General features: G+C 44.1%; 107 protein-coding genes, 1 tRNA gene and 1 pseudogene (1 of these 109 running past the window's edge). 71 read left to right on the forward strand and 38 right to left on the reverse strand.

Annotated features, from left to right (window positions below; translation table 11 throughout):
• Nucleotides 1-17: 17 nt before the first annotated feature.
• Both JJQ94_RS08405 and JJQ94_RS08410 read right to left on the reverse strand, forming a co-directional pair.
• Nucleotides 18-299 (reverse strand): peptidylprolyl isomerase, encoded by a 282-nt coding sequence (locus JJQ94_RS08405; RefSeq protein WP_010377362.1) that lies wholly within the window; start codon nucleotides 297-299, stop codon nucleotides 18-20.
• A 64-nt stretch (nucleotides 300-363) separates the two neighbouring features.
• Nucleotides 364-915, reverse strand: coding sequence for a glutathione peroxidase (locus JJQ94_RS08410; protein WP_172439943.1), 552 nt, complete (start codon nucleotides 913-915; stop codon nucleotides 364-366).
• A 67-nt stretch (nucleotides 916-982) separates the two neighbouring features.
• Here JJQ94_RS08410 and JJQ94_RS08415 point away from each other — a divergent pair, with 67 nt between their 5' ends.
• The 3 genes from JJQ94_RS08415 to JJQ94_RS08425 all read left to right on the forward strand — a co-directional run bounded on the left by JJQ94_RS08415 (nucleotide 983) and on the right by JJQ94_RS08425 (nucleotide 4,848).
• Complete coding sequence (locus JJQ94_RS08415; RefSeq protein ID WP_099030567.1) at nucleotides 983-1,477, forward strand: GNAT family N-acetyltransferase; 495 nt, start codon at nucleotides 983-985, stop codon at nucleotides 1,475-1,477.
• Between the two features lie 112 nt (nucleotides 1,478-1,589).
• Entirely contained in the window at nucleotides 1,590-3,557 is a 1,968-nt protein-coding gene (locus JJQ94_RS08420; protein WP_099030568.1) for a hybrid sensor histidine kinase/response regulator, read from the forward strand.
• Between the two features lie 157 nt (nucleotides 3,558-3,714).
• The gene (locus JJQ94_RS08425; protein WP_099030569.1) at nucleotides 3,715-4,848 is read left to right on the forward strand and encodes a response regulator; all 1,134 of its coding nucleotides are present in this window, start codon (nucleotides 3,715-3,717) and stop codon (nucleotides 4,846-4,848) included.
• A gap of 172 nt (nucleotides 4,849-5,020) precedes the next feature.
• On the opposite strand, the gene queG is transcribed toward JJQ94_RS08425, so the two are convergent.
• On the reverse strand, nucleotides 5,021-6,154 hold the full coding sequence (gene queG / locus JJQ94_RS08430; protein ID WP_099030570.1) for a tRNA epoxyqueuosine(34) reductase QueG: 1,134 nt from the start codon (nucleotides 6,152-6,154) through the stop codon (nucleotides 5,021-5,023).
• Nucleotides 6,155-6,165: 11 nt separating this feature from the next.
• On the opposite strand from queG, the gene JJQ94_RS08435 reads away from it, so the two are divergent.
• From JJQ94_RS08435 to JJQ94_RS08480, 10 genes are all read left to right on the forward strand, one after another.
• Nucleotides 6,166-7,650 (forward strand): NAD(P)H-hydrate dehydratase, encoded by a 1,485-nt coding sequence (locus tag JJQ94_RS08435; protein ID WP_099030571.1) that lies wholly within the window; start codon nucleotides 6,166-6,168, stop codon nucleotides 7,648-7,650.
• Nucleotides 7,647-8,120, forward strand: coding sequence for a tRNA (adenosine(37)-N6)-threonylcarbamoyltransferase complex ATPase subunit type 1 TsaE (gene tsaE, locus JJQ94_RS08440; protein ID WP_010605655.1), 474 nt, complete (start codon nucleotides 7,647-7,649; stop codon nucleotides 8,118-8,120). The genes JJQ94_RS08435 and tsaE overlap by 4 nt, the downstream gene beginning before the upstream one ends.
• Nucleotides 8,113-9,456 carry an N-acetylmuramoyl-L-alanine amidase gene (locus JJQ94_RS08445; RefSeq protein ID WP_099030572.1) on the forward strand — a complete coding sequence of 448 codons (1,344 nt, stop codon included), beginning with the start codon at nucleotides 8,113-8,115 and terminating at the stop codon, nucleotides 9,454-9,456. Before tsaE ends, JJQ94_RS08445 begins: the two co-directional genes overlap by 8 nt.
• A 3-nt stretch (nucleotides 9,457-9,459) precedes the next feature.
• A complete protein-coding gene (gene mutL, locus JJQ94_RS08450; RefSeq protein WP_236596622.1) occupies nucleotides 9,460-11,325 on the forward strand; it encodes a DNA mismatch repair endonuclease MutL in 1,866 nt (621 codons plus the stop codon).
• A gap of 106 nt (nucleotides 11,326-11,431) precedes the next feature.
• Nucleotides 11,432-12,322: a tRNA (adenosine(37)-N6)-dimethylallyltransferase MiaA gene (miaA, locus tag JJQ94_RS08455; RefSeq protein WP_216360648.1), complete on the forward strand. Its 891-nt coding sequence runs from the start codon at nucleotides 11,432-11,434 to the stop codon at nucleotides 12,320-12,322.
• Nucleotides 12,323-12,398: 76 nt separating this feature from the next.
• A complete protein-coding gene (hfq, locus tag JJQ94_RS08460; RefSeq protein ID WP_010377383.1) occupies nucleotides 12,399-12,662 on the forward strand; it encodes an RNA chaperone Hfq in 264 nt (87 codons plus the stop codon).
• A gap of 24 nt (nucleotides 12,663-12,686) precedes the next feature.
• Nucleotides 12,687-13,976: a ribosome rescue GTPase HflX gene (gene hflX, locus JJQ94_RS08465; protein WP_088531519.1), complete on the forward strand. Its 1,290-nt coding sequence runs from the start codon at nucleotides 12,687-12,689 to the stop codon at nucleotides 13,974-13,976.
• 92 nt (nucleotides 13,977-14,068) lie between these two features.
• Nucleotides 14,069-15,244: an FtsH protease activity modulator HflK gene (gene hflK / locus JJQ94_RS08470; protein WP_099030575.1), complete on the forward strand. Its 1,176-nt coding sequence runs from the start codon at nucleotides 14,069-14,071 to the stop codon at nucleotides 15,242-15,244.
• A 5-nt stretch (nucleotides 15,245-15,249) separates the two neighbouring features.
• Nucleotides 15,250-16,128 carry a protease modulator HflC gene (hflC, locus tag JJQ94_RS08475; RefSeq protein ID WP_099030576.1) on the forward strand — a complete coding sequence of 293 codons (879 nt, stop codon included), beginning with the start codon at nucleotides 15,250-15,252 and terminating at the stop codon, nucleotides 16,126-16,128.
• Nucleotides 16,129-16,143: 15 nt separating this feature from the next.
• Nucleotides 16,144-16,365 (forward strand): hypothetical protein, encoded by a 222-nt coding sequence (locus JJQ94_RS08480; RefSeq protein WP_099030577.1) that lies wholly within the window; start codon nucleotides 16,144-16,146, stop codon nucleotides 16,363-16,365.
• A gap of 569 nt (nucleotides 16,366-16,934) precedes the next feature.
• Here JJQ94_RS08480 and JJQ94_RS08485 read toward each other — a convergent pair.
• Entirely contained in the window at nucleotides 16,935-18,095 is a 1,161-nt protein-coding gene (locus tag JJQ94_RS08485; protein ID WP_099030578.1) for a DcaP family trimeric outer membrane transporter, read from the reverse strand.
• A 314-nt stretch (nucleotides 18,096-18,409) separates the two neighbouring features.
• Between JJQ94_RS08485 and acs the strand changes: the two genes are divergently transcribed.
• Together acs and JJQ94_RS08495 are read left to right on the forward strand one after the other, a co-directional pair.
• On the forward strand, nucleotides 18,410-20,350 hold the full coding sequence (gene acs, locus JJQ94_RS08490; protein ID WP_099030579.1) for an acetate--CoA ligase: 1,941 nt from the start codon (nucleotides 18,410-18,412) through the stop codon (nucleotides 20,348-20,350).
• A gap of 86 nt (nucleotides 20,351-20,436) precedes the next feature.
• Nucleotides 20,437-21,090, forward strand: coding sequence for a response regulator transcription factor (locus JJQ94_RS08495; protein ID WP_010605647.1), 654 nt, complete (start codon nucleotides 20,437-20,439; stop codon nucleotides 21,088-21,090).
• Nucleotides 21,091-21,137: 47 nt separating this feature from the next.
• Here JJQ94_RS08495 and JJQ94_RS08500 read toward each other — a convergent pair whose 3' ends face one another.
• From JJQ94_RS08500 to JJQ94_RS08510, 3 genes are read right to left on the reverse strand one after another with little or no spacing between them, the layout of a single operon-like run.
• On the reverse strand, nucleotides 21,138-22,322 hold the full coding sequence (locus JJQ94_RS08500) for a vWA domain-containing protein (protein WP_099030580.1): 1,185 nt from the start codon (nucleotides 22,320-22,322) through the stop codon (nucleotides 21,138-21,140).
• Nucleotides 22,323-22,324: 2 nt separating this feature from the next.
• The gene (locus JJQ94_RS08505) at nucleotides 22,325-23,161 is read right to left on the reverse strand and encodes an AAA family ATPase (protein ID WP_026000904.1); all 837 of its coding nucleotides are present in this window, start codon (nucleotides 23,159-23,161) and stop codon (nucleotides 22,325-22,327) included.
• 43 nt (nucleotides 23,162-23,204) lie between these two features.
• Complete coding sequence (locus JJQ94_RS08510) at nucleotides 23,205-23,441, reverse strand: DUF1653 domain-containing protein (RefSeq protein ID WP_010377401.1); 237 nt, start codon at nucleotides 23,439-23,441, stop codon at nucleotides 23,205-23,207.
• An 84-nt stretch (nucleotides 23,442-23,525) separates the two neighbouring features.
• On the opposite strand from JJQ94_RS08510, the gene JJQ94_RS08515 reads away from it, so the two are divergent.
• From JJQ94_RS08515 to rpoS, 10 genes are all read left to right on the forward strand, one after another.
• Complete coding sequence (locus JJQ94_RS08515) at nucleotides 23,526-23,996, forward strand: DUF2947 domain-containing protein (protein WP_099030581.1); 471 nt, start codon at nucleotides 23,526-23,528, stop codon at nucleotides 23,994-23,996.
• A gap of 84 nt (nucleotides 23,997-24,080) precedes the next feature.
• The gene (locus JJQ94_RS08520) at nucleotides 24,081-24,719 is read left to right on the forward strand and encodes a hypothetical protein (protein ID WP_172439944.1); all 639 of its coding nucleotides are present in this window, start codon (nucleotides 24,081-24,083) and stop codon (nucleotides 24,717-24,719) included.
• A 38-nt stretch (nucleotides 24,720-24,757) separates the two neighbouring features.
• A complete protein-coding gene (ftsB, locus tag JJQ94_RS08525) occupies nucleotides 24,758-25,051 on the forward strand; it encodes a cell division protein FtsB (RefSeq protein ID WP_010605642.1) in 294 nt (97 codons plus the stop codon).
• Nucleotides 25,035-25,733 carry a 2-C-methyl-D-erythritol 4-phosphate cytidylyltransferase gene (gene ispD / locus JJQ94_RS08530; protein WP_099030582.1) on the forward strand — a complete coding sequence of 233 codons (699 nt, stop codon included), beginning with the start codon at nucleotides 25,035-25,037 and terminating at the stop codon, nucleotides 25,731-25,733. The genes ftsB and ispD overlap by 17 nt, the downstream gene beginning before the upstream one ends.
• Nucleotides 25,726-26,202, forward strand: a complete 477-nt coding sequence (ispF, locus tag JJQ94_RS08535) for a 2-C-methyl-D-erythritol 2,4-cyclodiphosphate synthase (protein ID WP_099030583.1) — start codon at nucleotides 25,726-25,728, stop codon at nucleotides 26,200-26,202. Before ispD ends, ispF begins: the two co-directional genes overlap by 8 nt.
• Complete coding sequence (gene truD / locus JJQ94_RS08540) at nucleotides 26,199-27,236, forward strand: tRNA pseudouridine(13) synthase TruD (protein ID WP_099030584.1); 1,038 nt, start codon at nucleotides 26,199-26,201, stop codon at nucleotides 27,234-27,236. The genes ispF and truD overlap by 4 nt, the downstream gene beginning before the upstream one ends.
• Nucleotides 27,237-27,271: 35 nt before the next feature.
• Nucleotides 27,272-28,012, forward strand: a complete 741-nt coding sequence (surE, locus tag JJQ94_RS08545; protein ID WP_099030585.1) for a 5'/3'-nucleotidase SurE — start codon at nucleotides 27,272-27,274, stop codon at nucleotides 28,010-28,012.
• Between the two features lie 9 nt (nucleotides 28,013-28,021).
• A complete protein-coding gene (locus tag JJQ94_RS08550; protein WP_099030586.1) occupies nucleotides 28,022-28,660 on the forward strand; it encodes a protein-L-isoaspartate(D-aspartate) O-methyltransferase in 639 nt (212 codons plus the stop codon).
• A 124-nt stretch (nucleotides 28,661-28,784) separates the two neighbouring features.
• A complete protein-coding gene (locus tag JJQ94_RS08555) occupies nucleotides 28,785-29,606 on the forward strand; it encodes a peptidoglycan DD-metalloendopeptidase family protein (RefSeq protein ID WP_099030587.1) in 822 nt (273 codons plus the stop codon).
• A gap of 63 nt (nucleotides 29,607-29,669) precedes the next feature.
• A complete protein-coding gene (gene rpoS, locus JJQ94_RS08560; RefSeq protein WP_099030588.1) occupies nucleotides 29,670-30,650 on the forward strand; it encodes an RNA polymerase sigma factor RpoS in 981 nt (326 codons plus the stop codon).
• Nucleotides 30,651-30,735: 85 nt separating this feature from the next.
• Here the strand turns inward: rpoS and JJQ94_RS08565 are convergent, their stop codons facing one another.
• The 3 genes from JJQ94_RS08565 to pepA all read right to left on the reverse strand — a co-directional run bounded on the left by JJQ94_RS08565 (nucleotide 30,736) and on the right by pepA (nucleotide 35,954).
• Complete coding sequence (locus JJQ94_RS08565; protein ID WP_099030589.1) at nucleotides 30,736-33,585, reverse strand: valine--tRNA ligase; 2,850 nt, start codon at nucleotides 33,583-33,585, stop codon at nucleotides 30,736-30,738.
• A gap of 20 nt (nucleotides 33,586-33,605) precedes the next feature.
• Nucleotides 33,606-34,052, reverse strand: a complete 447-nt coding sequence (locus tag JJQ94_RS08570) for a DNA polymerase III subunit chi (RefSeq protein ID WP_010377414.1) — start codon at nucleotides 34,050-34,052, stop codon at nucleotides 33,606-33,608.
• Between the two features lie 390 nt (nucleotides 34,053-34,442).
• Nucleotides 34,443-35,954 carry a leucyl aminopeptidase gene (gene pepA / locus JJQ94_RS08575; protein ID WP_099030590.1) on the reverse strand — a complete coding sequence of 504 codons (1,512 nt, stop codon included), beginning with the start codon at nucleotides 35,952-35,954 and terminating at the stop codon, nucleotides 34,443-34,445.
• 196 nt (nucleotides 35,955-36,150) lie between these two features.
• Here pepA and lptF point away from each other — a divergent pair, with 196 nt between their 5' ends.
• Nucleotides 36,151-37,263 (forward strand): LPS export ABC transporter permease LptF, encoded by a 1,113-nt coding sequence (gene lptF / locus JJQ94_RS08580; RefSeq protein WP_045988567.1) that lies wholly within the window; start codon nucleotides 36,151-36,153, stop codon nucleotides 37,261-37,263.
• A complete protein-coding gene (gene lptG, locus JJQ94_RS08585) occupies nucleotides 37,260-38,327 on the forward strand; it encodes an LPS export ABC transporter permease LptG (RefSeq protein WP_017217017.1) in 1,068 nt (355 codons plus the stop codon). The genes lptF and lptG overlap by 4 nt, the downstream gene beginning before the upstream one ends.
• 98 nt (nucleotides 38,328-38,425) lie before the next feature.
• On the opposite strand, the gene JJQ94_RS08590 is transcribed toward lptG, so the two are convergent.
• Nucleotides 38,426-38,923, reverse strand: a complete 498-nt coding sequence (locus tag JJQ94_RS08590) for an RDD family protein (RefSeq protein WP_010605630.1) — start codon at nucleotides 38,921-38,923, stop codon at nucleotides 38,426-38,428.
• A 317-nt stretch (nucleotides 38,924-39,240) separates the two neighbouring features.
• Here JJQ94_RS08590 and JJQ94_RS08595 point away from each other — a divergent pair.
• From JJQ94_RS08595 to JJQ94_RS08605, 3 genes are all read left to right on the forward strand, one after another.
• A tRNA-Leu gene (locus JJQ94_RS08595) sits at nucleotides 39,241-39,325 on the forward strand.
• A 418-nt stretch (nucleotides 39,326-39,743) separates the two neighbouring features.
• Nucleotides 39,744-41,135 (forward strand): diguanylate cyclase domain-containing protein, encoded by a 1,392-nt coding sequence (locus tag JJQ94_RS08600; RefSeq protein WP_099030591.1) that lies wholly within the window; start codon nucleotides 39,744-39,746, stop codon nucleotides 41,133-41,135.
• Nucleotides 41,136-41,179: 44 nt separating this feature from the next.
• On the forward strand, nucleotides 41,180-42,982 hold the full coding sequence (locus JJQ94_RS08605) for a sensor histidine kinase (protein ID WP_099030592.1): 1,803 nt from the start codon (nucleotides 41,180-41,182) through the stop codon (nucleotides 42,980-42,982).
• Between the two features lie 120 nt (nucleotides 42,983-43,102).
• Here the strand turns inward: JJQ94_RS08605 and JJQ94_RS08610 are convergent, their stop codons facing one another.
• From JJQ94_RS08610 to JJQ94_RS08640, 7 genes are all read right to left on the reverse strand, one after another.
• On the reverse strand, nucleotides 43,103-44,935 hold the full coding sequence (locus JJQ94_RS08610; RefSeq protein ID WP_099030593.1) for a DUF885 domain-containing protein: 1,833 nt from the start codon (nucleotides 44,933-44,935) through the stop codon (nucleotides 43,103-43,105).
• 79 nt (nucleotides 44,936-45,014) lie between these two features.
• Nucleotides 45,015-46,151: a radical SAM family heme chaperone HemW gene (gene hemW / locus JJQ94_RS08615; RefSeq protein WP_099030594.1), complete on the reverse strand. Its 1,137-nt coding sequence runs from the start codon at nucleotides 46,149-46,151 to the stop codon at nucleotides 45,015-45,017.
• Nucleotides 46,148-46,741: an XTP/dITP diphosphatase gene (locus tag JJQ94_RS08620; RefSeq protein ID WP_099030595.1), complete on the reverse strand. Its 594-nt coding sequence runs from the start codon at nucleotides 46,739-46,741 to the stop codon at nucleotides 46,148-46,150. Before JJQ94_RS08620 ends, hemW begins: the two co-directional genes overlap by 4 nt.
• 7 nt (nucleotides 46,742-46,748) lie before the next feature.
• Nucleotides 46,749-47,183, reverse strand: a complete 435-nt coding sequence (locus tag JJQ94_RS08625) for a DUF4426 domain-containing protein (RefSeq protein ID WP_099030596.1) — start codon at nucleotides 47,181-47,183, stop codon at nucleotides 46,749-46,751.
• A 10-nt stretch (nucleotides 47,184-47,193) separates the two neighbouring features.
• A complete protein-coding gene (locus JJQ94_RS08630) occupies nucleotides 47,194-47,727 on the reverse strand; it encodes a YggT family protein (protein ID WP_010379021.1) in 534 nt (177 codons plus the stop codon).
• Nucleotides 47,728-47,736: 9 nt separating this feature from the next.
• Entirely contained in the window at nucleotides 47,737-48,558 is an 822-nt protein-coding gene (gene proC / locus JJQ94_RS08635) for a pyrroline-5-carboxylate reductase (RefSeq protein WP_099030597.1), read from the reverse strand.
• Nucleotides 48,559-48,571: 13 nt separating this feature from the next.
• On the reverse strand, nucleotides 48,572-49,255 hold the full coding sequence (locus JJQ94_RS08640; protein WP_039494450.1) for a YggS family pyridoxal phosphate-dependent enzyme: 684 nt from the start codon (nucleotides 49,253-49,255) through the stop codon (nucleotides 48,572-48,574).
• Nucleotides 49,256-49,285: 30 nt separating this feature from the next.
• Between JJQ94_RS08640 and JJQ94_RS08645 the strand changes: the two genes are divergently transcribed.
• From JJQ94_RS08645 to JJQ94_RS08655, 3 genes are read left to right on the forward strand one after another with little or no spacing between them, the layout of a single operon-like run.
• Nucleotides 49,286-50,332, forward strand: a complete 1,047-nt coding sequence (locus JJQ94_RS08645) for a type IV pilus twitching motility protein PilT (protein ID WP_010379026.1) — start codon at nucleotides 49,286-49,288, stop codon at nucleotides 50,330-50,332.
• A gap of 14 nt (nucleotides 50,333-50,346) precedes the next feature.
• A complete protein-coding gene (locus JJQ94_RS08650) occupies nucleotides 50,347-51,468 on the forward strand; it encodes a PilT/PilU family type 4a pilus ATPase (protein WP_010607713.1) in 1,122 nt (373 codons plus the stop codon).
• A complete protein-coding gene (locus JJQ94_RS08655) occupies nucleotides 51,446-52,333 on the forward strand; it encodes a hypothetical protein (protein ID WP_099030598.1) in 888 nt (295 codons plus the stop codon). Before JJQ94_RS08650 ends, JJQ94_RS08655 begins: the two co-directional genes overlap by 23 nt.
• A 12-nt stretch (nucleotides 52,334-52,345) precedes the next feature.
• Here JJQ94_RS08655 and JJQ94_RS08660 read toward each other — a convergent pair whose 3' ends face one another.
• The 7 genes from JJQ94_RS08660 to JJQ94_RS08690 all read right to left on the reverse strand — a co-directional run bounded on the left by JJQ94_RS08660 (nucleotide 52,346) and on the right by JJQ94_RS08690 (nucleotide 57,891).
• The gene (locus tag JJQ94_RS08660) at nucleotides 52,346-53,386 is read right to left on the reverse strand and encodes an alpha/beta hydrolase (protein WP_099030599.1); all 1,041 of its coding nucleotides are present in this window, start codon (nucleotides 53,384-53,386) and stop codon (nucleotides 52,346-52,348) included.
• Nucleotides 53,387-53,605: 219 nt separating this feature from the next.
• Nucleotides 53,606-54,055, reverse strand: a complete 450-nt coding sequence (gene ruvX, locus JJQ94_RS08665) for a Holliday junction resolvase RuvX (protein ID WP_099030600.1) — start codon at nucleotides 54,053-54,055, stop codon at nucleotides 53,606-53,608.
• A gap of 42 nt (nucleotides 54,056-54,097) precedes the next feature.
• Nucleotides 54,098-54,655, reverse strand: a complete 558-nt coding sequence (locus JJQ94_RS08670; RefSeq protein WP_099030601.1) for a YqgE/AlgH family protein — start codon at nucleotides 54,653-54,655, stop codon at nucleotides 54,098-54,100.
• A 19-nt stretch (nucleotides 54,656-54,674) separates the two neighbouring features.
• On the reverse strand, nucleotides 54,675-55,634 hold the full coding sequence (gshB, locus tag JJQ94_RS08675) for a glutathione synthase (protein ID WP_099030602.1): 960 nt from the start codon (nucleotides 55,632-55,634) through the stop codon (nucleotides 54,675-54,677).
• 57 nt (nucleotides 55,635-55,691) lie between these two features.
• Nucleotides 55,692-56,426 (reverse strand): 16S rRNA (uracil(1498)-N(3))-methyltransferase, encoded by a 735-nt coding sequence (gene rsmE, locus JJQ94_RS08680; protein ID WP_010379040.1) that lies wholly within the window; start codon nucleotides 56,424-56,426, stop codon nucleotides 55,692-55,694.
• Nucleotides 56,427-56,488: 62 nt separating this feature from the next.
• Nucleotides 56,489-56,986: a hypothetical protein gene (locus tag JJQ94_RS08685; protein ID WP_099030603.1), complete on the reverse strand. Its 498-nt coding sequence runs from the start codon at nucleotides 56,984-56,986 to the stop codon at nucleotides 56,489-56,491.
• Nucleotides 56,987-56,997: 11 nt separating this feature from the next.
• The gene (locus JJQ94_RS08690; protein ID WP_099030604.1) at nucleotides 56,998-57,891 is read right to left on the reverse strand and encodes a DUF350 domain-containing protein; all 894 of its coding nucleotides are present in this window, start codon (nucleotides 57,889-57,891) and stop codon (nucleotides 56,998-57,000) included.
• Nucleotides 57,892-57,970: 79 nt separating this feature from the next.
• On the opposite strand from JJQ94_RS08690, the gene glnE reads away from it, so the two are divergent.
• Nucleotides 57,971-60,766, forward strand: a complete 2,796-nt coding sequence (gene glnE, locus JJQ94_RS08695; protein ID WP_099030605.1) for a bifunctional [glutamate--ammonia ligase]-adenylyl-L-tyrosine phosphorylase/[glutamate--ammonia-ligase] adenylyltransferase — start codon at nucleotides 57,971-57,973, stop codon at nucleotides 60,764-60,766.
• On the opposite strand, the gene JJQ94_RS08700 is transcribed toward glnE, so the two are convergent.
• The 3 genes from JJQ94_RS08700 to tolC form a co-directional block, all read right to left on the reverse strand.
• On the reverse strand, nucleotides 60,763-61,371 hold the full coding sequence (locus tag JJQ94_RS08700; RefSeq protein WP_017217000.1) for a TcpQ domain-containing protein: 609 nt from the start codon (nucleotides 61,369-61,371) through the stop codon (nucleotides 60,763-60,765). The two genes, glnE and JJQ94_RS08700, sit on opposite strands and share 4 nt — an antisense overlap.
• A gap of 26 nt (nucleotides 61,372-61,397) precedes the next feature.
• Nucleotides 61,398-62,321 (reverse strand): LpxL/LpxP family Kdo(2)-lipid IV(A) lauroyl/palmitoleoyl acyltransferase, encoded by a 924-nt coding sequence (gene lpxL / locus JJQ94_RS08705; RefSeq protein ID WP_099030606.1) that lies wholly within the window; start codon nucleotides 62,319-62,321, stop codon nucleotides 61,398-61,400.
• A 105-nt stretch (nucleotides 62,322-62,426) separates the two neighbouring features.
• The gene (gene tolC, locus JJQ94_RS08710) at nucleotides 62,427-63,773 is read right to left on the reverse strand and encodes an outer membrane channel protein TolC (protein WP_099030607.1); all 1,347 of its coding nucleotides are present in this window, start codon (nucleotides 63,771-63,773) and stop codon (nucleotides 62,427-62,429) included.
• Nucleotides 63,774-64,020: 247 nt separating this feature from the next.
• Here tolC and JJQ94_RS08715 point away from each other — a divergent pair, with 247 nt between their 5' ends.
• The 9 genes from JJQ94_RS08715 (at nucleotide 64,021) to JJQ94_RS08755 (ending at nucleotide 74,923) form a co-directional block, all read left to right on the forward strand.
• Nucleotides 64,021-64,623 carry an NUDIX domain-containing protein gene (locus JJQ94_RS08715; RefSeq protein ID WP_099030608.1) on the forward strand — a complete coding sequence of 201 codons (603 nt, stop codon included), beginning with the start codon at nucleotides 64,021-64,023 and terminating at the stop codon, nucleotides 64,621-64,623.
• Nucleotides 64,624-64,645: 22 nt separating this feature from the next.
• Nucleotides 64,646-65,101: a DUF1249 domain-containing protein gene (locus JJQ94_RS08720; RefSeq protein WP_039494466.1), complete on the forward strand. Its 456-nt coding sequence runs from the start codon at nucleotides 64,646-64,648 to the stop codon at nucleotides 65,099-65,101.
• Nucleotides 65,088-65,864: a metallophosphoesterase gene (locus JJQ94_RS08725; protein WP_099030609.1), complete on the forward strand. Its 777-nt coding sequence runs from the start codon at nucleotides 65,088-65,090 to the stop codon at nucleotides 65,862-65,864. Before JJQ94_RS08720 ends, JJQ94_RS08725 begins: the two co-directional genes overlap by 14 nt.
• Nucleotides 65,849-66,412 carry a YqiA/YcfP family alpha/beta fold hydrolase gene (locus JJQ94_RS08730; protein ID WP_099030610.1) on the forward strand — a complete coding sequence of 188 codons (564 nt, stop codon included), beginning with the start codon at nucleotides 65,849-65,851 and terminating at the stop codon, nucleotides 66,410-66,412. The genes JJQ94_RS08725 and JJQ94_RS08730 overlap by 16 nt, the downstream gene beginning before the upstream one ends.
• A gap of 65 nt (nucleotides 66,413-66,477) precedes the next feature.
• Nucleotides 66,478-68,367: a DNA topoisomerase IV subunit B gene (gene parE / locus JJQ94_RS08735; protein ID WP_099030611.1), complete on the forward strand. Its 1,890-nt coding sequence runs from the start codon at nucleotides 66,478-66,480 to the stop codon at nucleotides 68,365-68,367.
• Nucleotide 68,368: 1 nt separating this feature from the next.
• Entirely contained in the window at nucleotides 68,369-69,478 is a 1,110-nt protein-coding gene (locus JJQ94_RS08740; RefSeq protein WP_099030612.1) for a PQQ-dependent sugar dehydrogenase, read from the forward strand.
• A gap of 8 nt (nucleotides 69,479-69,486) precedes the next feature.
• Nucleotides 69,487-71,790 carry a DNA topoisomerase IV subunit A gene (parC, locus tag JJQ94_RS08745; protein WP_099030613.1) on the forward strand — a complete coding sequence of 768 codons (2,304 nt, stop codon included), beginning with the start codon at nucleotides 69,487-69,489 and terminating at the stop codon, nucleotides 71,788-71,790.
• Nucleotides 71,791-72,311: 521 nt separating this feature from the next.
• The gene (locus JJQ94_RS08750; RefSeq protein WP_201435448.1) at nucleotides 72,312-73,343 is read left to right on the forward strand and encodes an IS110 family transposase; all 1,032 of its coding nucleotides are present in this window, start codon (nucleotides 72,312-72,314) and stop codon (nucleotides 73,341-73,343) included.
• Between the two features lie 1,016 nt (nucleotides 73,344-74,359).
• Nucleotides 74,360-74,923 carry a phosphoribosyltransferase gene (locus JJQ94_RS08755; protein ID WP_099031977.1) on the forward strand — a complete coding sequence of 188 codons (564 nt, stop codon included), beginning with the start codon at nucleotides 74,360-74,362 and terminating at the stop codon, nucleotides 74,921-74,923.
• 58 nt (nucleotides 74,924-74,981) lie between these two features.
• Here the strand turns inward: JJQ94_RS08755 and JJQ94_RS08760 are convergent, their stop codons facing one another.
• The gene (locus tag JJQ94_RS08760) at nucleotides 74,982-75,638 is read right to left on the reverse strand and encodes a Crp/Fnr family transcriptional regulator (RefSeq protein WP_010607695.1); all 657 of its coding nucleotides are present in this window, start codon (nucleotides 75,636-75,638) and stop codon (nucleotides 74,982-74,984) included.
• 284 nt (nucleotides 75,639-75,922) lie between these two features.
• On the opposite strand from JJQ94_RS08760, the gene JJQ94_RS08765 reads away from it, so the two are divergent.
• Entirely contained in the window at nucleotides 75,923-76,141 is a 219-nt protein-coding gene (locus tag JJQ94_RS08765) for a YgjV family protein (protein WP_010379202.1), read from the forward strand.
• Here JJQ94_RS08765 and JJQ94_RS08770 read toward each other — a convergent pair.
• A complete protein-coding gene (locus tag JJQ94_RS08770) occupies nucleotides 76,132-77,772 on the reverse strand; it encodes an amidohydrolase (RefSeq protein ID WP_099031976.1) in 1,641 nt (546 codons plus the stop codon). The two genes, JJQ94_RS08765 and JJQ94_RS08770, sit on opposite strands and share 10 nt — an antisense overlap.
• Before the next feature lie 108 nt (nucleotides 77,773-77,880).
• On the opposite strand from JJQ94_RS08770, the gene JJQ94_RS08775 reads away from it, so the two are divergent.
• A complete protein-coding gene (locus JJQ94_RS08775; protein ID WP_010607693.1) occupies nucleotides 77,881-78,381 on the forward strand; it encodes a DUF1543 domain-containing protein in 501 nt (166 codons plus the stop codon).
• A 17-nt stretch (nucleotides 78,382-78,398) separates the two neighbouring features.
• On the opposite strand, the gene JJQ94_RS08780 is transcribed toward JJQ94_RS08775, so the two are convergent.
• Nucleotides 78,399-78,626 (reverse strand): hypothetical protein, encoded by a 228-nt coding sequence (locus JJQ94_RS08780; RefSeq protein ID WP_010379194.1) that lies wholly within the window; start codon nucleotides 78,624-78,626, stop codon nucleotides 78,399-78,401.
• Nucleotides 78,627-78,826: 200 nt separating this feature from the next.
• On the opposite strand from JJQ94_RS08780, the gene proB reads away from it, so the two are divergent.
• From proB to gltX, 4 genes are all read left to right on the forward strand, one after another.
• Nucleotides 78,827-79,966 (forward strand): glutamate 5-kinase, encoded by a 1,140-nt coding sequence (gene proB / locus JJQ94_RS08785; RefSeq protein WP_099031975.1) that lies wholly within the window; start codon nucleotides 78,827-78,829, stop codon nucleotides 79,964-79,966.
• 71 nt (nucleotides 79,967-80,037) lie between these two features.
• Complete coding sequence (locus JJQ94_RS08790; protein ID WP_099031974.1) at nucleotides 80,038-81,006, forward strand: GGDEF domain-containing protein; 969 nt, start codon at nucleotides 80,038-80,040, stop codon at nucleotides 81,004-81,006.
• An 85-nt stretch (nucleotides 81,007-81,091) separates the two neighbouring features.
• Complete coding sequence (locus JJQ94_RS08795; RefSeq protein ID WP_099031973.1) at nucleotides 81,092-81,457, forward strand: glutaredoxin family protein; 366 nt, start codon at nucleotides 81,092-81,094, stop codon at nucleotides 81,455-81,457.
• Nucleotides 81,458-81,540: 83 nt separating this feature from the next.
• Nucleotides 81,541-83,028 carry a glutamate--tRNA ligase gene (gene gltX, locus JJQ94_RS08800; RefSeq protein ID WP_099031972.1) on the forward strand — a complete coding sequence of 496 codons (1,488 nt, stop codon included), beginning with the start codon at nucleotides 81,541-81,543 and terminating at the stop codon, nucleotides 83,026-83,028.
• Between the two features lie 65 nt (nucleotides 83,029-83,093).
• Here the strand turns inward: gltX and JJQ94_RS08805 are convergent, their stop codons facing one another.
• The 3 genes from JJQ94_RS08805 to JJQ94_RS08815 all read right to left on the reverse strand — a co-directional run bounded on the left by JJQ94_RS08805 (nucleotide 83,094) and on the right by JJQ94_RS08815 (nucleotide 84,939).
• A complete protein-coding gene (locus JJQ94_RS08805; RefSeq protein ID WP_099031971.1) occupies nucleotides 83,094-83,531 on the reverse strand; it encodes a MarR family winged helix-turn-helix transcriptional regulator in 438 nt (145 codons plus the stop codon).
• The gene (locus JJQ94_RS08810) at nucleotides 83,518-84,006 is read right to left on the reverse strand and encodes a glutathione peroxidase (protein ID WP_010379179.1); all 489 of its coding nucleotides are present in this window, start codon (nucleotides 84,004-84,006) and stop codon (nucleotides 83,518-83,520) included. The genes JJQ94_RS08805 and JJQ94_RS08810 overlap by 14 nt, the downstream gene beginning before the upstream one ends.
• A gap of 75 nt (nucleotides 84,007-84,081) precedes the next feature.
• Nucleotides 84,082-84,939 carry a transporter substrate-binding domain-containing protein gene (locus JJQ94_RS08815; protein WP_099031970.1) on the reverse strand — a complete coding sequence of 286 codons (858 nt, stop codon included), beginning with the start codon at nucleotides 84,937-84,939 and terminating at the stop codon, nucleotides 84,082-84,084.
• Between the two features lie 173 nt (nucleotides 84,940-85,112).
• Between JJQ94_RS08815 and JJQ94_RS08820 the strand changes: the two genes are divergently transcribed.
• From JJQ94_RS08820 to JJQ94_RS08860, 9 genes are all read left to right on the forward strand, one after another.
• On the forward strand, nucleotides 85,113-85,751 hold the full coding sequence (locus JJQ94_RS08820) for a cytochrome b/b6 domain-containing protein (RefSeq protein WP_099031969.1): 639 nt from the start codon (nucleotides 85,113-85,115) through the stop codon (nucleotides 85,749-85,751).
• A 177-nt stretch (nucleotides 85,752-85,928) separates the two neighbouring features.
• Nucleotides 85,929-86,627, forward strand: coding sequence for a DUF3581 family protein (locus JJQ94_RS08825; RefSeq protein ID WP_099031968.1), 699 nt, complete (start codon nucleotides 85,929-85,931; stop codon nucleotides 86,625-86,627).
• A gap of 136 nt (nucleotides 86,628-86,763) precedes the next feature.
• A complete protein-coding gene (locus tag JJQ94_RS08830) occupies nucleotides 86,764-87,714 on the forward strand; it encodes a sensor domain-containing diguanylate cyclase (RefSeq protein WP_010379170.1) in 951 nt (316 codons plus the stop codon).
• Nucleotides 87,715-87,999: 285 nt separating this feature from the next.
• A complete protein-coding gene (gene prfC, locus JJQ94_RS08835; RefSeq protein ID WP_017216978.1) occupies nucleotides 88,000-89,589 on the forward strand; it encodes a peptide chain release factor 3 in 1,590 nt (529 codons plus the stop codon).
• A gap of 24 nt (nucleotides 89,590-89,613) precedes the next feature.
• Complete coding sequence (gene argS, locus JJQ94_RS08840; protein ID WP_099031967.1) at nucleotides 89,614-91,356, forward strand: arginine--tRNA ligase; 1,743 nt, start codon at nucleotides 89,614-89,616, stop codon at nucleotides 91,354-91,356.
• A 68-nt stretch (nucleotides 91,357-91,424) separates the two neighbouring features.
• Nucleotides 91,425-92,066, forward strand: coding sequence for a pyridoxamine 5'-phosphate oxidase (pdxH, locus tag JJQ94_RS08845; RefSeq protein WP_198285544.1), 642 nt, complete (start codon nucleotides 91,425-91,427; stop codon nucleotides 92,064-92,066).
• Entirely contained in the window at nucleotides 92,032-92,835 is an 804-nt protein-coding gene (locus JJQ94_RS08850; protein ID WP_099031966.1) for a TatD family hydrolase, read from the forward strand. The genes pdxH and JJQ94_RS08850 overlap by 35 nt, the downstream gene beginning before the upstream one ends.
• 359 nt (nucleotides 92,836-93,194) lie before the next feature.
• Nucleotides 93,195-93,398: a hypothetical protein gene (locus JJQ94_RS08855; RefSeq protein WP_236596567.1), complete on the forward strand. Its 204-nt coding sequence runs from the start codon at nucleotides 93,195-93,197 to the stop codon at nucleotides 93,396-93,398.
• Nucleotides 93,399-93,400: 2 nt separating this feature from the next.
• Entirely contained in the window at nucleotides 93,401-93,955 is a 555-nt protein-coding gene (locus JJQ94_RS08860; protein WP_099031964.1) for a hypothetical protein, read from the forward strand.
• Nucleotides 93,956-94,112: 157 nt separating this feature from the next.
• Here JJQ94_RS08860 and JJQ94_RS08865 read toward each other — a convergent pair whose 3' ends face one another.
• Both JJQ94_RS08865 and JJQ94_RS08870 read right to left on the reverse strand, forming a co-directional pair.
• On the reverse strand, nucleotides 94,113-94,841 hold the full coding sequence (locus JJQ94_RS08865) for a thioesterase II family protein (RefSeq protein ID WP_099031978.1): 729 nt from the start codon (nucleotides 94,839-94,841) through the stop codon (nucleotides 94,113-94,115).
• A gap of 86 nt (nucleotides 94,842-94,927) precedes the next feature.
• Nucleotides 94,928-95,569 (reverse strand): AhpA/YtjB family protein, encoded by a 642-nt coding sequence (locus JJQ94_RS08870; RefSeq protein ID WP_099031963.1) that lies wholly within the window; start codon nucleotides 95,567-95,569, stop codon nucleotides 94,928-94,930.
• Nucleotides 95,570-95,664: 95 nt separating this feature from the next.
• Here JJQ94_RS08870 and serB point away from each other — a divergent pair, with 95 nt between their 5' ends.
• From serB to JJQ94_RS08915, 7 genes and pseudogenes are all read left to right on the forward strand, one after another.
• A complete protein-coding gene (serB, locus tag JJQ94_RS08875) occupies nucleotides 95,665-96,678 on the forward strand; it encodes a phosphoserine phosphatase SerB (RefSeq protein WP_099031962.1) in 1,014 nt (337 codons plus the stop codon).
• A 1,204-nt stretch (nucleotides 96,679-97,882) separates the two neighbouring features.
• Nucleotides 97,883-98,590: pseudogene (locus JJQ94_RS24350) on the forward strand (contractile injection system protein, VgrG/Pvc8 family); the annotation flags it as partial.
• A gap of 1,959 nt (nucleotides 98,591-100,549) precedes the next feature.
• Entirely contained in the window at nucleotides 100,550-101,347 is a 798-nt protein-coding gene (locus JJQ94_RS24425) for an HNH endonuclease (protein ID WP_370649641.1), read from the forward strand.
• Nucleotides 101,348-101,360: 13 nt separating this feature from the next.
• Nucleotides 101,361-101,822: an SMI1/KNR4 family protein gene (locus JJQ94_RS08900; RefSeq protein ID WP_236596569.1), complete on the forward strand. Its 462-nt coding sequence runs from the start codon at nucleotides 101,361-101,363 to the stop codon at nucleotides 101,820-101,822.
• 442 nt (nucleotides 101,823-102,264) lie between these two features.
• Nucleotides 102,265-102,933, forward strand: coding sequence for an HNH/ENDO VII family nuclease (locus JJQ94_RS08905; protein WP_330873192.1), 669 nt, complete (start codon nucleotides 102,265-102,267; stop codon nucleotides 102,931-102,933).
• Between the two features lie 28 nt (nucleotides 102,934-102,961).
• The gene (locus JJQ94_RS08910; protein WP_099031946.1) at nucleotides 102,962-103,414 is read left to right on the forward strand and encodes an SMI1/KNR4 family protein; all 453 of its coding nucleotides are present in this window, start codon (nucleotides 102,962-102,964) and stop codon (nucleotides 103,412-103,414) included.
• A 186-nt stretch (nucleotides 103,415-103,600) separates the two neighbouring features.
• Nucleotides 103,601-103,903: a T6SS immunity protein Tdi1 domain-containing protein gene (locus JJQ94_RS08915; RefSeq protein WP_099031947.1), complete on the forward strand. Its 303-nt coding sequence runs from the start codon at nucleotides 103,601-103,603 to the stop codon at nucleotides 103,901-103,903.
• 1,184 nt (nucleotides 103,904-105,087) lie between these two features.
• Here JJQ94_RS08915 and JJQ94_RS08920 read toward each other — a convergent pair.
• Nucleotides 105,088-106,206 carry a DUF1570 domain-containing protein gene (locus tag JJQ94_RS08920; RefSeq protein WP_099031948.1) on the reverse strand — a complete coding sequence of 373 codons (1,119 nt, stop codon included), beginning with the start codon at nucleotides 106,204-106,206 and terminating at the stop codon, nucleotides 105,088-105,090.
• A 227-nt stretch (nucleotides 106,207-106,433) separates the two neighbouring features.
• Here JJQ94_RS08920 and JJQ94_RS08925 point away from each other — a divergent pair, with 227 nt between their 5' ends.
• The 6 genes from JJQ94_RS08925 to lpdA all read left to right on the forward strand — a co-directional run bounded on the left by JJQ94_RS08925 (nucleotide 106,434) and on the right by lpdA (nucleotide 114,866).
• Nucleotides 106,434-107,186 (forward strand): substrate-binding periplasmic protein, encoded by a 753-nt coding sequence (locus tag JJQ94_RS08925; RefSeq protein WP_099031949.1) that lies wholly within the window; start codon nucleotides 106,434-106,436, stop codon nucleotides 107,184-107,186.
• A gap of 165 nt (nucleotides 107,187-107,351) precedes the next feature.
• A complete protein-coding gene (locus tag JJQ94_RS08930) occupies nucleotides 107,352-107,531 on the forward strand; it encodes a hypothetical protein (protein WP_099031950.1) in 180 nt (59 codons plus the stop codon).
• Between the two features lie 308 nt (nucleotides 107,532-107,839).
• A complete protein-coding gene (pdhR, locus tag JJQ94_RS08935; RefSeq protein WP_010370324.1) occupies nucleotides 107,840-108,589 on the forward strand; it encodes a pyruvate dehydrogenase complex transcriptional repressor PdhR in 750 nt (249 codons plus the stop codon).
• 70 nt (nucleotides 108,590-108,659) lie between these two features.
• Nucleotides 108,660-111,326, forward strand: coding sequence for a pyruvate dehydrogenase (acetyl-transferring), homodimeric type (gene aceE / locus JJQ94_RS08940; RefSeq protein ID WP_099031951.1), 2,667 nt, complete (start codon nucleotides 108,660-108,662; stop codon nucleotides 111,324-111,326).
• A gap of 11 nt (nucleotides 111,327-111,337) precedes the next feature.
• Nucleotides 111,338-113,230: a pyruvate dehydrogenase complex dihydrolipoyllysine-residue acetyltransferase gene (aceF, locus tag JJQ94_RS08945; protein WP_099031952.1), complete on the forward strand. Its 1,893-nt coding sequence runs from the start codon at nucleotides 111,338-111,340 to the stop codon at nucleotides 113,228-113,230.
• A gap of 211 nt (nucleotides 113,231-113,441) precedes the next feature.
• Nucleotides 113,442-114,866, forward strand: a complete 1,425-nt coding sequence (gene lpdA / locus JJQ94_RS08950; RefSeq protein ID WP_099031953.1) for a dihydrolipoyl dehydrogenase — start codon at nucleotides 113,442-113,444, stop codon at nucleotides 114,864-114,866.
• Between the two features lie 86 nt (nucleotides 114,867-114,952).
• On the opposite strand, the gene JJQ94_RS08955 is transcribed toward lpdA, so the two are convergent.
• On the reverse strand, nucleotides 114,953-115,343 hold the final stretch of the coding sequence (locus tag JJQ94_RS08955; RefSeq protein WP_099031954.1) for a cobalamin biosynthesis protein. Its footprint extends 566 nt past the window's final position; only the last 391 of its 957 coding nucleotides appear in the window; its start codon lies beyond the right edge, outside the window — the gene reads right to left on this strand; the stop codon is at nucleotides 114,953-114,955.

The following is a 115,343-nucleotide window of genomic DNA, read 5'->3' on the forward strand; positions in this document are numbered from 1 at the left end:
AACTTTTCGCAAGCGAATTAATCGCTACGACTGGTTACCTCAAGCAAGTGAAAACCAAACTGCGTTTGCACTGGCCCTTGCACCTGATTGATCGGGGCTGAAAAAACCACTTTATCGAATTCAGGCACCATCATACCTGGTCCGAACTCACCTAGCGCACCACCATCTTGGCCCGACGGGCAATTGGAGTACTGCTTTGCGATTTCTGCGAAATCTTCCCCTGCTGCAATGCGTTCTTTGAGCTCCATGCATTGCGCTTCACTATCTACTAGGATGTGTCTTGCACTAGCGATTGCCATAATTTCTCCGATGATTATTTATTATTCATACTTTATTCTAATCTAGGTACGTTAAAAAATCAGCTTATCTAGGCAAGAGTTTTTCAATTTCGCTAGTGAGCTCGTCAGACATAGGTTTAGTGCGGCTGTTAAAGCGCTTAATTGTTTTACGATCAGCTGACACCAAGTATTTGTAAAAATTCCAATTGGGAGAACTTGTTACTTCATTCAAATGTTGGAAAATGGGGTTGGCATCCGAGCCTCGAACTGCCGATGTCGCAAACATATTGAAGGTTACACCATAGTTGATAAAGCATACTTTTGCAGTTTCCTTTTCGTCGTCTTCTTCTTGGAAAAAGTCATCGGAGGGAAATCCAAGTACAACAAGGCCTTTATCTTGATATTTTTGATGTAGTTGCTCAAGCCCTTCAAACTGACCCGTAAACCCACAGTTACTTGCTGTATTCACGATGAGAAGCGGTTTGTCTTTAAATTCACATAGATTAAGTGAGTCATCAGAACGCAGTTTTCGCAGCTCAACATTGGTAAAATCATCACAGCTGGATGTCTTTGCATACGTGTTACTCGAGACTAGGAAACCAAGCGCTAAGCTCAGTATCGAAAGACTTTTTATCATCAGTGCTTTCCTTTTATTTATGTTATCTCTTATGATACGAAAATATTCGTTACCTTGATCAGCTTTCATGAATATTAGACTCGCTAAACCGCATGACCTTTGCGCCATTGTTGCCATTTACAACGAAACGATACCGAGCCGCCAAGTCACAGCGGATACGGAGCCCGTAAGCGTAGCACAAAAGCAAAGTTGGTTCGCCGCACATACGCAAAATCGCCCAATTTATGTGGTAGAGCAGGCGGAAGAGGTGATCGCGTGGATAAGCTTTAGCAGCTTTTATGGTCGTCCTGCCTATGATGGTACGGCTGAGGTGAGTATTTATCTTGCAAAAGCGGCACAAGGCCAAGGGTTAGGTAGTAAACTCATGGATTTTGCAGAGCAGCAAGCGCCAACCCTGTTTATTACAACGTTACTTGGCTTTATTTTTTCCCATAACCTTCCCAGTATCCGCTTGTTTGAAAAACACGGTTATAAAAAGTGGGGAGAGCTGCCAAACATCGCTGTCATGGATGGCAACCACTACAGCCTGACAATTTTGGGCAAGTCACTCATCGAACCGTAGTAGACTTTAGATTACAGTGCTGCGCTGAGTATATCAAAATAGTGCTATTTTTTAGCGTCTTGTGATTCTTCTACTAAACTGGATCTCAGAATTATCGGTAAAGGATCTGGTTATGACGAATCGAGTGCTGATTATTGACAGCAGCAGTGTGCAAGCGATGCGAGTAAAGGTATTATTTGAGTTACTCGGTGGTGAGGTAGAGCATGTGCATTACCGGAGTCTGGAAGCAAATCTCGATTTTGATAAATTTGATGTTGTTGTTATCGCTCATGGTGTGCCCGCCAATAAAGTCAAAGTATTATATCAATTGAGAAATCATGATAAGTTAGTCTTGCTGGCACCTAAACCCGATAATGCCGAACACTTAAAATCTTTCAGTGAAATCAATCGTGCACTGCCAAACGGCATTGTTATCTATCCCTTTTTTGCCAATAAAGATATTACTGGCCTACTTGAGCGCCTGCTGGAAATTGGTTCAGCTAATACCTTAGTGCTGCCCAAAGTATTGCTGGTTGACCATCATACGCCTCGCCTTGAGACCTTGGCTAACGGCTTACGTGGTGCGCAGCTTGCGGTGACAACCGCGACGACGCTTGATGAAGCGATGCAAGTTGCCGAGCGACATCCTGTTGACCTCCTAATTTGTGACTTTAACCTAGAAAAAGACACCGGCTTAGATGTGTTTAATAAAGTACGTCAAGTGCATCATAATTGCCGCTGCTTATTGATGACTTCCCGGGTTAATCAAGTAGATATGCTAGAAGCCGTTCGTCAAGGGGTTGAGGACATCCTGATTAAACCGTTTGATGAGAGCGATTTATTACAAAGCCTACATAAATTATGGCAAACAGAGCTCTTGAGACGCCATAACCAAGAATTAGTTGAGCGCCTACAGGATACGGTAGATGCATTGATTGAACGCGATAGCTTATTGCGAGTTATTTATAAACATACGCCCGATCCCATTATGTTGTTCAACCGTCAAGGTCATATTATTGAAGCAAATGATGCATGTTGTGAGTTGTTTGAGCTTACGGAAGAGGAGCTACAGCCGCTGTCAATTTTTGAGTTATTTGATGAATTATCGGTGTCGCAATTACGTGAACTGATGAAGCATGTTGGCATGTTAAAGCACTTTAACTGTGAACTAAGTCTGCCAAAAGCTGGCGAGCGCAGTATTCCACTGATGGGGACTTTTAATGAAATTGACCATCATGGCGACATGGCATTTGCAGTCATTTTTAAAAACGTCTCAAAGCTAAAAGAACAACAAGAAATACTAGAAGAAACCAAGGAGTTGCTAGAGTTTGAAGTGCAAGCTCGAACGGCACAATTACAAAAAGCAAAGGAGGCGGCGGAAGCTGCCAACCTGTCAAAATCTGAATTTTTAGCCAATATGTCCCATGAGTTACGCACGCCAATGCACTCTATATTAAGTTTTGCACGTTTCGGTTTAGATAAGCTAACTGCTCCTGAAGTGCCGGCAGACAAGCTTAAAAAGTATTTATCTCGTATCGAAACCAGTGGTGAGCGTCTATTAGTACTGCTTAACAATCTGCTTGATTTATCAAAGTTAGACGCAGGCCGCTTTCCATTTAATCCAAGCTTTCACAACCTAGTTAATGTGATCCAAAGCGGAATTGAAGATGTATCGGGCACTGCGCTTGAGAAAAAGATAAAAATCCGCTTTGAAAAGCCCGCTCAAGGCGTGATGACCTTTTGCGATCCGGAGCAAATGAATCAAGTGATCAGAAACTTATTGGGCAATGCACTCAAGTTTAGCCCTGAAGGTAGTGAGGTGAGTATACTGTTAAGCTGTAAAGATCAAGATATTCATATCAAGATTGCTGATCAAGGGGTCGGTATTCCGGATGACGAATTGGAACAGATCTTTGCCAAGTTTGTGCAAAGCAGTAAAACAGACAGTGGTGCTGGCGGTACGGGTTTAGGTCTTGCTATTTGTAAGGAGTTTATTTTACTGCATAAAGGGCAGATTTACGCCGAGAATAATCCCGAGGGCGGTGCATGTATCAATGTGAGCCTGCCTTTAACTGAGCATCTTGAGAGTAATGCGGTGTAATGGTTGTAATTGGAAAGGCGTTGAGTAAGCGTCTATAAATAATAATAGAGCTTGTACTAATACAATGTGATTGGGAACTGTTGAAGCACTGGCCTTAAATTACCGTATTTTCCCCACAGTGCCTTTCCCATTGTGAACCGACGAAGGATATTCATTTATGGCTTTACGCAGAATCTTAGCAGTTGACGACGAACCATTTAATCTAGAAATCATTGAAGAGATTTTAGAAGACTTAGACTTTGAGTTAAAAACCGTTGAAAGCGGTCATGAATGTCTAGCTGTAGTCGAAGACTTTGATCCTCAAGTTATTTTACTTGATGTAAGCATGCCAAAAATGAGCGGTTATGAGGTATGTAAGGCGATTAAAGCCAATCCAAACACACAGCATATTATCGTTATGTTCGTGTCGGCAAGAGGTTCTGTTGAAGAGCGCATGGAAGGCTACTCAGTGGGAGCTGAAGATTATATTGTTAAGCCATTTGGCCAAGGTGAGCTAAAAGCCAAGCTCACGCACTTGAATCAAATGCTACTAGAAAAAGATATTCTGGCTCAGCAAATTGAAGATGCAACCTCCACAGCATTTAGCGCCATGGCTAATAGCAGTGAAATGGGGCAAATCGTTACCTACATTGAGCAAATCGGTGAGATAGAAACAATCCCGCGACTGGCGGAAGCTTTATGTCAGTGTTTAAAGGGACTGGGACTTAATTGTAATGTTGAAGTTCGACTTGAGGGACAAAAACATCACTTTGCAACTACGGGGATTTGCTCACCTATCGTCATTGAATTATTTGAAATCTTACACACCAAAGGGCGATTACATGAATTTACTAACCGCATATTGGTTAACTATCCATTGTTGAGTATTTTGATCCTCAATATGCCGGGAGACGATCCAGATAAACACGGTAGATTGCGGGATCATATTTGTTTTATTGCCAGTGTAACGGAGCAACAGTTAATTGCCATTTCCACTAAACGCAAGCTGGTGCAGCAACACGAGGACCTGGAAGAAGCGATAAAAATGGTGCAAGGTAAATTTAATAGCATGGTGTCGCTGCTTGACAAAAACCGTCAAGAAAACGAAAAAGTGTTCCGCTCATTACAAGAGCTATTCGAAGAGCGCATTCCTACTATGGGTCTAGACGAAGATCAGGAGATGTTTATCTATCAAAACGTCGATAAAGCGATTCAAAGCTCAGTTGCAAGGGAAGAAAGTGTGCGAGAAGTGAAAACCGCTTTCCATGATATTGAAGAAGACTTAAAACTACTCTCGCGACGCTCAGAATAGTAACCCTACTTTCCAATACCGCCGTAGGTCGCGCTTTAGCGCGACTTGTTTAGCACAAATTTTCTTCGTGATCCTTTCGACCCATTTGGCCGTAGGTCGTGCTTTAGCGCGACTTCTTTAGCACGACTTTTTTATCGCAACAAACCCCTTAAAACATCTCGCGACAAACCTGCTAAGCGTCTCGTGGCAAGCCCTTTTCAATAATGCGGATCAGCCTTGCTTTTTTGCGTTCATGTTGGTCTGACTTTTGTCTTTGTTGCTCCAACGCCCAGTCGATATGCTCGATAACAAGGGGAGTTGTACTTTGACGCTTATCTTCCAGTGCTAGAACGATAGCTTCATCGTATTGTGCATTGCCAAGGCCAACGGCTAAGTTTCGTAGCCAACGTTCATGTCCAATCCGGCGAATGGGGCTACCTTCGGTGTTTTTCAAAAATGTTGCTTCATCCCAAGCAAATAAGGTCAATAACTCCTGATCTTTAAGTTGAGTTCGCGGCAAAAAGTCGGCTTCTTCCGTTATTTGACCATAGCGATTCCATGGACAAACTAACTGGCAATCATCACAACCGTATATCCGATTGCCCATTTTTGCCCTAAATTCCTCTGGAATAGCGCCTTGAAGCTCTATGGTGAGATAAGAAATGCAGCGTCTCGCATCGACGACATAAGGTTTTACGATGGCGCCAGTGGGGCATAAAGTTAGACAGGCGGTACAACGGCCGCAACCTTCTTCTTGGTTTGGTTTATCAATGGGAAGAGGAATATCAACAAATAGCTCACCCAAGAAAAACCAAGAGCCCGCCTGCTTATTAATCACTAAACTATTTTTTCCACGCCAGCCAAGTCCCGCTTTTTCTGCAATTTGCCGCTCTAGTACAGGGGCTGAGTCGACAAAAGGGCGAAACCCTAACGTGCCGACTTCTTGCTCAATCTTTTGTCCGAGCTGCTTTAGCTTGTTGCGCATTACCTTATGATAGTCTCGACCTAATGCATAACGAGAGATGTAGGCGGTGGTTTTATTACCAAGTGCTCTGGCAAAGCTGGCATCTGGTGGCAGGTAGTTCATTTTCACCGAAATAATACGTTGAGTGCCAGGAACCAGTTCAGCGGGGCGGGCACGCTTCATTCCATGCGCCGCCATATAAGCCATTTCACCATGATAGCCTGCGTCTAACCAGCGCTGAAGTTGCGCTTCATGCTCGCGTAAATCAATGTCGGTTATACCGACTTCTGCAAAGCCAAGTTCTTGGCCCCATTGCTTAATTTGTGCTGCAAGTTCACTATAATTGATATTATCGGTCGTCACGGGAAGAAATAATGGCTAATGAATACACGGACAATTTACCACAATTTGCTTACTCAGCCCAACAAGTGCAGCAATATGAAGCAAAAGCCGCAAAGTTATCAGGCACAGATCTAAATACCTTAATGCAACGAGCAGGGACTGCTGCATTTCGCTTTATTGAAAACAGCCAGCCTAAATCCAGCCATATCTTGATTATCACAGGTAAAGGCAATAACGCGGGAGACGGTTTTGTCGTCGCTCAATTATGTCAGCAGGCCGGATTTTCTGTCACCGTATTCGCGTTATTTGCACCCGAAAGCTTAATGGGCAATGCGCAGCAGGCTTTTTCTCAATATCAAGGCGCATTGGTTTTTTCGTTGAACGAGGTAGAGTTAAGCCAGTTTACGGTTGTGGTTGATGGCGTATTCGGCACCGGTTTTAGAGGTGATCTGCCTGAACATGTTTGCCTTTGTTTTGACAAAATAAATAAACTGCCGGTTACTAGGTTGGCACTTGATGTACCGAGCGGCATAAATGCCACAACAGGAGAAGTTGCACCTAGTGCATTTTTAGCTACCGAAACCATCACCTTTATCGCGTTAAAACAGGGCTTACTTAGCGGCTCGGCAAAGCGTTTTGTGGGAACGTTAATGTTAGCCAACTTGGATGTTGGTGAAGCATTCAAAACCCTAGTAACGCCAACATCTAATTACTTAAATCATGAAACGTTAATGGCAGCAAGGCCGCTGCGAGCACCAGATAGCTACAAAAATGCACATGGTCATGTGTTACTTATTGGTGGTAATCGTGGTATGGCTGGGGCAATTCGATTAGCAGCAGAAGCCGCTCTGCGTGCAGGAGCCGGCCTTGTATCGGTCGCTACTCATCCTGATAATATCACGAGCGTTTTACAGGGACGCTTTGAATTAATGGTGCACGGTGTTGAGAGTACGAATGAGTTATCGCCACTGATGAAAAAAGCCAGTGTGATAGTGCTTGGTCCCGGTCTTGGTCAAGACGCTTGGGCCAAAGCACTTTTTAACTGTGCGATGGTAACTGAATTGCCAATGGTTGTGGATGCTGATGGACTCAATTGTTTAGCGCATGCACCGAGGCAAAAATCAAACTGGGTGTTAACGCCTCACCTTGGTGAAGCAAGGCGGTTATTGAGTCACTCAAAGACACCGCTAAATGAACACGACCGCTTCGCGGTGGCTAAAAAAATTAGCCATGAATATGGCGCTGTTACAGTATTAAAAGGGCCGGGAAGTTTGATATCTGAAGGTGAGCGGATAAATATTAACCGTTCAGGCTGTGCAGGAATGGCGAGTGCTGGGATGGGCGATGTTTTATCTGGTATCATAGGCGGTTTAATTGCTCAAGGGATGGAAGCATTTGCTGCAACAAACCTAGCCGTGTATATTCATGGTTTAGCTGCCGAGCAGGCCGCCCATGATGGCGAAAAAGGTATGTTAGCCGGGGATTTATTCGAACATATTCGAGGTATTTTAGGGTGACGACAGGTCATATGAAATTCGATTTGGCTGATGAGCCAGCAACAGTTGCCATGGGTAATAAAATTGCCAATGTTATTCGTCAAGGTGCGGTACTATTTTTACACGGCGATTTAGGTGCAGGTAAAACCACGCTCACTCGCGGGATCGTGCAAAGCCTTGGTCATTCAGGTAAGGTAAAAAGTCCAACTTATACCTTAGTTGAACCTTATGAACTGGATGATGTCTCAATATATCATTTTGATTTATATCGATTAGGTTCGCCTGAAGAGCTCGAATACATGGGGATCCGGGATTACTTTGCAAGTAATGCTATCTGTGTTGTTGAGTGGCCTGAAAAAGGTGAAGGCTTTATTCCAAACCCAGATATAGACGTCACAATGCAGTATGCTGGTGATGGCCGTCAAATTACACTTGAGGCCAAGTCTAGCCGCGGCGAGGCACTATTAAAACAATTACAAGATTATGCGTAATCAGCCGACTATTAGTTATATTTTCATTTTTATCTGCATGCTCTTAACGAGCATGCAAAGCATCGCCCAAAACGCCATCGAAAGTGTGCGTGTTTGGCCCTCTCCAGAGAGCACTCGTATTGTTTTTGATATGAGTGAAAAGCCGGATTACAGCTATTTTGTGCTGAAAAATCCACTGCGCTTGGTGATCGATCTTGAAAACACCAAGCAACAAAAAGACTTTCCGAGTGTTCCTGATGAACATCGAGTTGTAAACAAGGTGCGCCACAGCAAACCGAAAAACAGCAATTCTGCACGGATTGTTGTGGAGCTAAGTCGCAGCGCTACGCCAAAAATTTTTGCGTTGGCACCAACCGGTCCGTATAAAAACCGCTTAGTCGTTGATTTGTATGGTAAGCAGATGAGCGCTTATGATGATACAAAAACTGCCACACCACGAAAAACACTCGCGCAAGACAGAGATATTGTCATCGCCATTGATGCTGGTCATGGCGGTGAAGATCCTGGTTCTATTGGACCTTCAGGTACTTATGAAAAGCTCGTAACCATTCAAATTGCGAAGCGTTTAGCACGCTTAGTCGATAGCCAGCCGGGAATGAGTGCAAAGCTTATTCGTACTGGCGATTATTACCTCAAGTTGAATACGAGAACCGCAAGAGCGCGCGAAAGAAAAGCGGATTTCTTTGTATCTATTCACGCAGATGCCTTCACCAGCCCCCAACCACGCGGTGCGTCGGTCTGGGTATTATCACTGCGCAGAGCAAATTCTGAAATAGGTAAGTGGCTAGAAGACAAAGAAAAACACTCACAATTATTAGGTGGTGCAGCCGATTTAATTAAAGATACGGCCAACGAAAAGTATTTAGCCAAAGCGCTACTTGATATGTCGATGGAACACTCGATGAAAACCGGATTTCAGGTCGCAGAAGAAGTCGTCAAAGAGCTGAAAAAAGTGGCAAAAATGCACAAAAGTAGACCGCAAGCTGCAAACTTTGGGGTACTAAAATCACCAGATATACCTTCAATTCTGGTGGAAACAGGGTTTATTTCAAACCCTCAAGAAGAAAAACTATTAATGTCTCCGCATTATCAAGAGCGTTTAGCTCGGGCTATTTTTAGTTCGATAAAGGGCTATTATGAGAAAAATCCACCGGATAACTCTCTATTTGCGCGTATGCAATCCAACAAGCCGGTGACGCATAAAGTAAAAAGTGGCGAGTCATTGAGTGTGCTGGCTAGCCGCTATGGTATTACGGTCAGTGAATTGAAAAAAGCAAATAACCTGAAAAACAATACCTTGTTTATTGGCCAAGTCTTAACTATTCCAAAAGCGTAAATGATGACGATAGAAATACTTCCAGCTCGGTTAGCCAACCAAATCGCTGCCGGTGAGGTGGTGGAGCGACCAGCGTCCGTCGTGAAAGAGCTGGTGGAAAACAGTATTGATGCTGGTGCGACGCGCATTCAAATAGATATTGAGCGTGGAGGACACAAGCTTATTCGGATCCGTGATAACGGTATCGGTATTGTTAAAGATGAGCTGATGTTGGCGCTGTCTCGCCACGCGACAAGTAAACTGAAAAGCTTGGATGATCTGGAGTGTATTGCTTCGCTTGGCTTTCGAGGTGAGGCGCTGGCATCCATCAGTTCAGTATCGCGACTGACTCTGAGCTCTAAGCCTCAAGCGCAAGAAACAGCTTGGCAAGCTTTCGCCGAAGGGCGAGATATGGCTGTGCAGGTTCAACCTACCGCGCACCCAGACGGCACCACCATTGAAGTCAAAGATCTGTTTTTCAACACGCCTGCGCGCAGGAAATTTTTACGCACCGAAAAAACCGAGTTTAGTCATATAGATGAACTGGTTAAGCGCATTGCATTGAGCCGTTTTGATGTTGCCATCACGCTCACTCATAACCAAAAGGTGGTTCGCCAATATCGCCCACGCACTATTGAAAAAGGTGTTGAGCGAGTTGCGCAAGTTGGTGGTAAAGCATTCTTACAGCAAGCAAGCTTTATTGACTCAGGGCATGAGGGACTGAGGTTGTTCGGTTGGGTGTTACCTGCGGGGGTGAACAACGGCACACAATATACCTACGTAAATGGTCGTATGATGCGAGATAAGCTCATCTTGCATGCTATTCGCCAAGCATTTGATGAATCAATCGGGCATGAAGAGCTTCCCGGTTTTGTCATATATCTTGAGTTAGATCCGAGACAAGTTGACGTTAATGTCCATCCCGCGAAACACGAAGTTCGCTTTCATCAAGCGCGCTTGGTTCACGACTTTATTGTACAAGCAATAAAGCAGGTCGCGACGGAGCAAATTGATTTACCTTGTGCAAGCGAGACCGAGACTCAAGCCCCTGATATCGCATCGCCATTATTTATGCCCCAAGAACAGGTAGATGAAACCTATCATCAAAGTTATCGTTCAACCTTACAGCCCGAAACGCAAGCGCAGGCCTATTCGGCTTCAAGTGCCTTTAGCGAGCGCTCTGAGGCATCAAGAGCAGCCTCAGGTAGCGGTCGAAGTAATTATGGCGGTGCAACAGGTGGCGGCAAAAAGCAGGTGAATGTAAACCTGCTCTATCAAGGGCTATCACATCAACAGATGCAGCACTTCGATCAAATTGAAGAAGCTGCATTACCGTCAAGTGAAGTAAGTAGCGTCCCTGTATCCGCCAGTAAATCTAGCTGGATGTTGTTGCCGCAAGGTAAAGTCATGCTTGAGCAAGACAATCAGTTGTTGTTTGGTGATTGTAGGCAGGGGCTGTTGCCATATTGGCAAATGCAAATTGAGCAAGATGGCACATTGCAAGGCAAAGCGCTGCTGTTACCTGTGCGCATCAAGTTAGATAAAGCCGCGCTGGAAGCATTGCAGCAGCGTGAAACTTGGTTGGCAATTTTAGGGTTTGCGATTGAAATTTTTGATGGCCATATTTTAGTTAAAAAATTGCCAGTGTCGCTCTATAGTATAGATGTTGGTGAAATTTCTAAGCTGATGATGGAACCAAGCTCAGATGCTGAACTCCAAGATTGGTTACAGTGGCTAGAAGTCTCAACACCCAGTAGCTATTTCGATAGCCAGCATTTTGATTTAGTTAAAGAAAAATTACTTTCAAAAGCCTCATGTTTGGCTCGTATTCATAAAAGTGCGGTTACAATTGACGCCCAGAAGTTGGTCAGTTTTTTAAGTTCGCAGTAATTCGTGCCTAAGTAGGTATTAATTACCATGTACTATCAGCTATAATACGAGATTAGTGCAGTTTATTAGTAGGTTAGATGTGAACAAGTTACCTGTCATTACCCTAATGGGACCGACAGCAGCGGGCAAAACCGCGTTGGCCATAGAGTTATGCCAAGCGTTAAATACCGAAATCATCAGTGTAGACTCGGCGTTAGTGTACAAAGGGATGGATATCGGTACGGCAAAGCCGAGCGCACAAGAGCAAGCTCTGGCACCACATCACCTAATTGATATTATTGACCCTGCACAAAGCTATTCGGTTGCTGAGTTTCGTGCTGATGCTATTAAACTAATTGATGATTTTCATCAGCGTGGCAAGGTGCCAATTTTAGTGGGTGGCACGATGATGTACTTTAAAGGCTTGATTGAAGGCCTGTCGCCATTACCAGAGGCTAATGCCGAAATTAGAGCGGTATTGGAGCGCGAAGCCGAACAAAAGGGTTGGCCTGCGCTGCATCAACAGTTAAAAGAGATTGACCCAGAAGCTGCGGCTAAAATCAGCGAAAACGATTCGCAACGCATCAACCGCGCTTTGGAAGTTTATCGCATTAGCGGTGAAACGATGACTCAATTGCAGCAAAGCAAACAGGATGCATTGCCGTATCAGTTTCATCAATTTGCGATTGCGCCAAATGACCGAAAAGTCTTACATGAACGTATAGAGAAAAGATTTAAAATAATGTTGGATGAAGGCTTTAAAAATGAAGTTTTGGCCTTATATCAACGTAAAGATTTACACCCTGATTTGCCTTCTATTCGCTGTGTCGGATATCGGCAAATGTGGGAGTATTTAGCTGGCGAGTGCGATTATAACGAAATGGTTTTCAAAGGCGTCGCAGCGACCAGACAACTGGCGAAGCGGCAATTAACTTGGCTGAGGGGGTGGCAAGATGTGACTTGGCTTGACACCGATAGTCAAGAAAACTTGCAACGTGTTCTAACTTCGCTAAGCTAATAGTAGTTGTTAAATCAGCGTGTTCTGATTAAATCAACGACCTGACATAATAACACCTAAAACGAAGGATAAGAAAATGGCAAAAGGCCAATCTTTACAAGACCCATTTTTGAATGTCTTGCGTCGTGAGCGCATTCCTGTCTCAATTTTTTTAGTGAATGGCATTAAATTACAGGGCAAGATCCAGTCATTTGACCAATTTGTGATTTTGCTTGAAAACACAGTAAACCAGATGGTTTACAAACACGCCATCTCCACTGTGGTTCCAGCTCGTGCGGTTAACTTCCAAAATGCAACCGGAAGTGAAGCGGGCGACCAAGGTGAAGAAGGTAATTATTAATTCTTATTAGTAGGAGCTTAATGCTTGTTTGACCGTTATGAAGCCGGCGAACAGGCAGTCTTGGTTCATATAGAATTTCCTCACGAAGGAGATCGCGAAGATCTACGTGAATTGGAAATGCTAGTTTCTTCTGCTGGTGTTAGTAGTGTGGCGGTTGTGCAAGGCAGCCGTCAAGCACCACATGCAAAGTTGTTTGTCGGAACGGGTAAAGCTGAAGAAATTGCCGAGATTGTCAACATCCACAACGCAGATGTCATCATATTTAACCACCAACTCAGTCCCTCACAAGAGCGCAATTTAGAACGCGTTTGTAAGTGCCGAGTGTTAGATAGGACAACGCTGATCTTAGATATTTTCGCGCAAAGAGCCCGTACCCACGAAGGTAAATTGCAGGTTGAGCTTGCTCAGCTAAGGCATATCTCTACGCGCTTAATTCGAGGATGGACGCACTTAGAAAGGCAAAAAGGGGGGATCGGCTTACGTGGTCCTGGTGAAACCCAATTAGAAACCGATAGACGGTTACTAAGAGAGCGAATTAAGAGTATTCGCAAACGATTGGACAAAGTGGCCATTGTGCGTGAGCAAGGGCGTCGAGCGCGTAGTCGTAACGAGATCCCAACCGTTTCTCTGGTAGGCTACACCAATGCGGGTAAATCGACGCTGTTTAACAAAATTACGGATGCGGATGTATATGCTGCGGACCAATTGTTCGCAACGCTTGATCCTACGCTAAGAAAGATAGAAATCGATGATGTTGGGCCCGTTATCTTAGCAGATACAGTAGGTTTTATTCGTCATTTACCTCATGACTTGGTAGCAGCATTTAAGGCGACTTTGACAGAGACTCGTGAGGCGGATTTACAGCTTCATGTCATCGATGTTGCAGATCCGAGAAGAAAAGAAAACATAGAACAGGTACAATTGGTTCTAGAGGAAATTGAAGCCAATGACATTCCTCAACTTTTAGTCTACAACAAAATTGATCTAATGGACGAAGTTGCGCCTAGAATAGATAGGGACGATGAAGGAAAGCCGATCAGAGTGTGGTTAAGTGCCCACTCTGGAGAAGGGATTTCGTTGCTATTCGACGCCGTTAAAGAGTTGTTGGCAAAAACCGTTTTCACAGCTGAGCTTGCCGTACCTCCCGCGCTTGGGCGTTTACGAGGTGCGCTATTTGAGCTCAATGCCGTGGATGAAAAAGGCTACGACGAGCAAGGCAACTGGCTTGTTTCGGTAAGAATGCCAAAAATCGAATGGGAAAAGCTCAATAAGGAATTCGGGCGAAATCTCAATGATTTGGTCGTTGGTAGTTAAAAATCGTCAATTTCGAGCGTATTTTTATATGAGAGTCGCTCGAATTTTGTTAGATTTAACCTAATTCATTTAAATAACAATGGAGTATAGCTATGGCCTGGAACGAACCGGGTAATAATGGCAATGATAACGATCCGTGGAAAAACCGCGGAGGGCGGGATCAAGGCCCACCTGATCTAGATGAAGTATTCCGTAAATTTGGTAATAAATTCGGCGGTATTTTCGGCGGTAAGCCGGGGAAAGGTGGTAATGGCGGATTAGGCGGTGCTGGTTTCGTCTTTATACTTATTATCGCAGCCATCGTATGGGCACTAAGTGGTATTTACACTGTAAAAGAAGCTGAGCGCGGCATCGTGTTGCAATTTGGTAAATTTGACCGTATTGCTGAGCCGGGTCTGCGTTGGAAAGCCACGTTTATCGAGCGTGTTATTCCTGTAGATATTGAAGCGGTACGTTCATTGTCGGCGTCTGGCTTTATGCTTACGGAAGACGAAAACGTAGTAAGCGTTGAGTTTGAAGTGCAATATCGTGTTGTAGATCCAACGCTTTATCGTTTTAGTGTGACCGATGCTGACCACAGCTTACAACAAGCGCTAGACAGTGCTCTACGTTACGTTGTAGGTCATTCTCGCATGGATCAAGTGTTAACTACGGGTCGTGAAGTGGTTCGTCAGCGCACTTGGGAAGAGCTAAACAGTATTATCGAACCATACAATCTTGGTTTGATTGTTACAGACGTTAACTTTAAAGACTCGCGTCCTCCTTCAGAAGTAAAAGACGCATTTGATGATGCGATTGCTGCGCAAGAAGATGAAGAGCGCTTTATCCGTGAAGCAGAAGCTTATGCGAAAGAAATTGAACCGCGTGCGCGTGGTCAAGTGACTCGAATGACGCAAGAAGCAGAAGCTTATCGCGAACGTATTATCCTTGAATCTCGAGGTGAAGTGGAGCGCTTTGAAAAGTTACTGCCAGAATACCAAGCGGCGAAAGAAGTAACGCGTAAACGCTTATATATTGATGCGATGGAGCAAGTTTTAGGTCGAAGCTCAAAGGTATTGGTTGATGTTGAAGGTGGTAATAACATGTTGTATCTACCGCTTGATAAGATTATGCAATCACATAACAATGCTTCGTCACCAGTTCGTTTACCAAATCAAAGTGAAATAGAGCAACTTCGTCAAAGGATTGAAGGTAACCAGCAGCAAAATAGTTCTGTCAATTCAGGCGGTGATAGATTTAATCGCGACAGATTTGGTAACGGGAGATAATCAATATGAAGAATTTTAGTCTACTTCTATTAGTCACTGCCGTGATCATGTCTTTCTCAGGCATCTTTGTAGTAAACGAAGGTCAAAGAGCGATTGTATTGCTATTTAGCAAGGTACAAAAAGATGAGAATGGCGATGCGTTGGTATATGAACCTGGCCTTCACCTGAAAGTGCCTTTCTTTAGCCAAGTACGTAAATTAGATGCACGTATCCAAACACTTGATGGTCAACCTGATCGCTTTGTAACGAGCGAGAAAAAAGACTTAATTGTGGATTCGTATGTAAAGTGGCGCGTAAACGATTTTAGCTCTTATTACCTACGTGCGCGTGGCGATAAGCAATATGCTGAAACGCTACTAAAACAAAAGGTCAATAACGGTCTAAGAACAAACTTCGGTTCGCGTACTATCAAAGAGATAGTATCTGGTGAACGTAGCGAGCTAATGGAAGAAGCGTTAGTTCAAGCGTCTGAAAGTGCAACTGAGCTTGGGATTGAAGTACTTGATGTCCGTGTTAAGCAAATTAACCTACCTAACGAAGTAAGTAACTCAATCTACCAGCGTATGCGTGCGGAGCGTCAAGCTGTGGCAAAAGAGCACCGTTCTGAGGGCCAAGAGAAGGCGGAGACCATCCGTGCTAATGTTGACCGTCGAGTGACAGTCATGCTTGCAGATGCTGAGCGTAATGCTCGCGCAGTTCGTGGTCAAGGTGATGCAACGGCGGCAAACATTTACGCTAAAGCATATAATAAAGACCCTGAGTTTTTTGGGTTTGTTCGTTCGCTTGAAGCATATAAAAATACCTTTAAAGATAAGAATGACGTTATGGTGTTATCACCAGACAGCAAGTTCTTTGATTATATGAAGGATTCAAAAGCACAATAAGATGATGCTTTGGAGATGATTATAAAACCCCGCCAACCAGCGGGGTTTTTTGTTGGCGCGATATGGTCACAAACGTTAGACGATGAAACCCCACGAGTAGCAGCGCCTTTATTTCGCGAAGAAACACATCGTAGCAGCGGACTTTATGTCGCGAAGAAACACATCGTAGCAGCGACTTTAGGTCGCGAAAAAACACACCGTAGCAGCGACTTTAAGTCGCCAAGAAACACATCGTAGCAGCGGACTTTATGTCGCGAAGAAACACATCGTAGCAGCGACTTTAAGTCGCCAAGAAACACATCGTAGCAGCGACTTTATGGCGCGAAAAAACACATCGTAGCAGCGACTTTAAGTCGCCAAGAAACACATCGTAGCAGCGGACTTTATGTCGCGAAAAAACACACCGTAGCAGCGGACTTTATGTCGCGAAAAAACATGTCGTAGCAGCGCCTTTATGGCGCGAAAAAACACGCCGTAGCAGCGACTTTATGTCGCGAAAAAAAACATCGTAGCAGCGACTTTATGTCGCGAAGAAACACGCCGTAGCTGCGGACTTTATGTCGCGAAGAAACACGCCGTAGCAGCGACTTTATGTCGCGAAAAAATATATCGTAGCGGCGACTTTATGTCGCGAAAAAACACATCGTAGCAGCGGACTTTATGTCGCGAAAAACATCGTAGCAGCGACTTTATGTCGCGAAAAACATCGTAGCAGCGACTTTATGTCGCGACCAACAATAAAAAAGCGGCCAATAGGCCGCAGTTAGGAAGTGAATTGGTACTAATCTATTAAAATAACAAAACCTTTAAAACACGTACTTCACTGAAAGTTGCAGTCTGTCTAAATCACCTTCGAGGCCGCTTTCTGTTTCCCGAGTACCCATCTTATATTCAGCACCAAAGGTAAGTTTTTTCACGGGTGAATAAAGTAGGTTTGCGCTGTAACTCATACTTGATTTTGTCGGATCGCCAGTTACCGCTAGCAAATCGCTTTCGTTATCAGCATTAAAGAATGAGTATAAGAATGTTGAACGGAACTGATCATTCCAGCTATGTTGATAAGCAATAAAGCCCGACGTCGAGTCAATTGCATGTAACGAGTTACCGTCGTATACCGCACCATTAGCAATGTTTAGTCCTACGTAACGACCAAGCCCTTGACCTTGGGTCAGCATAAATTTCAAGTTATTGTCACCGAAATTAACACGACCAGATGCACTGACCCCAAATGAGCTTTCAGACTCATCAGCTCCACCGATTTTATAGGTAATTTGGCGCGCAAGTGCCGCTACCGCAATATGACCCCAATCAGCATTATGTGTGTAACGTGCTGTGAAATCAGGCATGCTAGCGTCGTCAGTGACGACACGGCCACTATCTGCAGTGGTAACTGTGCTTTCTGGGTTTTCAATAGAGAAAGACCAGTTTCCCGTGGTGTATTTTGCCATGGCTTGGCGCACGAAAACGGTGCCTTCAGCTGGGCCGACGAAATCTAAAGTCTCTGGTAGCGCACTAACATTTTGGAAGTTTGACCAAGCCTGACCGAACAAGAAGCCCTTGTAGCTCACAAAGGCTTGGCGAATACGAGGTGAGTAGGAGTTACTAACACGCTCATTGCCTCCAGATGTAGAAATAAAGTCTAGCTCGATTTTAGTCTTGATACTGCTGCCATCATCAAGCTTAGTATCGGTCCCGAAGCTAAAGCGAGATTGACGAGCGTGCATATCAAATACAGCGTCGCTATCTGAGTTAACCCCGACCGGAGTCGTACCAGGAACGTAAAAGTCTCGGCCGATATTTTGCGCACCCAGCGCGCCGTCAGAAAAGTCACTCCAAATGGCATCAAGCTTGATATAACCACCATAGTTAACTTTAGTATCGCCAATCTCAGCCGCAGTGGCAGGAAGAGCGCAGAGACTACTGATAGCAACTGCGAGCAGTTTTTTATTAATGTTATTCGTTGTCATAATCCAGTTCCTCAATAGCTGTGCTTTGCAGTTGGCAGCAGCCGATATTCATATTAATCATCACTAACTGTTGTTTAAGGTTGGTTTTTACTCAATTACCTATTGGTCTATTAGACTAAGGTGGCATACAGTAAATGAGCGGAGGATAACGCGATCATAACGTTTGAATTAGGTACAGCCGGTAAGTTGTATGAAACTTTTACGTTTGCAGCTGTTCTACAACTAAGGTCTAATACTTAAACACCCAAGGCTGGGTGATCCTTAGGAAAAGCGTGTCTAGCAGACCTAGACCTCTAAATATAATGGAGATGACTATGTCACAGAGCATTTATCCAGTTCCTGAAAAAATCAAGAACGCAGCATTAATCAACGACGAGCAATATCAAGAACTATATCAAAAGTCGGTTGATGACCCCGCAGAGTTTTGGAAAGAGCACGGTCAACGTTTAGATTGGTTCAAACCCTACAGTAAAGTTAAAAATACCTCATTTGATAAAGGCCATATCAATATTAAATGGTATGAAGACGGCGTACTAAATGCCTCTTATAACTGTATCGATAGACACCTCGAAAAGCGCGCCGATAAGGTTGCGTTGATTTGGGAAGGTGATAACCCAGAACAAACAGAAAATATTACCTACCAACAGCTACACGATGAAGTCGCAAAGCTTGCCAATGGTCTTAAAAGTTTAGGCGTTACAAAGGGTGACCGCGTCGCTATTTACATGCCGATGACTCCACAAGCAATTTATGCCATGCAGGCCTGTGCAAGAATTGGTGCTATCCATTCCGTTGTGTTTGGTGGCTTTTCACCTTCAGCGATTGCAGACCGTATCAAAGATTCTGGCGCCAAAGTTGTCATCACCTCAGATGAAGGTCGTCGCGGTGGTAATTGTGTGCCGCTTAAGGCAAATGTTGATGAAGCGGTAGCGCAAGCTGGCGTTACCACTATCGAGCATGTGATTGTACATCAATTAACAGGTGGCGATGTTGAATGGAATGCTCACGATGTATGGTGGCATGAATTAGTTGCTGATAAACCAGCCGAATGTGAACCTGAAATGATGAATGCGGAAGATCCGCTCTTTATTCTTTATACCTCGGGCTCTACCGGTCAGCCGAAAGGGGTAGTGCATACTACGGGTGGATACCTAGTGTATGCATCAATGACCCATGAGTATGTATTCGACCTTCAAGAAGATGATATTTACTGGTGTAGCGCGGATGTGGGTTGGATCACGGGTCATAGTTATATTGCTTATGGTCCACTTGTGAATGGTTGTACTCAAGTTGTATTCGAAGGCGTGCCAACTTATCCAACGTCTGGTCGCATGGGTGAAATCGTTGATAAACATGGTGTTACTATCCTTTATACTGCGCCTACCGCGATCCGTGCTTTGATGGCGAAAGGTGACGAGCCGACAGCAACTTCTAAGCGTGATAGTTTACGTATTTTGGGTTCGGTCGGTGAGCCAATTAATCCAGAGGCTTGGTCTTGGTATTATGAGCAAATTGGTAATAGTGATTGTCCTATCGTAGATACTTGGTGGCAAACCGAAACGGGCGGCATCATGATCACGCCACTACCTGGCGCTACTGCACTTAAGCCGGGTTCTGCGACCCGTCCATTCTTTGGTATTGCTCCTGCACTATTTGACGCGGAAGGTAATACGCTGACAGGCGCGACCGAAGGTAATCTGGTGATTTTGGATAGCTGGCCTTCACAAGCCCGTACGGTTTATGGCGACCATGAGCGCTTTGAACAAACGTACTTCTCGGCTTATCCGGGCGTTTATTTTACGGGCGATGGTTGTCGCCGTGATGAAGACGGTTACTACTGGATCACCGGTCGCGTGGATGATGTACTTAACGTTTCAGGTCACCGCCTCGGTACTGCTGAAATCGAAAGTGCGTTAGTCGCTCACGAAGCGGTTGCTGAGGCTGCTGTGGTAGGCTATCCACACGACATTAAAGGCCAAGGGATCTATGTCTATATCACGCCAAATGAAGGGGTTACGGTATCTGACGAGTTAACTAAAGAGGTGAGAAATTGGGTGCGTAAAGAGCTAAGCCCAATTGCAACCCCTGACATGATCCAATGGTCTCCAGGTTTACCTAAAACCCGTTCTGGTAAAATCATGCGCCGTATTTTGCGTAAGATTGCGGCCAACGAGTATCAACAGTTAGGGGATACTTCTACACTTGCCGATCCAAGTGTGGTTGATGAATTAATCGAGAATAGATTGAATCGTTAACTGAATAACTTGAATTGCGACCTAATATAAACATACTATAACGGCTGTTATCTTTACGATAACAGCCGATTTTTTAGGAGCATAGCATGTATCAGTTTTTAATCGCGGATGATCATCCTCTATTTCGAGAGGCGCTTAAGGGGGCTCTAAAAGCGCAGTTTGAAGGGTTAGAGGTATTCGAATCTGAAAACTTTGACACTACGCTCTCGGTCTTACAACAACAAGAAGAACTAGACCTACTCCTGCTCGATTTACATATGCCGGGCAATGGTGATTTATATGGACTAATTCGGATCCGTGAGGATCACCCAAGTCTTCCAGTTGTTGTGGTTTCGGGAAGCGAAGACCTTTCTATCATTTCTAAAGTGATGGGATACGGCGCGATGGGTTTTATCCCAAAAGCGGCGTCAGTAGAACAAATTACCGAAGCCATAGAGCAAGTGCTCGAAGGTGACACGTGGTTGCCTGAAGGCATGAAAGACAAAGTGGCTGAACTTGAAGGAGAAGACAAAGAGCTTGCCCAACAAGTGGCCTCGCTCACGCCGCAACAATATAAAGTGTTGCAATATTTACACGAAGGCTTGCTGAATAAGCAAATTGCCTATGAGCTAAATATTTCAGAGGCAACGGTGAAAGCACATATCACCGCTATCTTCAGAAAGTTGGGTGTCTATAATCGTACTCAAGCCGTACTGATTGCTTCAAAATTACAACTAGAACCTATCGAAGCGAGTGACTAATTTCGCATCATTGCTTGCAAGGTGTTTACCTTGCAAGCAGCACTGCTCTAGCTTAACTCTTTAAACGCCTGACTTAGTCCTTCTATTGTTAGCGGATACATTCGATTTTGCATTAATTGATTTATTAGCTCTATCGAATGGTAATAAGACCAATAGCTTTGCGGCTGAGGGTTAAGCCAAGCCACCTTACTAAAGTGATTGGTTAAACGATTCAGCCAAGTAGCTCCTGGTTCTTGATTCCAATGCTCTACGCTACCGCCGGGGTAGGTGATTTCATAGGGGCCCATTGTCGCGTCACCAACAAATATTAGTCGATAGTCTGAGCCGTAACGGTTAATTAGCTGATAAGTATCAAGCAATTCGCTGTCACGACGATTATTATCGTGCCAAACATGTTCGTACACGCAATTATGAAAGTAAAAAAACTCAAGGTGCTTAAATTCACTGTGTGCGGCACTGAATAGTTGTTCGCAAAGCTGGATATGGTCATCCATAGAGCCGCCAATATCAAACAGCATCAATACCTTCACTGAGTTATGTCGCTCAGGAGCCATTTTCACATCCAACATGCCGCCTTGTCTTGCGGTAGCGCGAATAGTTTCATTAAGGTCGAGCTGATCACTTGCTCCGCTGCGCGCAAATTTACGCAATTGCTTGAGTGCAAGCTTAATATTGCGGCTACTGATGTCGGTATTACTGTCGAGATTGCGATACTGCCGTTTATCCCATACTTTTACTGCTCTGCGATGACGGTTTCCATCTTGGCCAATGCGGATCCCTTCAGGATTATAGCCGTAAGCGCCAAAAGGCGAAGTGCCACCTGTACCAACCCATTTATTACCGCCTGCGTGACGTTTTTGTTGCTCTGCCAAGCGTGCTTTTAACGTTTCAAGGAGCTTGTCGAGTCCACCCATGGCGTTCAATTTGGCTTTTTCTTCTTCCGACAGCGATTTTTCAAACTCTTTACGCAGCCAATCCTCTGGAAGTTGCTGCTGTTGAAGTTGTGAGAAGAGGTCTATTGACTCTATCCCCTCAAAATAATCAGCAAACGCACGGTCGAATTTATCAAACAAGGTTTCATCTTTCACGAAGATGGTTTTTGCCAAAAAGTAAAAGCCGTCCAGATCGGCAAAGCAAACTTCTTTATCCAGCGCCTCTAAACAGTCTAGTAATTCGCGTAGGCTCGCTTTGATACCGTAACGCCTAAGGGTGAGTACAAAATCAATGAGCATGATCAGCGGCGGCTCATAAAGGCGAGTTTCTCAACCAAAGAAACATCTTGCTCGTTTTTAAGTAGCGCACCAAATAACGGCATTAGGCCACCTTGGTTAGATTTGTCATGCAACGCGTCAGGGGAAATATCTTCCGCTAATAATAGTTTTAGCCAGTCGAGTAGCTCACTCGTGCTTGGCTTTTTCTTTAGGTTTGGTGTGTCGCGTAATTGGAAAAAGCTTTCGAGTGCTCGTTGCACTAAATTCGCTTTAATATGCGGAAAATGCACGTCTACTATTTGCTGCATCTCTTCTTTGCTCGGAAAGTCGATGTAGTGGAAAAAGCAGCGGCGTAAAAAGGCATCTGGTAGCTCTTTTTCATTGTTTGAAGTGATAATCACTATGGGGCGAACTTTGGCTTTTACTTGCTCGTTAGTTTCGTAGACATGAAACTCCATTTTATCGAGCTCTAACAGTAGATCATTGGGAAACTCAATATCGGCTTTGTCGATTTCATCAATCAGCAGAACGGGGCGCTTTGTGGCGGTAAACGCCTGCCACAGCTTACCTTTGATGATGTAATTGCCAACGTCATTAACGCGAGGATCGCCAAGTTGACTGTCGCGTAAACGCGAGACCGCATCGTATTCGTAAAGCCCTTGCTGGGCTTTGGTTGTTGACTTTATATGCCATTGGATTAGTTCGGTATCTAAACTTTTTGCCAGTTCTTCGGCGAGTAAGGTCTTGCCTGTACCAGGTTCACCTTTAATTAGGAGTGGTTTTTCTAAAACGATGGCCGCATTCACGGCCTGTTGTAGAGCAGAGGTAGCAATATATTGATCAGTACCTTTAAACATAATTCAACTTCTTGTGGTCAGATGAGATAGGCTCATCTTGCCACAATCAGCTTTTCGCTGCCAACCCTGCTTCGGTTTCGATTAAGGTGAAGCGAGGCACCGCTTCGCCTTCGACCATAACGTCTTCTAAAAACATTTCAAGTGGTCGAACCCAAAAACTCATATCTCCATATAGGGTTTGATAAACCACTTGCTTCTCTTGCGTTTCACTGTGCGTTGCCAAGGCATGCACTCGATATAGTTTTCCTTTGTAGTGGCGGTAAATTCCAGGTGTGATATCCACTAATTCAAGCTCCAAAAAATAAAAGCCGTACGTGACGGACTGAAATGTTATAATCCGTGCCATTAAGACTGAAGGTGTTTAAAGATGAATTATATTGCGCTGGACGATTATAAGAAAGCTTGGGTTTTCAAACATAAAGATCTTCCAATCGAAGAATCTGACCTGGCATTGATAAAACCAATGTCAGCGGCGCGCGCTGCGGTGCTTTGGAGCACTATGGTAAGCAACGAAAAAGATCACCCTGATTTCTTTGATAAAACAGACTGGGTTGGTAAAGCGGAATCATGGCAAGAAACCCTCAATTGGGAGCAGCCGTGGGAAGCAGGAGAAGCATTTCCTGCAACTATCGAGCAATTTCTTGATTGGCAAGCCAATACCACCGTGTATTTTTGTCTCTCTCGAGATGATGTAATCGAGACCCGCTTTGACGTGTTTAAGCGATGTTGGCAGAACTTTATGTTTTTGACTGACGGTAGTTTCTTAATAGGAAAAAAACGTAGTTCGGTAGTACAATTTATGGCTGAGGGGCAAGCAAAATTAGGAACCAAGCCGTAAGCAAGTACAGCAGAGCAGTTTGCTTTGATTTGAAACATGGCTAGTGTATAAAGGATGTAAACCAGTCTACTAAAGTAGATTGCATTGACGGGAGGCGTTTTGGAGCAACAGCAAAATACAATCTGGTATGACGAAGCATCTCGCCTTGTATTTGCCGAGCTTGTAAACGTATTTTATGCCAGAGAGTTGCCGAAACTTGCTGAACTCTCCGATCATACTCGCCTTCAGCGTTTGTTAAACAGCCTGCCGTATTATGTTGAGCGCGCGGCCACACATATTATTCATGGTGATGTCCCGCTTGAGCTAGATAGTTTCAATGGATGTTGGTTAGCAAAGCAAAAATCACAGCCTAAATGTGATGACGCTGCCAACGCAGCATTTTTTACCACTAAGGTCAAAGTGGGGCTGGTGGTTCCTGTGCTATACGCAGAACCGACGGGGACAACGGTTAGGCTCGACAGTGTCGACCAAGTGGGTGAGGCTGACAAATTGCACTGCAACCAATTTGGCTGGTTTAGTGTTAATGGCAATAGCTTACAAGTAAGTGATGAAGCGTGTGTACAACTGCTAAAACCGACGAAAGCGTTAATGACAGCGGCTTGTTGTGGTCATACTTGGTATTTTGGCAAAGCGGTAGTACCACGAAGGCTGACGCTGAGAGAAATGTTACTTGCCAGTTCAATTAATTGGCCACAAGTACAAAAAACAAAAATGAGTCAGTGATCCTAATCGACTCAAAAAACAGAAGTTTGGATTAAGCAATGCGATTTTTTCAGTTAGCGCTGTTGGTTTTAGCGCTATTTATTCAGTACAGACTTTGGTTCGGCCACAATGGCGTGGAGGACTACACTCGGATAAAATCCGTGGTTAAATCGCACCAAGAAACCAATGCTAACCTCAGTAAACGAAATAAATTATTAAAAGCGGATATCGAAGATTTAAAACTCGGCCTTGAAGGGGTTGAGGAGCGTGCTCGTCATGAGCTTGGCATGATTAAGCCCGGCGAAACTTTTATCCGTGTATTACCGAAAGTACCTCATGAAAAGAAACGATAAACTTGCAGTCGTCATCCCCGCAGCTGGGGTTGGCAGTCGTATGCAGGCGCAGATGCCTAAACAATATATTCCACTATTAGGTAAACCGATTTTAGTACACACACTGGAAAAACTAGCCGGGCTTGAGTGCGTCGATCAATTTATGGTCGCCGTTTCCAAAGAAGATGGATATTTTTCATCGGCGTTACTACCTGATAGCCGTTTTAGCCATTGTGAAGGTGGACAAGAACGTGCCGACTCCGTTTTATTGGCGCTAAAAGCGTTAGCACCAAGTCGCCCTGACTGGGTGTTAGTTCATGATGCAGCTCGACCTTTAGTTGCGCTGGACGATATTCATCAGCTGATTTCACAATGTATAAACCAACAGCAAGGTGGCATACTGGCTGCCAAGGTTAAAGATACCATTAAACGCGGTGCGGAGTTGGTACAGGAAACCGTACCTAGGGCGTCGTTATGGCAGGCTTTTACGCCTCAAATGTTTAGGTATGAAGAGTTATTGGCTGCGCTGGAGCTTGGGCTTTCTCAAGGTGCAAATATCACAGATGAAGCATCAGCAATGGAATTACAAAATCAGCCAGTCCAACTCATTGCCGCGCGTACGGATAACATTAAGATCACGACGCCGGAGGATTTACCTCTGGCGGAGTTTATAATTCAACAACAAGGTAAACAGCATGATTAGAATTGGCCACGGATTTGATGTTCATAAATTTGGTGGAGCTGGCCCATTGACGATTTGTGGGGAAAAAATTTCTTACGAACAGGGCTTTATTGCTCATTCCGATGGTGATGTGGCAATTCATGCATTGTGTGATGCCTTGTTGGGAGCGCTTGCGCTGGGAGATATTGGTAAGCACTTTCCTGATACCGCGAGTGAATTTGAAAATATCGACAGTCGTATTTTATTACGCCGCGTGATGGAACAAGTGAAAGCGCTTGGCTATCAAATAGGCAATATCGATGTCACGATTGTCGCACAAGCACCAAAGATGCGACCACATATTGATGCGATGCGCACTAACCTTGCTGCGGACTGTGAAGCGCAGCTAGACCAAGTTAATGTTAAAGCAACTACCACTGAAAAACTTGGTTTTGAAGGACGTAAAGAAGGGATCTCAAGCCATGCTGTGGTGCTATTGGTAAAAGCATGAAGACACTCAATTATCTTTATGGCAAACCGTTATCTGACGGCGATTATAAGTCACAACCAGAAGACTTTAGAGTCGAAGAAATTTTAGATATTCCTTTTACTGGCGAAGGTGAGCACGTTTGCTTGCAGATAGTTAAAAAGGGAGAAAACACAGCATTTGTCGCTAAAAAGCTTGCAGAATTTGCCCAAATTTCACCGCGAGATGTCAGCTATGCAGGAATTAAAGACAGGCACGGAGTATGTACGCAGTGGTTTAGTGTGCCGGTGCCAATTAAAAAGTCGGTAGACTTTAGTGCATTAAATAGTGACTCTATTTTTGTGGTGCAACAAATACGGCACAATCGAAAGTTAAAAACAGGTTGTCATAAGGGTAATCGTTTTGCCATTACCCTCAGAAACGTGACTGCTCCACTTGATATTCTGTCGCGTATTAATGCTGTACGCCAAGGGGTTCCGAACTATTTTGGAGAACAACGTTTTGGTCATGATGGCCACAACTTAGCCATGGCAGATAGGCTATTTGACGGTGAAAAGATCCGCGATAAAAAGCTCAGAGGGCTGGTGCTTTCAGCCGCTCGCTCTCATCTGTTCAACGAAGTCGTCAGTCGCCGCGTGGCAGAGCATGGCTTGGCAACGACTTGGCACCGTGAAATCTTTTTACTGAGCGGTAGTAACGCCTTTTTTGACTCAGAGATTGATTGCGAACTCATCGAGCGGTTACTGAATGGCGACATTTTGCTTTCGGCGCCATTGGTTGGTAAAGGTGAAAAGGGCTTGTTGCCGCAAGAGCGTGAATGGTTGGCACCTTTCGCTAAATGGCACGAAGGATTGGCAGAATTTGGGATGAAAAATGAGCGTAGAGCGCTTAGATTAATACCCGAAGCGCTTAAGGTGAGTATGGCTGACGACACTACGCTAACTCTTGAATTCAGTTTACCAAAAGGAACTTTTGCCACGGCGCTGCTCAGAGAGCTTGTTAACCATAAAGATGCCAGTAAAAAGTTTAATAAACATGAAGAGTCGATACAGCAGTGAGATACTCATTGTCTAACAAGAAAAAGAGGTGAAAAATGAAGATCCTATTGAGTAATGACGATGGTGTTCACGCCAAGGGCATTGCTATCTTGTATCAAGCGTTATCACAAATCGCGGACGTAACCGTCATTGGTCCAGACAGAAATTGTAGCGGTGCGAGTAACTCGTTAACCTTATTAAACCCACTCAGAGCGACTACGCTAGATAATGGTTTTATCTCCGTAAATGGCACGCCAACCGACTGTGTTCACCTTGGAGTGAACAAACTGATGGATGAACTGCCGGATTTAGTCGTTGCAGGGATCAACAATGGCGCTAACCTTGGCGATGATACGCTGTACTCAGGTACTGTTGCGGCGGCTACTGAAGGTCGACATGTAGGCTTACCTGCGATTGCCGTTTCTCTTTGCTCTAAAAATGAAGCTCATTATGAAACTGCAGCACATGTCACTGTAGAGATCATTAAAAAGCTTGCAAACCACCCGCTACCAAAAGACCAAATCATTAATATCAACGTCCCTGATATTCCATTAAGTGACTTAAAAGGGATAAAAGTAACTCGATTAGGCTCACGTCATAAAGCGGACACCATGACCGAACAAATAGACCCGTGGGGCCGAAGTGTGTACTGGTATGGCACCTTAGGTCATGAAAGTGACGCTGGTGAAGGCACGGATTTTCATGCTGTAAACAACGGTTATGCCGCTATCACACCGCTCAAGGTTGATATGACGGCGTTCGAGAGCTTAGATGCTGTGGCGAGCTGGTTATCTTAAGAGGCGTATGTGCTGAGTAATTATCAGGGCAGCGCCAATGCGCTAGTGGAACTGCTAAAACAGCAAGGCGTAGAAGATGAAGTGGTACTCAGTGCCATCGCTAACACGCCTAGGCATTTGTTTGTCGATGAAGTGCTTAAACACAAATCATATGAAAATACAGCACTTCCTATTGGTCAAGGGCAAACGATATCACAACCTTTTATCGTCGCAAAAATGACAGAAGTGTTAAAGCAAGTGGGTGTTAAAGGGCGTATTTTGGAAGTGGGTACGGGCTCTGGTTATCAGACCGCCATACTGGCGCAAGTGTTTGAGCAGGTCTTTAGCATTGAACGGATCAAGTCGCTGCAGTGGCAAGCGCGCAGAAGGCTGCATTTGCTGGATTTATATAATGTGACGATGAAACACGGTGACGGTTGGAAAGGCTGGGCTTCAAAGGCGCCCTTTACAGGGATCATCGTCACTGCCGCGGCACAATCTGTTCCAGATGAGTTGTTGGCGCAACTAGAAGACGGCGGCGCCATGGTCATTCCCATCGGGGTTGAAGCGCAAACACTCACCTTGTTTGTCAAACAGGGCGAGCAGTTTATTCGCCACGCCCTAGCACCTGTACGCTTTGTGCCTTTAGTCGCTGGCGAAGTTGGTTAACTTGTAGGCTTTAAAAACAACTCCATAAAATATAACTATTTTTTCCAGTAGAATGTGAAAACCAAGCAAAATTAAGTTAGATTGATATGATAGTCGTTGATAGTAGCACTGGAAAATATAAGTAATGCACAAGTCTCAGGTCATCATATCGATTTGTTTAAGCGGCCTGCTTGTTGCCTGCTCGTCGAATCATACGCCTGCGCCTGTAACAACTTTACACTCTGGTAAGACCACTTCGACACATAAAATTAATATTAACGGAAGTCGTTACAAAGTAAAAAAAGGCGATACTTTATTTGCAATTGCATTTAGCGCTAATAAAGATATAAGAACGCTTGCGAAAATCAATAAAATTAAGCCTCCGTACACTATTTACCCGGATCAGGTTATACGTCTAGAGTATCCCAGAAATAAAAACAAAAAGAACACAAAATACACGAAAGTAAACCACAAGTCTCAGTCTTTAAAACAAAAAAGTAACAAAGCACCCAAAAAAGAGCTTGATAAGCCAAATCAACGAGAGTATGTTCAAAGACAAGCCACACAAAAGTCTACTAGTACCAAGGCTTTGTCTAATAATAAGGTACTATGGAAATGGCCTGCTGAAGGCAAGGTGACTCGTAAGTTCTCCGTCAAAGAGAATGGTTATAAGGGATTGGAGATCTCTAATAAACCGGGCACTTCAGTTAAGGCTGCTGCTGGCGGTGTAGTTGTATATGCAGGGAGTGCGTTGCGTGGGTATGGTAATTTAATCATCCTGAAACATACAGATGATTACCTAAGTGCTTATGCCCACAACGCTAAGTTACTCGTCAGAGAACAGCAAAAAGTTAAAGTTGGGGAAAAAATTGCCGAAATGGGTAGTACAGATGCTTCTAAAACGGCACTTAGGTTTGAGATCCGTTTTAAAGGTCAAGCTGTAAACCCGGCAAAATACTTGCCATAAAGTAATGCGAGTACATCGATTGGTTCGAGTACCCTTACTTTTATTCGCTTGGGGAGAATACTTATGGCTCACACTGCAAAATTACCTACAAAATCAGCTCCAGAGTTAGACAAGCTCGACGATGATAATATTGACGAACCGAAAGATGAATTACTTGAAGACCTCGAAGACGACGAAGAAGTTTTTGCCAAAGATGAAGTGGTTAAAAACTTAGATGCCACTCAACTCTATTTAGGTGAAATTGGATTTTCCCCACTACTCAGTGCAGAAGAAGAAGTTTACTTTGCGCGTAAAGCGTTAAAGGGCTGTGAAGCTTCACGTAAACGGATGATAGAGAGTAACTTGAGATTGGTGGTTAAAATCGCTCGTCGTTATAACAACCGAGGTTTGGCATTACTTGACCTCATTGAAGAAGGTAACTTAGGTCTGATCCGGGCTGTAGAAAAGTTTGATCCAGAACGTGGATTTAGATTTTCTACTTATGCAACTTGGTGGATCCGTCAAACCATCGAACGCGCTATCATGAACCAAACTCGTACCATTCGTTTGCCGATTCATGTTGTCAAAGAGCTAAACGTTTATCTACGTACAGCACGTGAATTGACGCAAAAGTTGGATCATGAACCTACCGCAGAAGAAATTGCTGAATGTCTCGACAAACCTGTCGAAGAAGTCAGTAAGATGCTGCGTCTAAACGAAAAGATCACTTCGGTTGATACGCCTATCGGTGGTGAAAATGACAAAGCACTGCTTGATATTATCGCGGATGAAAAGGGCGGTGGTCCAGAAATCGAGGTGCAGAGCAACGATATTAATAAGCATATTGTCGACTGGCTTGGAGAGTTAAATCCAAAACAGCGAGAAGTGCTAGCGAGACGCTTTGGCTTGCTTGGTTATGAACCGTCTACACTTGAGGATGTTGGTCGCGAAATCGGGCTAACGAGAGAGCGTGTAAGGCAAATTCAAGTTGAGGCGTTGAGACGCTTAAAGGATATTTTACAACACGAAGGGTTAAGTACTGATAGCCTATTCGAACAACAGTAATACTTTAACCAGTTAATAAAAAAGCCGCGATATGCGGCTTTTTTAATTCTTGCAGTGGTATAAAACCTTCCAAGATAGAAAGCGATTACAAGCTTTCTATCTTTGCTTTTTGTTCAAGTAGCTTCGTTTTTGCATCGCTAAACTCAGCTAATTTTGCTTTCTCTTTAGCAAGTACCGCTTCAGGTGCATTACTTACAAACTTTTCGTTTGCGAGTTTCTTTTCAACCTGCTCAAGACCTTTTTCTGCTTTTTCAAGCTGCTTAGCAATACGCGCAAGCTCTGCTTCTACATCGATCAAACCTGCCATTGGGATCATGATTTCAAGGTCACCGATAAATGCAGTCGCACAAGCTGGTGCTTCGTCTTTGCTTGCAAGCAAGTCTACCGTTTCCAGTTTTGCCAGTGCGCTTAAGAAAGCTTGGTTTTCATCTAGGCGACGTTTGTCATCTTCGCTGGCACCAGTAAGTAACACGTTTAGCGGCTTGCTTGGACTGATGTCCATTTCACCACGAATATTACGAATAGCAATAATAAACTGCTTCACCCACTCAAGGTCTGCCATCGCTTGCGCATCAACTTTGCTTTCGTCGAATACAGGGAACGCTTCAAGCATAATCGTCTTCGCTTCGACACCTGCGATTGGTGCTACACGTTGCCAGATTGTCTCTGTGATATAAGGCATTAGTGGGTGCATCAAACGAAGTAAGCCTTCCAACACGGTGATAAGCGTATGGCGTGTACCACGCTGCTGCGCTTCATTGCCTTTAAATAGAATTGGCTTAGTTAGCTCTAGATACCAGTCACAGAATTGGTTCCACGTGAACTCATAAATAGTGTTTGCCGCAAGGTCAAAACGATAGTTATCTAAGTGCTCAGAGAACACCTTAACCGTATTTTGGAATTGACCTAAAATCCAACGATCCGCTAGAGAGTACACTTTTTCGTTATCGTTGAAGCCACAGTCTTGTTCTTCTGTGTTCATCAATACATAACGGCTAGCATTCCACAGCTTGTTACAGAAGTTACGGTAACCTTCGAGACGGTTCATATCCCAGTTGATATCACGTCCCGTTGATGCCATTGCTGCAAGAGTGAAACGCAATGCGTCAGTACCGTGTGCTTCAATACCATCGACAAATGTTTTGCGCGTATTCTTCTCGATTTTTGCCGCAAGCTGTGGCTGCATCATGTTGCCAGTACGTTTAGTCACTAGGCTCTCAAGATCGATACCATCAATCATGTCTAGTGGATCTAACACGTTACCTTTTGACTTAGACATCTTATCGCCATTTTCATCGCGAATAAGGCCAGTCACATAAACGGTCTTAAATGGAACTTGAGGTTTACCATCTTCATCTTTGATGAAATGCATGGTCATCATGATCATGCGAGCTACCCAGAAGAAGATAATGTCGAAACCAGTGACCAAGGTATCTGAAGGGTGGAATACCTTTAGATCTTCCGTGTTTTCAGGCCAACCTAACGTTGAGAAAGTCCAAAGTGCAGAAGAGAACCAAGTGTCTAGTACGTCTTCATCTTGGGTCAGCGTCACATTTGCATCAAAGTTATGGTTTTGACGAACTTCTGCTTCGTCACGACCAACATATACATTACCTTCGCTGTCATACCACGCCGGGATCCTGTGGCCCCACCAAAGCTGACGTGAAATACACCAGTCTTGAACATCACGCATCCAAGAGAAGTACATGTTCTCGTATTGCTTAGGTACAAATTGAATATCACCATCTTCTACCGCTTTTACCGCAGGCTCTGCAAGAGGGGCAACGCGAACATACCACTGATCGGTAAGTAGTGGCTCGATAACTACGCCAGAGCGGTCGCCGTAAGGAACGGTTAGACTGTGATCGTCGATTTTCTCAAGTAGACCAAGCTGCTCAAACTCGTCAACGATTTGCTTACGCGCATCGAAACGGTCAAGGCCGTGGAAACGCTCAGGAATTGGTGCATCCATCGCTTCAAGTGGCTTACCATCAAAAGTAAAGCACTCACCCGTATTCAGAACTGCCGCGTCTTTGTTGAACACATTGATCATTGGCAGCTCATGGCGCTTACCAACTTCGTTATCGTTAAAGTCGTGTGCTGGCGTGATTTTTACGCAGCCCGTGCCTTTTTCCATATCCGCATGTTCATCGGCAACGATAGGAATGCGACGGTTGACGATAGGAAGTAGAATTTCTTTACCAATTAAGTCCTGGTAACGTTCATCATCAGGGTTTACTGCAACGCCAGTGTCACCAAGCATGGTTTCTGGGCGAGTGGTTGCTACGATAATGTAGTCTTTACCATCTTTGGTGGTTACGCCATCCGCAAGTGGATAACGCAAATTCCACATATGGCCCTGCTTGTCTTTATTCTCAACTTCTAAATCAGAAATCGCAGTGTGTAATTTAGGATCCCAGTTTACTAGACGCTTACCACGGTAGATTAAGTCATCTTGATATAGGCGAACGAATACTTCTTTTACAGCTTCAGACAGGCCGTCATCCATCGTAAAACGTTCTCTATCCCAATCTACAGACGCACCTAAACGGCGTAACTGTTTGGTGATTGTGCCACCTGATTGCTCTTTCCATTCCCAGATTTTATTGATGAATTCGTCACGGCCTAAATCATGGCGTGATTTACCTTCTTCGGCTGCAAGCTTGCGCTCAACCACCATCTGAGTGGCGATACCAGCGTGGTCAGTACCCACTTGCCATAACGTGTTTTTGCCCTTCATACGCTGATAGCGGATCAAAGTGTCCATGATAGTGTCTTGGAACGCGTGGCCCATGTGTAGACTACCTGTGACATTCGGCGGTGGGATCATAATCGAATATGCGTCACCATTACCTGATGGCTTAAAGTAGCCATTTGACTCCCAGTCTTGATACAAAGACTGTTCAATATCTTGTGGATTGTAGGTTTTATCCATTACACAGAACCCTAAAAATGCTATTTCTCAATGTCTTCAGTGGAAATTGTTGCGCCAAGTGCACGAAGTTGCTTAAAGCGTTCTCGTGCGGCTTGCTTAGCGCTGGCTTCAACAGGCACAAAATCTATCACCTGTTCAAAGCGACGAATAAAGTCAGGGACGACCCGAGCTAGATTAATGAGCACGGGGCGACGAGCAGCAGGAGGCATAGTGCCAATTTCCACCGGTGCGCCGCCTTTGGGGCCTTCGCCTTGTAAGTTGTGGGGCACAAACCTGTCTGCGTCAAAACACCAAAGGTGCTCATCGAATAAATGAGCGTCGTCAGTATTATCGACGTTAACAAAGATACGGTGTCCAGCTTGATATAAGCTCGCCGCAGTTTGTGCTGCCAGATCAAAATGAGCCGGAACGCTAATCCCCGGCTCATCGTTTTGTTTTAACACGTAAAAGCGCGCTTTGATAGTCATGATAATAATACCAATTGCGAGGAGTACTGAGGTTTGCCACAGGCTCCACAGCTGCTCAATATCTGTAATCTTGTTTACCGTGATAGCGTAGACGAAGAAAATCAGTATGCGCGGCTTAGTTTAAAACTAATTATAGCGCCACTTAAATGCACATAAATAAGCCTGTATTCTGCCATATAAAGGCAATACCATCAATCAAGAACCAAGAGAAGAAGAATAAAATATGGCAAGCGGTGGGAAGCGCTTGCTGAGGTGGTTTAGTTGCTTTGTAGTCTTAATTTGGCGCGGGATATAGTCGCGGGGTAAACCCGCTGCTACGGTTTGGGTTAACCTTGTGTAGCAGCGACTTTATGTCGCGACTTATGCTTGTTAAGTGTCGCGACCAGACTATTAGTCTTGCTGTGCGTCCGTGATATTGGCGCGGTTAAGTAAATATTGCATCAGCATAGGCACAGGACGACCTGTAGCGCCTTTGTTCTTGCCGCTGCGCCATGCAGTACCTGCGATGTCTAAATGCGCCCAGTTGTACTTTTTAGTAAATTTAGACAAGAAACACGCGGCTGTAATTGTGCCAGCTGCGCGACCACCTAAGTTCGTAAAGTCAGCAAATGGGCTTTCAAGTTGTTCTTGATAATCATCCCAAAGTGGTAGTTGCCACGCTCTGTCGCCACTTTGCTCTGACGCTTTTAGCAAATCATGGGCAAGCGGGTTATGGTTAGATAAAAGACCTGTCGCATGGCTACCAAGCGCAACAATACATGCCCCCGTTAATGTCGCAACATCGACAACGGTTTCCGGCTCGAATGCTTCAACGTAAGTTAGCGCATCGCACAGTACTAAGCGGCCTTCGGCATCCGTATTGAGTACTTCAACGGTTTGACCGGACATAGTGGTTAAAATATCGCCGGGACGGTAAGCATCGCCCCCTGGCATATTTTCGCAGCCAGCTAAAACACCAATTACATTAAGTGGCAGTTGCATTTGTACGATGGCTCGCATTAAGCCAAGCACGCCCGCAGCTCCGCCCATGTCGTATTTCATTTCATCCATCGCTTCGCCAGGCTTGATAGAAATACCACCCGAGTCAAATGTTAAGCCTTTACCCACGAATACGATTGGTGCTTGGCCTTCGTCACCACCGTTATAGTGGATAACCGACATCACTGACTCGTTGCGACTACCACGGCCAACCGCTAGGTATGAGTGCATACCTAGCTCTTCCATTTCTTGTTCACCAACAAGGTTTACGGTAACGTTATCAAAGTCTTCGGCCAACTGTTGTGCTTGCTCCCCCAAATAACGAGGATTGCAGATATTTGGTGGCATATTCGCAACGTCTTTACACAGCTTACTGCCAGCGGCGATAGCAAGACCGTGCTCAATCGCGCTTTCACCGATTGTTAATTCACGGCGCGTTGGTACGTTAAAGACGATTTTACGTAGCGGGCGTCTAGCCTCACTCTTTTTGCTTTTTAGTTGATTAAAGGTATACAGGCAATCTTGCGTGGTTTCGACCGCTTGGCGAACTTTCCAGTAAGTATCACGACCTTTAACATGTTGCTCAGTCAGAAAACATACCGCTTCCATTGAGCCCGTTTCATTTAACGTATTGATGGTCTTAGAGATAATTTGTTTGTATTGTTTATCGTCGAGCTCTCTTTCCTTACCACAACCCACTAACAAAACGCGTTCGCTTAGTACATTTGGTACATGATGAAGAAGTAGAACTTGTCCTGGTTTGCCTTCAAGATCACCACGTCTGAGTAAATTTGAGATATAGCCTTCGCTTATTTTATCCAGCTGTTCACCAATTGGTGAGAGACGGCGTGGCTCGTATACACCTACAACAATACATGCGCTACGCTGTTTCTCTGGACTACCACTTTTAACGCTGAATTCCATTGCGACTCCTGAGTCTTTGTCATGTCATTTTGAACTTTTTATGCCAGCACACTTTCCTACATTAAAGTCATGAATATGCTTTAACCTTAGGTAGGATATTCCGGCGCATTGACATATAATAAAGTGACTAAAATAATCAGTTTACTCAATTTTTCCCACTATTCCAGTGAAACAAGACGTTTTATAGGGACGAACATTGCTTATTTTCCGCTATTTAACGGGTGAAGTACTAAAATCTCAGGTTGCGGTTTTTCTCACCTTAATGACAATATTTTTGTCACAAAAGTTTGTACTCATTCTGAGCTCAGCGTCTGAAGGGAGTATACCGGGTAAGTTAGTACTTGCTATGCTTGCGTTGAAACTGCCACAGTTGGCCGGATATATTTTACCGCTTAGTCTCTTTCTTGGGATCATCTTAGCCTATAGTCGCATCTACGCCGACAGTGAAATGACGGTACTGCGCGCCTGCGGGGTCAGTGAGTGGTATGTCGTTAGGGTGACTTTAGTCTCTAGTGTATTTTTTGCATTACTGGCCGCTTGTGTGAGTATGTATATTGCACCTTGGGCGAGCGAAAAAGAGTACCAATTAAGAGAGCAAGCCGATGCGGAGTCGGGGCTTTCTACTCTCAGAGCCGGTAGATTTCAGCAAACGGGCAATGAAAAAGCGGTGGTATTTGTTCACGGCATTAGCGAACAAGGCCGCGAATTAGACAAAGTGTTTGTCGCGCAATTGCCCGAGAAGGACTCAAATCAAGCCGCTCGTTTAGTGTATGCGCAAAAAGGTGAAGTGATTGAGCTTGATAGTGGTGAGCAGCAATTACTCCTTCATGAAGGTAAGCGTTACGAGACTGATGGCTTCAGCCAAGCACTTAATCGCACTGAATTTGGTACTTACCAAGTGCAAATTAAAGAACAAGAAATTGAACACCAGCGCCGTAAATTAGAGGCTATTCCAAGCTTACAGTTACTTGAAATGGATACGCCAGAAGCAAAAGCGCAATTTCAGTTGCGATTGTCGGTGCCTATTTCCATTTTGTTACTCACTCTATTGGCTGTGCCTCTGAGTGTGGTTAACCCAAGACAAGGCAAGTTCGCTAAGCTCGTGCCAGCAATTACGCTATATTTGGGTTATTTCATTTTACTCAATGCCGGCAAGTTTCTGTTAGCTGAAGAAAAAGTACCAGCCTCAGTCGGTCTCTGGTGGATCCATTTAAGTGTGCTCTTTATTGGCGTTTATTTAATTGCGAAAGGAAGACCTTTTGGTGTGTGGGTTCGCTCGGTATTTATGAAACGGGAGACGACGGCATGATGAAGACGCTAGATTGGTACTTAGGGCGTAGCATCTTACAAACCACAGGTTTCGCGCTATTAGTTTTTGTGGGGATCAATACGCTTATTAAGTTTATTGAGCAACTGCGCTCGGTTGGTCGTGGCAGCTATGATTTACTTGGTGCCATGCTCTATACCATTTACAGCATGCCAAGCGATATCGTGGTATTTTTCCCGATGGCTGCGCTGATTGGTGGCCTGATTGGCCTTGGTGCACTTGCCTCAAGCAGTGAACTAATTGTTATGCAAGCGGCTGGGTGGTCGCGTTTTCAAATTATTATGTCGGTGATGAAAACGGCAGTGGTGCTGGCGCTACTGATGATGGCGCTTGGGGAGTGGGGCGCACCAAAAGCGGAGCAAACCGCAAAACGGTTAAAAAACGAAGCAATTTATGGCGGTGAAGTCTACAGCGCTCAGCGTGGTGTTTGGGCGAAAGATGGCGGCAATTTTATTAACATTGGTAATGTTGAAAAAAACGGTAAGCTTAAAGATATCGCAATTTATTATTTCGATGACTCACTAACATTGGCAAAAATCGTACGCGCTCAGTCGGCGCAAAGCATATCTAACGGCTGGCAATTGCAAGACGTGGAAGAAGTGCATATCGATCAACAGCAAATTACAACGCATTATTCAAAATCAATGCTCTACGAGTCTGAATTAAGTGAAGACAGGCTAGGTGTTGTATCGATAGAGCCCGATGCTTTGTCTTTTACAGGGTTATGGTCATTTCTCGCTTATCTAAAGCAAAATGAGCAAGATTCAAGTAGCTATGAACTCGCGCTGTGGCGTAAGGTGATGCAGCCGCTGACGATTGGGGTAATGCTGCTGGTGGCTTTGTCATTTATCTTCGGGCCACTGAGGACGGTGAGCATGGGCGCGCGGATTATTATGGGCGTGGTAACAGGCTTAGCTTTCCATCTGAGTAATGAAATTTTTGGCCCTATCGTGATGGTATATCAAGTTCCACCGGTGGTTGGCGCGTTAATGCCAAGCTTGTTATTTATTGGATTGGCTATCCATCTGCTGAAGAAACAAAATTAACGTTTTGAATTAAGTAAAAAAATGGGCCTCATGTTGAGGCCTATATTTTTTATGGATGATGCTAAGGAAAAGAAGTCGTTATCCGAGGTTTAGACAAGTTAATCTAAGCTATTATACACCTTTTTATTTTCCTCTTTGCTCAGTACCACCACTTCAGTGCCACACAGCATATCCTGGAGCGACCTTTTCTTTTTAAAGTCTAACAACACTATCAGATTACCCAGCCCAAGTAGCGCGCATAGGCTACGAGCGATTGCTTTTGGCCAAGTTAACAGTGCTCCGTCGGGGGTTTGCACTTTTAAGCGCCACGCGCGCATGCCGATAGTTTGGCCGCTCTTAGTCCAAAAATAGGCAAAAAACAGCACCGAAACCAACACTAATAAAGTGGCTCTAAGTGTATATAAAATGGGATCAGCTTGGATCAGAGCCGATACGTCTTCATGATTACCAAGCGTGAGCACGTTAAATGAAATTAAGGCATTGATGGTTAGTAAAAATAACACGGTAGTCAGCATTGCGAACGCGACGACCACTAAGCTGTCGTATATAAGTGAAGCCAAGCGACGGCTGAAATTCGCTGGAGCAAAATGTGACATAACAACTCTCATAATTACAAGATTGCGGAGTATTTTACACATAAACCGATAAAACGTTTACTGAATTACGTTAACTAATGGATTAGCAACGCCTTGCCTTTGCCGTTTTAGCAGGAATAAAGTTGACTTTATGGCAATATTTAACTGCTTGTGCACAAATAACAAGCAGTTAACGCCTTATTGCAAAAAAATTACTTGCCGTTCTTAATCGCCTTTGTATAATGCAAAGCATAGAGACGAAGGCAAATAAAAAAAGCCTGAGCTCAAAGTGGTTTTTCTTTATTTTCTCTTGTTTTAGAAGATGAAAGAAAAATTATGCCAGTGTGATGGAATTGGTAGACATGACGGATTCAAAATCCGTTGCCTTCGGGCGTGGCGGTTCAAGTCCGCCCACTGGTACCACTTTTTATAACCCTTGCTTTTTAGCAAGGGTTTTTTTATGCCTCAAATTTATGCTTTGAAATTATGGTATCGGACTTGGACGCCACGCGGGTGGCGCTAATACAGGTTAAGAGTCCGCCCACTGGTACCACTTTTTATAACCCTTGCTTTTTAGCAAGGGTTTTTTTATGCCTGAATTGTAGGTCGAGATTTATCTCGACGAATTGGATTTATCTCGACGAACGAATAGGTTTTATCTCTACGAATTAGCGCTATTCACTGCTACAAATCAAGCTGCCTCCACGATTCAACCTATTATTCTAAACTGACAGTTACTTCCTCACAAAACTGGCAGTTTTTGATAGGTTGCCTATGCTTTTGTAATTAAATTGGTTTATTGTAGATTTAAGCAGCTAAACTTTATCAGGCAAGAGGGGCGATGAAGGTAACCGTAGAAAAGCAAACCATAGTGCTGTTATCGTTATTTACCATCGTATTCTGGAGTTTGACTTTCTACGCGGTAAATCTTATTTCTCACTCTATTGTGGTTCAGGAAGTAAGCGAAAGAACTGAAACGGTAAGGTCTAACATTTCACTTGTCCGCGCCAAAATTGAAAACGCCATATTTATGGATACTTATCTGGCTGAAAGTTTAGCGACCTTTGTTACTATCGATCCTGACTTTGCAATTGAGCATTGGTCTCATGTGGTTGCTAAAGTCGTTGAAAAGTCGACGCTTATTCGCCATGTTGGTCTCGCGCCGGATAATATTATTAGTCATGTCTATCCAGTTGAAGGGAACCGAGCGGCTATCGGTTTCGATTTTCGTACTAACCCTGAACAATTTCGCACCGTTGAAATTGCCAGAACTTCTCAAAAGGTATTTATCGCAGGTCCATTACAGCTAGTACAAGGCGGTGAAGCCTTGATAGCTAGGTTTCCTGTGTTTTCAGATTATCCGAGGAATGAAAACTACTGGGGCGCGATTAGTGTGGTTCTAGATTATCTAAAGCTGCTTGAATACAGTGGTATTAACGAGTTGGACAGCGCCATTTTAGCTATTCGAGGTCGAGATGGACTAGGTGAACAGGGGGATGTCTTTTATGGCACTGCTACCTTGTTTGAAACACCAAATTTGGTCATTCCAATCAATTTACCATCTGGTGAATGGCAGCTTGTGGCTGATTATCAAATTGATGAGAGCACTTATGCGGAAACAAGACAACAAGCACAGATTTTGGTTACTGCTGTTGCCCTAATATTGTTTCTCTCGTTATTAGTACTCTATCGAGCGTATCACTTAGCACATACTGCCTCGCTGCAAGATGACTTAACTAAGTTGCCCAACCGTCGCTATGCGATTAGGCAACTCAATACGTTACTTGGTCGTTCAGAGCAACCGTCATTTGTGCTGCTTAACCTCGATCTAAATAATTTTAAACAAGTAAATGATAAGTTTGGTCATGAAGTGGGAGATAAGCTGTTGCTTCATGTCTCGTCAATTTTGATGAACTCAGTTCGTGTGTACGATTTTATCGCACGCTTAGGGGGGGACGAGTTTGTCATTATTTTGCACAGAGTGTCAGAAGACGCTTTGGTTAACTCAATCATAAAAAATATTAAGGAGCAGGTTGCAAGTCAACCCCTACAAGTTAACAGACACATCATTCAAACAACGGTGAGCGTTGGTTATGCTTTTCCAACATCAAATCAAGACAGTGTCTCGGAGCTCATGGCGCGGGCCGATCACAATATGTATTACGATAAAAACCTGTCGCAACGACAGCAAAAAGAAGGTCAGGTTTTGGAAACAAATCAGGAAACCCGTTAGAACTATACTAAGCTTACAGAGTATCAATTAGGTGAGAGTGTGTCGTGCAGCTAAAGCAGTCAGTTCTATTTTTCAAAGTCGCCGCGTTTACTTCTGCGATTGTGATCATATTCGTCAGCTGGTTTTTGTATTACGAAGTGAGTCGTAGTGCGCGCCTTACCGCACAACTTACTCATCTACAAACCGCTCTGCAACGAGCCATGGATCAAGAAGAGCATATTCTTATTAGAGCACAAAAAGAAGATGTTTCTGCCATCCCACAATTAAAGTACAGCTATCAGGATAGCTTTAGTAACTTACTTAACTCTATGGCCAATGAAGAGGCTTTGCTGCCTTTGCTATTACAACTCGATGAACTATCAAAAACCTACTTTAGTAAACTGGATGAACTTATCCGCTTACATGAGCAGCTCGGCTATGACGAAAATGCAGGCATTTATGGTGAGTTTAGACGCAGCGCCCATGCTTTACAGGATCGAATTTCTGGTAAGGCTATGCCTCAGTTGGAAATTGCCATATTGGAATTAAGGCGTCGAGAAAAGGACTTTTTGTTAAGAGCTGACTTAAGCTATTTGCAACAGCATGAACAACTAGTAATGCATGCTGAGCAACTAATCAAAGACAATGCGCTGAGTGAAGAAATAAGCAACTTGCTAAAACGTTATGAAGCGGGCTTTGCAAGCTATGTCGCTATTTTGAGCAAGCTAGGTTTGCACGATGGTGAAGGCGTGCGTGCAGAGCTGTTCACCGAGAAGCAACAATTAAGAAGCCAGTTTGAACTGGTATCAATCCGTACTCAAGCTGTTACGCAAGAACGTAAAGAAAGTATCATTTTATATGGTCTTATTTTAATTGTACTGATGAATATTGCCGTGCTTATCTTACTTAATTATCAAAATAGCAAAGTCACACGGCATATACTGGCTATCAATAAAGTACTCGTAAAAGTTGCTAAGCTTGAAGACTTTAGCTTAAGGGTGAATATTGACGGCAACGATGAGATTGCACAAATTGCTCATCAACTTGATGATTTATTAGCATTTATTGAAACCTTGCTCGCGCGCCTAAGCGCAGCGCAGCAACGCTTAATCGAAGAAGCCAAAATGGCGAGCTTAGGAAATATGGTGAGTGGCTTTGCTCATGAGCTTAATACGCCGCTTGGTGTTGCTATTACCAGCCAATCGCATTTAAAAGAGCAAGTCGCGACACTAAAATCGCAACTTGAACTTGGTAAGTTACAGCGGCAAACCTTGACTACTTTAATTACTGAGGCAGAAGCCGCGCTATATTTATTAGAAAATAACCTCCATCGCACTGCCTCGCTAGTAGATGATTTTAAGTTAGTGGCAGTGAATCGAGAGTTTGAAGAAAAGAGTACGTTCAACCTTAAGCATTTAGTTAAAAATGTCTTTGATTGCTACCAATCAGAATTAAGCCAAGAAGATTATGCCATTGAACTCGAAATCCCAGAAAACTTAACTTTGATCAGTTACCCGTCGGTGTTTAGCCAAGTTGTTGGATACAGTATTAACAATTGCATCAAGCACGCCAAGGTTGACGGACAAAAACTCAATATTGTGGTATCTACCGTGTTAATTAATGACTATATCCATTTTTATTTTAAGGATGATGGTGCTGGTATAGATAAAGAGCTATTGCCCGCTATCTTTGAGCCTTTCGTTACTTCAAAGCGATTTTCTGGTGGTACAGGGCTTGGCTTGAGTATTGTGTATAACTTAGTAACACAGAAATTGAAGGGCGAAATCAAAATGCAAAGCCCAGCGCATGGCGGTGCCTGTTTGCATATTATTTTAACCGGAACGGAATTTAATTTTACAGAAGAGTAAGTAACCGGAGCGCGGAATAACAATTTGCTTATCTGAATACAGCTTATGTAAGGTGAATGAAGTAAAAAAGCCAGCATGATCGATCATGCTGGCTTTCATTAGCTTCATTGGCAGTAGGTATTAGCCTTTTTTGCTCGCTACCCACTCATCAACAAATGATTCAAGCACGTTTAGTGGAACCGGGCCATTTTTCAGTACGACGTCGTGGAACTCACGAATATCAAACTTATTGCCTAGTTCTTTCTTAGCGGCTTCACGAAGCTCTAGGATCTTCAACATCCCCACTTTGTAAGCAGTGGCTTGTGAAGGCATAACAATATGACGCTCTACCATCTTCACAGCGTCTGACTTAGCGTTGGGTGTGTTATTTACGTAGTAATCAATACCTTCTTGACGTGTCCACTTCATTGCGTGGATCCCCGTATCTACCACTAAGCGGCATGCACGCCATAATTCCATCGCTAAGCGACCAAAATCTGAATAGGGGTCTTCGTATAAACCCATTTCTTTTGGTACAAGCTCAGAATATAAGCCCCAACCTTCGATGTATGCAGTGTAGCCACCAAACTTACGGAATTTAGGCATATCTTCTAGCTCTTGAGCAATCGCGATCTGCATGTGGTGACCCGGAATACCTTCGTGATAAGCCAAGGCTTCCATTTGGTAAGTTGGCATCGCTTCCATGTCGTAAAGGTTTGCATAGTAAACACCAGGACGTGAGCCGTCAGGCGCGGGTTGCTGGTAGAAAGCTTTACCTGCAGATTTTTCGCGGAATGCCTCTACGCGTTTTACTATCATGTCCGCTTTTGGCTTAACGATAAACAGCTCATCCAAGCGTGACTTCATATTATCGATCATCGCTTTGGCTTCGGCTAAATATTGTGTCTTACCAGCTTCTGTATTTGGAAGGTAAAACTGCTTATCGGTTTTCATGAACTCCATAAAGGCTTTTAAATCGCCTTTGAAGCCCACTTTTTCTTTGATTGCTCGCATCTCGTCATGAATACGTGCCACTTCAGATAAACCGATTTCGTGAATTTCTTCAGCGCTTAACGCTGTGGTTGTCGTACGTGCTAGGGCATTATTATAAAATTTTTCGCCGTTAGGGAATTTCCATGCACCATCACGTTTGTCTGCTTTTTTCTCAAGTTTATGTAGGTAGCCAATCAACTTGTTATAAGCAGGTTTTACTGCTGTTGTTAGCGCGTCTGTTGCTTCTTTTACCAGCGTTGACTTCTCGTCTTCACTGATTTCAAGTGTTGCTACTTTGCGTTTGAAATCAGCCAGTAACGTTGAGTCGTCACCCGCAGCAAATGGCGCACCTTTGATGATATTTTCACTTGATTCAATGACGTGAGGGAAAACGAATTTCGGTGCAATAATACCTTTGTCCGCACGCGCTTTTAAGTCAACGATGAGTTGATCAAATACAGCAGGTACGCCGTTTAAACGTGAGATATACGCTTTGGCATCTTTCACATCGGTAATTTGGTGCTGGTTGATTAAAAATGCAGGCACCATTGAGTGTGTACCATACATCTGATTTACCGGATAAGAATGGTAACGCCATTTAAAATCTGCAATGGTGTTTTCAAGACCTTGCTTGAATAAGTCGTAGCTCACTTGCGTATTGGCATCTAGCTTACTGCGATCAATTGCATTAAGCGCAGCTAAGTCTTGTTTCGTCAGTTCAAGATCTTCAAGTTGGCGCGCTTCGCTGCCGTCATCCCACTTGTCGTAGTCTTGTTTGATACCCATATAAGTTTGGTAAACTGGGCTACGCATTACGCCACGGGTAAACGACGCTTCAAAAAGTGCGTTCGCCTTTTCTACTTCACTTTTTACGACTTGTTGTTCAGCTTTTGGATCAGGTGTTGGAGAGTGTGTGGTTTGTTGACAGCCAGCAAAAAGCGCGACGCTTACCGCTGCTGCTAAAATGGTTAATTTACGCATTTTATACCCTTTTATTATATGTTGCCGAATGGCGGTTTTCATGCGGGTTGCAGTGAATATCACCCGCATAATTTCTATATTAAACAAATAACTCTAGCAGATCGTTGAGGTATCGGTGGCCTTTATTTGTAACTAGCCATGAATCGTTGGTTTCCTCAATCAAACCCTTATCTACGGCCTCAGCAATTTGCGTTGCAATAGCGCTAAGTTCAAGACCAGTGTAGTCAATAAACTGTTGTTTTGATGCGGCAGTTTTTAAACGGAACACATTCATAAAAAACTCAAATGGTCTGTCATCGCTTGCAACATACCACTGCTCATACAAATAGGGTTTACTCAGATCCATATAGCCACGAGGGTGTTTTACCTTTACGGTTCTTAAGATCTGTTGCTGCTCAGGCAAAGTGATTTTGCCATGTGCACCACAGCCGATCCCGAGATAATCGCCAAATTGCCAATAATTCAAGTTATGTCGACATTGAAATCCCGCTTTGGCATAGCCTGAGATCTCATATTGCTGGTAGCCGTGCTCTGCAAGTAATGCCTGACCTTGTTCTTGGATGTCCCACAGTGTTTCATCCTCAGGTAAAACCGGAGGCTTAGAGGCAAACTGCGTATTTGGCTCAATGGTTAATTGATACCAAGAAAGGTGTGGCGGTGCCATTGCTATGGCTTTTTCTAAATCACTTAAGGCATCGCTAACAGATTGATTGGGAAGACCATGCATCAAATCAAGATTAAAGCTATTTAACCCTGCTTGATGCGCTTCTTGTGCGGCGTTTAGCGCCTCTTGCTCGCCATGAATACGACCAAGTTGAGTAAGCTTTTCCTGTTGTAAGCTTTGCACGCCTATCGAAATACGATTGATGCCAGCCGCGACATAATGCTTAAAACGATCTGTCTCAACTGTGCCTGGATTCGCTTCTAAAGTGACTTCAATGTCATCCTCAAAACCAATTAGCGCCTCAATTTCACTGAGTAAATAGTGGTACGCTTCACCTGAAAGCAGGCTAGGGGTGCCACCGCCAATAAAAATACTACTGAGTTTACGGCCCTGAACATAGTGAAGATCGGCTTTGATATCGTGGAGCAAATGTTGAATATATTCCGTTTCCGGAATATCGCCCTTTTTACCATGGCTGTTGAAATCACAGTAAGGACACTTTTGCACGCACCAAGGTACGTGCACATAAAGACTTAATGGAGGTAGTTTCACGCGAGGCCTTGAAAGTGACTGACGAGTTGTTTAAGTGCCTGTCCTCTATGGCTGATTGCGTTTTTTTCTTCCTTGGTTAGCTCTGCTGATGTGCAGTCTAAACCTTGTACCTTAAAGATTGGGTCGTATCCAAACCCTTCTCGGCCTTGTTGCGTTGTGGTGATTTCACCTTCCCAACTTGCCTGACAAATAATCGGCGTTGGGTCGTCTGCGTGGCGCATATACACTAAAACACACCAAAAACGGGCGCTGCGCTCAGTTTGTTCGCCAAGCGCTGCGAGCAAGTGATCAATATTTTTTTGGTCGTCGGCGTTTGCGCCAGCATAACGCGCTGAATATACTCCAGGTGCGCCGTTTAACGCGTCTACCTCAAGGCCTGAGTCATCGGCAATAGCAGGTAAGCCAGAAATCTTAGCAGCATGACGAGCCTTGATAATGGCGTTTTCCACAAAGGTCGTGCCGGTTTCTGCAACCTCTGGCACGTTGAAATCACTTTGTGGTAATACCTCAATGTCATACTGATTTAGCATCGCGCTAAGCTCTTTGACTTTACCTTGGTTGCCTGTGGCAAGTACCACTTTATTTGACATATTTTCTCTACTCTACATAAAACTTTTGTGAGAACGTGAGTTTGCGGCTTTGCTTACCTTCACTGATCTCAATGTCGAAACGAAAAATATCTTCATCGTCGTAATCTAATTGGGCAAGATAGTATATTGCCTCACCTTCCACGACTTCTTTAAACTCTAGCTGTACGGTTTTACCAAGTAAGTTTTTGGCGCTACCTGCAACGCGTGCCTTAACTGCGGGTTTTCCTGGCTTGTCGGCCAAGACCGAGATATTCACTATCGCTTTGTTACCACTACGAATTAAGCCATACGCTTTTGCAATTGTGGGCTGAACAAAGGTGGAAGGGAAGGCGATATAATGTACTTCCCAAGGACCTAAGTCTTTAAACTGGCCGCCTTGCTCATCTTGAGCGAATGCGCTCGGTGCAAGCAACATCATTAACGCAATAATAAATGGTTTCATTGGGGCGCTCCTATCTCAGTAAATCCATCATTAGGATCTGCAAAAATTGCATGCCGATAATTAGTACTAAAATAGATAAGTCCAGTCCGCCTAGCGGTGGGATCACTTTACGAATAGGTCTTAGCATCGGCTCTGTTAATTGCTCGAACACTGCGGCAACTGGATTGTAGCCTTGCGCTACCCAACTTAAAATGGCGCGAATAATAAGGATCCAGAACACCAAACTAAATGCTTCTTTTACTACCGTAATAGCGCCACCGATAAGCGCGCCTAATGCGTCAAAGTAACCACCGAATAACGCCATTAGCGTCGCCATTTTGGCAAAGCCAATAATGAATGCCAGCACCAAAGAGGCAAGATCTAAACCGCCCACACCCGGAATGATTTTCCTCAGTGGATTCACGGCAAAAGAGGTTGCTTTAACAACCGCTTGGCTTAGCGGGTTATAAAAGTCCGCTTTGACAAGCTGCAACCAGAATCGTAGTAATACGACCATTAAAAATAGATCAAATACGATCCCGACTAAAAATTGCATGGCATTCATTGGTCACCTTTAGATTTCTTTTTCCATTGCTTCAGCGCGCGCGATACATGCATCCATCGCGTCCGCTACGGTTTTTGGTAATTGCTGTGCTTTTAAATGCTCAACGGCTGCGTGGGTTGTGCCACCTTTAGAGGTGACGTTAGCGCGTAGCTGAGCAATGCTAATTTCAGGTTGCGATAATGCCATTTCAGCCGCACCTAGCGCAGTTTGCTGCACAAGCTTTCTGGCTTCCTCGTGGCTAAATCCAAGTGCGATGGCTTTTTCTTCAATGGCTTCCATAAATAAGAAGAAATACGCTGGAGACGAACCTGTTACCGCAATAACGTCGTTAATCTTCGATTCTTCGTCAAGCCACAGGGCAATCCCCGTGGATGAAAATACTTGCTCAACATAGCTTTTTTCTTCATCGCTGATATCTACGCCATACAAGCCAGACACACCGCGTCCGAGCAGTGATGGCGTGTTAGGCATACAGCGCACCATTTTTACCGGTTGGCCGAGCATTTCTCTCAGTCGTGCAACGGTAATTCCGGCGGCGACAGAGATAAACAGTTTATTGCTAATATCAATATCTGCATCTTGAAAGGTCTGACACAGCTCGGCCATCATCTGTGGTTTTACAGACAAGACAATGACGTCAGCCGCGGCGACTGCTTCTAGATTATCTTGTGTTGTTCTTACCGATAATTGTTCTGCGACTTTGGCAAGTTTCTCTGCATTGCGGTTGGTGGCAATAATAGACTGCGCGTCAAAGCCACTTTTGATCATGCCACCGATAATGGCATAGCTCATATTTCCCGTTCCAATAAATGCAATTGTCTTGTTTGACATCGTGTTATTCACCTCACTGTCGTTTGCCAAAAATATCAGTACCAATGCGAACCATAGTGGAGCCTGCTGCAATCGCAGTGTCTAAATCGCCACTCATTCCCATCGATAAGGTATCTAGCTGTTGATATTGGTCCTTTAGTCTATCAAAGCAAGCGCGCATTTGCTGGAAATATTGTAATTGCTTTTGTTTATCATCGGTTTGCTCTGTGATAGTCATCAAGCCACGAAGTTCCAATTGACGACAGTCATTAATAAACTGCGCGAGCGTATCAACCTCATCGGGATGACAACCTGATTTGTTGTCATCACCGCTAATATTGACCTGCAACAGCACCTTGAGTGGCTTTAAGTTTGTTGGTCTTTGCTCATTTAGCCTGCGTGCGATTTTTTCTCGATCCACGCTTTGTACCCAATGGAAGTTTTCGGCGACTAATCTTGATTTATTGGACTGGATTGGACCAATAAAGTGCCATTCAAGCGCTTTGTTTTGTTTAAAATAGGCAACTTTATCAACCGCTTCTTGTACATAAGATTCACCGAATTGGGTTTGGCCTGCCGCAATAGCAGCCTCAATATCGGCGATAGGTTTAGTTTTAGAAACCGCGAGTAATTGTACTGTTTCGCTGAATTGACAGTTTTGCTTGGCTTTTTCTATCCTGCCGTAGGCGTTATCTAAGCGTTCTGCTATTGTAACCATATAGTACTAGTGCTCATTGTGGAGTTATAAATGGATATTACAGAATTATTGGCTTTTAGTGTTCAACACAAAGCATCTGACTTACACCTTTCTTCAGGTGTTTCCCCTATGATCCGTGTTGACGGGGACGTACGTCGGGTGAATATTCCGCCGTTAGAAGCAAAAGACGTCAGCAGCCTCATCTACGATATTATGAATGATAATCAACGTCGTGACTATGAGCAAAACCTTGAGGTAGATTTCTCGTTCGAAGTGCCAAATCTGGCGCGTTTTCGTGTTAACGCCTTTAATTCAAATCGTGGTCCTGCTGCGGTGTTCCGTACCATTCCAAATCAAGTGCTGAGTTTAGATGATTTGGGGGCACCAGACATTTTTACCAAAATTTCCGACAACCCACGTGGCTTAGTATTGGTAACCGGCCCGACAGGGTCTGGTAAATCAACCACGCTGGCTGCGATGGTGGATTATATTAATAACAACAAACATCACCATATTCTAACCATCGAAGACCCGATAGAATTTGTTCACGACAACAAGCAAAGTCTTATCAACCAACGTGAAGTGCATAGAGACACGCACAGCTTTAACGCGGCGCTGAGAAGCGCACTACGTGAAGACCCAGACGTTATTTTAGTTGGTGAATTACGTGATCTTGAGACTATTCGTTTAGCGCTAACTGCCGCGGAAACAGGTCACTTAGTATTTGGTACTTTGCATACTACCTCAGCACCTAAAACCATCGACCGTATTGTGGACGTGTTCCCAGGTGAAGAAAAAGACATGGTGCGTTCTATGCTGTCAGAGTCGCTACAAGCGGTGATTTCACAAACGTTGGTGAAAAAAGTTGGCGGCGGGCGAATAGCAGCGCATGAAATCATGCTCGGGATCCCTGCTATTCGTAACCTTATTCGTGAAGACAAGATTGCACAGATGTATTCGGCAATTCAAACCGGTGCAATGCACGGTATGCAGACCATGGATCAATGTCTTACAAATTTATTAAACCGTGGTTTGATCACACAGCAAGATGCGCGTGCAAAAGCGCATGACAAAAATCAGTTTAATAGCGGCTATTAAGTAGTGGTGTAGCGATGAATATAGAACCGTTTTTGCAAACGATGGCCAATCAGCAAGCATCCGACTTATTCGTCTCGGCAGGGCTTGCGGTGAGTGCCAAAATTGATGGCGAACTTAGAGCTTTAAGTGAAGAAAGCTTAGATGCCGAGCAGTCACTGAATCTTGTTACGTCGATTATGAGCGACAAGCAAAAGCAAGAATTCTTTAACACTAAAGAGTGTAATTTTGCGATTGCCAATGATATCGGGCGTTTTCGTGTTTCAGCATTTTGGCAACGGGATTGTGCGGGCATGGTTATCCGCCGTATTGTGACCGCGATTCCCGATGTCAATGAGCTAGGTTTGCCGTCGGTACTGACCGATGTGATCATGTCCAAACGCGGTTTGGTGTTATTTGTGGGTGGTACGGGCACGGGTAAATCAACCTCGCTTGCGGCATTGCTTGGCTATCGTAATCGTAACCAACGTGGCCACATTTTGACGATTGAAGATCCCATTGAGTTTGTGCATCAACACCAAAAAAGCATCATTACTCAGCGTGAAGTTGGCATTGATACTGACAGTTTCGAATCTGCCTTAAAAAGCTCATTACGCCAAGCGCCAGATGTTATTTTAATTGGTGAAATTCGCTCGCAAGAAACCATGGAATATGCACTGAGTTTTGCTGAAACGGGGCATTTATGCGTTGCAACCTTACACGCCAATAATGCCAATCAGGCCATCGACCGTATCATGCACTTAGTCCCTAAAGAAAAGCACGATAAACTGAAGTACGATTTGGCGCTGAACTTGCGCGCTATTGTGGCGCAACAACTTGTGCCTTCTTCAAAAGGCGAAGGTCGAGAGGCTGCCATTGAAGTACTACTTAACTCCCCACTCGTTGCTGAACTTATTAAAAAAGGCGATATTGGCTCAATTAAAGAGGCAATGGCAAAATCGAAAGACATGGGTATGCAAACCTTTGATCAAGCGTTGTTTGAACTTTATAAACAGCAGCGGATCAACTATGCCGATGCACTGCATCATGCTGACTCGCCAAACGATCTGCGCCTGATGATCAAGCTGCAAAATAATGAACAAAAAGGTGCGGGCTTCCTACAAGGGGTTACGGTAGATGGGTTGGATTCGAAGAACTAAACGCAGCTATCTATTCTTCGCTTTTGTGCTGAGCTTTGCTGGTGTACTTAATGCCAGCGAAGCACTTAATGTTTTTATTAGAGATGATGTCCTCGCTGATTATCAACGTTTTGTTGGTGAACGCGACGTCACAAAAATCACCGATTTTAGTGGCCAGTATTTACGCCGTGATGTTGTCGATATGGTGATAGCACAGCAAGCCTTGCAAAAAGGTGGCTTCGACAAAGCATTTATTTTTACGCCAGGTTTTGTCAGTTTTCGTGAATCCAATTTGCTCGAAAAAGGGGAACAACTACTTCACTTTGATAGTTATTGGAAAGCAGACCTTGTAAATAAAGGTCGGCTGCTTTTTATCAGTGAGCCTGTTATTCAAAAAGGTCAGTATTTTGCTGGTATTTATCACGGGATAGATAATCAAAAAGTAAAACAGCTAAAAGAGGAGCAAGGACTCACCCAGCTAACTTCGGTATCCAACCCTAAGTGGCAGACTGATTGGCAAACCTTGGAGTCACTTCCGCTTAAACAGCTTCATGCTGAACCCGATTGGATGTCACAAGCGCGTATGGTGAGCAAAGGTTGGGTCGACTTTATGTTGATGCCGCTTATGCCGAAGCTAGATAATCGTTTTGTTTTGGAAGATGTTGAGCTCATTGCTAATGGGCATCTAGTCGTACTGTTAAACGACAGCAGACATTTTGCGGTGTCTCGGCTTCACCCAGAAGGTGAACGAGCGTTTGCTGCATTACAAAAAGGCCTCGCAATACTACGTGAGCAAGGCCGGATCACTAGCGCGTATCGGCAAGCAGGGTTAATACCTGATTTGAATAAGTACCAAGTGGTAAACCCTGTACAGGAGCTTCGCTAGTCATTCATACTCCTACTCGCGGCGAGAATTACTTTGTACCTTGACCCAATCGACGATAGTTTCGATTGCATTGGGAGCAAAGTGGTTTTTTTTAATCGAGAAAATCGCATCAAGTGGCAGTTCTGGTTTCATTAAACTGTGTGCAGCATTAGCGATAGTGATTTGTTCTAGCTTGGCGTTTATTTGACTTGAGCTTGCAAAAGCGCGTGCAAACTCTGATTGGCTATGTTCTATATCGACGTGAAAATCGCTGTCGCCATAAATTGCTAGCATTGGTAAGTTTAGTTGAGTAAAGCCTTCAAATATATCGGCTTCAATATTTTTTCTGACGAAATTATAGCGTGCTTCATCTTCTATAGGCTTTGGCATAAAAGGGTCTTGATGCAATGCTGCGGAAATATATTGGTCGTATCCTGCTTTGATAAGTTGCATCTCTCTAATGCTCAGCTGTTCGATGCGTTCTATCGCCGCATCATCATTTGCATTGATCTTTTCTTCCTCTATCAATCGTATCCACATACTGTATTGGCTCTGAGCCAGCCAGTTCGCGGCCCCTCCAACCAGTATCATAAACTCGATATTTTCCTCGTCGTACAAGTTCGAAAATACCCAACTTGCTTGACTAAATCCTAGCACGGCTATTTTATTTTGCCGATAGCCGGTGTTACGCAGATATCGAATTGCATCCTTTACTTCGGTAGCTCTATCATCCATAGATTGGGATAACCAGTTACCTTGTGAGTTACCTACTCCTGGTTTGTCCCACGAGAAAGTAGCAATATTTGCACTTACTAAAGATTGTATTATGGGCAAATAATAGCCTTTTGCCGTAGTGTCCATTGCTCCATCACCATGAACAAAAATAACGATAGTATCTGTTTCTGAGAGGCTTTTAGGAGTATAGAGTCGTCCTTCAAGCTGGTGCTCGAAGGAGTCGAAGGTATGCGTTGTATATTGAAGTTTGCCTTGTTCTGACTGGTTGTTACAGGCGGATAATATACAAGCTAAAAAACAAGAGAATATTGTTACTAAGAATTTGTGCTGCACTACCATGAGTTTTTCCTTAACCGGATGAGTCAGCAAACTATATAAGCTTTTCATGTTAGAAACTGTGAGTAGTCGTCAAATTATTAGATTGGTATTGTTTGAAGAGGTTAGAGTAAAGGTAGCACTTATAAGTGCTCGATATGGTGAATTTTTACAGTTAGCTGCGCCTTTAATATCAATTATATGATTGATATTAAAGGTCAACAGAATGAAGAGTTAGGCTAGCTATTCCCACATTGCTTCAAAGTAGCTTTCAAGAATGATACAAGCAGACATGCCATCTACCTTACCTTTTGAAAGATTCTTATAGCCACCTTGTTCAAATAAGCGCGCTCTGGCGTCAGCTGTCGTCAAGCGCTCATCTTGTGTTTCTACCGGCAATCGGAAGTGGTTATGCAGGCGGTTGGCAAACTTCTTTGCCCTGAATGTTAAATCTTGATTGGTACCATCCATATTCAGTGGTAAGCCAACCACCAATAAATCAGGTTGCCATTCGTTAATAAATATCGCAATGTCATCCCAATTTGGAATGCCATCATTTGCCTTAACGGCACCTAAACTTGATGCGGTTGCGGTGATTTCTTGGCCGATAGCCAAGCCGATACTTTTAGTGCCAAAGTCAAACCCGATGACGCTACGTTTACCTTTAGGCACTTTTTCTTTTTTGTTTTCCATGAATACTTCGTTTATTAACCTAAGCTCAAAATTACAGGCTAGTTACGCATGACCCGCTTGCGAGCTTAATTGTGCAACGTCGATACCAAGCATTTGCACTGCTTTTTCCCAACGCTTTTCAGGTGGCGTATTAAATATGATTTCGGGGTCTGCCTCGACGACTAACCAAGTGTTTTCTTTCAGCTCTTTCTCTAGTTGACCACTTACCCATCCGGCGTAGCCCAAAGTGATGATAAATCCTTCGGGAGAGTGTGATGACGTTAAAGAGGCTAAAACATCTTTTGATGTGGTGATCATAATTTCGGAGCTAAGCTCTTGGCTTGAGGCGTAACCAAGCTTTGGCGTGTGTAATACAAAGCCTCTATCGGTGTGAACAGGCCCTCCTGCGTAGATATTTACTTTAGCCGCTTGGCTAGATTTGTCGTTATCGATATCAATTTGATCAAGCAATTCGCCCACGGTGATGTCTATAGGGTGGTTTACCACCAACCCCATCGCGCCATCTTCGCTGTGTTCACAAAGATAGGTTACCGTATGATTGAAAAAAGGGTCATCCATGCTGGGCATTGCCACCAAAAAGTGATTAGCGAGTGATTTCATAACCAGACCCCCTTAATGGTTAGTTTTTAGTATGGTCGAGTTTTCGCTCGATCGCATCATAAAACTTATCCATAATTGAAATGTCATACGCCGCTTCAATTTCTTTTACGCAAGTTGGTGCGGTGACGTTGATTTCGGTGAGCTTATCGCCAATGATATCTAGGCCAACGAATATTAGGCCCTTTGCCTTTAACGTTGGAGCAATGGCTTCGGCAATTTTACGGTCCGATTCGCTAATAGGTCTTGCTTCACCACGGCCGCCTGCCGCGAGATTACCACGAGTTTCACCGCCTTGTGGAATGCGAGCCAAGCAGTACGGCATCACTTCACCGTCTACCACTAACACGCGTTTATCACCGTCTTTAATGGCTGGAATATAGTTTTGCGCCATAGCATAGCGAGAACCATGCTCGGTAAGTGTTTCGCAGATCACGCCAATATTTGCGTCATCTTGTTTCACTCTAAAAATAGACGCGCCGCCCATCCCATCTAAAGGCTTGAGAATGATATCGCCATGTTTAGCTAAAAACTCGCGAATTTGTGATTGATTACGCGTAACCAAAGTATCTGGAGTATGCTCACTAAACCACGCCGTAAAGAGCTTTTCATTGGCGTCGCGCAGACTTTGTGGTTTATTTACCACAAGCGAACCCGCAAGTTCGGCGCGCTCAAGAATATAAGTGGCGTAAATATATTCAGTGTCAAAAGGCGGATCTTTACGCATTAAAACAACGTCAAGGTCGCCTAAGTCGATTTCTTGTTTCTCAGCTAGTTCATACCAATGGGAAGTATCGTCAAATACCTGCGCTTTTGCTGCGGTCGCTTTGGCAACGCCTTGGTACAAGAAAAGGTCATTCATTTCCATGTAATACAATTCATAGCCGCGCTGCTGTGCCGCCAGCATCATGGCAAACCCGGTGTCTTTTTTAATGTTAAAGCCACTGATTGGATCGGAAATGATCCCTAATTTAATCGTCATAGACGCTCCCATTGCGCTTGCTGAGTTTACCCATGATATGGGGGTTGCTCTGTGTATTTAAAGTGCTAAATCGCCAAATTGCAGCTGTAGTGCGCTTAGTACTGTTAGCGCTGCGGTTTCTGTACGAAGTACACGTGGGCCTAAACGGACATCAACAAACCGCTGTTGAGCGGTAGCGTCGAGCTCTTCATCGGTAAAGCCGCCTTCAGGCCCCACTAAAAAGCGGATCCCAGACTGGGTATACGGCAGTGTTTTTATTGAATGTTCGGCGCGAGGGTGTAGTGTGATTTTTAACTCGTCGCTTTGCTGTGCAAGCCATTCAGACAACTCCATCGGCGGGTGAATAACAGTGATGGTATTACGTCCGGATTGCTCGGCCGCGGCAATTGCTATCTTTTGCCATTGCTGGTGTTTTTTTGCTAGGCGCTCACCACTTAATTTAACGCCGCAGCGTGTGGTAAACAAAGGGGTAATTTCGCTCACACCCAGCTCTACCGACTTTTGAATAGTGAAGTCCATTTTATCACCGCGAGAAATCCCTTGTCCAAGATGTATGGCAAGTGGAGATTCTACATTTTTGTCTTCAAATGATTCAGGTACAGCAACGACTTTCTTTTTCCCAACTTCACTTAATTGACATAGGTACTCGCCGCCCTGTCCGTTGAACAGGCTGACTTTATCTTTGGTTGTCATTCTAAGCACTCGGCCTATGTGTCCAGCGGCGTCATCATCCAAAGTAACTGGCACACCAATGGCCAAAGGCGAGTCTTGATAAATATGTGGAATACGCATAATTCGATTATTCAGTTGCTGTTTTGTGGCAATGGTAAGCGCTCGTGCACGGTTAGTCTACATCATCCTGCCACTTTAGCTTTACCGCAAAGTAACCCGGTGAGCTTAGCAAGCATCAAGTCAGAGTCGGGGAGGCCAGCGGTATCCGGATGACAAGATAAGTGATTGATTAATGCTTGTGAGTGCTGTTTAGTGATCTGAAAACCTTGCGGGGATTGTTCGATTAAAAACCGGTACGGGTGAAGAGAATCAAAAATAAAGCGCTGCTCCTCGGTGGCTAAATGATAGTCCAGAGAATAGAGCAGCACAGCATGAATGTTATGATGACGGTGCAAATAGCTGGCAAGTTCAGATACGCTGATTTCATTGTCAAAGTCACAATAACAGTAGTCTTTTATTTGCTCTTTAAACATCATCTTTAGCATTTGTTTGGTGTTGTCACCCGCGATAATAATGTTACTGGCTTGGCTAGAGCGCACGTTTTGCAAATGCTCGACGAGTTCTTGGCTAAAATCCCAATTGCTATCTACCAGTAAAAATCCATCACTTAAAGCATTCATGCAGTATTGCGTTACACCGAAAACAAGTTAATAAGTAAATAGCCTATAGAGCAGAAAACCGCAAACTCCAAACATGCGATACCAACGTTATCTTGGTGGTCTACCTCTAAGCCAATATTGACCTTAGGTAAGGATAAATGCAGTAATATATAGCTACCAATGTAAAGAAAAAGCCACATTACGCCGCAATGCATGACAACCGAAAACAAGTTTTCTACCACTTTTGCACCATGGTAGGGAGCGCTGTGCAGTCCCGCATACATGGCTAAAGAGAGGCCGATGGATTTGCCCGCATAACGAATACCAATCGAAGTGTTTCTGAGATTAAAATTTTGTTGTAAAGAAGCACCTTGGTTAAACTTGGCAAAGCGACTTTCTCTGATTTTACTATCTAGCGTATAAAGCAGCTGCAATAGCATAAAGCCAAGGGCTACGACTAATAGATCGCTCCAGCCTTTCGGGTGCACCCAATGATATAAACCAAGCACCAAAATGGTGTTACCGAGTAACATGCCTGAGTCCACCATCGCGGCGCAGATATTTTGCTTTAAAATCGCTTCTTCTTCGTCAAACTGATACAAAATCCATTTGCGATGGATCCATTGGCCGAAGTATACAAAGGCAATGATCAACCCAATATGTAAGGCGACTTGCAGAGGGTGTGCCTGCGCTCTCACCACGCCTAAATCATTGAATAAGTATGCAACACAAATACACAGCATCGTCACTTGAGTGGCATAGCTGATCCCAAGTGCAAAGTTGTCACGTTGTGCGAGCTCGTCATCTAGTAGATTGTTGGCGCTACGTTGGATCATTAAGCGCAGCAAAATAGTTAAACCGCAGACAATGACAAAGCAAATCAAAATCGCTAAAAAGTTGATATTGTTTAAAGACAAATAACTCATACTCGGTGTAAGGTTGTGTTTTAGATAGAGTTACTATAACACTGCTCACAAAGAGAGCTAGTCTACCGTGGAGTTTTTTATGTCGGAATTGTTTGTTCAAGCAGCGCTGAATACGCTTGCTCAAGAGCGTTACCAAATGATTTATGGTGATGCGCCGATGGAGCCCAAACTGGCACGGTTACTGGCCCTGAGTGATTTTGCTGAGCGTACGCTTGCACGATTTCCTGAGTGGGGAGCTTGGCTGCTCGATGATTCGCAGATGCAATTGCGTGACTGTCCTGATGTGTTTGACTTTTCTGCTCCGTTGGTTGAAGAAAAACAAGCTTGGCAGCAGCTGCGTCACTATCGATTAAAGTATTGGCTTAAAGTGATGTGGCTGGATTTGGTTGCAGGCAATGAGATTGATGACAGCATCCGCTACGTTTCGCAGCTGTCCGATACCTTGATTTCAAATGCTTATCAATGGGCGTACTTAAGTGTAGAAGCGCAATCAGGCTCACCAAAAGATGAGGCTGGTAACTCGATACCCATGACGGTATTAGGCATGGGGAAACTTGGCGGTAAGGAGCTGAATTTTTCCTCTGATATCGATTTGATCTTTGCCTATCCAAGAAGTGTCGACACATCCGGTGGTCGGCGTAGCATTGAGGCGCAAGTTTTTTACACTCGAGTGGCACAAAAACTTATTTCAGCGCTTAATCAAGTTACCATTGATGGCCAAGTATTCAGAGTTGATATGCGTTTAAGACCATTTGGGGATAGTGGTCCTTTGGTAATGAGCTATGCCGCGATGGAAGATTATTACCAAGATCAAGGTCGAGAATGGGAGCGCTATGCGATGTTAAAGGCGCGGCCAATTGGTGAACCGTCGCCGTATTGGCAAGAGTTTTACGACTTAATTCGGCCGTTCGTCTATCGCCGTTATATCGACTTTTCTGTGATAGATTCACTACGAAAGATGAAAAACATGATTGCCCAAGAGGTGAGACGTAAAGGCTTAACGAATAACATTAAGCTGGGCGCTGGTGGCATTCGAGAAGTAGAGTTTATTGTGCAGGCTTTGCAACTGATACGCGGCGGTCGCGAAACGCCATTACAAACACCTTCATTGTTACAGGCGTTAGAAGAGCTTGAAACGCTTGAGATTGTCCCTGTCGAGGTCAAAAACCGTCTGCATGAGAACTATCTGGCGCTGCGTAAAGTTGAGCAATATCTACAAGCATTTGACGACAAACAAACGCAAACTTTACCTGATAACAACTTAGACTGCCTGCGTTTGAGTCACTTATTGCAATGTAACGATTACGTTGAAGTCGAGCAAATGCTAAAGGTTGTGACGCAGCATATCCGAGCTGAGTTTAGCCAAGTCATCGGTGAACCGCCTGAAGAAGAATTAGATGAAGACGATAGCGCGGTTTATGCGTGGCAAACGGGAGAAATTGCTCAGCTAGGCCAGTGCCGAGCTACGCCGTGTTTTGAGACTTGGCAAACTGACTTGATGGAGTTTAAACAAGGGCTAAGTAAAAAACAAGCGGGCACTCGTGGTCGCGATATTCTCGATAAGTTAATGCCAGCTTTGCTACGAGAGCTCAGTAAACAAAACATGGAGCCGGCGCTCGCTCGCGTGCTCAGTGTGATCAATAAAGTGGCGTCTCGTACTGCATATTTGGAGCTACTTTACGAAAATCACGGTGCGTTGACTCAACTTATCAAGCTTTGTTGTCATAGCGCGTGGATTGCTGAGCATATTGCGAAGTACCCTATCCTCCTTGATGAACTCATCGACCCGCAAACTCTCTATAAACCTTTGCCATTAACGGCCTATAAAAACGAGATCCAGCAAGCATTTTTGCGTATAGATGAGCAAGATGTTGAGCTACAGATGGAAGCGCTGCGACAATTTAAACAAACGCATCAGCTAAAAGTCGCGGCTGCAGACGCCACTGGCGTGTTGGACATTATGAAGGTGAGCGATCACCTAACTGCGCTTGCTGAGGCGATTATTGCAAAGGCCGTCGATATTGCCTGGGGGCACATGGTGGCGCGTTTTGGTGCGCCTGAAGGTGCAACAATAGAAGAAAAAGGCTTTGCTGTAATAGCGTATGGTAAGGCGGGGGGGTATGAGCTTGGTTACAACTCAGATCTAGACTTAGTGTTTGTACATAATCGTGACGGCGAAAGTCAAACTCAGGGTGATAAACCTATTTCTTCAAGACAGTTTTATATGAAGCTGGCACAGCGTTTAATGCATTTGTTCAATACCAAAACGCTCTCTGGCATGCTTTACGAATTAGACACACGACTTCGCCCTGAAGGAAACTCGGGCTTACTCGCTATCAATCTAGAAAGCTTTTACCAATACCAGTTAGAGCAAGCTTGGACTTGGGAGCATCAGGCGCTAGTTAGAGCTCGTATGGTGTTAGGAGAGTCGAAAATGGCCGCTCGATTTAATGAAATACGTCATGCAATACTAATGCAGCAGCGAGACGAGCCTAAATTGGCGGAAGATGTTCGCAATATGCGTGAAAAAATGCGAGCCCACCTTAACCAAGATAGCGACAGTCACTTTGACTTAAAGCAGGGGATTGGTGGCATGACGGATATTGAGTTTATCAGTCAGTACATTGTGTTGCGATATAGCAGTCAGTATCCAGCACTTTGTACTTATCCAGATAATATACGTATTTTAGAGCAAGCGGGTGAAGTTGAAGTGGTTGATAGTGATGAAATGAAGCACTTAATCTCTGCATATTGTTTGTTTAGAGATCAATATCATTTTAATAGCTTAAACCAATTAGGTAGGATTGTTGAGCGTGAAGCGTTTGACCAACACGCACAACAAGTCACTCAAGTTTGGCAGCGGGTACTTGCTTAACCCGCTAGCTTACGGCAGTTTTCACGTACATAGATTGGTGGGTTTTCGGTGATAACTGCAGCACGCTCTCGGGGGCAGAAAAATGTGTAGACTTGAAACTCAAAGTCGTCGTTTATCGCCGTTCCAACCTGATAGAGTGCAGAAACAAAGTCAGTATCAAGACGAAAGTTATATTTCACCACATAATCACGCTCTAGATACCAAAACAGTTCCACACCTTCTTCTTTGGCTTGCTTTGTAAGCACATCTTTTAAGGTATCACCTGTGTCAAAGCGTCTTGGTTGTTTTTCACCAGTCCATTTTGGGTTAGATGGTTTAACAGCAAGCGCTCTTTGTGCTAGCGCATCATCAAGGGGATAGGTGGGCTTTCCGAGCGTGATAACGTACTTTTCACGATCAGTATCACGATTGCTCATGCTATTTCGAAAGCTTTCGTAAAATTGTGACAGGCCTTGCGCTGCAACATTGGTGGTCTCCCTAAAGTTCATGTCTTTAGAGGCACCAAAAAGAAAATAGTAGGCAGCCCAAATGAGTAACACACCTAGTGATAGGTGTTTAGTCCAAAACCAGATTGACGATAATTTATTTTTTTTCTTCTTAGCCATTTCAAACTACTCCAAGACTTTAGGCCCTAATAAAACGAAGGTGCCTTTTCATCGGGTCGTGTTTTAAAGCGACGATGCACCCACATATATTGATCCGGCGCACAATTGATTGCTTGCTCCATTCTCTCGTTGACGCGAGTCACATCCGCAAGATCATTGCCACTTGGGAATGATTCTAAAATAGGTTGTATATCTAAATGATACATCCCTTTTGCGTCTCTCGTACAGTGTAAGCTTAAAGTCTCAGCCTTTTTGCTTGCAGAAAATAATAAAGTACCAGTTGTTGTTGCAGCATCAGGAACCGCAAAGAAAGGTGCGAACTCACAGCGCTTGCGGCCATAATCTTGATCTGGCAAGTAATAACAAACGCGTTTGCTCGAGAGCGTTTTCAATAACCCTTTGACGTCTCGCTTGGTGACTAAATACTCATTTGAGCGCAGTCGCCCACGGGTCATAAAAAACTCCATAAGTGGATTATTGTGTGGGCGATAAAAGCCAACACCTTGCATTTTAGTGCCTAGCACTCGGCTGGCCATCTCGAGGTGCAACATATGGGGAACCAGCATAAGTACCCCTTTTCCTTGCTTTTGCACGGCTTCAATATGCTCTAGCCCTTTAATCGAGCCCACCACTTGATTGATGCGCCACTCTGGCCACCACCATGCCATCCCTGTTTCAAGTGTTGCTATGCCGGTATTTTCCATATTTTTTAGTAGCATAGCTTTGTGTTCTGCTTCACTTAGATGTGGAAAGCAAAGTTTCAAATTAACATCAGCAATATGACGGCGACGTTTCATATATTTATGAACCAGACGTCCAAGACCTCTACCCAGTGCAAATTGAACACCTTGTGGGAGCCATGAGATTAAATACAGGGCGAAAACACCAAGCCAAGTCAGCCAAAATTTAGGTGCTAAGAATGACCATTTGAAAGGTGAGTGAGTAACCAAAGTAATATACCTAAGACTTAATTGAAGCGGCTAGTTTATCTATATTGCTGTAAAAATACAAAAAGCCAGCATAGCTGGCCTTTTCAGAGGTGATAATCGAAGTACTTAGCCTTCAATCAAACCTTGGTTGATTGCTTCAAGATCGGCACGAGATAGTGTACCTGCAGCTTGCTTTAAACGTAGCGATGATAGTACATAGCGATAACGAATATCAGCAAGGTTACGTTTCGCGTTGTAAAGGTTTTGTGTGCTTACTAGTACGTCCACGATGGTACGAGTACCTACATCAAAACCTGCTTCAGTTGCTTGCAATGCACTTTCTGCCGAAACAACCGCTTGCTCGAGCGCGCGGTAAGTTGCAACGTCTGAAACCACTTGGTTATAAGACGTGATCACCGAGCGTGTCATATTACGCATTGCCGCTTCCATATCTTCGCTGCTAGCAACAAAGTTTGCGCGAGCTTGATCGGTTGCCGCAACGGTTTGACCACCAGTATAAATAGGTACGTCCAGCGTTAAGCCTACCGAAGTTCTGTCGCTACGTGGAGCATGTTGTCTACCAGCACTGTCAGCTAAAGAATCAGAATAAGTAGCGTTTAAGTTTAGTGTTGGGTAGTGTCCAGCTTTAGCTAAATCAATTTGATCTTTTGCGATGTCTACCGCGGATTTTGCAACTTGAAGGTCTAAGTTCTTCGCTTTTGCAATCTCGATAAAATCGTTCGTATTCTGCGTAGGCTTAACTGTTGAGAAGGTTTCAGTATTTAACTTATCTAGTTTAGCGTGATACTTACCCGTAATTGTACGTAACGTTTCACGTGCTGTTTCAACAGCATTACCTGCTATAATTTCGTCAGCAACTGCACGGTCAAATTGCGCTCTTGCTTCATGCACGTCTGTAATTGCAGTCAAACCTACTTCGTAGCGCTGTTTTGTCTGCTCTAGTTGACGTTCAATAGCGCGCTTCTCGGCTTGTACGAACTCTAGACTATCTAATGCGCTTAGCACATTAAAGTAACCTTCAGCGATACGGACAATCAAAGTTTGCTTTTGTTGCTCATATTGAGTTGATGCTTGCATTGCACGTTTTTCAGCGATCGATAGACCCTGCCAAGATGCCATATTAAAAATGGTTTGGTTTAGGGAAATTGAACGCTGAAAGGTGTCACTATCAGATTCAAACATAGTGTAGCCAGTGCCGTCATGCTGTTCGCTCAAAGCACCTTCTGACGTAACGTCGGTATAGCTCATTTGAAAGCCAAGCTGAGGTAGCAATACGCCTAGCGCTTGGTCTTGTGCATATTTTTGCGCATCAGCCTGTGCTTTCGCCTTTAATACGGTAGGATCGTTAGCCGTTGCAATGTCGTATACTTGCAGTAGGTCTTCCGCGTGGGACAGGCTGCTTGAAAGTGCGCACGACAACCCAACAACTAATGATAGTAGAGTTTTTTTCATTTTTCGCTCAGTCCTTAGACAATTTTTATACTGTTTGCATGTTACCCTGTTTTTGCGGCCCAATTAAAGACCAAATGCGTAAAACATCGCCAACAAGTGTAACAGAATATATTAATACCACTTGGGTATTGTAAAGTGGAAAAAGTTAAAGGTAAACGACTTCGTTTACTTATTCAGGTATGACCCTACTATAAGGGCGATTGGTTAGCTTTTAAACCGTTGCTATTAAAAAATACAGGATTATTTTATGAAACCTTTGAGTCAGTTCAACAAAGTCGACGTCAATGTTTCTTCAATAGAAACAATCTTCAATGGTTTTTTTACCATTCACAAGTACCAATTTACCCACGCCCTATTTAATGGTGGGGTATCAGAGCTGATAACTCGCGAGATATTAGAGCGTGGTCATGCGGTTGCAATATTGCCGTATGATCCTATTACAGACAGCGTGTTGCTTATTGAGCAAATTCGAATTGGAGCGTTGGCTTCAAAAAATTCCCCTTGGCTTTTGGAGTGCATTGCAGGAATGGCTGAAGGGAGCGAAGACTATGAGAATGTTGCGAGAAAAGAAGCAAAAGAAGAAGCAGGACTTGAGCTGGATAAGCTCATTTATATGCGCTCTTATTTATCAAGCCCTGGTGGTACAACAGAGCGACTATATTTGTATTTAGCGCTTGCTGATTTATCTGAAGCGGGTGGGGTTTATGGACTGGCTGAAGAAGGTGAAGATATCAAAGTACATGTGATGCCACTTGATGAAGCCCTTGCACGTCTTGATAATGAGGAAATCGATAACGCTGCCACTGTTATTAGTCTACAATGGTTGGCATTACATAAAGCGCGGATATAGAAGCAGTTTAGGAGTCGTATTTTTGTCACAAGTGCTGAGCTCAAAGCAGTATATTCAATCTTTGCCCCGTTACATCACATTGTGCGAACGTAATTATTTACGGGCGCTAAAGTTGCTACCTGAAGAAGTGGTCGGCGAAAGCCGAGTGATTGACTTAGCCTCTGCACGCTACTGTTTGAGCGTAGCTGGGGTCAGTAAATACACAACTGACATTCACATCGAGCAGATGGCGACAATAAGCGCCCATTTGCCACATTTTTCGTTGTCTGTGCGCCTCTACCATGATGCTAAAGTGGCTGAAGTTATTCACCGTGATTATCATCGTCGAATAAAGCCATCCTATGGCTACCCAAACCCTGATATGCATCAAAAAGATGAAAAATATCAAATAAATGCGTTTTTAGCTGATTGGCTTATGGTGTGTTTAGAAAAAGGCCGTGTGCATTTAAACTGGGATGTAAACAATGGCTTGGTTTGATCTCGAGTTACAACTTGATAAAGCGCAAATTCGTATAGGGCATTTTACGGATTGCCATTTGTTTGCCACGCCCTCTGGGAAATACTTTGCGGTAAATACCGCTGATAACCTCGCTCGCACTCTGGCCGCAATGGCAAAAGAGCATTTTGATTGTGTGGTGTTTGGCGGTGATTTGACACAAGATCACAGTGCGGCTTCTTATCAAGAGTTTGCCCGATTAGTCACAGAAAGTGATTTGCAATGCCCTGTGCTTTGGATACCAGGTAACCACGACGAGTTAGCTTTACTCGAAGAAATGAGTGCCTGGCAAATCGTCCGTCATAAATGCATCACAGGTCCCTTTGGCCAAGTGCTTCTGTTAAATTCAAAAGGTGAAACGCCCGCGGGGTGGTGCGCTAAGTCACACTTAGTAGCGCTCAAAGACAAGCTTAACAATAATATCAACAACAATACGATTGTTTTTGCTCACCACCATCCTAGACCGATTGATGGCTATTTAGATAAACACATGCTCGAAAATGGTCCTGCACTTTTAAACCTGTTGGTGGATTCAGAGCAAGTATTAGGACTATTTCATGGTCATGTGCACAATGAATATCAACAACAATTTCGCACCTTACCTATCTATGCTACGCCTGCAACATCAATCCAATTTGATAAGCAAACAAAGGACTGGTGTCAGTCTGATTTGGGTCCCGCTTATCGTGTCATCGTATTTAGTAAAAGCACTATAAAGACAGAGGTAAAATGGCTCGGAAGGTAGTTTATATTCACGGCTTTAATAGCTCTGAGCTGTCCTATAAAGCGACGGTATTTGGTGAATATATGATGGATAAACAAACGCCATATCTTGTCCCAAGACTGCATTATGACCCTAGAGTCGCATTGGCACAGTTGGATAGCGTCATTGATTCTGATACTGTGTTATTAGGTAGCTCGTTAGGCGGCTATTACGCCACCTATTTTTCGCAACACCTTGGGTGTAAAGCGGTGGTAATAAACCCTGCGGTAAGGCCTTTTTCATTATTAAATGACTACCTTGGACCACAATACAATCCTTATCAGGATTGTCATTATGAGCTGCTGCATGAGCATATTGATGCGTTAAAATCCTTGTATGTCGAGCAGATTAGTAATCCAGAAAACTTGCTATTATTGCAACAAACGGGCGACGAGGTGCTGCCTTTTGAAGAGGCGGTGCGTTATTATAGTCATTGTCGTCAAATTATTGAGTTTGGTGGGGATCATAGCTTTGTTGAATTTCCACGCTATTTTGACACCATCACCAAATTTTTAACTATCAAAAATTAGAATTTATGCACAAAGCAGTACGTTGTGCATATACTAGCGGATAAAAAGATAACTAGAACTAGCCTATGAGTCAGCAAAACTATAATGCCGAAGCTATTGAGGTACTCAATGGCTTAGAGCCAGTTAAGCGCCGTCCTGGCATGTATACCGATACCACAAGACCTAATCATTTAGGCCAAGAGGTTATCGATAACAGTGTCGATGAAGCCTTAGCCGGACATGCCACCAAGATTGATGTGATCTTGCACGAAGACAACTCCTTTGAAGTCATCGATGATGGTCGAGGAATGCCCGTGGACATTCACCCAGAGGAGGGCGTGCCAGGGGTTGAATTGATCCTGACCAAGCTTCATGCAGGGGGCAAGTTTTCCAATAAAAACTACCAGTTCTCAGGTGGTCTTCATGGGGTGGGTATATCGGTTGTTAATGCACTGTCGACTCGGGTCGAAATTACCGTTAAACGAGATGCTCAAATCTATGAAATGGCATTTGAAAACGGCGATAAAGTCGAAGACTTAAGAGTGACCGGCAGCGTTGGTAAGCGTAATACCGGCACCTCTGTGCACTTTTGGCCCGACGCTAGTTATTTTGACTCAGCTAACTTCTCAATTACTAAGTTAAACCACTTGCTTAAAGCCAAGGCTGTATTGTGTCCTGGGCTTAGAATTCGTTTTGCAAATAAGCAGACGAAAGAAACGCAAGAATGGCACTACGAGGCAGGACTAGAGGATTACCTAAAAGACAGTGCTGAAGGTTATGAAGTGCTGCCGAAATCTCCATTTACAGGCAGTTTCAGTGGCTCAACCGAAGGGGTTGATTGGGCGCTTCATTGGTTGCCTGAGGGTGGCGAATCTATCGCTGAAAGCTACGTAAACCTTATTCCGACGGCGCAAGGTGGTACCCATGTAAATGGTTTACGCCAAGGCTTACTTGAAGCGATGCGTGAGTTTTGTGAATTCAGAAACCTGATCCCGCGTGGTGTTAAGCTGACCCCTGATGATGTCTGGGACCGTTGTAGCTATGTCTTGTCGGTTAAAATGCAAGACCCACAATTTGCCGGTCAAACCAAAGAAAAGTTATCATCACGTTCGTGCGCTACCTTTGTTTCTGGCATTGTCAAAGACGCCTTTAGTTTATGGTTGAACGAACACACTGAAACTGCAGAGTTACTTGCTGAGCTTTGTATCAGCAATGCGCAAAAACGTTTGCGTGCCGCGAAAAAAGTGGTTCGTAAAAAAGTCACTTCGGGTCCTGCTTTACCGGGTAAATTAACCGATTGTTCTGGGAGTGAAACCGAACGTTCAGAAATATTTTTGGTGGAAGGGGACTCAGCAGGTGGCTCGGCAAAACAAGCACGAGACCGTGAGTTTCAAGCAATCATGCCACTGCGCGGTAAAATCCTAAATACTTGGGAAGTGGAATCTGGACAGATCTTAGCCTCGCAAGAAGTACATGATATTTCTGTTGCTTTAGGTATTGATCCAGACTCTGAAGATTTATCAGGCCTGCGCTATGGCAAAGTATGTATCCTCGCGGATGCGGATTCTGACGGACTTCACATTGCAACTTTATTATGCGCACTTTTTGTTAAGCACTTCCCAGAGCTTGTTCGTAAGGGCCATGTTTTTGTTGCCATGCCACCGCTATTTCGTATTGATGTTGGTAAAGAAGTTTACTACGCCCTTGATGAAGATGAGAAAAAGGGCATATTAGACCGTATTGAGGCCGAAAAGAAACGCGGTAAAGTCAACGTACAACGCTTTAAAGGGTTGGGTGAAATGAACCCGTTGCAATTGCGTGAAACCACCATGGATCCAAATACTAGACGTTTAGTTCAGCTGACATTAGATGAGCCTGAACAAACCCTCGAAATGATGGATATGCTGCTAGCTAAAAAGCGCTCTGGCGACCGTAAAATTTGGCTCGAGCAGCACGGAGATAAGGCAGAGGTTTAACATGAAAATACATAGCAAATTGACCACAGTAGCGACGACGCTGGCAGCAGCGCTATTAAGCTCACAAGCACTGGCAAACGATATGCTTTCGCGCCTTTCAGTACCCAAAGGGTACGAGCTGAGCTATTTTGCTAAAGATGTTGAAAATGCAAGACAAATGGCGGTGGGCAAAGATGGCACTGTGTATGTTGGCTCTCGCAAAGCAGGTAAAGTTCACGCACTCATTGACAATAACCGTGATGGCGTAGCTGACAAGAAAATTTTAGTTGCAGAAGGGCTGAATATGCCCTCTGGTATTGCGCTAAAAGACGGTGACTTATACGTTGCTGAAGTTGAGCGTATTGTGCGTTTTAAGCAAATCGCAAAAAACCTCAAGGCACCGGTAAAAGAAGTGGTGTTCGATGACTTGCCTGACAAACGCCACCACGGCTGGAAGTACCTGACAGTATCGCCTGAAGGCGAACTGATCATTCCTGTTGGCGTGCCTTGTAATATTTGTGCCGAAGACCCTAAGTTTGGCCGTATATTTTCACTAAATCTTGAGACGAAAAAGCTTTCGACGATTGCCAAAGGCGTGCGTAACTCAGTGGGTTTTGATTATCACCCAGTAACCGGAAAGTTATGGTTCAGCGACAACGGTCGTGACATGATGGGAGATGACATTCCACCATGTGAAATCAACCGTGTTGACGAAATAGGTCAGCATTTTGGCTTCCCGTATGTTCATGGCGGCAGTGTGCTAGACCCTGAATTTGGCGAGGGTAAATCGGTGACTGACTACGCTATGCCAGCACTTGCACTACAAGCGCACGTTGCACCGCTGGGCATTCACTTTTACCGTGGCGAGCAATTTCCAAAGGCAATGAAGCATCAGCTTTTTGTTGCTGAACATGGTTCTTGGAACCGCAGCAAAAAAGTGGGCTATCGAGTAATGCGAGCAAACGTGCAAGATGGTCAAATTAGAGGCTATGAGCCTTTCCTTACCGGCTTTATGGAAAACGAAACAACCTATGGTCGACCAGCCGCAATTGCAGAGCTCGACGACGGTAGCTTGCTCGTTTCCGATGATTACGCCAATGCGATATATCGCATCAGCTACAACAACAAGTAAGGTGTAACATGACAGATCCTCAAGCCTTGTCCTTGCAAGGCATTGAACAACTTCCGATGGGGCGTTTTACTGAAGATGCCTACCTGAACTACTCCATGTATGTGATCATGGATAGGGCGTTGCCGCATATTGGTGACGGCCTGAAGCCTGTACAACGTCGTATTGTATATGCGATGAGTGAGCTGGGCTTATCAGCTCAAGCAAAATACAAAAAATCTGCCCGTACCGTTGGTGACGTATTGGGTAAATATCACCCTCATGGCGACAGTGCTTGTTATGAGGCCATGGTACTAATGGCGCAGCCGTTCTCTTATCGCTATCCGCTGGTGGATGGCCAAGGTAACTGGGGTGCTGCGGATGATCCTAAATCATTTGCTGCGATGCGTTATACCGAGGCGCGATTATCTAAGTTCTCAGAAGTACTGCTGAAAGAGCTTGGTCAAGGTACGGTCGATTGGACCGCTAACTTTGATGGCACCTTAGATGAACCACAAGTGTTACCCGCGCGTTTACCACATATCTTGTTAAATGGGGTGACAGGTATTGCGGTGGGGATGGCAACCGATATTCCGCCACATAACGTACGCGAAGTTGCTGAAGCTTGTTGTTTGTTATTGGATAAGCCTAAAACCGAACTAGAAGAAATTCTTGAATTGGTCAAAGCGCCAGACTATCCAACCGATGCGGAAATCATTACGCCGCAAGAAGAGATCAAAAAGCTTTACACCACAGGTCGTGGCTCAATCAAGATGCGTGCTGTTTACACCGAAGAGCAAGGCGAAGTGGTGATCACCGCGTTGCCACACCAATGTTCGGGTGCCAAGGTGCTAGAGCAGATAGCAGCACAAATGACAGCGAAGAAACTCCCTATGGTAGCGGATTTACGTGACGAATCGGACCATGAAAATCCGACGCGAATCGTCATTGTACCGCGCTCAAATCGGGTTAAGGTCGAGCCATTAATGGCGCATCTATTTGCCACGACGGATCTTGAAAAGAACTACCGTGTTAACATCAATATGATTGGTTTAGACGGGCGTCCACAAGTTAAAGACCTGCGTCAGATTTTATCCGAGTGGTTAATATTCCGTCGTGAAACGGTGCGTAGACGTTTGCAGTATCGTTTGGACAAAGTGCTTGCTCGTTTGCATATTCTTGAAGGTTTGATGATTGCGTTTTTGAATATCGATGAAGTCATCGAAATCATTCGCAACGAAGATAAGCCAAAAGAAGAGTTAATAGCGCGTTTTGGTCTTTCAGATAAGCAGGCAGAAGCAATTCTAGACCTGAAATTACGCCACCTTGCAAAGCTTGAAGAAATGAAGATCCGTGGTGAGCAGGATGAGCTTGAAAAAGAGCGTGATGGACTGGAAAAAACTTTAGGCTCTGAGCGTCGCATGTCGACATTGATGAAAAAGGAAATTCAAGAAGCTGCTGAAATGTATGGCGATGATAGACGTTCACCGGTAGTTGAGCGTGGCGAAGCCAAAGCGCTTAGCGAAAAAGATTTGATCCCATCAGAGTCTGTAACTGTTGTGCTATCTGAAAAAGGCTGGGCGCGTTTTGCGAAGGGTCACGATATCGATGCCGAAGGGCTAAGCTACCGCTCAGGAGACAGTTATAAAGCCTCTGCGAAAGGTAAGAGTAATCAGCCTGCGGTGTTCTTAGATACCTCAGGGCGAGCCTTTGCAACCGATGCGCATAGTTTACCTTCAGCCCGAAGTCAGGGCGAGCCGATGACGGGTCGCTTTAACTTGGCGTCAGGATGTAACTTTGAACATGTGGTCATGGGCGAAGAGAAATCGACTTATCTGATGGCGACCGATGGTGGTTACGGCTTTATCAGCGACTTTGCTGATATGGTGAGTAAAAACAAAAATGGTAAAGCGTTCGTCAGCGTGCCAAAAGGTGCGCATTTGATGGCACCTATCCAGGTATTTGATGTTGCCACCGATATGTGTATGGCGATCTCGAGCGAAGGCAGAATGCTGCTATTCCCATTACGTGATTTACCTAAACTTGGTAAAGGTAAGGGGAATAAGATTATCTCTATCCCTAGCGCGAAGGTGCAAAGCCGTGAAGAGTTTGTCAAAGTGTTAGCGGTAGTACCTGAAGGTGCATCTGTTATTTTATATACAGGAAAGCGCAAACAGAAATTAAAGCCGAGTGATTTAGAACACTATTACGGCGAGCGAGGGCGCAGAGGTAATAAGTTACCGCGCGGATTACAGCGCGTTGATAGCTATGATCTAGAGCACAATGGTGTCGAGACACCAGAAGACAATGACGCCAGCGTAGATACCGAAGAATAACCGATACAGGCCGCCCACCGCGGCCTTATTTTTATCTGTTGAAAACCGTCGCGAGGTGAACTCGCTCCCACCAAATTAATAACTCCGAGGAGCTGGTTCATCACTTCTTTGTGTAGGAGCCGGTTTATCCGGCGATCTTTGAGCAGTTTAGAACATCGCGAGGTGAACTCGTTCCCACCAAATTAATAACTCCGAGGAGCCGGTTCATCACTTCTTTGTGTAGGAGCCGGTTTATCCGGCGATCTTTGAGCCGTTTAGAACATCGCGAGGTGAACTCGCTCCCACTAAATTAATAACTCCGAGGAGCCGGTTCATCACTTCTTTGTGTAGGAGCCGGTTCACCCGGCGATCTTTGAGCCGTTTAGAACATCGCGAGGTGAACTCGCTCCCACCAAATTAATAACTCCGAGGAGCCGGTTCATCACTTCTTTGTGTAGGAGATGTATGGACTCCTCCCCCTTATCGGGAGAGTACGGTATAAAGATATTGCAAAACACTTTTACCAAATAAGGAGTCCATACATGACACAGTCTAATTTAATTGCTATCGACTTGGCAAAAAACATTTTCCAGGTGGCACAGCTGAAAGGCAATAAACTCAAGTTTAATAAGCCAATGAAACGCGAACCTATGCTTGAGTTGCTAGCAAAAGCCGAGGGTTCAAAGGTCGTGATGGAAGCTTGTGGTAGCGCCCAGCATATTGCTCGCAAAGCACTGTCACTGGGGCACGACGTCATGTTGCTTCCCCCTAAGTTCGTAAAAGCGTTTAGGCAAGGCCAAAAAACCGATGCAAACGATGTCCTCGCCATTGCCAGTGCAAGCCAAGCATACAACGTGAAGCCCTGTAAAATCATGACGGTTGAAGAGCAAACGTTACAATCATTGAGTCAAGCGAGAGCCTTAATAGATAAACAAAAGACTCAGCTTTCAAATCAAATACGTGGCTTGCTATTAGAGTTTGGTATTGTCATTAATCAAGGCGATGCTGCGTTAACACAAGTCGTTCCAGATATTTTAGAAGATGCTGAAAATGCGCTCCCCATCGCATTAAAACAAGCACTCGCGGTGAGTTATGACCTATATAAAACACAATGCGACGCTAAAGCGCAGCTACATAAACAAGTTGAAGCGATAACCAAGCAAAATGACAGTTGCCAGCGTTTAATGGCATTAGAAGGCGTTGGCCCAATTACCGCGATAGAGCTGCTATCCTTTTTAGGCAATACTTCACAATTTAGTGATGCCAGAGGAGCGGCCGCATGTGCAGGTGTTACACCGACCCAGCACTCATCAGGCGGAAAAGCCAAGATAGGTCATATCCCCAAAAGACGAGGCAATACATTAAGGAAAAACCTGTTTCTCGGTGCAAGAACGGTAGTCAGCAGGCTAAAACATAAAGAAGCGACCACAGAGAAAGAACGCTGGATAAAAAACCTACTCGCCAAGAAAAGCGTGAAATGTGTTGCCATTGCATTGACCAACAAAACGGTTAGAACAGCCTATGCCTTACTTAAAAACGGTTCAACATACGAGCCAAAAATCTTAGCAGCATAGCACTGAGTAACAGAAGAACAAATCAAGATAAACAGAAAAAGAAAGCAAAAAGCATACTGAGATTACCCCCAGTATTGAACAAGCCAAGATAGAGCATTAAGCGGTGAGACCCACCCTTGAGAGCCTGTTAAAGCGCAGGTGTATACAAATACCGCGTAGGAGATAAGGCACAAGGGCGCGAATACATCAAAGAGGCCGAGGTAGCACCTCATCAAGAGCCTGGATATAAGCACGCAATCACACCAATAATGCTAAAAGTGGCTTGTACAATTGGAGGAGTCCATATAAGCCGGTTTATCCGGCGATCTTTGAGCCGTTTAGAACATCGCGAGGTGAACTCGCTCCCACCAAATTGATAACTCCGAGGAGCTGGTTCATCACTTCTTTGTGTAGGGGCCGGTTTATCCGGCGATCTTTGAGCCGTTTAGAACATCGCGAGGTGAACTCGCTCCCACCAAATTAATAACTCCGAGGAGCCGGTTCATCACTTCTTTGTGTAGAAGCCGGTTTATCCGGCGATCTTTGAGCCGTTTAGAACATCGCGAGGTGAACTCGCTCCCACCAAATTGATAACTCCGAGGAGCCGGTTCACCACTTCTTTGTGTAGGGGCCGGTTTATCCGGCGATCTTTGAGCCGTTTAGAACATCGCGAGGTGAACTCGTTCCCACCAAATTGATAACTCCGAGGAGCCGGTTCATCACTTCTTTGTGTAGGAGCCGGTTTATCCGGCGATCTTTGAGCCGTTTAGAACATCGCGAGGTGAACTCGCTCCCACCAAATTAATAACTCCGAGGAGCCGGTTCACCCAGCGATCTTAACTTTAGGATATGACGCCCCAAATCAAAAAATGAAAATAAAAAGACACTATTATTGCAGCATTTTATTGCGCTTTACGTTAAAATATTCGGTTATACCAATCACACAAGTGCCTAAGGCTTGCAAACAATTGTAATTGGTATCAATTGGCAGCACTTGCTGCTTGTCACCATCACACGGGCTTCCTAACGGGGTATTTATGTCAGATAAGTGCTATATCACAGCGCAACAATTGCTAGAAGATTCATTTCGCTTAGCCGCTAAAGTTTATGAAGACGGGTTTAGACCTGACTTTATTATCGGTATTTGGCGTGGTGGTGCGCCTATTGGTATCGCAGTTCAAGAATACTACGATTACAAAGGTATAGATACTGATCATATCGCAGTACGTACTTCTTCTTACTATGGCATTGGTAAGCAATCTAAAGAAATCAAAGTACACGGTCTGCATTACATCGTTGAAAATGCAAACGCTGACGATTCATTGCTAATCGTTGATGACGTGTTTGATTCTGGCCGCAGTATTTTTGCGTTGAAAGAAAAGCTTGCAGAGCTAATGCGCTTGAACCTGCCTCGCGATATTCGTGTTGCTTGTCCATACTACAAACCAGCAAACAAAAAAGTACCAATGACACCAGATTACTTTATCCACGAGTCTGACGAGTGGTTGGTATTCCCTCACGAGCTGTCAGGTTTAACACCGGAAGAATTAGTGGAAGGGAAGTCAGACTTAGCAAATATTAAACACCTATTTGCAAAATGAGTTAATCAGTACTCAAGGGCGAGCAAGCACTCGCCCTAGTTATTCTAACCGCGAAAAATTAAGCTTGCGCGAAGCTATCAACAAAATCCTCAAGCGCGTCAACATCGACTGGCTTTAAGCCTTCACTACTGCGTACTATCAAGCCCTTTTCTACCAATTCACTGACCACGCGACGATATGCACGCTCAGTGGTCGCAAATCTTTCGGCTTCAGCACTTACCGTTGAGTAGGCACGAAGTAAAGTTGGATTCGAATTCTCGGCACGCAATAAGCAGTCTTTAGCAATGTTGTAGCTAAGCGGCAACAGCAGCTTGTCTAAATTTATCTTTTGGTTTTCCGTAAACTTAGCGGCAATGGTTTGCGCGGTATACAGGCTCAGCTCCGGCTGCTCTAGCAGTAATTTTCGCCAATATTTTAGCTCAATGAGGTGATAGGTCACATCGCTCAAGCAAGTCACGGTATAAATACAGGGCTGATGATTCAGCGCTTCGATTTCGCCAATTAGCGTGTTGTTACAGTCCAGTTGCCCGAGTAATAAGCGACGACCGTTACCGACATCATAACTAAAAGACACAGTACCACTGGTCACCAATATGAGTTTACTCAATGGTTCATCTTGGTGGATCAAGACTTCTTTTTTGCTGTGCTGAAAACTATTACCAGCAAATGCGAGTAACTGTTCGACCAAATTGGTTGAAAAATGATATTGAAACATCTAGATGGCTCTTCGGACATATGTCCTATTTATTAAACTATAATGACGTTAGCATGAATTTTTCAGTTTTACGCTAACTCACACCGTTTAAGTAGTATCGGTTTTATCTCAGCGCTGTGGCGAAGAATTTAATAAACGATATTACCATTAAACCCCCACTTCCCGTGTTAGAGCTAATTTATTGGTGCTAATTTCTAGGGGCTTGTGGGTTAGCCTTTTTATTCTGCTCGATACGTAAATTCGAGCATAAACTATATGCTAACGCAACTTAGGGGAGAGGACAAATGAGTTGGGAATATTTAGGCTATTTAGCCTCTGCTTTTTTGGTCGTTTCTTTGATGATGAGCGATGTTGCTAAGTTGCGTTGGTTCAATTTAATGGGCTGTATTTGTTTTACCGCTTATGGCGCACTTATTCAGGCTTGGCCGGTGGCATTAACTAATGGTCTGCTGGCACTAGTTAACACCTACCACTTGGTTAAATTACAAAAAGATCAGCGCTGATATTTAAGCTCACCTGCAATCCACGTCTGCTCGACTTGAATATCATCAATTTTATCTTCGCTTACGGTAAAGTAATCTTGGTCGATTAAGATAAAATCGGCCCATTTACCTTGCTCTAAACTTCCCAGTTTATATTCTTGAAATGCGGCATAAGCAGCATCAATAGTAAATGCTTGAAGTGCTTGTTCTCTGGTTAACTTTTCTGTTGGGCGCCAGCCATCTTTGGGTAAATCTTGATGGTCTTGTCTGGTGATGGCCGCATGCAAACCATGGAAAGGGTTTGCAAGCTCCACCGGAAAATCAGAACCCGCCGCCACTTTACTTCCTTGCTTTAAGAATGTTTGCCATGCGTAAGCGCCACTAAGCTGTTTGTTGTCTAAGCGCTTTTCTGCCATATGCATATCAGATGTGGCATGAACAGGCTGCATTGATGGAATAATATCTAACGTCTTAAAGCGGGGGATATCATCCGGATGGACAATTTGTGCGTGCTCGACACGATTTCTGAGCAGTCTTCCACCTGCTTTTTTAAAGACGTTTTGATAAGAGTCTAGCACGATGCGATTCGCTCTATCGCCAATGGCGTGGGTGTGCGCGCTGTAGCCGCTGCGTATGGCTTGGGTGATCAATGCTTCAAGCGTCGCTTGGTTTTCGAGCATTAGTCCTTTGTGGCCTTTGCGGTCATGATAGTCGCGAATAAGCGCAGCCCCCCGGCTGCCAAGTGCACCATCAGCATAGATTTTTACACTACGAATAGAGAGTTGATCTCGTGTATCTTTTACCACTCCGGCGTCTAGCATCTCCGCGAGTTTGGGTGAGCTAGCGCTTAACATTGCGTAGACGCGAAGAGGCATCGTGTGTTCCTTGGCGCGTGCTTGGTAAACCTGCCAAGTGGTGTGGTCAATCCCGGCATCATGTGCTGAGGTAATACCTAAACTAAGCAAGTGTTCTCCTGCTTTATTCAGCGCCTTGTCTACCTGTTCATCGGACTGAGCAGGGACATGAGTGCGGATCAGATCTTCAGCCTTGTCGATAAAAATACCGCTCGGCATACGGCTATTCAGTGTAATGATTTCACCGCCTTCAGGCGTCTCAGTGGATTTTGAAATGTTGGCAAGCGCCATCGCTTTTGAGTTTACCCAAATAGCGTGACCATCTACTCGAGTGAGCATGACGGGCTTATCTTTTACGTATTTGTCGAGATCGGCTGCGGTTGGGAATTGTCCGCCGGGCCACAAGGTTTGATCCCAGCCACGACCTATTATCCATTCACCTTCATGGGCTTTTGCGTAGTGGCTAAGCTGTTCTCCTACTTCTGCAATGGTTTTGCTACCGCGCACGTCGAGGGTGAGTAAATTATTGCCGAGCCCAATGATGTGACCGTGCGCATCAATTAAACCGGGCAATAGGGTTTTTCCCTCACCATCAAACTTAGTTGCACTCGGGTATTGGGTACTAAGATCCTTTGAACTCGTTTTTACGACCTTACCGTCTTTAATTACCAAAGAAGAAAAGCGCTCAACTTGCTGCGACTTAGTGGGCGTATAACCATTTACATTGTGAATTAAGGTTACTTGAGCTGTTGATGAGAGGCTAAAGCTAGCTAAAAGCGCGAGGAATGTTTTTTTCATTATATTGTCCTTCACTGAGAGTGTTTATTCAGAATAATCATCTAACTCAGTAAAGCCAAGTCTTTGAGTTGAGAGTATACTTGAGTTTTAAAGGAGTGGAGTGTCAAAGTGAAGTTGTTTGTTGTATACCTAGGCGGCCGTATTCAAGGTTGCCATATTGAAATGCATGATGTGCGCTTTGTCGCGGCGAATACAATTGAAGAGGCTTATCCCAAATTAAAGCAGCAATGGGTTGGTGATAAAAACTCGGTGCATATGGATAGCTACACTATCATTGAACATGCCGATGGCTATGCCATAGAACTTACCGAAGAGCGTGTTGAGCAAGCTGAGCATTTGTACTTTGTGAACTTGGGAGGATATAAGCCAGATAGTTTAGCTGAGGCGCATGACTTTGGGCTGTTCGTTGCAACGAATGCGGATGAAGCAAAAGAGAAAGCAAAAGCGTTTTTGCTTAACGGTTTTAGCCATATTCATAAAGATGATTTGCATGATGTGGATGACTGTTTTGCGATTGATTTATTTGATCAAAACTTAAATATCAAGCTCACCCACAGTGGCCAATCAACACCGCTTACCCCTTTGTGGTTTGGTTATCATCCTCTATAACCAATGTGAGGGATATTTTAGCCCTCACCCTCATTGTTTTCATCGTTATCTGCTTTTATTGCTATTTTGATAGCGACAATCACGACGGCAAACATTAAAAACGGCAGTGCAGCTAAAGAATATTCAACGATGTGGCTGTCTTTGTAGCTAGGTTGCAAAATAAAATGGCCACCTACACACATTAAGATCACTACAAACAGCAAAGGTAGCATCATAATCTCTTTGTTCTTTTTGTGTTTTTTCATTCTGAACTCAGCTAATTATTCTTTCATTGAATGGTGAACACTCTCTCACACGCGGTGCAAAAAAGCCTTGATCGAAATCAGTGCGGCGGATTATACCAATTCACTCTGAGTTAGAAATAAAATTCATGAGTTTATTACTTGGGAGGGTGGAAGGTCCGTGGTATAACGATGCTCTATCGCTGTAAAAATCAACAAATACTATGACCAAAAACAATAAACAAACCATTGTTATCAAGCTCGGCACAAGTGTCTTAACTGCAGGCAGCCAGACCTTAAACAAGCCCAGACTTGTTGAGCTGGTAAGGCAGTGTGTAACATTACGTCAAGCTGGTCATCAGGTCATTGTTGTATCTAGTGGTGCTGTTGCCGCTGGGCGCGGTGTATTGCAGCAACAAATTGGTCATTCGCTAGCTGAAAAACAGATGTTAGCTGCGATTGGGCAAGGTCAATTAATCCATTTATGGCAGTCATTGTTTAGTATTTACGACGTCACTGTGGCGCAAATGCTACTGACACGAGCCGATCTTGAGCACCGCGAACGTTATCTAACGGCACGGGATATGCTCACTAAGCTTCTAGAGCATCATGTCGTGCCGATCATCAACGAAAACGATGCAGTGGCAACGTCTGAAATAAAAGTTGGCGATAACGATAACCTCTCTGCTTACGTCGCAATTTTAGCAAATGCCGATAAATTGGTATTACTCACCGATCAGCATGGTCTTTTTACCGCAGATCCCAGAGCCAATCCAGATGCACAGTTGATAGAGCAAGTAACACATATAAACGACGAACTTAGAGCACTAGCAGGTGGCAGTGGCACACAACTTGGCACGGGTGGTATGGCGACTAAGTTGCAAGCCGCTGACATCGCACAACGAGCAGGCGTTGATGTCGTGATTGCAAAAGGTAGTGAATACGACATTTTACCGCAAGTACTTACGCAAACCGCACCAAGCACGACGTTTTTGAAGTTTGACGCTCCGGTTGGAGGGCGCAAGCGCTGGTTGCTGTCTGGCCCTAAATCAACCGGTAAAATAATTTGTGATAGTGGCGCAATCAATGCGGTATGTAATCAAGGAGCAAGTTTACTAGCAAAAGGCATCGTGTCGATTGAAGGGCAATTTAAACGTGGTGAGCTGGTTCAAGTGTTTTGTCAACAAGGCACGCTACAGGCACAAGGTTTAACTAGCCTAAGTAATCAAGAGCTTGGTTTGGTAATTGGCCGTCATAGTAGTGAATTTGCGCAGTGTCTCGGCTTTGAAAGTGCTGAGGAGATCATCCACCGCGATAATTTGGTGCTCTTGAATCAACATAGCCAACAAGAAGTGTTAAATTAGCCGATAAATTACTGTAAATTCAGAGAGCTGTTCTACACTTATCAAGAGTCAATTTTATTGAGAGGCCTTGAATGTCGATTAGCTATTCACCCTGTGGTCACGAACTTACTTTAGAGCTCTTGGCGCAAAAGAGTGAACTGGTGCTAATGCAGGCACTTGAGCGGGTTATCTCTGATGTTTTCAAGGAAAGCTATGCATTTTATTTCAGTAAAAGCCTATCGGAAAAAGAAGTCCCAAAGTCCATATTTGTGAGCCATCGCGACTTTTGTGTTGTGGTGGGGCCGGTAGATGCCGTGGTAGATAAATTACAGCAGCGCCAAGACGACAAACATCTCATTCAATACCACGGCGATAGCGTTATCCCACTTTATCATCAAGCTCAGCTCGTTGGTTTTTTATATATAGAAGGCCAAGTAAACCTCACCATTGCTACTTTGATTAAACACTTACTCACTGTTTTTGCGCATCAAATGGCAACATTGCACTTTGCTCGTATCGATCCGCTCTCCGAGCTACTTAATCGCCAAACGTTTGATGAAAAAGTCATGGAAATAACCAATGGGGACGGGTTTACGGTATGCCGTGATGACAGTGAAGACCGCAAGTGGTATTTAGCGATGGCAGATATCGATCACTTTAAACAGGTAAACGACAATTTTGGTCATGTGATTGGCGATGAAGTGATCCTGCTGGTAGCGCAAAAGATTAAAGCTAACTTTAGAGCAGAAGACTATGTGTTTCGCTACGGCGGTGAAGAGTTTGCAGTGCTATTTCAAAGTCACAATGACGATTCTGCTGTAGTGGCACTTGAGCGCTTGAGAAGTACAATAGCCTCTAGCCGATTTCCGCAAGTAGAGCATGTTTCTGTCAGCTTAGGGTTTACCGAAGTGGTCGATACACTACAAGTTTCTGAGCAAGTTCATAAAGCCGATCTCGCGCTTTATCACTCAAAAGAAAATGGCAGAAATCAAGTCACAAACTACCTCGCTTTAGGGTTAGCTGAATCACAATACGCATGTGCAGAAATAGAGTTGTTTTAAGCTCCGCTTATATATAGCGCTTAAAGATTATGCTAAACTTCCTACCTCTTTTTTAGCGAATGTAGCAAAAGGTTTGGGAAACGTTATGCAATTTGTAAGATGGTTTTTAGGACGTCTGATTTTACTTTTTGATTTTATTTTTACCCCACGCAGTAAAAAACGTGCCGCAGAACAACAGCAAAAGCTAGATGCTATGACGGCAAACTTAAAGTTATACCAATTTAAGGCCTGTCCATTTTGCGTTAAAGTGCGCCGCGCTGCCAAGCGTGAAGGGCTTAAGCTTGAAACCCGTGATGCCAAAAATGATGACCAATATCGCCAAGAGCTGCTAGAGCAGGGCGGTAAGGTGAAGGTGCCATGCTTGCGAATCGAGGAGCAAGGGAAGGTCACTTGGTTGTACGAATCCAATGATATTGTTGCTTATCTAGAAAAGCTGGAAAAAGCAGCTTAATTCACGCGCCTTACTATGCGCTAATCGGGCGCTATGCTAGCATAGCGCCATTAATCGACTAATCCATTTTTAAGAGAATTTTGATGACTATCCGTACTCGTGTTGCACCCTCTCCAACAGGTGATCCGCATTTAGGAACGGCTTATATTGCCTTATTCAACTATTGCTTTGCCAAGCAGCAAGGTGGTGAGTTTGTATTACGAATTGAAGATACCGATCAGGTACGTAGTACTGTTGAATCTGAGCAAGCTATCATGGACAGCCTACGTTGGTTAGGTCTTGACTGGGATCATGGTCCGGATGTGGGGGGCGAGTTTGGTCCATACCGTCAATCAGAGCGTTCTGACTTATATAAAAAGTTTGCACAGCAGCTTGTAGATGATGGTAAAGCGTTTTACTGCTTTGCGACGGCTGAAGAGCTAGATCAAATGCGTGAAGAGCAGATGGCAGAAGGCTTACGTCCTAAATACGACGGCCGTGGCTTACGTCTATCTGAAGAAGAAGTAAAGGCAAACCTTGAAGCAGGCAAGCCTTACGTTATTCGTATGAAAATCCCAGAAGAAGGCACGTTTAAGTTTAACGATTACCTACGCGGTGAAATTGAGATCCCATGGGAAAACGTAGACATGCAAGTTTTGTTGAAAGCCGACGGCTTCCCAACTTACTTCCTTGCAAACGTAGTAGATGATCATCACATGGAGATTAGCCATATCTTCCGTGGTGAAGAGTGGATCAACTCTGCGCCTAAACTATTAAAGTTGTACGAAGACTTCGGCTGGGAAGCACCTGTACTTGGTCACTTACCGCTACTTCGTAACCCTGATAAATCTAAGCTGTCAAAGCGTAAAAACCCAACTTCGATTAACTACTACAAAGAAATGGGTTTCTTACCAGAAGCGCTACTTAACTATTTAGGTCGTATGGGTTGGTCAATGCCGGATGAGCGTGAAAAGTTCACTTTGGCTGAGATGATTGAACACTTTGATATGAAGCGCGTATCGCTTGGTGGACCTATCTTTGATATTGACAAGCTTAACTGGTTAAACGGTCTGTGGATCCGCGAAAACCTAACCGATGCAGAACTTATCCAGCGCTTTGTCGACTGGAAGTTTAACGGTGATATGTTGGCTCGCGTACTTCCTGAAGCCAAGGCGCGTATCAATACGCTATCTGATTTGGTGGGGCTAGCAGGTCACTTTGTCGCGGGCTTACCTGAATACGATCCAGCGTTATTAACGGCTGGTAAAGCGGACGAAGAAGTGGTTCGTCAGGCACTGCAATTCTTTATTTGGGAATTGGAAAAGCTGCGTACATGGAACAAATCAGAGATCTTCTCTATTGCAAAGGCTGTGGCGACACACCATGAGTTAAAGATCAAAGAGTTCTTAGAGCCTATCTTCGTTGCTATTACAGGCAAAACCTCATCGACTTCAGTAGTAGATGCGATGGAAGTGTTAGGTTCTGACCTTTCTCGTGCGCGTTTAAGAGTGGCATTAGAGCATATTGGTGTATCTAAAAAGCAAGCTAAAAAGCTTGAAAAAGCATACCGTGAGTATCCGTCTATTGCATAATTGCGAGATAGTATTGCAAAAGCCGCTGATGTAGCGGCTTTTTTATTGTCTAAAATGTATTGTGTTTACCGCTTTCCTTGTGTCATCAACACATCAAGAGACTGCTTTAGCAGTTGAATTTGCTCCATACTTAAGCCCGCTTTTGCCATCATTTGTGTTGGGATACAAGCGCATGATTGCTCCAGCGTTTTACCTGCTTCAGTTAAGTGAATGAAGGTTTGTCGTTCATCATCAGGATTTTTGCTACGGGTAACGAGGCCACGCTCTGCTAAGCGCTTAAGGAGCGGTGTTAGGGTGTTGCTATTGAGTTCAGCTCGCTCGCCTATTTCTTTCACCAGCCGTCCGTCTTGTTCCCATAAAATCAATAACACTATGTATTGCGGATACGTGAGTCCAACCTCTTTGAGTAACGGCTGATAGAGTCGGGTGACATGTCTTGACGCACTATATAGCCGAAAGCAGATCTGGTTATCGAGATTGAGCTGCGGGTTAGATTGACTCATTTAGTAACTTTTCAATATCTTTGGCTATTTGTTCAGGTTTGGTGATTGGGGCATAGCGCTTAACGGGTTCACCCTGCTGGTTAAATAAAAACTTAGTGAAGTTCCATTTGATTTTATTACCAAATAGTCCCGGAAGCGCAGACTTTAGGTATTGATACAGTGGGTGTGCTTTGTCGCCATTAACCTCAATCTTTTCCATCATCTGAAAATCAACACCATAGTTGATTAAGCAGCCTTCTTGAATTTGTTTTGCATCGCCGGGTTCTTGTTTACCAAACTGGTTACAGGGAAAGCCGATGATCACAAGTCCCTGATCTGCGTATTTTTGGTGTAGCTCTTGTAGCCCTTCATACTGTGGTGTTAACCCACACTCACTGGCCGTATTAACAATAAGCACAGCTTTGCCTTGTAAGTCGGTAAAGTGATATGCCTGACCTTGTAATGTGTTTGCTTCAAACTGATAGAGTGTCGTCATCTTTAATCTTTTATGATTTAATCGTGTGCGATTTAATTTAGACTAAGTTTGGCCCTTGTGCAACAGCAGTTGAAATTATTTTGCAGGAGTATGTTGATATTTGGCGCTTAGCATCGCAAGCCGCCTGGTGATCAATGCGTGATCTTGCTTGGGGAGATATTTTAAGTGTGTGGTTAAGTAGGTACTAGTGGAATACAGCGCACGGATCATCTGGTTGGCCTTTTCGATAAATGCTTGTGTTTCTTGGGTATGGCTACAAGCAATATGGCCTTCGAGATGAGGGAGGTTATTTGCTATTGGTAAGGAACCCACTAAGTGTGCCTTGTCCTTTGGAAAGCTCTGCTGAAAAATAGCGGGGTAGGCTAATATAAAGTCGACTTTACCTGCACTAAACTGCTCCATAATGGTTTGTGCTGAGGTTTTATACGGTCTAATGGCAACATTTTTGGGTTCAAGTAGCGCTAATGCGGAGTCAATGGTATTGCCGTAAGATTTGCCAACCTCTTTGATGATGGTGGCTTGTGGATAGTAAGCCATTAAACTTGCAAGCGACTTCAGTTTACCGGTGGCGTTCACAAGGCTGGCATCCATCGGGGTGTGTTGTTTGAAGTAATATAATCTATGGCTTGGATATAGGTGGATGGGGATGGTAAACAAAAAGGCTTGCTGGCGACTTGGGGTTTTTAGGCGAGACAACGCGCACACGGGCTCTTCACTTGCCAGTAATTGATTAAGTTTGGTTGGGGTGACAATGTTAAAATCAAAGTAATCTCGGCCAAACTGGTTTAAAAGCAAGTTGTTGGTATCTGACTCTAAACTATGGGCTTGTTTGCTAAAAAGTCTTTGCTCATCGGCCGGTTCATTCGAGATCAGCAATATTTTTGCATTGCAGCACGCACCAAAAAACAGCAGCATTAACAGTAAATATTTCATTATTGCTCCAACCCACCTAAGCAAACACCAGTTTACTATAGAACATTGTGCTTAATTAGCATTCAAAATACGCTGCCAAATCAAGACTAGTGGTTATTTAACCTTAACTCTTTGTGCTGAGTTTTATAACCTGTCATCATTGCAATGATTTTTACCTATGGGGCAAATAAACGATGACCAAAGTGTGGGATGGATTTATCCGCGGGTTTCACTGGCTGCTCGTAGCAGGACTAGTAACCTTATATATTACTGGTGAAGAAGGCATGATGGATCTTCACTTTGTTACTGGCTATTTATTGTTAGCACTGATGGCAGCGCGATTAATTTGGGGTGTCATTGGTAGCCAAACCGCTAAATTAAGTGCGTTATTTCATTCACCTAAAGCGATTTTATCGGCCATTAAATCAAAACAAAGCCATGTAGGACATAATCCTGCGGGAAGTTTGATGGTGCTGCTATTTTTTGTGCTGATCCTTGTTCAGCTCGTTTCTGGCTTGATGACAACAGATGATATTTTGGTGGAAGGACCACTTGCACAATATGTATCTTACGACTTAGTTGAATTAGCAGGCGATATACATCACACCAATATTGAGTTGTTAATTGCCGCCATTGCACTGCATATATTTGCTATTGTGGTGTATCGCCTAAAAGGTCAAAACCTAGTAAAGACGTTAGTAACTGGTAAGCAAGAAAATGCAGTCAGCACGCCTGTCATGAAATCGGGTGTTGTTGCATACCTTATCTTTATTGCAATTTCTGCTGTGTTACTCTTTACGTGGGGCGCTGAGCCATTACAAGGGTTAATGTAACTCAACTCTGAACGGAAGTTAGCGAGGTTATTGTTTTCAATAACCTCGCTAACCTTTAGCATCAAGTCCGGCCAATGTAATATTTGTTAACAGATTATCGTAACAGATATGACCTCTATTTCAGAAAATTCTGGTAACATGGCGCAGTTTTATCTTAGAGGTTAGAGAAAAGTAGCGATGTTAGAGCCGTATTATCAACAACAAGCAAATGAGATCACCATTACCAGAGAGCAGGGGAGTTTATTTGCAAAAGGAGTCGCGGACGACTACAACCCATTGCACGACATCGATGCAAAGAAGTTTTGTGTACCGGGTGATCTACTTTTCTCCTTAGTGTTAAAGCACTACGGCTTAAGCGAGAATATGGAGTTTAGCTTTGTGGGCATGGTTGATGAAACGACAACGCTCACATTGCCAGAAGGTGCTGCACAATTTGATATTACTGCAAATGATAAAGTGATGCTGTCTGTGTCGCGCGCTGGCGAAACTAGCACTTGCCCAACGCTCATCAATAGTTTAACGAGAAATTACGTAGAATTTTCAGGCACTACCTTTCCTCATGTGATCATCCCATTGATGGGTGAACAAGAAGTAATGATAAACCCTGCAAGGCCAATGGTGATATATGAATCTATGTCTATTCATATGGATGATATATCGGTAACGGAAGTAGCATTGGAAGCGGCTAAGCCAGAGTTTAGCTATGAAGGCAAACGTGGCAAGATCAACCTGCGTTTTAATTTACTGTCGAACGGCACTAAAGTCGGTTATGGTGAAAAGCACATGTTAGTTTCTGGGATCCGTGAGTATTGTCAGCAAACCGTTGATGATTTGATTGCCTATTACAACGATAGAAAAGTAGCATTAAAGCCGTAAGTAACCTCCCAATACACGCTGACGCACCTGTCAGCGTGTTGCCCACACAGTTTTCCTTTGAAACAATAATTCATCCACTCTTCTGCTGTCCGCTATACTGTTTAGATAAAATGTAATTGAATTAAATGGTATTACTGTGCCGTATGCAGACTTGCTCAAACCAGAAGCCTCACAACAAACATTATTAAAGTGGCAAAAAACAGTCGATTTGATGGCGAAGATTTTTTCGGCGCCTGCTGCGTTTGTGGTGCAAAAGAAAGAAGATGGCTTTGCAGTGATGATTGCAAGCGACCAAGAAGAAAACCCGTATCCTGCTGGTGGTTTTATACCGCAAGAAACCAATATCTTTTGTAAGCATGTTGTCGCTAATAATCGCAATCTATATGAGCAGCACGCCAGTGTAAATTATCAATGGGACGATAACCCTGAGGTTGCCAATGATGGCTTTGAGTCTTATTTGGGGGTACCTATCCATTGGCCCAATGGAAAATCGTTTGGCACATTGTGTGTGATGGACTTTAAACCCACGAATTACGGCGCTCCGTTGGTTGAATTTATAGAGCATTTACGCGATATGCTAGAAGATGATTTGGTGATGATTGAGCGCTATAGCAAAATCAAAGCGATAGCGATGCAAGACCCGTTAACTGAAGTATTAAATCGTCGTGCGACTGAAATACTCGGTGAACATAAGCGTGATATTGCCTTAAAACTGGGTGGTGCGCTTTACTGTGTCTTTCTTGATTTAGATGGTTTTAAACCAATAAATGACAGCTATGGTCATGAAGTTGGTGATCAGGTGTTACAAAGTTTGGCCGAAGCGTTGAAGGCCGCAAGCAGCGAAGATGATATTATCGGGCGCTATGGTGGCGATGAGTTTCTGGCTATTGTACAGCGACATGATGAGAAAGCCGTCAACGACTTTATTTTTCAAAGTGAGGCTAATTTCTATCAAGCGTTAAAACAGAAAAAGCTCCCCAAGTGTGGATTTTCAGCGGGATTTGCTAAGTGTGAAAATAAGTTTGAAAGCATGGCTAGTTTATTCTCTCGGGCAGATAAACACATGTATCAGCAAAAACTGAGCTAAATGCTCGATGTGACCTAAAGCATATAGGCGACACAGTTCCTGACAAGATATGCTCTTTAGTGAACAATGGCGATTTTACGTAAAAAGCTGGACTAATAAACTAGCCATCACAGTCCACCTTCCATCAACTACCGCAATGGCTAAATAACATCTGCTATTTAGCTGCGAAAATTACCGTCATCAAGTTGTTAAAATGGCCAAGATCGGAGAGAATATAGCAATCTTTGTTCGAATTTAGCGTGGCCGAGTTTTGGTTCGGTTGCCAATGCCATAAGTAGAATTTCAATGTCAAATATGAGTATTCCGCAGGAAGTGTCGCGCAGACGTACTTTCGCGATCATTTCACACCCGGATGCGGGTAAAACCACCATCACCGAAAAAGTACTTTTATTCGGAAAGGCGTTACAAAAAGCCGGTACGGTTAAAGGCCGTGGCTCAAACCAACACGCCAAATCTGACTGGATGGAAATGGAAAAAGAACGTGGTATCTCAGTAACAACTTCTGTGATGCAGTTTCCATACAATGATGCCTTGGTAAACCTACTAGATACTCCGGGACACGAAGACTTCTCTGAAGATACTTATCGTACGCTCACCGCTGTTGACTCGTGCTTGATGGTAATCGATGCGGCAAAAGGTGTAGAAGACCGTACCCGCAAACTGATGGAAGTAACGCGTTTACGTGACACGCCAATCGTTACCTTTATGAACAAATTGGACCGTGATATTCGTGACCCAATGGAGCTACTTGATGAAGTAGAAACCGAACTGAACATCATGTGTGCGCCGGTTACTTGGCCAATTGGCTGTGGTAAAGAATTTAAAGGTGTTTATCACATTCACCGTGATGAAACGATTTTGTACCAAACAGGTCAAGGTCATACGATCCAAGACAAACGCGTGATCAAAGGGCTAGATAACAGCGAGCTTGACGCTGCTGTGGGTGAAAGCTTGGCTGAGCAACTTCGTGAAGAGCTTGAGTTAGTAATGGGTGCCTCGCACGAGTTTGACCGTGAATTATTTCTAACTGGCGAATTAACCCCTGTATTCTTTGGTACGGCACTTGGTAACTTCGGTGTTGACCACATGCTTGACGGGTTAACCGAGTGGGCACCAACGCCACTGCCGCGTCAAACTGATGAGCGTGAAGTAAAAGCCGACGAAGAAAAGTTCTCTGGTTTCGTGTTTAAAATTCAAGCAAACATGGATCCAAAACATCGCGACCGTATCGCCTTTATGCGTATTGTATCTGGTAAATATAGTCAGGGCATGAAGATGAACCACGTGCGTCTTGGTAAACAAGTCAGTATTGCGGATGCGGTAACCTTTATGGCGGGTGACCGTGAGCGAGCTCAAGAAGCCTTCGCGGGTGATATTATCGGTCTACATAACCACGGTACGATTCAAATTGGTGATACCTTCACACAAGGTGAAACGCTTAAATTTAGCGGTATTCCAAACTTTGCGCCTGAGTTATTCCGTCGCATTCGTCTAAGAGATCCACTTAAGCAAAAGCAGCTCCTAAAAGGGTTGGTACAGCTTTCTGAAGAAGGTGCGGTACAGGTATTTAGACCACTTATCAATAACGACCTGATTGTAGGTGCGGTTGGGGTGCTGCAGTTTGATGTGGTTGTGGCACGCTTAAAGTCTGAATACAACGTAGATGCGATTTACGAGAGCGTAACGGTTCAAACCGCGCGCTGGGTAAGCTGTGATGACGATAAGAAAATGGCTGAGTTCCGCCGCAAGTGTGAGCAAAACTTGGCGTTGGATGGTGGTGATAACCTAACTTACATCGCACCAAGTCGCGTAAACCTGAATCTATCGATGGAGCGTTACCCTGACGTGAAGTTCCATGAAACTCGTGAACACTAATCGCTGCGTATTAAAGGAAAACAGATGAACATCAAAAGTATTTTAATTGAAAAAGCCAATGCAGCGATGCAAGCGGCTGGTATCCCTGAAGGTACAAACCCAGCGGTAACACAAAGCACGCGTCCTCAGTTTGGTGATTACCAAATTAACGGTGCGATGGGGGCTGCTAAAGCACTAAAAACCAATCCAAGAGAGCTGGCGCAGAAGATCATCGACAACCTAGACGTTGCTGATCTTGCTGAAAAAACAGAAATTGCAGGCCCAGGTTTTATTAATATTCACCTCAAGCCTGAGTTTTTGGCCACAAGCCTAGAGGCGGCAAATACGGATGCCAAGCTAGGTGTTGCTGAACATGCTACGCCTGACAAAGTTGTGGTTGATTTTTCTTCGCCAAACCTTGCTAAAGAGATGCACGTAGGTCACCTGCGCTCAACTATCATTGGTGATGCTGTTGTGCGTGCCCTTGAGTTCCGTGGTGACACTGTTATTCGCCAAAACCACATGGGCGACTGGGGTACCCAGTTTGGTATGTTGATAGCACACCTAGAAGATTTGCTAAACCAAGGTGTTGACCTTGAAAACGTCGCACTTGCGGATCTTGAAAGCTTTTATCGCGATGCCAAAAAGCGCTTTGATGACGAAGCTGGCTTTGCCGATAAAGCCCGTGATTACGTAGTAAAACTACAAGGTGGTGATGCGCATTGTCAGAAGCTATGGCAAATGTTTATCGACACCTCTGTTAAACATTCTGAAGAAGTATACGGTAAGCTAAACGTGACGCTTACGCGTGATAATATCATGGCAGAAAGTGCCTACAACGACCGTCTTGCCGGTGTAATTGAGCTATTAAAAGAGAAAGGCATTGCGGTTGAAGATCAGGGCGCTCAAGTCGTATTCCTTGACGAATTGGCAAATAAAGACGGTGAACCTTCCGTATTTATCGTGCAAAAATCAGGTGGTGGTTTCTTATATTCAACGACGGATTTAGCCGCCTGTGATTACCGCTCAAATGAGCTAGATGTTGATCGTATTCTAATTTTTGTTGATGCGCGTCAGGGCTTACACTTCAACCAAGTTGAGATCACAGCACGTAAAGCGGGTCTTTTAAAAGACAAAACCAGCTACGAGCCGAGCCTGTTCGGTACAATGATGGGTAACGACGGCAAACCGTTTAAAACTCGTACTGGCGGTACGGTGAAGCTATCAGACTTACTTGACGAAGCGGTGAGCCGTGCGACAGAAAAACTTGCTGACAGAGCTTCTGACTTATCTGATGAAGCACGCCAAGAAATCGCGCGTAAAGTGGGTATTGGTGCAGTGAAGTACGCCGATCTGTCAAAGCACAGAACCAGCGATTATATCTTTAACTGGGATACGATGCTGAGCTTTGAAGGGGCGACAGCGCCATATTTGCAGTACGCCTATACCCGTGTGCGTAGTATTTTCCGCAAAGCAAACATGGATAGCGCTAGCCTAACTGGTCGCATTCAAATTCAAGCACCACAGGAAAAGGCACTTGCGCTTAAACTGCTGCAACTTGAAGAAGTACTTGATCTGATGATCAGCGAAGCAACGCCACACGTATTATGTAGTTATTTATATGAGCTTGCGAGCTTGTATATGACATTCTATGAAGCGTGCCCAATTTTGAAAGATGATGTAGCAGCAGACGTCCGTGAAAGTCGTCTAGTGCTATGTAATCTGGTTGCTAACTCCCTGAAAACCGGCCTAGATTTGCTTGGTATCGAAGTAATGGAGCAAATGTAAGTTAGTTTTAACTTACATTAAGGTATACTGGAAGCCGCTTTATAGCGGCTTTTTTTGTTAAGGAAATTGTGATGAAACTTGAAGACATTCGCAGAGAATATACCAAAGACGGTTTACGTCGTGAGATGCTAAAAGACACACCAGTTGAGCAGTTTGAAACCTGGCTACAGCAGGCGATTGATGCTAAGTTTACCGACCCAACAGCGATGGTCGTCGCTACGGTTGACGAGCACGGCCAGCCGTCTCAACGCATTGTTTTACTCAAGCATGTAGACGAGCACGGTTTTGTCTTCTTTACCAATACCGGTTCACGCAAAGCGCAAGAATTAAAGCAAAACAACAAGATATGCTTACACTTCCCGTGGCATGAAATTGAGCGTCAGGTTATCGTGTACGGTGAAGCTGTTCCACTACCGACAAGTCGTGTTGCCAAGTATTTCTTATCACGACCAAAAGAAAGTCAGCTTGCGGCGTGGGCGTCTCAGCAATCGCGCCCCGTGTCATCTCGTCAAGCCTTGATGCAAACCTTTAGTAGCATGAAAGACAAGTTCGCTAAAGGCGAAATCCCACTACCTGATTTTTGGGGCGGTTATTGTGTGGAGCCCACTAAAGTTGAGTTTTGGCAAGGTGGAGAGCACCGTCTTCATGACCGCTTTATGTATGTGAAACAAGCCGATGGCAGTTGGGAAATTGAGCGGCTCAACCCATAAATTCGCCTTTATAGATAGTCACTGTCATCTCGACTTTAACGAGTTGGCAGATGATTTAGCTACGCATATCAAAGCTGCCCACAGCAATGGTGTTGAACGCTTTGTGGTGCCTGGCGTTACCCTTAAGCAGTCTCAACAGCTTGTTGATTTTCAAGCACATCATCCACAATGTGAAATCGCTGCGGGGTTACACCCTTATTTTATTAGTAAGCACTGCGACGATGATATGACCGCGCTGATCGAGCATGTAATGCACAATCGCACCCAACTATGTGCGATAGGTGAGTGCGGCATTGATACAACCTGCGATGTGCTTGAGCGGCAAATTGCGCTGTTTGAAGCGCATATTGCGCTGAGTAATGAGGTAAAGCTCCCACTAATCGTCCATCATCGTAAAAGTCATCACCTAATTGCCGCCGCGTTTAAACGTGTTAAACCACAATATGGCGGGGTGATCCATGCCTTTTCAGGTTCAAAACAGCAGGCTGAATATTATATCGATCAAGGTTTTAAGCTAGGAGTAGGTGGCACAATCACCTATCCAAGAGGCGAAAAAACAGCGCAGGTAATATCACAGCTGCCGCTTGAAAGCCTAGTATTGGAAACCGATTCGCCGTCGATGCCGTTACATGGTTATCAGGGGAAGCCGAACTCTCCTAAGCGAGTCGTCCAAGTATTTGACAGGCTTTGTGAATATCGAAGCGAAACACCAAGCGAGCTTGCCTCAGCGCTCTATCGAAATGCCACACAGTTGTTCGGCTTGGGCTAAATTGATGATGTCGAGATAAATCTCGACCTACGAGTCAATATCACAAATGGGATATAAAACCATACCTACCAACAATAGAAAAATAGGTGTAGGAGCCGGTTCACCCGGCGATCTTTTGGTATTTATTAAAGCTTCTATACATCTCATAGCTTGGAAGAATGATTTATACGTTAGTTGGTTATTCACCTTTTATTAATGTTTAAGAGCTTAATTTAAAACCTTCAATATTTCTCAAGGAATAGAAAAATGAATGATGAACGAAAGTAAAAAATGCCATTAATGCATTTTATAAAGGTGCAGGTTTAAATTTATCTTTCAAAGGCAGCGTAAACGAAAATGTGGCACAGGTTTTTGGAGAGATGATCCAAGCAACTAAAAGTTGTACGACGGCTCTAAATTGGGTTCCTGAGCCGACAGGAGGCAAGGCAACTATCAAATGGATAGTAAAGAACTTTGCACAAAGCATTGTAAAGCAACTTAGCTCAGAACAATCTCTTACCTGTGCAAAAGAAGTTGTCAGAAATTACAGAACGAAGATGGAATTAGCTGCATTAGGGATTTAGTTATGTTTAAAATAATTTTACTTGCCGCGTTAATGTTCACCTCAAACTTGGTAATTGCGTCACAAACAGCGAACCCTTTTCCAAGCTTATCTTGTAGTAATAAGGTCCATATCAGAGTTGTTGATCTTGTTTATTGTGTAGATAGCACGACACTATCAAAAATTAACTTTTTAGGGCTAAGTAACCAAACTGCGGTTGTAACTAGCCAAGATCAAAATGAGTTGGCAATTGCGTTAAACCCACCGGAAATCTCACTTGGTGATATGCATAAAAAGTTGAATATGAGCGTAAACGAATTTTTTCATGCCCTGTATCATTCAGATCCTAAAGTAAAAAACATAGCAAAGCTTCGCTCGGCTTTTGACATAGACGAAAACAATCCGATGAGTGTGTACCAAAACGGCGATATTTTTGCTTTTGTCGTTATGGGAGAAAATCAAGACTACGATAGGGTTTACATTAATAAAAAAGGAAGCGATGTTATCTATCAGATAAGTGGTGAGTTTAACCAACCTCAGTTAAATCGCATTCTCTCCTCGCTTATTTTGGATGTGTAGCATCGCTGTTCACCTTATAAAGTAGATGCCGGTTCACCCGGCGATCTTGATGCTTTTACTGCGATATAAAACCATACCTACCAACAATAGAAAAGCAGGTGTAGGAGCCGGTTCACCCGGCGATCTTTATGCTTTTCCGGCATAACACCAATACTACTTAAGCCAATTGTTGATTAATAATGGAGATCATCTCATCAGCGTATTGGTGAATAAAAAAGTGTCCACCAGAAAATTCGGTAAGTTGATAAGGCTGTGATGTTAGCTCTTGCCATGCACAGACGTGTTTCTTCTGAACAGAATCCTCGATACCGTTAAAAACGTGTATTGGAATTGGTAGTGTGAGCTGCTTTGCGACATAAGTATCTGCAATTTTGAAATCGGCGCGAAGTAAAGGTAGCAACAATTCCATTAACTCTTCATTTTCAAGAACTTCTTTTGGAGTCCCATTCAAATCTTTAAGCTCAGTGATAAATTCATCATGCGGTAAGTTGTGCAAATGACGCCCGCTTGAAAGGCAATGAGGAGCCCTGCTACCTGAAGCGAATATCTTAGATGGAATAAGTTGATTTTTCGTATGTAGTTGCGATGCAAATTCGTATGATATCCTGCTCCCCAAACTATGCCCAAAAAAGGCAAAAGGTTTGCTTGTTATGAAGTCGAGGTGAAGCATCAGCTCATCAATAATCTCAGGCATATTGTCAATTGCAGGTTCAATAAGTCTTGCACCTCTTCCTGGAAGTTGAACAAAAACAAGTTCAATGTTCTCGTGAGCTTTTTTGATCCAAGGTGTAAAAATGGCCGGTGAGCCACCTGCGTAAGGAAAGCAAAATAGCCGCACCTTAGCGTTTGGGTTCGGTTTTGGGATTATAAAAAGTTTATTAGTCATGTCCTTTATCATTTATCGTTCTTATATAAACTAACAATTATATTATCAAAATATTTACAATAGTAATAGGGATAACTTGGTTTCATCTAATGAGTAATATTTTCAGGCGCAGGAAGCATCTTTACTTTCTTGCGAATTTTGCGTTTTACTTCCCAGCGTTTTAATGCTCGACCTATTTGCCATGTGAATACCATCGTAATCACCAGCATCAGTAAAACGACTCGTCCAAGTTCGTGGAAATGAGAGTGGCTTTGCGACATAGCAGCTTCTGTCAAATAGACCATATTGACGAACCCAAGAGGTTGTCCCATCGGCGTATATACTGGTTCAGAAATAATGCTTTTGGTTTTGCTGAGCCCTGGTAAGGTTTGAGGTAGCTGCTGATAATCTGTGGGTGAGGAATTACCGTCGTTACCAACAACAAAGCGTCCTTGATAATCATAAATCGCGACTTGGAGTACAAAGTCATCGCTAGCGAGGTGATTTGCCAGTGCGCTGAGTCTTGGCGTATCACTGCGAGAGAGGGGCAATGCCACATTTTTTGCGAGCTGCTTGGTGAGGCTCCTTGCGGTAAGGTCTGCGCCATTATGGAGCAAGCGATGAGATTCAAAACTGGTATTAAACGCAAGCCAAGTCACCATAATTAAGCACGTCGCGGCGATGCACAGGCGAAATAACCTACGCCCTCTGGTCGAGTTTAACACTTCTAATACATGTAAATTTTTCATATTTATCGCATATTGCCCGCTTTTGCTAAGGTCCAGTGCTGACAGCTTAGCGCAATCATGTTAAAAATCGGCTTAACGCTATCAAGGAGCAACTTATGTCGTCAATCATTCAATTCGCTAATCGTGAACTAAACACACCAATTCAGGAACATATGGCGCTGGATCATTGGTATAGTTGCCAAAGTAACACAAGCCTCACACAAGTAAATCAATTACCTGAGCTGACGACCCAATCAATATGCTTTTTTGGCCCAAATATACAATTGCAACACCTTCTGGAAGTTGAGAAATTTCTTCGAACATTTGCTATCGAGCAAACTTATTTTACGGCATATCAACCTCATGAACAGCTCCCAGTTGCATTGGGTATCCGTTTTAACGCATCGCAATTGCCGAGCAAGGCTGAAGTAAGAGATTTTGCAAAAAGCATTAATGCGCAAGGCGCGATGATAACGCAAGCACCTACTTTAGAAGAACCGGGGCTACTTGTGATGGATATGGACTCCACCGCAATTCAAATTGAATGTATTGACGAAATTGCTCGATTGGCCGATCGATATGAAGAAGTGGCTTCTGTCACCGCACAGGCAATGGCGGGGGCACTCTCTTTTTCTGAAAGTCTACACCGCCGCGTTGCATCACTTTCTGGTGTACCGTTATCACAAATTCAATCATTAAAAGAAAACTTACCGCTAATGCCCGGTATAGAGCAGTTATGTCAGGCGCTAAAGCAGCATCACTGGCATCTTGCCATCGCCTCGGGTGGCTTTACATGGTTTGCAGAATCATTGATAGAGCCACTCCAGCTAGACGCTGTATTTGCCAATACCCTAGAGGTGGAAAATGAGCAGCTCACCGGCAAAGTGCTAGGAGATATCGTAGATGCCGACAAAAAGGCGGAAGTGCTAGGTCAACTTGCAACTCAGTATGCGATCCCAATGACTCAAACCGTTGCCATTGGTGATGGCGCAAATGACTTAGTGATGATGGCAAACGCCCAGCTAGGTGTGGCAATCCATGGTAAGCCAAAAGTGGTAGAAAATGCCGACGCGGCTATTTGTGAAGGGTCTTTGTTACAACTGTTATATTTGCTAGGTGTGCCGAAATAATATGTGCTATGAGACGTACCATGGAGGGTGATTTCTCCAATCACTCGAGACTATGAATTAAGTCAGCTCGTCTTCCTGACGGATTTCGACGCCCATCCATGGGCTACAACTACCTTTTCTTTGATGCCCAAAGAATCGTTGCGCAAAAGAAAGGGCACTTCCTCTTCACTCGAAAAGCTTAACTTCTCGGCGGGTAAACCGCCTCCCACAAAACTATTTACACTGTGAGCTTGGAGGCTACGCTGATAGCTTTTGCAATGCTTTAAAGCAGCTTAATCGCTAAAATCGTAGAAGATCTCACAAGCAACGTATTTCGACGCCCATCCATGGGCTACGACTTACTTTTCTTTGATGCCCAAAGAATCGTTGCGCAAAAGAAAAGGCACTCCCAACATCACACCGACTCCTCAAGTAAATTGCCAATATGGACGTCACCGCGGTGTAAGGGCCATCCCTGGCCCTGTCACCGCTTTTCACGCATCCATGCGCTGAAATGACTCATTGGCAATTTACTTTCGGGTGTGGTGAGGGAGATACAAGGCGCTGATAGTTTTGTTTGGTGCTTGCAAGCAACTATGTTTCTGATGGCTTTGTGGACAGCTAACAGACAACTTATTCCCCCTCCATCACACCCGAAAATCATAAGTCGATATGCAATGTGCTGACAGGATGTCGGCCAAGCCTTGTCTGGCATAGGGAAGTGCCTTACAAGACGGTTGCACTATATCGGCTTAGGGTTTGAGGATTAAGTGTGATGTTGGGGCGACGTTTTCTTGGTTCGCTCGATCGCGTCGTGTAAAAAGAATGAACGAGGAGCGCATGGATGCGCTTTGATATCTGCCAAGGAGGGCAAGCTGACACCTTTTATTTGGCTTGAGATTTAAAAACTATCCGTTACACCAAAAGATAAGCATTCGGATACTGAATAAAAAAATGAGTTAAAAATGCTTGCCTTTTATGTAACAATAGCGCGCAAATAAAAACCAATCGCAGCACACTAGGAAGTAGTACCGCGTATTGGTGGAACGGCTTTAACCAACAACAGTGGACATAAAAAATGCAAACAAGGATTGTGGTGTATGGTACTAACCATCCTGTACATGTCGTCGATTTTGAACTCACGACCTGTATCAATAGCGGCTTTTTACTCAAAGCGAACCTAGAGTCCCAATTTGACCTTGCTGATGAATTACTCGTTGGCAATATGCTCACGTTTGAAATTGAGTCACCGGACGCAATATCGACGTATTTCACTGGGACTTTGTTTGATATCCAATCTGGTTTTGTGTCTGAGCACACCTGTGGTGCAGAGGTGGTCTTAAAGCCTCGCCTTGAGTTACTTAAGCAAACAGAAAAAAGCCAAATCTTTGTACAAGCCAATGTCCAGTCTGTCCTCAATAAGCTGATACAAAAAGCCGGCTATTCACAAGACCGGATAAAATGGCGAGTCACTAAAGATTTACCCACGCTACCGCAGTGCGTGCAAGCGCTAGAAAACGACTACACCTTTTTCACCCGACTCTTAGCAAAGTACGGCTTAATTTATTGGTTTGAATGCCATGATTTTATTGAGTCGATAGTGATTGCCGAGGGGAATCTTGCAAGCCCCTATATTGAGCGAGGCTTGCTGTCGGTGACGGATAAAGATGGTCTAGTTCACGAGCATGAAACCGGCTTTGTTGGGTTTACGCAGTGCCAAAGCCGCCATCGTTTTAGAATGGGTGGCTCCCAAGTGCATGTGAATGCCCATCCGCCAACTTCGGTCAGCTCGGCGCAGCGCAGTTATTTTGAGCCTGCTGCACAAAATCCTGCTGAGCAATTTGAGCGCACCGGCAATCTCGAGCTTGCCTATCAACAAGGAAAAAATGAAGTCACGCTAGTAGGAAACGTAGCCGAAGCCAATGCCGGTTATTCGTTTTCGTTAAATGGTAAATTAGGCACAGCGAAAGGTGGCGATTATACCTGTATTCGCAGTAAACAGGTGTATAAGCAAGGCAGTGCCAATGACCCTAAGCAAGTTGCGTATCATAGCGAGTCGGTGTGTGTACCACGAGGTGAGCCAATACGTATTACTCCCCCAGAGCATAGCCCCAAGCCGATGGTGTTTACCGCCACAGTGCGCTCGCTGTCGGGGTCAAAGGCCAACCCTCACTTAGATACCCAAGGGCAATATGCCACGCAAGTACATTTCGATAGTCAGGTGACCGAGTCGGTAAAGCGCCTCACACAATATGCCTGTCGCGGTCAAAAGCAACCGACGGGGTTACACTTTCCACTCCTGCCAGACAGTAATGTGCTCATCGGTTGTATGAACAACGACCCAGACCAAAGTTACTTGTTAGGGTTTGCCCTTAACGACACGCAACCGTCGGTTGTTACTAGCGCCAATAACACCCAAAACGTGTTGTGCTCTCGCGGCCAAAACCTGTTGATGTTTGATGACACCCCAAATACCCCGCATATTGTGCTGCAAACCCTAGCGGGCAATCAGCACTTGGTGTTACATGGGGATAAAAAGCAGCCTTATATTCACTGGCTTGCGCAACTTGGCGCGATGAATATTTTTGCAGCCAAAGACATACAACTTGGCAGTGTTAAAAGTGCAATTCGACTACTTACCAATAAAACCTTTATTGCCAGCGCCAAACAACAACTGGCACTGGAGAGTAAAAAGTCGGTGATTATTGATGCCGCAACCAACCTAGACGTCACCGCCAATCAAATTGGCGTAAGCGCCAAACAAAATATCACCCTTAAGGCCGGTCGCAGCCATCGCAGTGTTATCCAAAGTGATATAAAGCTCAAGGCAGACAACAACCTCACCATCACCGCCCCGGCAGGAAGTCAAATCATTCAAAGCCAAGGCAATATCACGATTAAAGGCAGTGGCTCTGGCAACCTCACCCTTGCCAATGGCGGCAGTGAAATCAGTATTGACTCAAGTGGTAACGTCAACATCTTTGCAGACAAATTACTGACCTTAAAAGGCAAAGCCATGACTGTGTTTGACGGCAGCATGGAGCAAGATATTGGCAGCAAACAAAGCGCCACTATGCCAAGTGTACCGCAAATTCAAGCCCTCTCTGAGAATGCTCGACTCTCATTGGCTACCGATGGCATTGCCACCATGGCGAGCAGTACCATTGAGCTGTCTTATACCTATCAAGATGGCAGCCCAATTATGGGCGCGCCTTATACCATTCGATTTGCAAACGGCACAGAGCTGACCGGTAACTTAGATGACAGCGGTAAAGCAAAAATTGAGAATGCACCGCCTGGTCAATACACCGTGCAATATGGTGAGGATAAACGCGATTACCTGCCAGAAGATAATCGCCCTAAAAACCCACTGTATGGACAAATCACCCCAGCGCAAGCGGCTGAAATGGTACGCAGCGGCAATACCGCACCACTGATAGAAGCCAATGGCATTGCAACCCAAGCAGGCGATTGGTTATGGGGCACACTGCAAGGCGACTTTAATCAAAACCCCTCCACGTCACAAATCGTGGTGGGTACCTTGATTTCCATGATACCGATTATTGACCAAGTCATGGATTTACGAGATATCACCGCCAATGTCATGTTACTAACCGACGATGATGAAGCCAACGACACCGACGCTTGGCTTGCCTTTACCCTCACCGGCATTGGTTTAGTGCCAGTTGTGGGCTCTGCTGTCAAAGGCGTGGGCAAGGTTATCTTAAGAAATACCGGAGAATCGCTCTCGGCTGCGCTTGCCGTTTTACGCAAGCTCGGCAAAGGCGACCCAGTTAAATACCTAAGAGACATCAACTGGCAAGACCTAGGAAAACAATCCGCCACGGAAGTAAAAAACATCGTCAAAGGCCTACGCGATTCACTCGATGAAATGTCCACCAGTTGGCACTACGACCTACTACTTCCAGACGCCGCTATCGAAGGCATGCAAGCCACGGTAAAACGCCTAGACGACGTCACCCCAAAAATCGACCAGCATATGCAACAAGCCGCCCAAGAAATTGGACAGCGAGTTAATAAAGCGCTGGATGAGTATCAGGGTCAATCACCAATTCGAGGCGTTACCGATAAGCCCACCAAAGCCAAAGCCGATGAATTGGAGCCACCAAAAGGGAATGAATTGCCGGGGGTAAAAAATAGTTTTGAAGGCACAACCACTATAGATCCGCAATCCATGGAAAAGCTGAACGACTTAGAACGTAAAGTTAAAGTATCAGATAGTGGAAAAGCAATAATACAGTTTGGCATAAACGCTGGGAAAGAAAAAACAATTATTCTTTCTAAAAAAGCTGGCCAGATAGAAACCAGGAATGGCATTACTTTAGCGAGAGATAAATATGGATTTCCTATCTTTAACAGCAAATTCGATACACATGTACCCAATAACCTTTTAGGTAATAAAGATGCTGCTTCACACTTTCAATATGCAAATGAAAGGCTGAGGAGTTCACTACAGAAAAACCCAAGTTTAGCTGAAGAGATGGGGCTAACAAATATTCAATTAAAACATTTCTTAAAAGACCCTGCCCCCAAAAAGCCACCAGCAGGATTAACTTGGCATCACCATCAAGATACAGGTAGAATGCAGTTAGTCAATCAAATAGAACACGACGCTTTCGTGCCCCATACTGGAGGAATGTCTATTTGGGGTGGAGGCTATAAAAAGTAACAAGGAGCAAAAAGTGAATATAATTTGGGAAGAGTATGTAGATCCTCCTTTGCAAGATATCTCGAGCAATGAGATTTCAACCATAGAGGCCATTATAGGTTTTATACTACCTGCTGATTACAAATCTTTTATAGTTGACAAGCAGGGGTTAGTACCATCTAAAGAGGTAATTGAATCAGGTGACTTAGCACCCGTACCGTTTGGACCGTTATTTCACGTTTTAGAAAATTGTTCCTCTGAACACATGCTATATAGTGCTCTGGAAAAATTTAATAAATGGAAAGATTTATATCCGAATATCTTTCCTATTGCTGATGCCGGAGGTACTGGCAACTTTTTTGCCTATAATTTTAATATTGATCATTCAAATCCACCTATAATCTTCGTGAATGTGGAAGAAGATCCTGATTCACCAGAAGCTTTTATATATGTTTCAAGAGATATAAATGAACTTCTCAATAATTTGAGAGCTTAGTAACCTAATCTGAATCTGGATATATCCTCCATACGTGCTTCTAGGCTTACCCAAGGGTGTTGACTTGTTTTACACCCTTAGCTGTTTTGTGGACAGAGGCTAGGTGGCATAGTGCCGAACGGTACGATGTGTGCATCGCATGGCAAAACTGCCTGAAAATTCTAGCCAAACTGTGGGTAAACTGAGTTGCTCAACCAGTCTGAGCACCAAAATGTCAATATTCAGAATCGGCTAAATAGAGGTCAATAGACAAAGTCATCTTAAAAAATACCGAGAATCCCTCTCTGCTGCGCTTGCCGTGCTGCGGCTTTTTACCCAAAGAAAAGTCGGCAAAGGCGACCCAGTTAAATACCTAAGAGACATCAACTGGCAAGACCTAGGTAAACAATCCGCCACGGAAGTTAAAAACATCGTCAAAGGCCTGCGCGATTCACTCGATGAAATGTCCACCAGTTGGCACTACGACCTACTACTTCCAGACGCCGCTATCGAAGGCATGCAAGCCACGGTAAAACGCCTAGACGACGTCACCCCAAAAATCGACCAGCATATGCAACAAGCCGCCCAAGAAATTGGACAGCGAGTTAATAAAGCGCTGGATGAATATCAAGGCCAACCACCAATTCGAGGCGTTACCGACAAGCCCACCAAAGCCAAAGCTGATGAGTTGGAGCCACCAAAAGGGAATGAATTGCCGGGGGCTGGAGCTGCAGTGAATGAGAAAATTTCCAGCTCAAACTACAAAAAATATACACCTAACATGGTCAATAATCGCAAAATGTATAAAAGCGATCTTGATTTTACGTCAGAAATACCAGCACATATTGATTCAAGTGTTCATAAGAGTATTAGAGCTAAAATTGAAAATGGTTGGTCAAATCTTGATTTAATGAAAAATGGGAATGCTCCGATAGGGAAGGATGGTAAGCAAATAAATTTGCATCACATTTTGGGACAAGAACCGAGCCCAATGGTTGAGCTTCTATCTTCAACCCATAAAAAACACCACAAAGCTTTACACGGTCTAATCGAAGATGGTAAAAGTTTTAGGAATAACCAATCACTCCAATATCAGTATGATAAATTTAAAAAAAGAGTACTGGAAACTTAGAGCAAAAGATTTTGAGTAGGAAAGTCATATGAATAAATATAGTGAGTTAATTAAACAACTTGATTTGAGCGAACACGAAACCTTTTGGCAAGGTGCGGCTGACCTGAAAGAAATAGCTCTACTTGAAAAGTTAATTTCGATTAAACTTCCACCTTCACTAGTTAGTTTTTTAAGAGAGTGTGGCGGCGGGGGAGTGATAGACTCAGAGATCTCTGGCATTGAAGATAATAATGCCAATTTAACGCACGGTGGGACGATATTAGGTGACACTCTCGATTGCAGGGGAGAATTTCAATTACCTGAGCATTTAGTTGTCATTTTTTATAAAGAAAATGAAATCTGTTGGTGCTTAGACTCTAACACCCAAGAGGAAGAATACAAACTGGTTAATTATAACTTATTTAAAAAACAAGTTGACGAGGTAATCTCGGACTCCTTCTTCTCATTCTTTTGTGAATATGTTGAGATTAGAACCTCGTAATTTTAATTATAATTAAGTCAAAAATACTGAGAGCAGCGCTTAGTAGTCACGGTGGGATCGCACTTTGTAAAAAGGCTTTAACACCCAGCTCTTTTCTGAGCTAATAACGCCCACATTATCACTATCTACTTGTTAATTATGTCGTTATTTAGCTAACTTTAACTTGTTGAAGATAAGCGCTCTTCCATCAACCAACATCATGCTCTTACTGATGTCTTGTTTCTTATCATTTCGGCGGTTTTATCCGATTGTGAAGGCTGGAAAGATACCGAAATATTTGGGCGCAGTAAACGACCATGGCTCAGGCAGTTTGAAAATGGAGAAATCTATGGCTTTGTGCCCGCTCTTGCCCTTGGTGGCGAACCTAAGCTTGAGAATCTCCAAAAGGTAAAAGCCACGGAACATTTAGCTTTCCTAGCTGACCTTGGAGAGAAGCGTGTTATGGCCGATATCGTTGCGCTATCTAACCAATTACCCCATAACCAATAGCACCTTTTTAAGTCCTTTAAATACGCTGGTGTCGCCAGGCAATGAGCAACTCTCCTTGCCTTAAAACTCACTTCTATTTTCGTACTGCTCTAAAAATTTAAGCATGGATACTGCGCTGATAGTTTTTGCAATACTTGCATGCAGCTTAATCGCTAAAATCGTAGACGATCTCACAAGCAACGTATTCCCCCTCCATCACACCCGAAAATCATAAGTCGATATGCAATGTGCCGACAGGATGTCGGCCAAGTCTTGTCAGGCACAGGGAGGTGCCTTACAAGACGGTTGCACTATATCGGCTTAGGATTTTAGGATTAAGTGTGATGCTGGGGCGACGTTTTCTTGGTTCGCTCGATCGCGTCGTTTAAAAAGAATGAACGAGGAGTGCATGGATGCGCTTTGATATTAAACATGGAGGTTTATTTTGCTAACGGCTGATAGCTCGAAATTTATCGTAAAGTCAGCCCGTCCTCCTGACAAGTTTTGGCATCCATCTATGGGCTACGACAACCTTTTCTTTGCTTGCCCTAAAGAAAAGGTAGCAAAAGAAAAGGCACTTCTTCACCGCACCCGAAAAGCATAACTTCTCGGCGGGTGAACCGCCTCCCACAACACTATTTAGATTGTGAGCTTGGAGGCTACGCTGATAGTTTTTACAATGCTTTAAAGCAGCTTAATCGTAAAAATCGTAGAAGATCTTACAAGCAACGTATTCCCCCCCTCCATCACACCCGAAAAGCATAAGCCGATATGCAATGTGCCGACAGGATGTCGGCTAAGTCTTGTCTGGCACAGGGACGTGCCTTACAAGACGGTTGCACTATATCGGCTTAGGGGTTGAGGATTAAGTGTGATGTTGGGGCGACGTTTTCTTGGTTCGTTCTTTTTTGTCGTTTTAAAAGAATGAACGAGGAGCGCATGGATGCGCTTTGATATTAAACATGGAGGTTTATTTTGCTAACGGCTGATAGCTCGAAATTTATCGTAAAGTCAGCCCGTCCTCCTGACAGTTTTCGACGCCCATCCGTGGGCTTCGACTACCCGAAAAGCACACTTCTCGGCGGGTGAGCTGCTCCCCACAAAGCTATCTGCACTGCTAATTAGGAGGCTATGCTGATAGTTTTTTGTAGTTGTTACAATCAGCTAATTATTAAAATAATCCGTGCTTACCCTCACAGGAAGAGTTATTGCCATGCGCCACGTTGAATTTGGCGAGGTGTGTTACGCCATCCCTCAAATTGTGATTCGACATTTTCATTAAAATTACGAAAGAGCTGCTCGATGTTTTGTGCAGGTACAATATTGCACGGATTGCTGCTTTCTTGTCGTAAATACTCGAAAAAAGCGTTGCTGTTGTGCTCGACCATAAATCCGGTAAATAGGTAACTATTGGCATATAAGGTGGTACTTTGCATGGTTTGCCACTGATTTTCGCTATTGAATAGGGTGTTAATATCAAGCTTGGTAAAGCGCGATTTCAAAATCCCTTCTTTCGTCAACCAATCTTCGTCAGAGAGGTAAACTGAAAATTGACCTGTTTCGGTAATTCTTAGGTGCTCAAAATACTCGGCTAAGCCTTCCGTTACCCATCGAGGGGTTACGCCGAAATAGTAAAAAACTAGGGCGTGCACGGACTCGTGAATGAGCGTTCTTAGCGTTTCTTCTTCAGTGCGACTGCCATTGATAACGCCTTGGTTTTGAAATAAAAAGTACATACCCAAGGTGCCAGCAGGCTCTGCATCGCGAGAGAGGATTAGCTCATTGTAGTCAGCGTCATTGGCGGCAATATGCATGTTCAACTGGATGGGAGATAAGGCTTTTTTATGCGCTAACTGGTTAAAAAAGTGCTTAAACATCATATACACCACGCTGAGGGCTTGCTGCGCCTGATACTCAACATAAGTGCTCACGGGTTCACCCGTTAGATTAAGTTTAAAATTTTCAATGTTGTTGAATTGCGTTTGCAAGGAAAATACTTCGCGCTTTAGTGCTCCGCAGGTAGGTGTTGAGATACCGCTGAACATATTAACAAGGTCACTGTGCCCGTTTAGGTTGTAAAAGGTTTTTTCTGGTATTTCAGGTAGCTGTTGTTTCGTTACTTTTGGGGGGGCAACCGTTAGGTGAGGAGTGGTGTCTGGCTGACTTAAACGTTTTTCGGTATGGGTGTCTAGCTGTATGCCAAATTCAGTCAATAAAGGTTTGATAGACCTTATCGAGTTTGCTGCTGCACTTGGATAGATAAAATAAAGCGTAAACAATATCAGCGTGATGATAAGTAGTAGGACAAAGACCCGCCAAACCAAAGTGATATCCTTGTATAATACATGCCCAGAGACTCTGGTTATACTCGATTATCGGTAAACTTGGCAATGGGTAATGATTATCGGCTTACTCCCATGGCATTAAATTACAGCTACTTTAGTGTGTCATAGCGTATCGTTTGCATTATTTGCCATTCTTTTTTCTACAACAATGTACCCATAATCTAATTCGTTGCCTATACTTTTTGAAAAAATAACAGAGCATACAGATGAAAGTAGTTTGGCCGTTGATTTTACTGTGTTGTGTGGGCGGGAGTGCGAGCGCGCTTGATACTCAGGTGAATATTACGACGGGGCAATGGCCGCCGTACTTAGATCAAGCGAAACAAGATCAAGGATGTGTGGCTGCTGTGATCCGAGATGTCTTTGCGCTCTCTGATATAAAAGTCCGGTTTTTATTTATGCCTTGGGAACGCGCCTATCAAGAGGGAATGAAGGCGGCTTACATTGGTAGTGCTTATTGGTATTACAGTGAGCAAAGGAGCAAAGACTATATTTACACTCAACACCCACTCACTGAAGAAACGGCACGCTTTTATCACCATCGAGATTTAGCGTTTACCTATACGAGTTACGCAGATCTTAAGCCATTTAGATTGTTGCTCAATCAAGGGTTAACTTATCCGCCTTCTCTGTTAGAGGCGATAGAGACGCTTGAAATCAAAACTTCATATGCCACGTATACCAGTAAAAATGTGGCACTGATCCTACGAAATCGTGCGGATATTATGATTATGGACGAAAAGTCGGCGAAGTCTTATCAGCAGGAACTGCCAGCAGAAGAAGCGGAGTTATTAGTGGCGCAAGCGATCCCTGCTTTTATCCAAAAAGGCTATTTGCTTATCAATAAGCATCATAGTGAATATGTCGAGCTGTATAACGAAGGGCTTAAAAAACTATGGGCGGATGAAGACTATGTTGCTCAGTATCGTGCTCGCTGCTCTCGTGTGTTTACCGATTGACAGCTTGAACTAGGCTTTCCCAAAATCGAAAATCGTCCCTAATTTTATTGCAAAATCGAGAAGTTATTCATAAAGGAAAATCCGAGGTTGTTTTTAACTGTATGTTTTTAATGGTTTGATATTGGTTCAATCACCAAGCAATTTGTGGCCACTACAATTGTATAGTTGGCGGAGAGTGGGAAGTTATCTTTAGATGACAAACTTGGTGTCTATTTTGACAATGTACCGAGCTTTCATTATTACCCAGAAAAAGACGCGTTTATCTTCTTTGCCACGAACAATCGTGATGACTATCCTGAACAGCTGATGGCTGCATTAGACGATATTGTGATAGGTGTTAACTAAGCCTTACCTAAGCTGCCTTTCTAGCAGCTTGATTTTGTGTTAAATGGTATATGCCTATCTGGTCTGACCATTTAAATCTCCTTTTAAATTTGCCCGATTCTTGGTTAAAGTTTATGCACGCCAACTGTTGTTTTTACACTCAGCTAATTATTGAATTGGGCTGAATTTTGACAGTTGTCATGGATTTTGATAACGTATTGTGCAAATTTGGTATGACCAATTTACCTATGAAGTTAATTCTTACCAAATTGATTAAAATAAGTCAGCGGTCTGGCTAGGTCACATCATAAAAAATTGGCGTTATTTCAATGTCTTTAAAGATTAAAGCAGCAAAATTATCCGACGTAATACTAGAACAGCTTGAGAATATGATCCTCGAGGGCTCGTTATTACCCGGTGCAAAATTGCCGCCTGAGCGTGAACTAGCCAAACAATTTGAAGTGTCTCGTCCATCACTTCGTGAAGCTATCCAGAAATTGGAAGCCAAGGGGCTTGTTACCCGTCGTCAAGGTGGTGGCACGTATGTTAAAAATCAGCTAGAAGAAGGGCTGACTGATCCGTTATTCGACTTGATCAGTAAGCATCCAGAATCTCAGTTTGATTTACTTGAGTTTCGTCATGCATTAGAAGGCATCGCCGCCTACTACGCGGCACTCAGGGGCACAGAGAATGACTTTGCAAAGGTACAACAAAGCTTTGACAATATTGCAGAGATAGGTGATGACCTGATGCAAAAGGCAAGGGCAATTAATGCTTTTCACTTTGCCGTTGCAGAAGCGTCACATAATGTCGTTTTGCTTCATCTTGTAAAAGGGATGCAGTCACTGCTTGAGCAAAACGTGTTGCAAAACTTAACGGTCTTGGTGCAAAAATCAGACGTAAGTGAGCAGCTCGGTGAGCACAGAAAGTTGTTATTAGATGCGGTGATCAATGGTAACCCTGAACAAGCAAGACTTGCTAGTAACGCCCACTTAGCCTTTATCGAAGAAGCGTTATTAGAAGCCGGTAAAGAGCGTTCGCGAATAGAACGTTCACTGCGTAGAACAAAACAGCAGTAATCGGGCTTGATTCAGTAAGAATTGGCACAAATAGAATAAATTCGTATTTTAAACATAAGGAACACTCCATATGTCTGAAGTCAATAAAATTGACGTAGACGCGCTAGAAACCCAAGAATGGTTACAGGCGCTTGAGTCGGTCGTAAAAGAAGAAGGCGTAGAGCGCGCTCAGTTCTTGTTAGAGCAAGTATTAGAGCAAGCGCGTCTTGATGGCGTAGATATGCCAACAGGCACTACGACTAACTATGTCAACACTATCCCAGCAGATCAAGAACCTGCGTATCCAGGGGATGTGAACCTTGAGCGTCGTATTCGCTCTATCATCCGTTGGAATGCTATTATGATCGTACTTCGTGCTTCGAAGAAAGATCTTGAGCTGGGCGGGCATATGGCGTCTTACCAGTCGTCAGCTGCATTCTATGAAATGTGTTTCAACCACTTCTTCCGTGCACCAAACGAGAAGGATGGTGGTGACTTAGTGTATTACCAAGGTCACATCTCTCCGGGCATTTATGCTCGTGCATTTGTTGAAGGCCGCCTAAGCGCTGAGCAGCTAGATAACTTCCGTCAGGAAGTAGACGGTAACGGTATTTCTTCATACCCACACCCTAAGTTAATGCCTGAATTCTGGCAGTTCCCAACGGTTTCTATGGGTCTAGGTCCAATCGCGTCTATCTACCAAGCGCGTTTCCTTAAATACCTAGATGGCCGTGGTCTAAAAGATACGTCTGAGCAGCGCGTTTACGCCTTCCTTGGTGATGGTGAAATGGACGAGCCAGAATCACGTGGTGCGATTTCATTCGCTGCCCGTGAAAAGCTAGACAACCTATGCTACCTAATCAACTGTAACCTACAGCGTCTTGACGGCCCAGTAATGGGTAACGGTAAGATCATCCAAGAACTAGAAGGCCTATTTAAAGGTGCCGGTTGGAACGTGATCAAAGTCGTTTGGGGTTCAGGTTGGGATAAGCTACTTGCCAAAGATACTACGGGTAAATTGCTGCAACTGATGAATGAAACAGTTGACGGTGACTACCAAACTTACAAAGCAAAAGATGGTGCCTTCGTACGTGAACACTTCTTCGGTCGTTACCCTGAAACAGCAGCGCTTGTTGCTGATATGACTGACGACGAAATCTTCGCGTTGAAGCGCGGTGGTCATGAGCCATCTAAGCTATTTGCTGCATTTAAAGCGGCACAAGACACCAAAGGTCGTCCAACTGTGATCTTAGCTAAAACCGTTAAAGGTTACGGCATGGGCGCTGCGGCTGAAGGTAAAAACATTGCTCACCAAGTTAAGAAAATGGACATGACACACGTAGCGCACCTACGTTCACGTCTAGGTCTAGATGACTTGGTATCTGATGAGCAATTACAAGAGCTACCTTACTTGACGCTAGAAGAAGGATCAAAAGAGCACGAATATCTACATGCTCGCCGTAACGCGCTTCACGGTTATACACCTAAGCGTCTACCTAACTTCACAGAAACGCTTACGCTACCAGAGCTAGATGCATTTAAACCGCTTCTAGAAGAACAAAAGCGTGATATCTCAACCACAATGGCATACGTTCGTGCACTTAATATCTTGTTAAAAGACAAGAATATCGGCAAGAGCGTTGTTCCAATTATTGCTGATGAAGCGCGTACTTTTGGTATGGAAGGTTTATTCCGTCAAATCGGTATTTACAACCCGCACGGCCAAAACTACAGCCCAGAAGACCGCGATATCGTTTCTTACTATAAAGAAGCAACGTCAGGTCAGGTACTACAAGAAGGTATCAATGAGCTAGGCGCGATGTCTTCATGGGTTGCAGCAGCAACGTCATACAGCACGAACGACCTACCAATGATCCCGTTCTATATCTACTATTCAATGTTTGGTTTCCAACGTGTAGGTGATATGGCGTGGATGGCGGGCGACCAACAAGCGCGTGGCTTCCTATTAGGTGCAACTGCTGGTCGTACAACGCTAAATGGTGAAGGTCTGCAGCACGAAGACGGTCACTCACACATTCAAGCAGGTACAGTGCCTAACTGTATTTCTTACGACCCAACGTTTGCTTACGAAGTAGCGGTTATTCTGCAAGATGGTATTCGTCGTATGTACGGTCCAGAGCAAGAGAACGTGTTCTACTACCTAACGCTAATGAACGAAAACTACCATATGCCAGCAATGCCTGAGGGCGCTGAGGAAGGTATTCGTAAGGGTATTTACAAGCTTGAAAGCTACACTGGCGACAAAGCACAGGTTCAGCTAATGGGCTCGGGTACTATCCTGAACGAAGTACGTAAAGCGGCGCAGATCCTAAGCGACGACTACGGTATCGGTTCAGACGTATTCTCTGTAACGTCATTTAACGAGCTTGCTCGTGACGGTCAAGATGCAGAGCGTTTCAACATGCTTAACCCAGAAGCAGAGCAAAAAGTGGCTTACATCACCAGCGTACTTGGTGATGCGCCAGCAATCGCTGCTACGGATTACATGAAAAACTATGCTGATCAAGTACGTGCATTTATGCCGAGCGCATCTTACAAAGTACTTGGCACAGACGGTTACGGTCGTTCAGACAGCCGTGAAAACCTACGTCGTCACTTTGAAGTGAATGCCGGTTACGTGGTAGTTGCAGCACTTGGCGAGCTAGTTAAGCAAGGCAAAGTTGAAAAATCAGTAGTGACTGACGCTATCAAGAAATTTGATATCGACACCACCAAAACTAACCCACTTTACGCATAAGAGGACGAGTGATGGCAATCGAAATTCATGTTCCAGATATTGGTGCCGATGAGGTTGAAGTAACCGAGATCCTAGTAAGCGTAGGTGACACGGTTGCAGAAGAGCAATCGCTTATCACTGTTGAAGGCGACAAAGCATCAATGGAAGTACCAGCCTCAGTGGCGGGTACAGTTAAAGAAATCAAAATAGCGGAAGGCGATAAAGTATCGACTGGCTCTTTGATCATGATCTTTGAAGCGGCAGGTGAAGAAGCACCGGCAGAGCAACCTGCAGAAGAAGCTAAGCCAGAAGCAAGCGCCTCTGGCAAGACAGAAGTGAAAGAAGTTCACGTACCAGATATTGGTGGCGATGAAGTTGAAGTCACTGAAATCTTAGTGGCTGCGGGCGATACCGTTGAAGAAGAGCAATCGCTTATCACGGTTGAAGGTGACAAGGCTTCAATGGAAGTACCAGCACCATTTGCAGGTACTATCAAAGAAGTGAAAATCAACGCGGGTGACAAAGTGTCAACCGGTTCATTGATCTTCATCTTCGAAGTGGCAGGTAGCGGTGATGCGCCTGCGACTACTGAAGCTGCAGAAGCGCCAGCTGAAGAGCAAGCACCAGCTGCATCAGCTGAAAAAGAAGTGCATGTACCAGATATCGGTGGCGACGAAGTTGAAGTCACTGAAATCATGGTTGCTGTTGGCGACAGCGTTGAAGAAGAGCAATCTCTTATCACGGTTGAAGGCGACAAAGCCTCAATGGAAGTACCAGCTCCGTTTGCAGGTACGATTAAAGAGATCAAAGTCAATGCCGGCGACAAAGTATCAACGGGTTCTTTAATCTTCGTATTCGAAGTAAAGGGCGCGGCACCAGCACCTCAGGCAGCAGCTAAAACTGACGAAAAACCAGCTCAATCTGCGGCTCCAGCGGCAAAATCTGAGGCACCAAAAGCTTCTGCACAAAAAGATGACTTTGTGGCGAATGATCAGTATGCCCACGCCTCACCTGTGGTACGTCGTTTAGCGCGTGAGTTTGGGGTTAACCTAGCTCGCGTTAAAGGTACGGGTCGTAAGAACCGTGTACTAAAAGAAGACGTACAAAACTACGTGAAAGAGCTGGTTAAGCAAGTTGAGTCTGGTCAAATCGCAAAAGGTGGCAACACTGGCGGCGGTGAGCTTGGTCTTATTCCTTGGCCAAAAGTAGACTTCAGCAAGTTTGGTGAAATAGAAGAGAAGAAACTTTCTCGCATCAATAAGTTATCGGGTGCAAACCTTCACCGTAACTGGGTACAAATCCCACATGTTACGCAGTTTGACGAAGCAGATATCACAGAGCTTGAAGCGTTCCGTAAAGAACAGAACGTGCTAGCTGAGAAGAAGAAAATGGGTGTGAAGATCACGCCATTAGTATTCGTGATGAAAGCGGCTGCAAAAGCACTTGAAGAGTTCCCAACGTTTAACTCTTCACTATCTGAAGATGGTGAGAGCTTAATCTTGAAGAAATATGTTCACATCGGTATCGCGGTTGATACACCAAATGGTCTAGTGGTTCCTGTTGTTCGCGACGTGAACAAGAAAGGCATCATTGAGATATCACGCGAGTTGATGGAAATTTCTAAGAAAGCACGTGACGGTAAACTGACGTCTGCTGATATGCAGGGCGGCTGTTTCACTATCTCAAGCCTAGGTGGTATCGGTGGTACGGCGTTTACGCCAATCGTTAATGCCCCTGAAGTTGCGATTTTGGGTGTTTCAAAGTCAGACTTCAAACCGAAATGGAATGGTAAAGAGTTTGAGCCGCGCTTAATGGTGCCGCTAAGCTGTTCATACGACCATCGTGTCATTGACGGCGCACTAGCAGCTCGTTTTACTGTGACACTTGCAAACTACCTAAGCGATATTCGCCAGCTAGTAATGTAAGAATAGAAACCGCATGACTTAGGTGATGCGGTTTTCTTGTATTTTGTTGTTCCGCTTGATAATTAGGCGGGACAATAGAGAGTGTGAATGGTACACTTTCGAGCAATAATAACTCTCTCTGCCCTGTGCCCCGAATCGGGTGTTTGGCAGGCACTTTGGGTCGGCTACTCTTGACGAGTAAACCCGTTCAAATAACAGTTAAGGTAATAACATGAGCAACGAAATCAAAACTCAAGTTGTTGTACTAGGCGGTGGTCCTGGTGGTTACTCTGCAGCATTCCGTGCAGCAGACTTAGGTTTAGACGTTACACTAATCGAATCTCGCGACACGCTAGGTGGTGTGTGCTTGAACGTTGGTTGTATCCCTTCAAAAGCCCTTCTTCACGTTGCAAAGGTAATTGACGATGCAGCTGAAATGGCTTCTCACGGTGTTTCTTTCGGTGCTCCACAAATTGACCTAGACAAAATCCGTTCATGGAAAGAGTCTGTGATCGGTCAACTTACAGGTGGTCTTGGCGGAATGGCTAAGATGCGTAAAGTAACTGTAGTTAACGGCTACGGTAAGTTCACAGGTTCTAACACTATCGCAGTTGAAGGTGCTGACGGTGCGAAGACAGTGACCTTTGATAACGCAATCATTGCAGCGGGTTCTCAGCCTGTAAGCCTTCCTTTCATTCCTGAAGACGAACGTATCATCGATTCTACAGGTGCACTTGAGCTTAAAGACGTGCCTGAAAAGCTACTTGTACTAGGTGGTGGTATCATCGGTCTTGAGATGGGTACTGTTTACCGTGCACTAGGCTCAGCGATTGATGTAGTTGAGTTTGCTGATCAACTAGTACCAGCGGCTGACAAAGACGTTATCAAGATTTACCAAAAGCACGTTAAAGACAAGTTTAACGTAATGCTTTCTACTAAAGTTGTTGCTGTTGAAGCGAAAGAAGACGGTATCTACGTATCTTTCGAAGGCAAGCAAGCACCAGAAGGCCAAGTTCGTTATGACAAAGTACTAGTTGCTGTTGGTCGTACACCAAATGGTAAGCTAATCGACGCTGACAAAGCGGGCGTAAATGTTGATGAGCGTGGCTTTATCAACACTGACAAGCAAATGAAAACCAACGTTGATCACATCTTCGCTATCGGTGACATCGTAGGTCAGCCTATGCTTGCACACAAAGCCGTTCACGAAGGTCACGTAGCTGCTGAAGTTATCTCTGGTAAGAAGCATTACTTCGATCCTAAGTGTATTCCTTCAATTGCATACACAGATCCAGAAATCGCTTGGGTTGGTGTGACAGAGAAAGAAGCAAAAGAGCAAGGTCTAAGCATTGAAACTGCGGTATTCCCGTGGGCTGCTTCTGGTCGTGCAATCGCTTCTGCACGTACTGAAGGTTCAACTAAGCTTATCTTTGATAAAGAGTCAGGCCGCGTGATCGGTGGTGCTATGGTTGGTATCAATGCAGGTGAAATGCTTGGTGAAATCGGCCTAGCTGTAGAGATGGGTGCTGACGGTGAAGACCTAGCGCTTACTATCCATGCTCACCCAACGCTGAACGAATCAATCGGTCTAGCTGCTGAAATCTTCGAAGGTTCAATCACTGACCTTCCAAATAAAAAAGCAGTGAAGAAAAAGTAAGTTTTTCTGAGCATTCAAAAACCCAGCCTTGTGCTGGGTTTTTTTGTTTTTGCCTAAGTGAGGAGCTTATTTCTAAGTAACCTAAGCTAAGCCATCAGCCTGAGAAAGTTAATAATTACAAGTAGTAAGGCGGAAGTGGCAATAAATAGCCAGCGCATTTGATTAAGTAGTCCGAGTAAATGCTGAATATGCTCAGCTGAGGGTTGCGCTTTTGCACCTACCCGCATCACGTCATAACGTTCACCAAAATAAAAGCGCGGCCCTGCGAGTTGTGTATGTAAATTTGCTGCAAAAAAGCTCAGTACCCATCCAGTATTCGTTTGGCTAAAGTGACGGCCGTAGTATTTAATGTAGTGCCAAGTTTGCTTTGGTCTAAGTAGCAACGAAAAGCAGGTAATTAATAATCGAATAGGCACAAACTCAACGAGCCAAATCATGCGGGAAAGGCTTGCCATAAAACGGCTTGAGGGGAGCATT

This window comes from Pseudoalteromonas sp. GCY (genome assembly GCF_016695175.1).
Lineage (GTDB): Bacteria > Pseudomonadota > Gammaproteobacteria > Enterobacterales > Alteromonadaceae > Pseudoalteromonas.

What these genes read in the sequence shown, in the direction of transcription:
- JJQ94_RS08405 (WP_010377362.1), bottom strand. Translation starts at nt 299, where the DNA reads ATGGCAATCGCTAGTGCAAGACACATCCTAGTAGATAGTGAAGCGCAA.
- JJQ94_RS08410 (WP_172439943.1), bottom strand. Translation starts at nt 915, where the DNA reads ATGATAAAAAGTCTTTCGATACTGAGCTTAGCGCTTGGTTTCCTAGTC.
- JJQ94_RS08415 (WP_099030567.1), top strand. Translation starts at nt 983, where the DNA reads ATGAATATTAGACTCGCTAAACCGCATGACCTTTGCGCCATTGTTGCC.
- JJQ94_RS08420 (WP_099030568.1), top strand. Translation starts at nt 1,590, where the DNA reads ATGACGAATCGAGTGCTGATTATTGACAGCAGCAGTGTGCAAGCGATG.
- JJQ94_RS08425 (WP_099030569.1), top strand. Translation starts at nt 3,715, where the DNA reads ATGGCTTTACGCAGAATCTTAGCAGTTGACGACGAACCATTTAATCTA.
- JJQ94_RS08435 (WP_099030571.1), top strand. Translation starts at nt 6,166, where the DNA reads ATGGCTAATGAATACACGGACAATTTACCACAATTTGCTTACTCAGCC.
- JJQ94_RS08445 (WP_099030572.1), top strand. Translation starts at nt 8,113, where the DNA reads ATGCGTAATCAGCCGACTATTAGTTATATTTTCATTTTTATCTGCATG.
- mutL (WP_236596622.1), top strand. Translation starts at nt 9,460, where the DNA reads ATGACGATAGAAATACTTCCAGCTCGGTTAGCCAACCAAATCGCTGCC.
- miaA (WP_216360648.1), top strand. Translation starts at nt 11,432, where the DNA reads ATGGGACCGACAGCAGCGGGCAAAACCGCGTTGGCCATAGAGTTATGC.
- hfq (WP_010377383.1), top strand. Translation starts at nt 12,399, where the DNA reads ATGGCAAAAGGCCAATCTTTACAAGACCCATTTTTGAATGTCTTGCGT.
- hflK (WP_099030575.1), top strand. Translation starts at nt 14,069, where the DNA reads ATGGCCTGGAACGAACCGGGTAATAATGGCAATGATAACGATCCGTGG.
- hflC (WP_099030576.1), top strand. Translation starts at nt 15,250, where the DNA reads ATGAAGAATTTTAGTCTACTTCTATTAGTCACTGCCGTGATCATGTCT.
- JJQ94_RS08480 (WP_099030577.1), top strand. Translation starts at nt 16,144, where the DNA reads ATGATTATAAAACCCCGCCAACCAGCGGGGTTTTTTGTTGGCGCGATA.
- JJQ94_RS08485 (WP_099030578.1), bottom strand. Translation starts at nt 18,095, where the DNA reads ATGACAACGAATAACATTAATAAAAAACTGCTCGCAGTTGCTATCAGT.
- acs (WP_099030579.1), top strand. Translation starts at nt 18,410, where the DNA reads ATGTCACAGAGCATTTATCCAGTTCCTGAAAAAATCAAGAACGCAGCA.
- JJQ94_RS08495 (WP_010605647.1), top strand. Translation starts at nt 20,437, where the DNA reads ATGTATCAGTTTTTAATCGCGGATGATCATCCTCTATTTCGAGAGGCG.
- JJQ94_RS08500 (WP_099030580.1), bottom strand. Translation starts at nt 22,322, where the DNA reads ATGCTCATTGATTTTGTACTCACCCTTAGGCGTTACGGTATCAAAGCG.
- JJQ94_RS08515 (WP_099030581.1), top strand. Translation starts at nt 23,526, where the DNA reads ATGAATTATATTGCGCTGGACGATTATAAGAAAGCTTGGGTTTTCAAA.
- ftsB (WP_010605642.1), top strand. Translation starts at nt 24,758, where the DNA reads ATGCGATTTTTTCAGTTAGCGCTGTTGGTTTTAGCGCTATTTATTCAG.
- ispD (WP_099030582.1), top strand. Translation starts at nt 25,035, where the DNA reads ATGAAAAGAAACGATAAACTTGCAGTCGTCATCCCCGCAGCTGGGGTT.
- ispF (WP_099030583.1), top strand. Translation starts at nt 25,726, where the DNA reads ATGATTAGAATTGGCCACGGATTTGATGTTCATAAATTTGGTGGAGCT.
- truD (WP_099030584.1), top strand. Translation starts at nt 26,199, where the DNA reads ATGAAGACACTCAATTATCTTTATGGCAAACCGTTATCTGACGGCGAT.
- surE (WP_099030585.1), top strand. Translation starts at nt 27,272, where the DNA reads ATGAAGATCCTATTGAGTAATGACGATGGTGTTCACGCCAAGGGCATT.
- JJQ94_RS08555 (WP_099030587.1), top strand. Translation starts at nt 28,785, where the DNA reads ATGCACAAGTCTCAGGTCATCATATCGATTTGTTTAAGCGGCCTGCTT.
- rpoS (WP_099030588.1), top strand. Translation starts at nt 29,670, where the DNA reads ATGGCTCACACTGCAAAATTACCTACAAAATCAGCTCCAGAGTTAGAC.
- JJQ94_RS08565 (WP_099030589.1), bottom strand. Translation starts at nt 33,585, where the DNA reads ATGGATAAAACCTACAATCCACAAGATATTGAACAGTCTTTGTATCAA.
- JJQ94_RS08570 (WP_010377414.1), bottom strand. Translation starts at nt 34,052, where the DNA reads ATGACTATCAAAGCGCGCTTTTACGTGTTAAAACAAAACGATGAGCCG.
- pepA (WP_099030590.1), bottom strand. Translation starts at nt 35,954, where the DNA reads ATGGAATTCAGCGTTAAAAGTGGTAGTCCAGAGAAACAGCGTAGCGCA.
- lptG (WP_017217017.1), top strand. Translation starts at nt 37,260, where the DNA reads ATGATGAAGACGCTAGATTGGTACTTAGGGCGTAGCATCTTACAAACC.
- JJQ94_RS08590 (WP_010605630.1), bottom strand. Translation starts at nt 38,923, where the DNA reads ATGTCACATTTTGCTCCAGCGAATTTCAGCCGTCGCTTGGCTTCACTT.
- JJQ94_RS08600 (WP_099030591.1), top strand. Translation starts at nt 39,744, where the DNA reads ATGAAGGTAACCGTAGAAAAGCAAACCATAGTGCTGTTATCGTTATTT.
- JJQ94_RS08610 (WP_099030593.1), bottom strand. Translation starts at nt 44,935, where the DNA reads ATGCGTAAATTAACCATTTTAGCAGCAGCGGTAAGCGTCGCGCTTTTT.
- JJQ94_RS08620 (WP_099030595.1), bottom strand. Translation starts at nt 46,741, where the DNA reads ATGTCAAATAAAGTGGTACTTGCCACAGGCAACCAAGGTAAAGTCAAA.
- JJQ94_RS08625 (WP_099030596.1), bottom strand. Translation starts at nt 47,183, where the DNA reads ATGAAACCATTTATTATTGCGTTAATGATGTTGCTTGCACCGAGCGCA.
- JJQ94_RS08630 (WP_010379021.1), bottom strand. Translation starts at nt 47,727, where the DNA reads ATGAATGCCATGCAATTTTTAGTCGGGATCGTATTTGATCTATTTTTA.
- proC (WP_099030597.1), bottom strand. Translation starts at nt 48,558, where the DNA reads ATGTCAAACAAGACAATTGCATTTATTGGAACGGGAAATATGAGCTAT.
- JJQ94_RS08640 (WP_039494450.1), bottom strand. Translation starts at nt 49,255, where the DNA reads ATGGTTACAATAGCAGAACGCTTAGATAACGCCTACGGCAGGATAGAA.
- JJQ94_RS08645 (WP_010379026.1), top strand. Translation starts at nt 49,286, where the DNA reads ATGGATATTACAGAATTATTGGCTTTTAGTGTTCAACACAAAGCATCT.
- JJQ94_RS08650 (WP_010607713.1), top strand. Translation starts at nt 50,347, where the DNA reads ATGAATATAGAACCGTTTTTGCAAACGATGGCCAATCAGCAAGCATCC.
- JJQ94_RS08655 (WP_099030598.1), top strand. Translation starts at nt 51,446, where the DNA reads ATGGGTTGGATTCGAAGAACTAAACGCAGCTATCTATTCTTCGCTTTT.
- JJQ94_RS08660 (WP_099030599.1), bottom strand. Translation starts at nt 53,386, where the DNA reads ATGGTAGTGCAGCACAAATTCTTAGTAACAATATTCTCTTGTTTTTTA.
- ruvX (WP_099030600.1), bottom strand. Translation starts at nt 54,055, where the DNA reads ATGGAAAACAAAAAAGAAAAAGTGCCTAAAGGTAAACGTAGCGTCATC.
- JJQ94_RS08670 (WP_099030601.1), bottom strand. Translation starts at nt 54,655, where the DNA reads ATGAAATCACTCGCTAATCACTTTTTGGTGGCAATGCCCAGCATGGAT.
- gshB (WP_099030602.1), bottom strand. Translation starts at nt 55,634, where the DNA reads ATGACGATTAAATTAGGGATCATTTCCGATCCAATCAGTGGCTTTAAC.
- rsmE (WP_010379040.1), bottom strand. Translation starts at nt 56,426, where the DNA reads ATGCGTATTCCACATATTTATCAAGACTCGCCTTTGGCCATTGGTGTG.
- JJQ94_RS08685 (WP_099030603.1), bottom strand. Translation starts at nt 56,986, where the DNA reads ATGAATGCTTTAAGTGATGGATTTTTACTGGTAGATAGCAATTGGGAT.
- JJQ94_RS08690 (WP_099030604.1), bottom strand. Translation starts at nt 57,891, where the DNA reads ATGAGTTATTTGTCTTTAAACAATATCAACTTTTTAGCGATTTTGATT.
- glnE (WP_099030605.1), top strand. Translation starts at nt 57,971, where the DNA reads ATGTCGGAATTGTTTGTTCAAGCAGCGCTGAATACGCTTGCTCAAGAG.
- JJQ94_RS08700 (WP_017217000.1), bottom strand. Translation starts at nt 61,371, where the DNA reads ATGGCTAAGAAGAAAAAAAATAAATTATCGTCAATCTGGTTTTGGACT.
- tolC (WP_099030607.1), bottom strand. Translation starts at nt 63,773, where the DNA reads ATGAAAAAAACTCTACTATCATTAGTTGTTGGGTTGTCGTGCGCACTT.
- JJQ94_RS08715 (WP_099030608.1), top strand. Translation starts at nt 64,021, where the DNA reads ATGAAACCTTTGAGTCAGTTCAACAAAGTCGACGTCAATGTTTCTTCA.
- JJQ94_RS08725 (WP_099030609.1), top strand. Translation starts at nt 65,088, where the DNA reads ATGGCTTGGTTTGATCTCGAGTTACAACTTGATAAAGCGCAAATTCGT.
- JJQ94_RS08730 (WP_099030610.1), top strand. Translation starts at nt 65,849, where the DNA reads ATGGCTCGGAAGGTAGTTTATATTCACGGCTTTAATAGCTCTGAGCTG.
- parE (WP_099030611.1), top strand. Translation starts at nt 66,478, where the DNA reads ATGAGTCAGCAAAACTATAATGCCGAAGCTATTGAGGTACTCAATGGC.
- JJQ94_RS08740 (WP_099030612.1), top strand. Translation starts at nt 68,369, where the DNA reads ATGAAAATACATAGCAAATTGACCACAGTAGCGACGACGCTGGCAGCA.
- parC (WP_099030613.1), top strand. Translation starts at nt 69,487, where the DNA reads ATGACAGATCCTCAAGCCTTGTCCTTGCAAGGCATTGAACAACTTCCG.
- JJQ94_RS08750 (WP_201435448.1), top strand. Translation starts at nt 72,312, where the DNA reads ATGACACAGTCTAATTTAATTGCTATCGACTTGGCAAAAAACATTTTC.
- JJQ94_RS08755 (WP_099031977.1), top strand. Translation starts at nt 74,360, where the DNA reads ATGTCAGATAAGTGCTATATCACAGCGCAACAATTGCTAGAAGATTCA.
- JJQ94_RS08760 (WP_010607695.1), bottom strand. Translation starts at nt 75,638, where the DNA reads ATGTTTCAATATCATTTTTCAACCAATTTGGTCGAACAGTTACTCGCA.
- JJQ94_RS08765 (WP_010379202.1), top strand. Translation starts at nt 75,923, where the DNA reads ATGAGTTGGGAATATTTAGGCTATTTAGCCTCTGCTTTTTTGGTCGTT.
- JJQ94_RS08770 (WP_099031976.1), bottom strand. Translation starts at nt 77,772, where the DNA reads ATGAAAAAAACATTCCTCGCGCTTTTAGCTAGCTTTAGCCTCTCATCA.
- JJQ94_RS08780 (WP_010379194.1), bottom strand. Translation starts at nt 78,626, where the DNA reads ATGAAAAAACACAAAAAGAACAAAGAGATTATGATGCTACCTTTGCTG.
- proB (WP_099031975.1), top strand. Translation starts at nt 78,827, where the DNA reads ATGACCAAAAACAATAAACAAACCATTGTTATCAAGCTCGGCACAAGT.
- JJQ94_RS08790 (WP_099031974.1), top strand. Translation starts at nt 80,038, where the DNA reads ATGTCGATTAGCTATTCACCCTGTGGTCACGAACTTACTTTAGAGCTC.
- JJQ94_RS08795 (WP_099031973.1), top strand. Translation starts at nt 81,092, where the DNA reads ATGCAATTTGTAAGATGGTTTTTAGGACGTCTGATTTTACTTTTTGAT.
- gltX (WP_099031972.1), top strand. Translation starts at nt 81,541, where the DNA reads ATGACTATCCGTACTCGTGTTGCACCCTCTCCAACAGGTGATCCGCAT.
- JJQ94_RS08805 (WP_099031971.1), bottom strand. Translation starts at nt 83,531, where the DNA reads ATGAGTCAATCTAACCCGCAGCTCAATCTCGATAACCAGATCTGCTTT.
- JJQ94_RS08810 (WP_010379179.1), bottom strand. Translation starts at nt 84,006, where the DNA reads ATGACGACACTCTATCAGTTTGAAGCAAACACATTACAAGGTCAGGCA.
- JJQ94_RS08815 (WP_099031970.1), bottom strand. Translation starts at nt 84,939, where the DNA reads ATGAAATATTTACTGTTAATGCTGCTGTTTTTTGGTGCGTGCTGCAAT.
- JJQ94_RS08820 (WP_099031969.1), top strand. Translation starts at nt 85,113, where the DNA reads ATGACCAAAGTGTGGGATGGATTTATCCGCGGGTTTCACTGGCTGCTC.
- JJQ94_RS08825 (WP_099031968.1), top strand. Translation starts at nt 85,929, where the DNA reads ATGTTAGAGCCGTATTATCAACAACAAGCAAATGAGATCACCATTACC.
- prfC (WP_017216978.1), top strand. Translation starts at nt 88,000, where the DNA reads ATGTCAAATATGAGTATTCCGCAGGAAGTGTCGCGCAGACGTACTTTC.
- argS (WP_099031967.1), top strand. Translation starts at nt 89,614, where the DNA reads ATGAACATCAAAAGTATTTTAATTGAAAAAGCCAATGCAGCGATGCAA.
- JJQ94_RS08850 (WP_099031966.1), top strand. Translation starts at nt 92,032, where the DNA reads ATGGCAGTTGGGAAATTGAGCGGCTCAACCCATAAATTCGCCTTTATA.
- JJQ94_RS08855 (WP_236596567.1), top strand. Translation starts at nt 93,195, where the DNA reads ATGATCCAAGCAACTAAAAGTTGTACGACGGCTCTAAATTGGGTTCCT.
- JJQ94_RS08860 (WP_099031964.1), top strand. Translation starts at nt 93,401, where the DNA reads ATGTTTAAAATAATTTTACTTGCCGCGTTAATGTTCACCTCAAACTTG.
- JJQ94_RS08865 (WP_099031978.1), bottom strand. Translation starts at nt 94,841, where the DNA reads ATGACTAATAAACTTTTTATAATCCCAAAACCGAACCCAAACGCTAAG.
- JJQ94_RS08870 (WP_099031963.1), bottom strand. Translation starts at nt 95,569, where the DNA reads ATGAAAAATTTACATGTATTAGAAGTGTTAAACTCGACCAGAGGGCGT.
- serB (WP_099031962.1), top strand. Translation starts at nt 95,665, where the DNA reads ATGTCGTCAATCATTCAATTCGCTAATCGTGAACTAAACACACCAATT.
- JJQ94_RS24425 (WP_370649641.1), top strand. Translation starts at nt 100,550, where the DNA reads ATGTCCACCAGTTGGCACTACGACCTACTACTTCCAGACGCCGCTATC.
- JJQ94_RS08905 (WP_330873192.1), top strand. Translation starts at nt 102,265, where the DNA reads ATGTCCACCAGTTGGCACTACGACCTACTACTTCCAGACGCCGCTATC.
- JJQ94_RS08910 (WP_099031946.1), top strand. Translation starts at nt 102,962, where the DNA reads ATGAATAAATATAGTGAGTTAATTAAACAACTTGATTTGAGCGAACAC.
- JJQ94_RS08925 (WP_099031949.1), top strand. Translation starts at nt 106,434, where the DNA reads ATGAAAGTAGTTTGGCCGTTGATTTTACTGTGTTGTGTGGGCGGGAGT.
- pdhR (WP_010370324.1), top strand. Translation starts at nt 107,840, where the DNA reads ATGTCTTTAAAGATTAAAGCAGCAAAATTATCCGACGTAATACTAGAA.
- aceE (WP_099031951.1), top strand. Translation starts at nt 108,660, where the DNA reads ATGTCTGAAGTCAATAAAATTGACGTAGACGCGCTAGAAACCCAAGAA.
- aceF (WP_099031952.1), top strand. Translation starts at nt 111,338, where the DNA reads ATGGCAATCGAAATTCATGTTCCAGATATTGGTGCCGATGAGGTTGAA.
- lpdA (WP_099031953.1), top strand. Translation starts at nt 113,442, where the DNA reads ATGAGCAACGAAATCAAAACTCAAGTTGTTGTACTAGGCGGTGGTCCT.